This is a genomic window from Streptococcus sp. FSL R7-0248 (assembly GCF_037967965.1).
In the GTDB taxonomy this organism is placed as follows: domain Bacteria; phylum Bacillota; class Bacilli; order Lactobacillales; family Streptococcaceae; genus Streptococcus.
In genome coordinates this window covers 533874-649216 of the sequence record NZ_CP150201.1, presented here as the reverse complement: position 1 = coordinate 649216, position 115343 = coordinate 533874, and the positions used below count along the sequence as shown (strand labels likewise).

Annotated in this window: 106 protein-coding genes, 3 tRNA genes, 1 other RNA gene, 1 pseudogene and 1 riboswitch (2 of these 112 cut by a window edge); of the genes and pseudogenes, 24 read left to right on the top strand and 87 right to left on the bottom strand. The window is 41.1% G+C overall.

Annotated elements, in window-relative coordinates:
* Positions 1-1206 carry the 5' portion of a 23S rRNA (uracil(1939)-C(5))-methyltransferase RlmD gene (gene rlmD / locus NYE32_RS03230; protein ID WP_339157067.1) on the bottom strand. 150 nt of this gene lie to the left of the window's left edge, so 1206 of the gene's 1356 nt are visible here — the first part of the coding sequence; its start codon is at positions 1204-1206; its stop codon lies off the left edge, out of view.
* 213 nt (positions 1207-1419) lie between these two features.
* Here rlmD and NYE32_RS03225 point away from each other — a divergent pair, with 213 nt between their 5' ends.
* The 3 genes from NYE32_RS03225 to NYE32_RS03215 are packed head-to-tail and all read left to right on the top strand — an operon-like array spanning position 1420 to position 4034.
* Positions 1420-1968, top strand: coding sequence for a carboxymuconolactone decarboxylase family protein (locus tag NYE32_RS03225; RefSeq protein ID WP_002885920.1), 549 nt, complete (start codon positions 1420-1422; stop codon positions 1966-1968).
* 46 nt (positions 1969-2014) lie between these two features.
* Positions 2015-3079 (top strand): acyl-CoA dehydrogenase family protein, encoded by a 1065-nt coding sequence (locus NYE32_RS03220; RefSeq protein WP_004182902.1) that lies wholly within the window; start codon positions 2015-2017, stop codon positions 3077-3079.
* A 16-nt stretch (positions 3080-3095) separates the two neighbouring features.
* Positions 3096-4034: an ethanolamine utilization protein EutJ gene (locus NYE32_RS03215; protein WP_104020802.1), complete on the top strand. Its 939-nt coding sequence runs from the start codon at positions 3096-3098 to the stop codon at positions 4032-4034.
* Between the two features lie 14 nt (positions 4035-4048).
* Here the strand turns inward: NYE32_RS03215 and NYE32_RS03210 are convergent, their stop codons facing one another.
* From NYE32_RS03210 to NYE32_RS03155, 12 genes are all read right to left on the bottom strand, one after another.
* On the bottom strand, positions 4049-5470 hold the full coding sequence (locus NYE32_RS03210) for an LCP family protein (protein ID WP_022496019.1): 1422 nt from the start codon (positions 5468-5470) through the stop codon (positions 4049-4051).
* An 11-nt stretch (positions 5471-5481) separates the two neighbouring features.
* The gene (pheA, locus tag NYE32_RS03205; protein WP_339157066.1) at positions 5482-6306 is read right to left on the bottom strand and encodes a prephenate dehydratase; all 825 of its coding nucleotides are present in this window, start codon (positions 6304-6306) and stop codon (positions 5482-5484) included.
* Positions 6297-6788, bottom strand: coding sequence for a shikimate kinase (locus NYE32_RS03200; protein ID WP_107372818.1), 492 nt, complete (start codon positions 6786-6788; stop codon positions 6297-6299). The genes pheA and NYE32_RS03200 overlap by 10 nt, the downstream gene beginning before the upstream one ends.
* On the bottom strand, positions 6781-8064 hold the full coding sequence (aroA, locus tag NYE32_RS03195) for a 3-phosphoshikimate 1-carboxyvinyltransferase (protein WP_110980861.1): 1284 nt from the start codon (positions 8062-8064) through the stop codon (positions 6781-6783). Before aroA ends, NYE32_RS03200 begins: the two co-directional genes overlap by 8 nt.
* 80 nt (positions 8065-8144) lie before the next feature.
* Positions 8145-9095, bottom strand: coding sequence for an L-lactate dehydrogenase (locus NYE32_RS03190; RefSeq protein ID WP_110980862.1), 951 nt, complete (start codon positions 9093-9095; stop codon positions 8145-8147).
* An 88-nt stretch (positions 9096-9183) separates the two neighbouring features.
* Positions 9184-9522: a YlbF/YmcA family competence regulator gene (locus NYE32_RS03185; RefSeq protein ID WP_002890462.1), complete on the bottom strand. Its 339-nt coding sequence runs from the start codon at positions 9520-9522 to the stop codon at positions 9184-9186.
* Positions 9523-9531: 9 nt separating this feature from the next.
* On the bottom strand, positions 9532-10638 hold the full coding sequence (locus tag NYE32_RS03180; RefSeq protein WP_110980863.1) for a prephenate dehydrogenase: 1107 nt from the start codon (positions 10636-10638) through the stop codon (positions 9532-9534).
* A 29-nt stretch (positions 10639-10667) separates the two neighbouring features.
* On the bottom strand, positions 10668-11834 hold the full coding sequence (aroC, locus tag NYE32_RS03175; RefSeq protein ID WP_073689758.1) for a chorismate synthase: 1167 nt from the start codon (positions 11832-11834) through the stop codon (positions 10668-10670).
* Positions 11835-12902, bottom strand: a complete 1068-nt coding sequence (aroB, locus tag NYE32_RS03170; protein WP_073689757.1) for a 3-dehydroquinate synthase — start codon at positions 12900-12902, stop codon at positions 11835-11837. It lies immediately after the preceding gene.
* A gap of 12 nt (positions 12903-12914) precedes the next feature.
* Positions 12915-13772, bottom strand: coding sequence for a shikimate dehydrogenase (locus NYE32_RS03165; protein WP_110980864.1), 858 nt, complete (start codon positions 13770-13772; stop codon positions 12915-12917).
* Entirely contained in the window at positions 13762-14439 is a 678-nt protein-coding gene (gene aroD, locus NYE32_RS03160; RefSeq protein ID WP_073950841.1) for a type I 3-dehydroquinate dehydratase, read from the bottom strand. The genes NYE32_RS03165 and aroD overlap by 11 nt, the downstream gene beginning before the upstream one ends.
* Positions 14436-15599 (bottom strand): class I SAM-dependent rRNA methyltransferase, encoded by a 1164-nt coding sequence (locus NYE32_RS03155; RefSeq protein ID WP_110980865.1) that lies wholly within the window; start codon positions 15597-15599, stop codon positions 14436-14438. Before NYE32_RS03155 ends, aroD begins: the two co-directional genes overlap by 4 nt.
* Before the next feature lie 162 nt (positions 15600-15761).
* On the opposite strand from NYE32_RS03155, the gene NYE32_RS03150 reads away from it, so the two are divergent.
* On the top strand, positions 15762-16085 hold the full coding sequence (locus NYE32_RS03150; RefSeq protein ID WP_038675075.1) for a hypothetical protein: 324 nt from the start codon (positions 15762-15764) through the stop codon (positions 16083-16085).
* Positions 16086-16440: 355 nt separating this feature from the next.
* Here the strand turns inward: NYE32_RS03150 and NYE32_RS03145 are convergent, their stop codons facing one another.
* The 7 genes from NYE32_RS03145 to NYE32_RS03115 form a co-directional block, all read right to left on the bottom strand.
* The gene (locus NYE32_RS03145; protein WP_038675073.1) at positions 16441-16779 is read right to left on the bottom strand and encodes a hypothetical protein; all 339 of its coding nucleotides are present in this window, start codon (positions 16777-16779) and stop codon (positions 16441-16443) included.
* Between the two features lie 838 nt (positions 16780-17617).
* Positions 17618-18655: an RNA helicase gene (locus tag NYE32_RS03140; protein WP_038675069.1), complete on the bottom strand. Its 1038-nt coding sequence runs from the start codon at positions 18653-18655 to the stop codon at positions 17618-17620.
* Positions 18637-20232: a TOPRIM nucleotidyl transferase/hydrolase domain-containing protein gene (locus NYE32_RS03135; RefSeq protein ID WP_339157065.1), complete on the bottom strand. Its 1596-nt coding sequence runs from the start codon at positions 20230-20232 to the stop codon at positions 18637-18639. The genes NYE32_RS03140 and NYE32_RS03135 overlap by 19 nt, the downstream gene beginning before the upstream one ends.
* Before the next feature lie 20 nt (positions 20233-20252).
* A complete protein-coding gene (locus tag NYE32_RS03130) occupies positions 20253-22883 on the bottom strand; it encodes a DEAD/DEAH box helicase family protein (protein ID WP_038675065.1) in 2631 nt (876 codons plus the stop codon).
* A gap of 2 nt (positions 22884-22885) precedes the next feature.
* On the bottom strand, positions 22886-24811 hold the full coding sequence (locus NYE32_RS03125) for a site-specific DNA-methyltransferase (RefSeq protein WP_038675063.1): 1926 nt from the start codon (positions 24809-24811) through the stop codon (positions 22886-22888).
* A gap of 171 nt (positions 24812-24982) precedes the next feature.
* Positions 24983-25333, bottom strand: a complete 351-nt coding sequence (locus tag NYE32_RS03120) for a hypothetical protein (RefSeq protein WP_038675061.1) — start codon at positions 25331-25333, stop codon at positions 24983-24985.
* Positions 25334-25452: 119 nt separating this feature from the next.
* The gene (locus tag NYE32_RS03115; RefSeq protein WP_038675059.1) at positions 25453-26754 is read right to left on the bottom strand and encodes a hypothetical protein; all 1302 of its coding nucleotides are present in this window, start codon (positions 26752-26754) and stop codon (positions 25453-25455) included.
* Between the two features lie 481 nt (positions 26755-27235).
* Between NYE32_RS03115 and NYE32_RS03110 the strand changes: the two genes are divergently transcribed.
* The 9 genes from NYE32_RS03110 (at position 27236) to NYE32_RS03070 (ending at position 36302) form a co-directional block, all read left to right on the top strand.
* A complete protein-coding gene (locus tag NYE32_RS03110; RefSeq protein ID WP_038675057.1) occupies positions 27236-27496 on the top strand; it encodes a hypothetical protein in 261 nt (86 codons plus the stop codon).
* A 12-nt stretch (positions 27497-27508) separates the two neighbouring features.
* Positions 27509-27748, top strand: a complete 240-nt coding sequence (locus NYE32_RS03105) for a hypothetical protein (protein WP_038675055.1) — start codon at positions 27509-27511, stop codon at positions 27746-27748.
* A gap of 186 nt (positions 27749-27934) precedes the next feature.
* A complete protein-coding gene (locus tag NYE32_RS03100) occupies positions 27935-28597 on the top strand; it encodes an MT-A70 family methyltransferase (RefSeq protein ID WP_052124388.1) in 663 nt (220 codons plus the stop codon).
* Between the two features lie 155 nt (positions 28598-28752).
* Positions 28753-30912 carry a type IV secretion system DNA-binding domain-containing protein gene (locus tag NYE32_RS03095; RefSeq protein WP_038675054.1) on the top strand — a complete coding sequence of 720 codons (2160 nt, stop codon included), beginning with the start codon at positions 28753-28755 and terminating at the stop codon, positions 30910-30912.
* Positions 30912-31685: a replication-relaxation family protein gene (locus NYE32_RS03090; protein WP_060775836.1), complete on the top strand. Its 774-nt coding sequence runs from the start codon at positions 30912-30914 to the stop codon at positions 31683-31685. Before NYE32_RS03095 ends, NYE32_RS03090 begins: the two co-directional genes overlap by 1 nt.
* Positions 31678-31812, top strand: coding sequence for a hypothetical protein (locus tag NYE32_RS03085; RefSeq protein ID WP_257001906.1), 135 nt, complete (start codon positions 31678-31680; stop codon positions 31810-31812). The genes NYE32_RS03090 and NYE32_RS03085 overlap by 8 nt, the downstream gene beginning before the upstream one ends.
* Before the next feature lie 67 nt (positions 31813-31879).
* Positions 31880-33544 carry a recombinase family protein gene (locus tag NYE32_RS03080; RefSeq protein ID WP_339157064.1) on the top strand — a complete coding sequence of 555 codons (1665 nt, stop codon included), beginning with the start codon at positions 31880-31882 and terminating at the stop codon, positions 33542-33544.
* A gap of 220 nt (positions 33545-33764) precedes the next feature.
* Positions 33765-35945, top strand: coding sequence for an LTA synthase family protein (locus tag NYE32_RS03075; RefSeq protein ID WP_064523272.1), 2181 nt, complete (start codon positions 33765-33767; stop codon positions 35943-35945).
* Positions 35946-36116: 171 nt separating this feature from the next.
* Entirely contained in the window at positions 36117-36302 is a 186-nt protein-coding gene (locus tag NYE32_RS03070; RefSeq protein WP_002890454.1) for a hypothetical protein, read from the top strand.
* Positions 36303-36451: 149 nt separating this feature from the next.
* On the opposite strand, the gene eno is transcribed toward NYE32_RS03070, so the two are convergent.
* Positions 36452-37756 (bottom strand): surface-displayed alpha-enolase, encoded by a 1305-nt coding sequence (gene eno, locus NYE32_RS03065; protein ID WP_002886048.1) that lies wholly within the window; start codon positions 37754-37756, stop codon positions 36452-36454.
* A 205-nt stretch (positions 37757-37961) separates the two neighbouring features.
* Here eno and NYE32_RS03060 point away from each other — a divergent pair, with 205 nt between their 5' ends.
* On the top strand, positions 37962-38417 hold the full coding sequence (locus NYE32_RS03060; protein ID WP_048675120.1) for a YueI family protein: 456 nt from the start codon (positions 37962-37964) through the stop codon (positions 38415-38417).
* 30 nt (positions 38418-38447) lie between these two features.
* Here NYE32_RS03060 and NYE32_RS03055 read toward each other — a convergent pair whose 3' ends face one another.
* From NYE32_RS03055 to ccpA, 3 genes are read right to left on the bottom strand one after another with little or no spacing between them, the layout of a single operon-like run.
* Entirely contained in the window at positions 38448-39563 is a 1116-nt protein-coding gene (locus tag NYE32_RS03055; protein ID WP_110980866.1) for a glycerate kinase, read from the bottom strand.
* Positions 39564-39575: 12 nt separating this feature from the next.
* The gene (locus NYE32_RS03050; RefSeq protein WP_110980867.1) at positions 39576-40643 is read right to left on the bottom strand and encodes an MmcQ/YjbR family DNA-binding protein; all 1068 of its coding nucleotides are present in this window, start codon (positions 40641-40643) and stop codon (positions 39576-39578) included.
* Between the two features lie 59 nt (positions 40644-40702).
* Positions 40703-41704, bottom strand: a complete 1002-nt coding sequence (gene ccpA / locus NYE32_RS03045) for a catabolite control protein A (RefSeq protein WP_070576321.1) — start codon at positions 41702-41704, stop codon at positions 40703-40705.
* Between the two features lie 314 nt (positions 41705-42018).
* Between ccpA and NYE32_RS03040 the strand changes: the two genes are divergently transcribed.
* Positions 42019-43101: a Xaa-Pro peptidase family protein gene (locus NYE32_RS03040; RefSeq protein ID WP_110980868.1), complete on the top strand. Its 1083-nt coding sequence runs from the start codon at positions 42019-42021 to the stop codon at positions 43099-43101.
* A gap of 98 nt (positions 43102-43199) precedes the next feature.
* On the opposite strand, the gene NYE32_RS03035 is transcribed toward NYE32_RS03040, so the two are convergent.
* The 25 genes from NYE32_RS03035 to argF all read right to left on the bottom strand — a co-directional run bounded on the left by NYE32_RS03035 (position 43200) and on the right by argF (position 65925).
* Positions 43200-43568: a S1 RNA-binding domain-containing protein gene (locus NYE32_RS03035; protein WP_002886108.1), complete on the bottom strand. Its 369-nt coding sequence runs from the start codon at positions 43566-43568 to the stop codon at positions 43200-43202.
* A 1-nt stretch (position 43569) separates the two neighbouring features.
* The gene (locus NYE32_RS03030) at positions 43570-44976 is read right to left on the bottom strand and encodes a Cof-type HAD-IIB family hydrolase (protein WP_037599247.1); all 1407 of its coding nucleotides are present in this window, start codon (positions 44974-44976) and stop codon (positions 43570-43572) included.
* Positions 44977-45122: 146 nt separating this feature from the next.
* On the bottom strand, positions 45123-45587 hold the full coding sequence (gene smpB, locus NYE32_RS03025; protein ID WP_002885905.1) for an SsrA-binding protein SmpB: 465 nt from the start codon (positions 45585-45587) through the stop codon (positions 45123-45125).
* Between the two features lie 21 nt (positions 45588-45608).
* A complete protein-coding gene (gene rnr / locus NYE32_RS03020; RefSeq protein ID WP_110980869.1) occupies positions 45609-48062 on the bottom strand; it encodes a ribonuclease R in 2454 nt (817 codons plus the stop codon).
* 62 nt (positions 48063-48124) lie between these two features.
* Positions 48125-48361 carry a preprotein translocase subunit SecG gene (secG, locus tag NYE32_RS03015; RefSeq protein WP_002886135.1) on the bottom strand — a complete coding sequence of 79 codons (237 nt, stop codon included), beginning with the start codon at positions 48359-48361 and terminating at the stop codon, positions 48125-48127.
* Between the two features lie 45 nt (positions 48362-48406).
* Entirely contained in the window at positions 48407-48553 is a 147-nt protein-coding gene (gene rpmG, locus NYE32_RS03010; protein WP_002890443.1) for a 50S ribosomal protein L33, read from the bottom strand.
* Positions 48543-49766, bottom strand: a complete 1224-nt coding sequence (locus NYE32_RS03005) for a multidrug efflux MFS transporter (RefSeq protein ID WP_156685472.1) — start codon at positions 49764-49766, stop codon at positions 48543-48545. Before NYE32_RS03005 ends, rpmG begins: the two co-directional genes overlap by 11 nt.
* A 50-nt stretch (positions 49767-49816) precedes the next feature.
* Positions 49817-50410, bottom strand: coding sequence for a dephospho-CoA kinase (coaE, locus tag NYE32_RS03000; protein WP_064520750.1), 594 nt, complete (start codon positions 50408-50410; stop codon positions 49817-49819).
* Positions 50407-51228, bottom strand: coding sequence for a DNA-formamidopyrimidine glycosylase (gene mutM / locus NYE32_RS02995; protein ID WP_156685471.1), 822 nt, complete (start codon positions 51226-51228; stop codon positions 50407-50409). The genes coaE and mutM overlap by 4 nt, the downstream gene beginning before the upstream one ends.
* Positions 51229-51272: 44 nt before the next feature.
* Complete coding sequence (gene era / locus NYE32_RS02990) at positions 51273-52172, bottom strand: GTPase Era (protein ID WP_013990908.1); 900 nt, start codon at positions 52170-52172, stop codon at positions 51273-51275.
* Positions 52173-52194: 22 nt separating this feature from the next.
* The gene (locus NYE32_RS02985; protein WP_002890438.1) at positions 52195-52599 is read right to left on the bottom strand and encodes a diacylglycerol kinase family protein; all 405 of its coding nucleotides are present in this window, start codon (positions 52597-52599) and stop codon (positions 52195-52197) included.
* On the bottom strand, positions 52580-53077 hold the full coding sequence (ybeY, locus tag NYE32_RS02980; RefSeq protein ID WP_002890437.1) for an rRNA maturation RNase YbeY: 498 nt from the start codon (positions 53075-53077) through the stop codon (positions 52580-52582). The genes NYE32_RS02985 and ybeY overlap by 20 nt, the downstream gene beginning before the upstream one ends.
* A gap of 216 nt (positions 53078-53293) precedes the next feature.
* Complete coding sequence (locus NYE32_RS02975) at positions 53294-54133, bottom strand: PRD domain-containing protein (RefSeq protein ID WP_073950820.1); 840 nt, start codon at positions 54131-54133, stop codon at positions 53294-53296.
* Positions 54134-54234: 101 nt separating this feature from the next.
* Positions 54235-54831 carry a recombination mediator RecR gene (gene recR, locus NYE32_RS02970; protein WP_002889030.1) on the bottom strand — a complete coding sequence of 199 codons (597 nt, stop codon included), beginning with the start codon at positions 54829-54831 and terminating at the stop codon, positions 54235-54237.
* A 140-nt stretch (positions 54832-54971) separates the two neighbouring features.
* A complete protein-coding gene (pbp2b, locus tag NYE32_RS02965) occupies positions 54972-57086 on the bottom strand; it encodes a penicillin-binding protein PBP2B (protein WP_073950818.1) in 2115 nt (704 codons plus the stop codon).
* 121 nt (positions 57087-57207) lie between these two features.
* A complete protein-coding gene (locus tag NYE32_RS02960; RefSeq protein WP_080611475.1) occupies positions 57208-58044 on the bottom strand; it encodes an NAD(P)H-hydrate dehydratase in 837 nt (278 codons plus the stop codon).
* Between the two features lie 3 nt (positions 58045-58047).
* Positions 58048-58902 carry a bifunctional methylenetetrahydrofolate dehydrogenase/methenyltetrahydrofolate cyclohydrolase gene (locus tag NYE32_RS02955; protein WP_022496003.1) on the bottom strand — a complete coding sequence of 285 codons (855 nt, stop codon included), beginning with the start codon at positions 58900-58902 and terminating at the stop codon, positions 58048-58050.
* Positions 58903-59049: 147 nt separating this feature from the next.
* Complete coding sequence (locus NYE32_RS02950) at positions 59050-59826, bottom strand: alpha/beta hydrolase (RefSeq protein WP_156685470.1); 777 nt, start codon at positions 59824-59826, stop codon at positions 59050-59052.
* A 149-nt stretch (positions 59827-59975) separates the two neighbouring features.
* A complete protein-coding gene (locus tag NYE32_RS02945) occupies positions 59976-60116 on the bottom strand; it encodes a FeoB-associated Cys-rich membrane protein (protein ID WP_002890392.1) in 141 nt (46 codons plus the stop codon).
* Positions 60117-60133: 17 nt separating this feature from the next.
* A complete protein-coding gene (gene feoB / locus NYE32_RS02940) occupies positions 60134-62272 on the bottom strand; it encodes a ferrous iron transport protein B (protein WP_156685469.1) in 2139 nt (712 codons plus the stop codon).
* Positions 62269-62745, bottom strand: coding sequence for a ferrous iron transport protein A (locus NYE32_RS02935; RefSeq protein ID WP_073688455.1), 477 nt, complete (start codon positions 62743-62745; stop codon positions 62269-62271). The genes feoB and NYE32_RS02935 overlap by 4 nt, the downstream gene beginning before the upstream one ends.
* Positions 62746-62916: 171 nt before the next feature.
* Positions 62917-63651 (bottom strand): amino acid ABC transporter ATP-binding protein, encoded by a 735-nt coding sequence (locus tag NYE32_RS02930; protein ID WP_073688456.1) that lies wholly within the window; start codon positions 63649-63651, stop codon positions 62917-62919.
* On the bottom strand, positions 63651-64331 hold the full coding sequence (locus tag NYE32_RS02925) for an amino acid ABC transporter permease (protein WP_002890385.1): 681 nt from the start codon (positions 64329-64331) through the stop codon (positions 63651-63653). The genes NYE32_RS02930 and NYE32_RS02925 overlap by 1 nt, the downstream gene beginning before the upstream one ends.
* A 314-nt stretch (positions 64332-64645) precedes the next feature.
* A complete protein-coding gene (locus tag NYE32_RS02920; protein WP_002885970.1) occupies positions 64646-64876 on the bottom strand; it encodes a DUF1797 family protein in 231 nt (76 codons plus the stop codon).
* A gap of 68 nt (positions 64877-64944) precedes the next feature.
* A complete protein-coding gene (argF, locus tag NYE32_RS02915) occupies positions 64945-65925 on the bottom strand; it encodes an ornithine carbamoyltransferase (protein ID WP_110980878.1) in 981 nt (326 codons plus the stop codon).
* Positions 65926-66167: 242 nt separating this feature from the next.
* Here argF and NYE32_RS02910 point away from each other — a divergent pair, with 242 nt between their 5' ends.
* The 3 genes from NYE32_RS02910 to NYE32_RS02900 all read left to right on the top strand — a co-directional run bounded on the left by NYE32_RS02910 (position 66168) and on the right by NYE32_RS02900 (position 69351).
* Entirely contained in the window at positions 66168-68438 is a 2271-nt protein-coding gene (locus NYE32_RS02910) for an ATP-dependent Clp protease ATP-binding subunit (RefSeq protein ID WP_037620401.1), read from the top strand.
* Positions 68439-68580: 142 nt separating this feature from the next.
* Positions 68581-69039, top strand: a complete 459-nt coding sequence (locus NYE32_RS02905) for an NUDIX hydrolase (RefSeq protein ID WP_002885978.1) — start codon at positions 68581-68583, stop codon at positions 69037-69039.
* A 9-nt stretch (positions 69040-69048) separates the two neighbouring features.
* Entirely contained in the window at positions 69049-69351 is a 303-nt protein-coding gene (locus NYE32_RS02900) for a DUF1827 family protein (RefSeq protein WP_002885967.1), read from the top strand.
* Positions 69352-69396: 45 nt separating this feature from the next.
* Here NYE32_RS02900 and NYE32_RS02895 read toward each other — a convergent pair whose 3' ends face one another.
* The 14 genes from NYE32_RS02895 to parE form a co-directional block, all read right to left on the bottom strand.
* The gene (locus NYE32_RS02895) at positions 69397-70359 is read right to left on the bottom strand and encodes a Gfo/Idh/MocA family oxidoreductase (protein ID WP_021144497.1); all 963 of its coding nucleotides are present in this window, start codon (positions 70357-70359) and stop codon (positions 69397-69399) included.
* Positions 70360-70456: 97 nt separating this feature from the next.
* A complete protein-coding gene (locus NYE32_RS02890; protein ID WP_080611478.1) occupies positions 70457-71692 on the bottom strand; it encodes an aminoacyltransferase in 1236 nt (411 codons plus the stop codon).
* Entirely contained in the window at positions 71670-72353 is a 684-nt protein-coding gene (locus tag NYE32_RS02885) for a VTT domain-containing protein (RefSeq protein ID WP_073686444.1), read from the bottom strand. Before NYE32_RS02885 ends, NYE32_RS02890 begins: the two co-directional genes overlap by 23 nt.
* A gap of 82 nt (positions 72354-72435) precedes the next feature.
* Complete coding sequence (locus tag NYE32_RS02880; protein WP_048675996.1) at positions 72436-73056, bottom strand: DUF3862 domain-containing protein; 621 nt, start codon at positions 73054-73056, stop codon at positions 72436-72438.
* Between the two features lie 45 nt (positions 73057-73101).
* Positions 73102-73451: a transfer-messenger RNA gene (ssrA, locus tag NYE32_RS02875) on the bottom strand.
* 252 nt (positions 73452-73703) lie between these two features.
* A tRNA-Arg gene (locus tag NYE32_RS02870) sits at positions 73704-73775 on the bottom strand.
* 68 nt (positions 73776-73843) lie between these two features.
* Positions 73844-75046, bottom strand: coding sequence for a 30S ribosomal protein S1 (gene rpsA / locus NYE32_RS02865; RefSeq protein WP_003094841.1), 1203 nt, complete (start codon positions 75044-75046; stop codon positions 73844-73846).
* A 120-nt stretch (positions 75047-75166) separates the two neighbouring features.
* Positions 75167-75238 (bottom strand) — tRNA-Gln (locus tag NYE32_RS02860).
* Positions 75239-75306: 68 nt separating this feature from the next.
* Positions 75307-75387, bottom strand: a tRNA-Tyr gene (locus NYE32_RS02855).
* A gap of 60 nt (positions 75388-75447) precedes the next feature.
* Positions 75448-75678, bottom strand: coding sequence for a DUF2969 domain-containing protein (locus NYE32_RS02850; protein ID WP_060775851.1), 231 nt, complete (start codon positions 75676-75678; stop codon positions 75448-75450).
* A gap of 117 nt (positions 75679-75795) precedes the next feature.
* The gene (locus NYE32_RS02845; RefSeq protein WP_256263069.1) at positions 75796-76824 is read right to left on the bottom strand and encodes a branched-chain amino acid aminotransferase; all 1029 of its coding nucleotides are present in this window, start codon (positions 76822-76824) and stop codon (positions 75796-75798) included.
* A gap of 159 nt (positions 76825-76983) precedes the next feature.
* Positions 76984-79440 (bottom strand): DNA topoisomerase IV subunit A, encoded by a 2457-nt coding sequence (gene parC / locus NYE32_RS02840; RefSeq protein WP_110980883.1) that lies wholly within the window; start codon positions 79438-79440, stop codon positions 76984-76986.
* Between the two features lie 617 nt (positions 79441-80057).
* Positions 80058-80606: a hypothetical protein gene (locus NYE32_RS02835; protein ID WP_110980885.1), complete on the bottom strand. Its 549-nt coding sequence runs from the start codon at positions 80604-80606 to the stop codon at positions 80058-80060.
* 154 nt (positions 80607-80760) lie between these two features.
* On the bottom strand, positions 80761-82710 hold the full coding sequence (gene parE / locus NYE32_RS02830) for a DNA topoisomerase IV subunit B (RefSeq protein ID WP_110980886.1): 1950 nt from the start codon (positions 82708-82710) through the stop codon (positions 80761-80763).
* Positions 82711-82847: 137 nt separating this feature from the next.
* Here parE and plsY point away from each other — a divergent pair, with 137 nt between their 5' ends.
* Positions 82848-83489 carry a glycerol-3-phosphate 1-O-acyltransferase PlsY gene (gene plsY / locus NYE32_RS02825; RefSeq protein WP_060971328.1) on the top strand — a complete coding sequence of 214 codons (642 nt, stop codon included), beginning with the start codon at positions 82848-82850 and terminating at the stop codon, positions 83487-83489.
* Between the two features lie 116 nt (positions 83490-83605).
* Here plsY and NYE32_RS02820 read toward each other — a convergent pair whose 3' ends face one another.
* The 9 genes and pseudogenes from NYE32_RS02820 to NYE32_RS02780 form a co-directional block, all read right to left on the bottom strand.
* The gene (locus NYE32_RS02820) at positions 83606-83983 is read right to left on the bottom strand and encodes a helix-hairpin-helix domain-containing protein (RefSeq protein WP_037601495.1); all 378 of its coding nucleotides are present in this window, start codon (positions 83981-83983) and stop codon (positions 83606-83608) included.
* Positions 83984-84057: 74 nt separating this feature from the next.
* The gene (locus NYE32_RS02815; RefSeq protein ID WP_002886199.1) at positions 84058-84312 is read right to left on the bottom strand and encodes a DUF1912 family protein; all 255 of its coding nucleotides are present in this window, start codon (positions 84310-84312) and stop codon (positions 84058-84060) included.
* A gap of 112 nt (positions 84313-84424) precedes the next feature.
* Positions 84425-85375 (bottom strand): homocysteine S-methyltransferase, encoded by a 951-nt coding sequence (mmuM, locus tag NYE32_RS02810; protein ID WP_156685468.1) that lies wholly within the window; start codon positions 85373-85375, stop codon positions 84425-84427.
* A gap of 11 nt (positions 85376-85386) precedes the next feature.
* Positions 85387-86763, bottom strand: a pseudogene (locus NYE32_RS02805) (amino acid permease).
* 127 nt (positions 86764-86890) lie between these two features.
* A complete protein-coding gene (gene yihA / locus NYE32_RS02800; RefSeq protein ID WP_002885996.1) occupies positions 86891-87490 on the bottom strand; it encodes a ribosome biogenesis GTP-binding protein YihA/YsxC in 600 nt (199 codons plus the stop codon).
* 9 nt (positions 87491-87499) lie between these two features.
* Positions 87500-88726 (bottom strand): ATP-dependent Clp protease ATP-binding subunit ClpX, encoded by a 1227-nt coding sequence (clpX, locus tag NYE32_RS02795; RefSeq protein WP_002890340.1) that lies wholly within the window; start codon positions 88724-88726, stop codon positions 87500-87502.
* A 17-nt stretch (positions 88727-88743) separates the two neighbouring features.
* Positions 88744-88914 carry a hypothetical protein gene (locus tag NYE32_RS02790; RefSeq protein ID WP_002886174.1) on the bottom strand — a complete coding sequence of 57 codons (171 nt, stop codon included), beginning with the start codon at positions 88912-88914 and terminating at the stop codon, positions 88744-88746.
* Positions 88915-88918: 4 nt separating this feature from the next.
* Positions 88919-89422, bottom strand: a complete 504-nt coding sequence (locus NYE32_RS02785) for a dihydrofolate reductase (RefSeq protein WP_156685467.1) — start codon at positions 89420-89422, stop codon at positions 88919-88921.
* Between the two features lie 108 nt (positions 89423-89530).
* Positions 89531-90391, bottom strand: a complete 861-nt coding sequence (locus tag NYE32_RS02780) for a thymidylate synthase (RefSeq protein ID WP_060971323.1) — start codon at positions 90389-90391, stop codon at positions 89531-89533.
* A 472-nt stretch (positions 90392-90863) separates the two neighbouring features.
* On the opposite strand from NYE32_RS02780, the gene NYE32_RS02775 reads away from it, so the two are divergent.
* The 5 genes from NYE32_RS02775 to NYE32_RS02755 all read left to right on the top strand — a co-directional run bounded on the left by NYE32_RS02775 (position 90864) and on the right by NYE32_RS02755 (position 94839).
* Positions 90864-92030, top strand: a complete 1167-nt coding sequence (locus NYE32_RS02775; protein ID WP_156685466.1) for a hydroxymethylglutaryl-CoA synthase — start codon at positions 90864-90866, stop codon at positions 92028-92030.
* A gap of 1 nt (position 92031) precedes the next feature.
* Entirely contained in the window at positions 92032-93303 is a 1272-nt protein-coding gene (locus NYE32_RS02770; protein ID WP_155198093.1) for a hydroxymethylglutaryl-CoA reductase, degradative, read from the top strand.
* A 168-nt stretch (positions 93304-93471) separates the two neighbouring features.
* Complete coding sequence (locus NYE32_RS02765; RefSeq protein WP_156685465.1) at positions 93472-93921, top strand: DUF1836 domain-containing protein; 450 nt, start codon at positions 93472-93474, stop codon at positions 93919-93921.
* The gene (locus tag NYE32_RS02760) at positions 93914-94591 is read left to right on the top strand and encodes a hemolysin III family protein (protein ID WP_002886236.1); all 678 of its coding nucleotides are present in this window, start codon (positions 93914-93916) and stop codon (positions 94589-94591) included. Before NYE32_RS02765 ends, NYE32_RS02760 begins: the two co-directional genes overlap by 8 nt.
* A gap of 56 nt (positions 94592-94647) precedes the next feature.
* Entirely contained in the window at positions 94648-94839 is a 192-nt protein-coding gene (locus tag NYE32_RS02755; protein ID WP_002886147.1) for a PspC domain-containing protein, read from the top strand.
* 72 nt (positions 94840-94911) lie between these two features.
* Here the strand turns inward: NYE32_RS02755 and NYE32_RS02750 are convergent, their stop codons facing one another.
* The 15 genes from NYE32_RS02750 to mvaD form a co-directional block, all read right to left on the bottom strand.
* Positions 94912-95970 carry a DUF3114 domain-containing protein gene (locus NYE32_RS02750; protein WP_155198092.1) on the bottom strand — a complete coding sequence of 353 codons (1059 nt, stop codon included), beginning with the start codon at positions 95968-95970 and terminating at the stop codon, positions 94912-94914.
* A 29-nt stretch (positions 95971-95999) separates the two neighbouring features.
* On the bottom strand, positions 96000-96938 hold the full coding sequence (locus tag NYE32_RS02745; RefSeq protein ID WP_156685464.1) for an alpha/beta hydrolase: 939 nt from the start codon (positions 96936-96938) through the stop codon (positions 96000-96002).
* 48 nt (positions 96939-96986) lie between these two features.
* A complete protein-coding gene (thrS, locus tag NYE32_RS02740; protein ID WP_002890325.1) occupies positions 96987-98933 on the bottom strand; it encodes a threonine--tRNA ligase in 1947 nt (648 codons plus the stop codon).
* Positions 98934-98977: 44 nt separating this feature from the next.
* The gene (locus tag NYE32_RS02735) at positions 98978-99373 is read right to left on the bottom strand and encodes a hypothetical protein (RefSeq protein ID WP_156685463.1); all 396 of its coding nucleotides are present in this window, start codon (positions 99371-99373) and stop codon (positions 98978-98980) included.
* Between the two features lie 458 nt (positions 99374-99831).
* Positions 99832-101154, bottom strand: a complete 1323-nt coding sequence (locus tag NYE32_RS02730) for a glycosyltransferase family 4 protein (RefSeq protein ID WP_156685462.1) — start codon at positions 101152-101154, stop codon at positions 99832-99834.
* Positions 101155-102153, bottom strand: a complete 999-nt coding sequence (locus tag NYE32_RS02725; RefSeq protein ID WP_060972445.1) for a glycosyltransferase — start codon at positions 102151-102153, stop codon at positions 101155-101157.
* 130 nt (positions 102154-102283) lie between these two features.
* Positions 102284-105319 carry an FctA domain-containing protein gene (locus NYE32_RS02720; protein ID WP_156685461.1) on the bottom strand — a complete coding sequence of 1012 codons (3036 nt, stop codon included), beginning with the start codon at positions 105317-105319 and terminating at the stop codon, positions 102284-102286.
* A 392-nt stretch (positions 105320-105711) separates the two neighbouring features.
* Complete coding sequence (locus tag NYE32_RS02715; protein WP_155198087.1) at positions 105712-106404, bottom strand: 5'-methylthioadenosine/adenosylhomocysteine nucleosidase; 693 nt, start codon at positions 106402-106404, stop codon at positions 105712-105714.
* A 66-nt stretch (positions 106405-106470) separates the two neighbouring features.
* Complete coding sequence (macP, locus tag NYE32_RS02710) at positions 106471-106731, bottom strand: cell wall synthase accessory phosphoprotein MacP (RefSeq protein ID WP_070654957.1); 261 nt, start codon at positions 106729-106731, stop codon at positions 106471-106473.
* Positions 106732-106734: 3 nt separating this feature from the next.
* Positions 106735-107283 (bottom strand): NUDIX hydrolase, encoded by a 549-nt coding sequence (locus tag NYE32_RS02705; protein ID WP_014633436.1) that lies wholly within the window; start codon positions 107281-107283, stop codon positions 106735-106737.
* A gap of 79 nt (positions 107284-107362) precedes the next feature.
* A complete protein-coding gene (gene glmU, locus NYE32_RS02700) occupies positions 107363-108745 on the bottom strand; it encodes a bifunctional UDP-N-acetylglucosamine diphosphorylase/glucosamine-1-phosphate N-acetyltransferase GlmU (protein ID WP_084914859.1) in 1383 nt (460 codons plus the stop codon).
* Positions 108746-109030: 285 nt separating this feature from the next.
* Entirely contained in the window at positions 109031-111691 is a 2661-nt protein-coding gene (gene mgtA, locus NYE32_RS02695) for a magnesium-translocating P-type ATPase (RefSeq protein ID WP_155198086.1), read from the bottom strand.
* Between the two features lie 224 nt (positions 111692-111915).
* Positions 111916-112071: riboswitch (M-box (ykoK) riboswitch) on the bottom strand.
* A gap of 463 nt (positions 112072-112534) precedes the next feature.
* Entirely contained in the window at positions 112535-113539 is a 1005-nt protein-coding gene (gene fni, locus NYE32_RS02690) for a type 2 isopentenyl-diphosphate Delta-isomerase (RefSeq protein ID WP_155198085.1), read from the bottom strand.
* A gap of 48 nt (positions 113540-113587) precedes the next feature.
* Positions 113588-114583, bottom strand: coding sequence for a phosphomevalonate kinase (locus NYE32_RS02685; RefSeq protein WP_156685460.1), 996 nt, complete (start codon positions 114581-114583; stop codon positions 113588-113590).
* Positions 114576-115343, bottom strand: the 3' portion of a protein-coding gene (mvaD, locus tag NYE32_RS02680) for a diphosphomevalonate decarboxylase (RefSeq protein WP_156685459.1). It continues 177 nt past the right edge of the window; 768 of the gene's 945 nt are visible here — the last part of the coding sequence; its start codon lies off the right edge, out of view; the stop codon is at positions 114576-114578. Before mvaD ends, NYE32_RS02685 begins: the two co-directional genes overlap by 8 nt.

The window sequence follows — 115343 nt, the reverse complement described above, 5'->3', positions numbered from 1 at the left end:
CTTCTCAGGTTGCATGGCAACACTGGCTTTGATGAAGCTTTCAGTCAAGCCCTTACGTGGTGGATCCACAATGATGACGTCTGGTTTGATGCCATTCTTACTCCACTTAGTCATGGCATTTTCAGCTGAATCAGCCACATAGTGGGCATTAGTAATGCCGTTGCGTTCTGCATTTTTCTTAGCATCTTCGACGGCTGTTTCGATGACTTCAACGCCATAGACTTCCTTGACCTGTTTGGCGAACGACAAACCGATTGTCCCGATACCTGAATAGGCATCAATAACAATGCTGTCGCTGTTTAGGTCTGAGAAGTCAATGGCTGTTTGATAGAGTTTCTCAGCCATTTCGGTGTTAACCTGATAGAAAGACTGGGCAGAAATCTCATAGTCATTACCCAACATACTGTCTGTGATGGTGTCTTGACCATAAAGGGTGCGGAACTCCTTGCCAAAGATGGCGTTAGTGTTCTTATCGTTGATGTTTTGGATGATAGAAACAACATTTGGGAAGGCTTCCGTAATCTTAGCAATGACTTGGTCAATACGGAAAATTTTTGGTCTAGTCGTTACAAAGACCAGCATCATCTGACCTGAATAGTGGCCACGACGAACCACCAAATGACGAATTAACCCTGTCTGCTCCTTCTCATCATAAGGTTTGAGGTCATAGCGGCGAAGAAGATCACGGACAAAGACAATGAGTTTATCAATTTCCTTGTCTTGGATGAGGAAATCTTCAATTGGAATCAAGTCGTGAGAATTCTTGCGGTAGAAACCTGTTTCAAGCTGACCTTTAACACGGCGAACGGGCACTTGCGCCTTATTACGGTAGGCGTAAGGCGTCTCCATCCCCAATGTTTCAGCGACCTCTACGTCTGAGATACCTGCTGTCTTATAGAGGTTGTCCACAACTTGTTTACGCTTGAACTTGAGCTGCTCCTCGTAGGTCATATGGCCAAAATCAGCAATCCCTGAACGGAGGTAGGTCGCATCAATATCCTGATTACGATTTGGTGAAAGGGTCACATACTCCTCAACCTTACCAAAGCCGATATTTTTCTTGAGCTTAAGCACGCGCATCTTGATGACTTCACCTGGAAGGGCGTTATCCACGAAAAAGACAAAGCCGTCCACCTTGGCAACGCCTGCTCCTTCATGTGTCAAATCGACAATTTCAACTTCTACAATATCGTTTTTATTTAACATAATTCAACTTTCTTTACTCTTATAGGGCTTAAACATATCTTCTAAAGCCTTTTACTACCCTCCATTATAGCACATATAAATTAAATTTATGGCTGGCCATAAATAATATAGATTTTTCAGAAAAGTCATACAGTGCTATCATAGGTCCATGACAAAAAATTAAACGACTTAGCAACCTAGCTAGATGTCGTTTCTATATAAAGGAGAATAATCATGCCAGATATTACCATTCATACAATCGAAACTGCACCAGAAGAAGTCAAAGACGTCCTTCAAACAGTCAAAGATGCCAATGGGGGATACATTCCAAACTTGATTGGTCTCCTTGCTAATGCGCCAACTGCGCTTGAAACTTACCGTACTGTCGGTGAAATCAACCGTCGCAATTCATTGACACCAACTGAACGTGAGGTTGTTCAAATTACAGCTGCTGTTACTAATGGCTGTGCCTTCTGTGTGGCAGGTCATACAGCCTTTTCAATCAAGCAAATCCAAATGACACCTCAACTTTTGGAAGCCCTTCGTAACCGTACACCAATCGAAGATGATCCAAAACTTGATACCCTTGCTAAATTCACTATTGCCGTGATTAATACCAAAGGTGCTGTTGGTGACGAAGCCTACAATGACTTCTTGGAAGCTGGCTACACTGCACAAAATGCCCTTGACGTTATCTTGGGTGTCAGCCTTGCAAGCTTGTGTAACTACGCTAACAATCTCGCACAAACACCAATTAACCCTGAACTTCAAGAATTCGCTTAATGCAAAGATAAACTGATAAAGATAAACTAGAGGAGGACCTAAGCCTATGTCACATTTTTCAAAAGAATTCCTTACTTGGTTGGACACCAACGCTGACCATATTGACCAAGAGTCTGGACCAATTGCGGACCAACTTCTTGAAAAAATTGCTGAAAACGACGTCTTTAAAATCGGCGTACCTGCTGAGTTTGATGGCCTAGGTGGTGGTCCTACTCAAGTTGTTGATGTGCTTAATGAATTGGCACAACATTCTTTGACAGCTTCCTTTATTTCTTGGGGACACCGTACTTTCATCGAGTATATCCTAGCTAGCGACAATGCTTACCCTCGTGAAACATGGTTGAAAGAATTGTATACTGGTGAGCGTGCTGGTGGAACTGGCTTGTCTAATGCAGTCAAATTTTTGTCTGATATTGAAGAATTGAATGTTACTATCAGCCAAGAAGGTGATGACTACTATCTCGATGGTCGTTTGCCTTGGGTGACTAACCTTCGTTCTGATAAATTCGCTGCTCTCTTTGCTGCTGACTTTAAAGATGGTAGCCAACCTTGGATTATCACCATTCCATCTGAAGCTGAGGGCCTCAGCCGTTCTGAAGATTTGGAATTTGTTTCCCTTCAAGGTGCTAACACTGCCTCTCTTACTTTTGATCACGTTAAGTTAGATCCTAATTGGGTCCTTTCAAAAGAAGGTACAGACTATATTGCCAAAACACGTCCGAACTTCCTTGGCTTCCAGTTTGGTCTTGCCTTTGGTTTGGCACAACGTTCTCTTGATGAGGTTGAAGCTAGTCTAAACAGTAACCGTAGCGTTCTTCGTGAGGAATTTGAAGCAACACGTGGAAATCTTCTTGCTATTCAAGACCAACTCTTTGCGGGTCTTAATGATGCTAATTATTTTATTGAAAAACCACGTGAACTTTTCCAATTGCGTATCGATATTGTCGACGTCGTAGCCAACAGCCTGCTCCTCGAACTTCAGGCTAGTGGTGGTCGTGGCTATTTGAAAGAATCAGAGTCAAGCTTTATCCGTCGTTGGAATGAAGGCGTCTTCCTTCCAATTGTATCTCCGAGTGCGGTACAGCTTCGTCACATTCTTGCAGCTAGCTAGAAAGGCCGGTAGACCAATGAAGGTATTTTTTAAGAAAATTCCCTTGGCCCTATCTAGTCTAGTTCTTGCCCTCTTTAGTTTATCCAATCAAATAAACCACTATGCCCTGATTGCTCAGGGCATTTGGTTTCTGGCAAGTATAGGTTTTATGCTTATACTAGGACGCTTGATTCTTGGCTTCGAACAAGTAAGGGAAGATTTGCACAATCCAGTCATTGCTTCGGCCTTTGCTAGCTACTTTATGGCTGCCTTTCTCTTTGCCAGCCGCCTTCCACTAGCTCAAATAGGTTTAAGTGTGACTTGGTTTGGGCTCCTTGGACTTTATATTGCCTATATTATTTTTTTCAGTCTGCGTTTTATGCGCCCACTATCTTTGAACCAAGTCTTTCCAAGCTGGTTCGTGGTCTATGTTGGCCCTGCTATCAGTCTTGTGACAGTACCGGCTAGTGTTCCAACTAGCATCAAGGGACTTATTCTGGGAGTAACGGGATTAGCGACTCTGGTCCTCTTTCCACTTGTTTTATGGAGAATGAAACAGATAGCCATCCCTCATCTATATCAGCCTATACTTGCCATTTTAGCAGCACCTCTGGCCCTTCTCATCACCAGCTCAATCAAGAGTAATCAAAGACCCGCAACTATTATTTTACTTGCCCTACTTCTATTCTCACAAGCATTCTTTTTCTACGCTCTTAATCTCTTTGTAAAACTGGTTAGAAAAGGCTTTATGCCACTTTTTGCAGCTTTTAGCTTTCCCTTGGTCAATAGTGTCAATGCTTTTAAGGCAGCTACCACAAGTCTGGGTTTAGTCAATCCAGCTACCCAATTGATTTATAAGGTAGAGTTCGTCATTATTCTTCTTATCATGACCTATTTGCTCTATCATTTTCTAAAACTCTTATACAAGGCGCTTATACAAGCTCTTAATACCAAAAAAGAAGCAGGTTCAGTGTGAACCTGCTTCCTTTCTTATCTAAATCCTAGTTCTTTTAATTTTGCCTGATAAGTGTCAAAATCAATTTCAATCCCTTGACCGCCATACAAATCATAGCTGTCAATCCAATCACCATCTGAAGGAATGGTTTGCGAATTGATCCCTTTTTTGAAACTTCCAGCATTTGAAAGTCCCAAGTCCAACATGTCTGTCATACTCATATTGGTTGAGGTTAGAGAGTAGACCTTCCCCAAAGCCTCAGGCCCTTTGAAGAGGCTAAGTGGATTCTTAAGCTGCTTCATGACAGCCTGCATCACTTGTTGCTGGCGCTTGGTACGGCCATAATCTCCCTCGTCATCCTTACGGAAACGGGCATAATTCAGAAGGGTGCGGCCATCCATATCTTGCTTACCAACTTTAATGGTTTGATTTGGCACGTGACCGTTCTTGTCCATCTTCAAATCATCTGGAACTTGAACCGAAGATACTTTTTTACCATCGATGGTCGCAAACTTCGCATTGATTTCTACACCATTTGGGAAGAGGGTATCAACCCCTGTCGCAAAGGTTTCAAAGTCAACCATGGCATAGTACTTGATATCAATATCAAAGTTGCGTTTGAGCGTCTCACGCATGAGCTCTGCCCCTTGATGATTATTTTGCTCACCAATATTGAAAGCCGTATTGAGTTTCAAGTCCTGAGAATAGTCGGTTTCTGAAGCCCCCTTGATATTGACTAAGGTGTCTCGCATAAAGCTAACCATCTTAACCTTACCTTCTTTATTGCCCACATTGACTACCATAATGGAGTCTGTTCTGGCATCGGTAGATTCTTGGCTAACGCGCTGGTCAGAACCTAGAATAAGGATATTGACCCCATCCTTGGTATCCTTACCATTAAAGGTCTCAACTATGGCAGGCTGGTAGGATTTACCATTATTACCCGCGGCAGAAAGGTCTGTTCCCTTGTAAAATTGATAGGCCATGGCTATCACTAGGAACACAACTCCAAGACTCAAGCAACTAAGTACTAGCTTAACAACCTTCTTGAGCCTTCTCTTTTTCTTTGGTCGCTTCTTCTTGGCTACTTGCGACTTGGACCTTGGAGCCGACGTTGCTGAAGGGGACGCTTGTCTTTGAACCTTTTTACGTTTAGGTTGACTTTGAGCAACTTCCTCTCGATAGATGGGAAGCCCTTCCTCTGTCAGCTGATTGGCAGCCTCATAATCACGCTCTTGATAGTAGTCATAACGATTGTCATAAGGCTGACGCCATGCTGCTTGATAGTCCTCTCTTTGCGCTTGATATCTCCGCTCAGCTTCATAGGCATCTAACTTTCCTTGGAGATAATTGAATTCTGAAGCCTGCTGTCCATTCAGGTGAGCAAGATTTTTTAAAAGATAGCTGTAACGTAACCGTTCATGATGCGTAAACGGCCCATTGTTAGATTTGGTCATAAGATTTCCCTTTAAATTTCATAGACTTGGTAAGCACCCAAGATTTTATATCCAATTCCAACTGCAGTTAGCTCTTCAAGAGCGAACTGAGCCAACTTTTCCTTTGTATAATCACAATCAATAATGAAGAAATACTCGCCAAGTACCGTCTTCAACGGACGGCTTTCAATCTTGGTCAAGTCAATGCCTCGCCAGGCAAAGGTCGATAGGGCCTTGTAAAGTGCCCCTGGCATATTGTCAGGCAGGGTCAAGGCCAGCGTTAATTTGCAATCAATCTGATTGAGCGGAATCTCAGGAACGGTGTTCCCCAACACCCAAAAGCGGGTATAATTCTTTTCAATCTCCTGAATATCCTTAGCCAATATTTGAAGACCGTATTCCTTAGCAGCTGCATGTGGAGCGATTGCTGCATAAGGCTGATCTGGATTATCAGCGACAAAACGAGCCGCAAAGGCTGTACTTGCTGTTGTCTCAATCTTGGCATGTGGAAAATGCTGTTTAATATACTTTTTCCCTTGAGCAATGGCCTGTGGGTGTGAGAAGATTTTCTCAATTTTCTCATGATGTTTAGTCGCCATCAACTGCTGCTTGATGGGCTGAACAATCTCTGCCATAGCACGAATATCGGCCTGATGGAAGAGATAGTCTAAACTCTCATGAACAGAGCCCTCAATGGAATTTTCCACCGGAATGATTGCATAATCCACACGTCCCTCTTCATAAGACTTGATAACCTCGGTAATGGTACCTAATGAAACCAATTCTGCCTCAGGAAAAGCCTTTAAGGCTGCATTATGCGTAAACGACCCACTTGGGCCCAAATAACCTACATACATTTGATAAACCTTGCTACTTCTTCTGGCGTTCGGTTATCAACTGTGACAACCAAATCTGCTAAATCTTGATAGAGTGCCATTCGACCGTCATAAATAGCCTTAAAATCCTCTTTGGAATGATTGAGAAAGAGTGGGCGCTGATTCTTGGTATCCTTTTCAATGCGTTCATAGACCACATCGAAAGAAGCATGGAGCCAAACGTTATGCTTACGATTTTTCGTCAAGAGCTGACGATTGCGCTCCGTCACAACGACACCACCTCCAGTAGAGATGATGACGTCATCTCCCTCTTGAAGGAGTTCCTCCAAAGTCTCAGACTCAATCTGACGAAAGGCTGCTTCACCTTCTTTTGCAAAAAAATCAGCAATGGTCATGCCGATTTTCTCCTCGATGACCTGATCCATATCCACAAAACGACCATCCAGGTATGGGGCGACGGAACTCTTACCAACTCCCATAAAGCCCAATAAAACCTTAGCCATGGAGCAATCCTTCCAAGTCACTAAAGAAGCTTGGGTAACTTGTATTGATAGCTTCCGCACGTTGCAAGTCAACCTCACCATCTTGAACCAAAAGGGCAGCAATAGCTGTCATCATACCAATACGGTGGTCACCCAAGGTATTAACCTCTGCCCCATGAAGAGCCGTCTTACCAGTGATAATCATACCATCCTCAGTTGGTACAATATCAGCACCCATAGCATTCAAGGCATCCGCTACCACCTGAATACGGTCAGTCTCTTTGACCTTAAGTTCTTCAGCATCACGAATCACAGTCTTACCTTGGGCTTGTGTCGCCAAGAGTGTAATAATTGGAAGTTCATCAATCAAACGTGGAATGATATCTCCACCAATTTCAGTTCCTTTAAGTTCTGAAGTTTCAACCGTAATGGTCGCAGATTTAGCAACCTGGTCAATATCTGAAAGGGTAATCTTACCACCCATGTCTTTGATCACATCAATGATACCCGTACGCGTCTCGTTGATACCAACATTTTCCAAGACAATCTTAGAGTTAGGTACCACAAGCCCTGCTACCAACCAAAAGGCAGCTGAAGAAATGTCACCTGGAACCACAACTTCTTGAGCAGTGAAAGTTTGGCCACCAGAAATACGAATTTCCTTGCCATCTACCTGAAGCTGACCACCAAACTGCTGAATCATATCTTCCGTATGGTTACGTGTTTTTTCCTTCTCGATGATAACAGATTCGCCATCAGCTTGAAGAGCTGCAAAAATAAGGGCAGATTTAACCTGAGCAGAGGCCACAGGCAATAGGTAATGAATAGGTTTAAGAGACTTGCTACCATGCATTTTCAAAGGTGGCAAATCGCGGTCCGTCTGACCTGATACCTCTACACCCATCTGACGCAAGGGAATGGTCACACGGTCCATAGGGCGTTTTGAAAGGGAATCATCCCCAAACATCTCTACATCAAAATCTTGACCAGCGAGCACACCTGAAATCAAGCGAATGGATGTTCCAGAGTTACCCATGTCCAATTTGTTTTGAGGAGCCTTGAGACCATCAAAACCAACACCGTGAATGCGAACCACATCACCGTCATCCTCGATAGTCACACCCAGATCACGAAAGACCTGCATGGTTGAGAGGACATCCTCACCTCGTAAAATATCACGAACAGTTGTCACACCTTTAGCAAGACTTCCGAACATAATCGAACGGTGACTGATTGACTTGTCACCAGGGATACGCAAGCTGCCATGAAGACCTTGTGCCTTGGTTTCTAGTTTCATAGGTTACTCCTGAAAATTTTATAGTTGCTCTCATTATACCATAATTAAAAGCCTAACCATAGACTGAATTGTCAAAATATTCACTCTCTAGTATTAGTATACTTTTCTCTTAGAAAGGCAACTGCCTCTTGAACACGGTTCCGAATTAAGTTAGCAGACTCCTCCAAAAGACGATCTTCCTCAGCCGACAAAGACAAGTGAACAGGAGCAACCACCCCTTGACGTCCTAAAATAACTGGATAGCCAAGGTAGGTCTGATAGGCTGCTTGATAGCTAGATACCGCCACTTCTTCTTGAGCATCAGAAAGGATAATGTCCACTAAACGAAGAGCAGCACTGGCAATGCCGTATGAAGTATAGCCCTTACCATAAAAGACCTTGTGGCCACCCTTCATAGAAGCCATAAAAAGATTTTGACGCTCTTCTTCACTGGTCAATGCTGTAATATCTTGACCTTTGACCTTGACTTGACTCCAGGCTGTAAATTGGGAATTCCCATGTTCGCCAAGATTGTAGCCGGATACTGATTTTGGATTGACTGATAAATCATCTCCTACCGCTGCCTTCATTCTAGCTGTATCGAGTAGAGTCCCTGTCCCAATCACACGTTCTCTTGGCCAACCTGTGAACTCTTGATAGAGGGCTGATACGGCATCTACAGGGTTTGAGATAACCAAGAGTATGCCTTTAAAATCCAATTTTTTGAGTTCCTGAGAAACCTGATAAACAGCTTCTCGGGTAAATGGAAATTCAGCAAAACGGTCCTCACCGGCATTATGCTGTAACTGAATATTTCCAAGGGATGAAATAATCACATCAGCATCTTCAAGTGCTGCATAATCATTAACCACGATGTTGGCATAGCTAGGCAGATTGGCCATAGCATCTTTAAAATCCTGGGCATCCGCCTCAGCCTTTTTCTCATTGATATCTATAAAGACATAACTATCAGCTAAACCTTGAGCAATAGCTCCATGAGCTACCGCAGCTCCAACATTTCCCATACCAATAATTCCAATTTTACGAGCCATCATTTTCCTCCTTAATATTTGATCTTCATTCTTAGACAATCTCTTTTGAATGCAGAAAAGGGCCTGTCAACTGACACACCCTCTCAGATTAGCTATTCAATTCTTGCAAAGGTTTGAAGATGATACGTTCAATATCATTCAAATAAACAGACAAGCCTTGTTGTGCAGCCAAGTATTCTTTCAAAAGGGCATTAGCTTCCACTTTTTGCCCCAATTCTTGAACAGCTGCTTGTTCTTCTGCTGTTGGCATTGTACCAGCTTGCATTTTAGCATAGAAATCCTCTTGGAAATCAGTGAACTCTTTGAAAAGAGCACTAGCCTCAGCATCAGCTGCGATAGCTTCTTTTTTCTCTACCAAAGTTTTGTACTCAGGAAGGGCACGAATGCCACGTTCCAACTCATTTGCTAAATCATAAATATTTGTCATTTTATTCTCCTAGGCGATCACCACATGATAGTCTGTATTGGCTTCAATGACAGTCTTAGCATGTGTACGATCTTTTTCATTTTTAAAAGTAATTTGAAGGATACCATGAATATCCTCGCGATTTTCTTCATTGATACGAAGGTTAACCAAAGACGTTCCTCGCAACAATTCCATAATGCTAAGGATAACGTCCTCACGGTCAGGGACATCCACAAAAATATCGAAGGCACTTTCCACGCCACCCTTTTTGTGGATTTCCATCTCTTTACGCTTCTTACGACCACTGTCAAAGAACTCCCAAATGGCATTCTCATCCTCAGCCTTAATCAAGTCAGCCACATGGTCCAAACGTTTTTTGAAATCTTCAATACGATCCAAAACAGCAGGCCCATTAGTCATGAGAATGGAAGCCCACATACCCGGTTCACTCTCAGCAATACGGGTCATATCTCGGAACCCCCCAGCCGCAAAGTGATTAGTCATCTCGTGAGCCTGAGCATAATCAGCAGCCTGCTCCATAAGACCTGATGCCAACAGGTGTGGAAAATGACTGATTTGACTGGTTACACGGTCGTGTTCAGACGCATCAATCTCCACAAAACGTGACTTAAGCCCAGACAAGATGTCCTTAAGCTCTGGGATTGTTGTCTCTCTTGTCAGACTTGTCGGTGTGAAAATATAATAGGCATTCTCAAAAAGCGTCACGTCGGCTGCAATAGCCCCTGATTTATGGGAACCAGCCATAGGGTGGGAACCTACAAACTGAACATTTTTACCTGTTAGGTAACGTTCAGCTGCCTCAACGATATCCAACTTAGTAGACCCTGCGTCTGTGATGATGACATTATCTTTGAGATCCAAGTCAGCCAATTCCTGCAAGTAGGCCACAGTTTGCTTAATTGGCACTGCAAGGATAATCACATCAGCAAGTGGGGCAAACTCTTTGAAATCACTGGTTGCACGATCAACGATACCACGCTCAAGCGCAATATTTCGAGAATAGTCAGAGCGATTATATCCAAGAATCTCATAATCAGGGTGGTCTCTTTTAATCCCTAAAGCCAAGGAACCACCAATTAATCCCAATCCTGCGATATAAATTGTTTTCTTACTCATTACTACTCCCATCTATTGTCTGATGCTGCTTAAAAGTTTTTCACATAGTCACGGTGACGTGCTACCGCTTCTTTCAATTCTTCCATGTTATCGGAAGAGAATTTGTCCAAGATTTCATTAGCTACGACTGTAGCAACTACGGATTCCATAACAACACCCGCTGCCGGCAAGGCCGTTGGATCTGAACGCTCAACTGTTGCCTTGTAAGGTTCGTGTGTTTCGATATCTACTGACATCAAAGGCTTGTAAAGGGTTGGAATGGGTTTCATAACCCCACGCACCACAATCGGTTGTCCATTGGTCATACCACCTTCGAAACCACCAAGATTGTTAGTACGACGCGTATAGCCATCCTCTTCATTCCAGAGAATCTCATCCATCACTTGAGAGCCCTTGAGGTAGCCATCCTTGAAACCAAGGCCAAATTCTACACCCTTGAAGGCATTAATAGACACAACTGCTTGAGCAATCTTAGCATCAAGTTTTGTATCCCATTGCACATAAGAACCAAGACCAACAGGAACACCACCAACGACAGTTTCAACGACACCACCGATTGTGTCCCCTTCTTTTTTGATCTGATCAATGTAGTCTTTAATCTCTTGTTCACGTTCTTGGTTAACGACTGAAATCTCTGATTGTTGAGCCAATTCCTTGATTTGAGCTACCGTCAAATTCTCAGGCACGTCAATTTCCTTACCACCAAAGACAACAACATGGTTAGCAATTTCAATATCGAGCTCAGCCAAGATACGTTTAGCGACAGCACCTACTGCCACACGCATAGTTGTTTCACGCGCACTAGAACGCTCCAAGGAATTACGCAAATCATCAAAACGGTATTTCATACCACCAACCAAGTCAGCATGTCCTGGACGTGGGTGAGTGATTTTACGTTTGGTTTTCAAACGGTCTTCAATGTCTTCTACAGCCATGATGTCCAACCATTTTTGATGGTCCTTATTGATAACATGAAGGGTAATCGGAGCCCCTGTTGTTTTCCCATGACGCACACCAGAAGTGATTTCAACCTTATCAGACTCAATTTTCATACGGCCACCACGACCATAACCACCTTGGCGACGTTTCAAATCATCATTGATATCTTCAGCCGTCAAGGGAAGACCAGCTGGAACACCTTCGATAATTGCTGTTAAACGTGGGCCGTGAGACTCACCTGCTGTTAAATATCTCATTTATTTCTCCAAGTACTCTTTCATTTCGACTAAAGGAATCTGATTGATAGCTGCCTTACCAATCTCTGGAACGATAACTGTCTTAATGCTATTGCCACGAGCTTTTTTGTCATGTGTGAGGGCTGTATAGAGCTCTTCAACACGCCATGGCTCATAGTCTACTGGCAAGCCAAATTTGACACACATCTCAGCGATTTGACGTGTGATCCCCTTAGGCATCAGACCTTTTTCCTCAGCAACTCGTGAAATCTGAACCATTCCGATAGCTACCGCTTCACCGTGCATGACTTTACCGTAACCAGCTGTTTGTTCAACGGCATGCCCAATCGTATGACCAAAGTTTAGGTACATACGGACACCACCTTCAAACTCATCTTCAACCACAATTTTACGCTTAACGTTACATGAACGGTAAATAATGGTTTCTGAGTTTTCTAGGATACTGTGAACCGAACCATCAATGCTTTCAAGAAGCTGCCAAAGCTCAGGATCATCAATCAAACCGTATTTGACAACCTCACCCATACCTTCGATCAATTCACGTTTACCAAGTGTTTCAAGGACATTAGGGTCAATCAAAACCCCATCAGGCTGAGCAAAAGTTCCCACGATATTTTTAGCAAATGGTGTGTTCACACCCGTCTTACCACCAATAGATGAATCCACTTGGGCAGTTAGACTGGTTGGAACCTGAACGAAGTGAATGCCACGCATATAAGTTGAAGCAACAAAGCCTGCTAAGTCTCCAACAACGCCACCACCAAGAGCAACAATGCCATCACTACGAGTCATGCCATTCTTAATCAAAAACTCATAAGCCTTGTTAACAGTCTTAAGATTTTTACTCGCTTCACCTTCTAGGAAATCAAAAACGACAACCTCAAAACCTTCGTGCTCCAGGCTAAGCTTAACTTTTTCTGCATATAGAGCTCCCACATGATTGTCCGTAATAAGGGCAATCTTTTGTGGTTCCCAAAGTGACTTCACCCATTGACCGACAGTCTTAAGGGCTCCTTTTTCAATAATAATGTCATAAGGGTTATGTGTTAAATTTACCTCTAGTTTCATAGTCGTCCCCTCCTAGCTATTGTATATATTTTCTAATTCCTGCCAAATGGCGTCTGTTGGCATGTCCTTGCCTGTCCACAATTTAAAGGCACCTGCTGCTTGATGAAGCAACATGCCAAGTCCGTTCACAGCCTCTATTCCCTGTTTTCTAGCCAAGGCCAAGAAAGGTGTTTCAAAAGGCTGATAAATGATATCAGCAACCAAGAGTCCCTTAGGAAATTTTGTATCTGTAGGAATAGGCAAGGATGCACCATCCATACCTACACTCGTCGCATTCACCAATAAACTAGCCTGGCCTAGTTCCTCTTGAAAATACTTAAGATCATTTAAAGCATGAAACTCCAAGTGGCAAGTTGCCTGTTCAAGTAAGGCTTTAAAGCTCTCTTTTGCCTTATCCAATGACTGAGGGCGAACATAGACACTAACTTTTTTGGCACCATCAAGAACTGCCTGCGTCACAATAGCTTTAGCCGCACCACCAGCACCCAAAATCATCAGATGAGCATCTTTAGGGCTAAAGTTCTTTAGACTAGCAAAGAAGCCAAAACCGTCTGTATTATGACCAATCAAATGACCATCACAATTAACAACTGTATTGACAGCACCAATCAGTTGAGCTGCAGGGCTAATCTCATCCAAAAAAGGAATGACTGCTTCCTTATATGGCATGGACAAATTGATACCGAACATGTCGTAACGTCTAATATTTTCAACTGTCTCGGCTAGGTCTGACTCTGGAATCTCCCAGGCCACATAAACACCATTAACGTGTGTCTTCTCAAAGGCTGAATTATGAATGAATGGTGAAATAGAATGCTTGATAGGATTGGCAACAACAGCTGCTAGGCGTGTGTGTCCATCAATCTGCATCCAAAACCTCCCTGATTCTACGCATGTCTGCTAAACTAATTTGTCCTGGAGCACTTGCATTATCAAGACTGGCAAAGGTCCATGATGACCCTATCAAGTCGCCCGCAAAACGTGACAAACGACCTAGTTTACCCATTGACATGGTCACAAACTCCTGCTCAGGATTAAAGGCCTTAAAGCCACGTGTGAAGTTCATAAGGTCGAGAACATCCTGCTCATGCTTAGGCATAACTGCCACCTTAACCACTCGTGGTGTCAAGTTTGCCATCTCAGACAAAAGTTCCATAAGGTTTTCAGGTGTCTCCTCAAAGTTATGATAAGACAAAACCAAGTTTGAAAATTCGAGCATTTGATCAAAGACAGCCTTACGTGTGAAATACTCAAAATCAATATAATCTGGCGAATAAATCGCAGCTACATCCTTAATCAGTGCGACATATTCTGCATCCGTTAACTCAAGCCTACCACCCTCACGCGTTGTACGGATGGTAAAGACAATCTCAAAGCCTGCGAATTTCTCGAAAATAGCCGGAGCAACCGTTAAGATACTATCCTTATCTAAAAAATCTGCACGCCATTCAATAATGTCTGCCCCCTCAAAACGAGACAGTTCAAGCGCTTGTGCCTCCTCTAAACTAGTTGGCATAATCGGAACTACAATTTTCATTTATTTACCTTTATTGTGTATACTTTCAAATAATTTGATGTTGGATCATTAGGATTGACGGTAAAATCCGCTGGTAATTGTTGCAGGTTAACGAAGTCCGCTGAAACATCTCCCAAGCCCTTACGTAGTTGTTTCTTAAACTGTTGCACTGTCATATTAGCAGCATTGGTACTTGCGATGATTGTCCCATGCTCTGATAAAATATCAAGACTTTGTGCAATTAACTTGTGGTAATCCTTATTTGCTGAGAAAGTACGTTTCTTATTTCGAGCAAAGCTTGGCGGATCGATGACGATAAGGTCATAAGATAAGCCTTTTTTCTTGGCATATTTGAAATAATCGAAGACATCCATCACGACCAAGCGATGATTTTCCATACTGAAGCCATTAGCTTCAAAATGAGCCGTCGATAATTCACGTGAACGCTTAGCCAAATCAACCGATGTCGTTTCAACCGCTCCTCCCATAGCTGCAGCCACTGAAAAAGCTGCCGTATAGGAGAACATATTCAAAACTGATTTCCCCAAAGCTAAGCCATTAACTAAACCATCACGCACTTCATGCTGATCAAGGAAAATCCCCGTCATTAGCCCATCATTGAGGAAAACTTCATAAGTTACCCCATTTTCTAAAATGGTGAAGGTATCAGTCGCCTCTTGCCCAAAAAGATGGTCTGATTCGAAATCAAGACCCTTGAAGCGGATTTTCTCATAGCCTCCCAAGACCTCAGGAAAGACCATTTGGAAAGCCTCTACAATATCATTTTTCAAGGAATAAACAAAGGCATTGTACCATGAAAAGAGGGCATAATCCCCATATAAATCAATTGTGAGACCACCAAAATCATCACCATCTTGGTTGAAAAGACGAAAAGCTGTCGTCAACTCATTATCATAATAGGATTGACGTTTGGCCTTAGCCCTTTCAAAAAGTCCTTGAAAATAAGTCACTGTCAATTGTTGTTTTTTAGGGGACAGAAACCATCCTATCCCCTTATTTTGACTTGACAAATAGCCCGTTCCTAAAAAGTCTTTGGATCGGCTATACAGATAAACCAACTGATTATTTTCAGTTATATTTGGAAAATCTTCGGCTAAAAGAAGCTGTTTTCCTTGTTTGATTTTTTTCTCCGCAAAGGGACTTACCGTCAATATACTCATGTTACTATTATACCATACTCCAGCCAGCAGTCCAAAACAACAAATAACCTAATCACCACCATAACCCACCAAAAGCCCGTTAGGGCTTTTATTTTTGCCCTTGACTCTTTAGCCTAAACGAGTTACCATCAGAGCACAAAATTAAACGTAAAGGAGAATTAGATGGAAACATTCAAAAACAACTGTGAAATTCATGAGCCTGAGATGCAAGTCCCAAGCCAACCAAGCCTTGAAGAACAAATTCAAGAAATATACAACTCAGAAAATGAAAACCCTGAAATAGATAATATTCTCACACAAATTGCCCGACAGGTCGGTGGAATACCCACCTTGGAGCGGCAGTATTCGGACAGCCAAGATTTCCACGATGTGTCGGTTTGGAGACTGCGTGAGTTATTGAGGGTCAGCTATGAACTTGGAAAATCTCATGCTCAAAACAAAGCCATTACGCCAGCCTTTGAAAAGGCGCAGGAAGTTTACCGCTGAACCTACCTAGAACTCGAAATTGGCAACACTGTAGAGTTTGGCAGATTTTCGAATTTTGACTGTAATTACGAAGATATTTTCAAAGATAAAAACTTCAAAGTTCGGCACAAATTAAGTGGCGAGCAAACCCTCGAATATACTTGCCAGTTCAAAAATTTCGAAACCGCACAGAATCTTTACCACCACACCAACTTGACGATGCAGATGATTTCAACTTTAGGATTTTGCTAAACCATCTCAATGAACAAGAAGTTGAAATTGTAGGCAGAACTATCAACTAGCCAGCACATCAATTTATAGCCCAACCAAGAACACGCCAAAAAGCGTGTTTTTGCGTGCTGTGCAGTTGTTTCGATTATTTTTCCGCAGACCGCAATCCCATATTCCAAACATACAACATTTCACAGTTTAACAGATTGACCCAGAAATAAAAATCATCTGGCTTTTCCGCACGGCAGGAATTTTCGAAATACAGCTCTGCCTGTTTTGCATCCGCAAAGGAACATTCATAAAATATGTTGTCTTCTGGCGCGAGTGGCACCAAAATTTCGAAACGCTCTTGATTGAATAATTCCGCCATATCTTGAACATAATCCGCCATCCCTCGAAACGGCGTCACCGTTCGCTGTTCGAGTTCGGGGAGGTTTGGCCGGATTTCATTTTCGAAATTCTTGTTTTGGTTGAACTTTTCCATAACATTGTCTCCTTTAATTTATTTACAACAGTTATCTTATTCCAAAATCTCACTGGCAATTTTCAACTTTTGAACCATCAATTCGTCCGCCAACATTTCCATTGCGTCCTCGCTTTTGGCACTTGCTATGGCTTCGAAAAGGTTTAACATATTGGGTAGAGGTGTTTTGAATTCGAAAAACAGTTCCCGCGTATTCCAAATTTTAACTCGGTAGCTTTTGCGAAAACCAATTCTGCAGTTTTCTGTAAAAGTGTTTTCTTTTAGAAGGCGTGGCAATTCCATCAACTTGGCGACTTCACTCCATTCGATAATTTTGCCCTCTGAAAGATTTTCATTTTCGTATTGGTTGATAAAGCTGAGGCTTTCCCAGTATAAGTTCCTATGAATAGCTTCGGCGAGTTTTTCCAGTTGTTTTTGGATCTTGTAAATTTCCGTAAAATCCTTTCTCTTATTTTGACAGTCACATCATAATTCTGTTTGGGTAAAAAAGTCTAGTATTTTTGAAGAGATTTTTGAGTAAAATTTACATCAGTTTCAGGAATTTTAGAATAGATTTTGTTTAGCTCAACAAGCTCTACAATAGAAATCTGTTAGCTTGTCAAAGGGTGTCAAAAGTCGACGAATGTTCGGCATGAAGAAAAAGCAGAAACCTTAATGTGGTTCCTGCTTAAATTTATGAGAGTCCTCTCGGCCGACTTCGATTATTGAATCAGTCCAAAGCTGACGAAAAAAAAGGAGAATACGCAGTAAGTCACCTGATGGTTTGCTTGAAAGATGGCGTTGTGTCGGGCGTAGTCGCTCATTCTCAAATCACTCGGAGCGAATGGCGGTGCGAAAGTTATTTTTTGTAATCTGAGACACTAGCTTCAGGTATGAAATATAGGGTTCTTTTAGCTCGAGTACACGCAACATAGAATTTTGATTTAGTAGAAGGTGCTAGCTCTAAAAGGGGTTGCTTTTGAAAAGAGTCAAGTGTTTTTTTATTTAAAACAACGCACACATCTAAAAATTCTCCTCCTTTACTCTCTCCCCAATTCTGACTGAAGCATTTATAAGTGGAGGAATTTTGGTAAAATAACTTTAAAATGCCGTCATTCTCCATAATTTCTTTGATAGCAGCATTATCATCAAAACACTCCACAATGCTACCCACCTCTTCCGAACAAGAGTGGATAGATACCCTTAATCTTGACGAGATAAAGTCACAGACAACAATTGGACATCTATGGCTGTGAGATAAAGTATCTGTATCAATTTCGAATCCAGCCTTAGAAATCTCTCCTAGCCACCTGTCTATATCTGAATGAATTCCTTTTCCTGTGTTACCTCTTTTTGATGTACTGAATGTTTTTTGATAAAAATCCCCTAAAAGAAATACATCGGCTTTTAGATCCGACAAACTAAGCATCCATTTGAAGTCGTCAGACTCAAAATCTTGACATTCATCGATAAATACATAATCAAAAAATTTATCAATTCTATCCAGATAACTATTATCGAATGCAATATTCTTTCTGTTTATAGTCAACTCTCCCTTTAGTAGAGAGTTTGAGAGTTGATTGTGAATAATTCGTCCATCTTTGCTTACAGAACTATTATCATATTGGTCCGTTTTTTGGTAATCAAAAATGATCCCCTTTGGTCGTCTACCTAAGTAAGGAACTAGACAAAAATTATAGAGAAATTCGAATACTCCAAAAATATGAGTATTTTCTGGAATGTTCCCATACTTCTCACAAAGCCTATCTTTTAGAACTTCCTGATTATTTTCTGTATATGTTATAATCAGATTCCGTTTTTCAGGTTGTACTTTTTCAATTATCGTTCTTGTTTTTCCGCTTCCAGCAACTGCATGAATTAATCGTTTTTCACCCATTCTATAGCCTCTTTAATATAATCTGGAATATTGAATGATTCCTGTAATGAATCATTATCATTAAATTTTGTTAATAGTCTGAGCGCAAACTCTGCTTTTTCTCGAAGCATAAATTCTTGAATGTTATCAGTAAGGGCGATGCTTAAAGAATCTATTAAATCTGAATTTTTATTATATAGACACACCTCAAACGTATGATTGGTGTCGATGCTGTCAGAGAACACCTTAATGTTGTCATAACTATCATACTCCGAATACCTATCCAGCACTTTCGATTTATAGTCACCATCATTATCTGTAATTACTGCAACTTTTTTATCACTAAAACCTTTTGCGATTTCTAAATATCTCTTAAAGCTTAGGCCGTCGACAGAGATAATAGCTACACCGCAATTCGACGCATCCTCAGAGTGAATAATTTCGAAAAACTTTTCCATCAAAATATACTCAGCGTTTCCTTCTACTAAGATAACTTTTTTAGACAGAATAAAATTCAAAAGATTTTGGTTTGTTGATTTTTTGAAAAATTTAACTGTATCAGGGCTTAAATCAGTAACTTTCGAAGTCTGACCCTCGTTAACAAATATTAAATTGTCAACGCCAAGTCTTGAGGTTATCATATTTGAGTGTGTACCGATAAATACCTGAACATTCGTATCCTCGCTTAGTGTATTTACTAGTTTTTGTAAATTTAGGTAGCTCAAATGATTTTCAGGTTCTTCAATCAATAATATTTTAACCCTATCTTTTAAAGATTTATAAGAGTTTTCTACACCCAATAGCACCTTTTCGCCTTGACCGAGATTTTTAATATCCACTCCGTTTTTTGCAGCAGAAATAGTGTCTCTGAAAGTTCTCTCAGATTCTTCGAAGTGTAGCATAAATTCCGAATCCACTGACTCTATTAAATTATCATCTCGTAGAGCGTTTATAAATGAAAGTGAGGATTCTCTATATTTATTATTAACCTTAGCTCGATTCATTTCATTAATAGAGCTCAAATAGACCTCATCAATTCTTTTCCGAGTTTCTTGATTTGTATCTATCAAGCTTGTGTTAACGGTATTATACAAAAATTTGAACGGCTTAGAGTGAGAAAAGTACGATTCCCCAGCAAACGTCAAAAACTCAACTTTGTAAAATTCATACGGAAAGACGTTCCAAGCGTTGCCCGTTAGAATTTCCTGAATTTCTTGACGGTAATCAGAATTGGGAGTGATTTTCAGACAAATTCCATACGCCTTTATCTTTTTTGAATTATGAACGCCTTCAATTTTGTAATTTGCTGCTATTTCTGGATTATTCTCATCAAAATATAACTCAATAAAGGTCTCTGGAAGTTGTCTAAAATTCCCTTTTTCGGCTAAAAATTTCGAAACAGATGTTGAGTTCATTAGACTAGCAAGGCTAACTTTTTCAATTTGAGAATGACTACCGCTTAACACTAGTCCTATGGCTTGGAGAAGCGTTGATTTTCCTGCGCCATTTTCGCCGATAAAAATATTTTTACCGCCATTGCATAAAATTTCCGTAGAAGGAAATCGTTTGAAATTTTGTAGAACAATCCTTGAAATCATATAACTATCTCACCCATTATTTACAATCCTCTCAACTCTTCCTTCACTAACTCTTCACTCACAGTATGGTTATAAAACGGCAAGCCAATAATGCGATAGCGATCATCATCCACCAGCGTTCTAGCTTCATCTCGTTCAGATATTTGTAGAAGGAATTTCTGTTTCCAACCTTCCTTGCTATTTTCAAAAGTATTGTCGCTATCTAAGAACTGGCCACCCTTTGGTTCGATGAAAATCTGCCACGAGACATTCCCCGTTTTCTTATCGTTCGCAAACATCAGAAAATCAGGTTCGAAAGCACGTCCGTCTTCGAAGCTATAAATCTTAACGGCTTTTTCATTGCGAAGCAAATAAATATCCGTCCACTTTTCTTCTAGGTCTGCCATCAATTCTTTAATTACTCGAACCAGCATTTTTTCTTCATCAGTTCCAAAGTTGTCGTCATAAGCATACCAATCAAAAGCGTCCAAATCCTCGAAATACTGGGTTTCTGTGCGGTTTTTCTGAGATAATCCGAACTCTGCATCGCTTTGCTGATTAACTGTGAATTTCCGCTTGATATTGGCTTCAAACAAATCTTGAATCTTATAAGCCGTAAACTCATTTGAGCCATAAAATCGTTCTTCAAGTGCCACCAAGTCTTTTTCGATATAGTGTAAGAGTTTTTCAACGATAAAAAGTTTGTGTTCTTGGCTAAGTTTATCAACCGCCTTTTTGTCTCCCTCGATAGTCAAGTCAATGTTTTGTAACATCGTGATAAAACCATCAAGGCTTACCAAACCAGGAAATGCCTTTATGAGGTTTTCGAAGGTATAGGCTTTATTTCGATTGATGGCAGCTCGAACAATATGTGGTTCAATCTTCTTGCCAAACTTGTACGGCAAGCTAACGATATTTTCTGACACTAAAGCAAAATCATCTCCCTCAAAAGCACCAATATCACGGCTGGACTGCGTTGGCAGGCTTAACTTAAAACGAGTCGGAATGATGGAATCATCCAAGAGAGATAGCTGCTGCTTTTCAACCAGCTCTTTTCTACTTAAACGCTTATTCATCCAAACAAGCCCGTCCGTATAAGTGCGAGTTTTCTTAAAACTGTCTTTCAGTCGCAGTTCACGCTCTACCAAATTTTGGTCATCATAAATACCAGACTCACGCAGGACTTGCTTGAGTTCGGAAATGTAGCGTGGATTGTTAGCAGAGTGATAATGAAGTTGCTCAATAACACGCAATTCATGGAGTTCATTTTCATCGAATTTTCGAGTGAATTTCTCGTCCGGATATCCATCAAAGACGAATGGATAATAACGAGCACCACGTCCTATCAACTGCTTTTCGGCGTTAGTCGTTGAACCCGCCACAAAGCCATTCTTGGTTACTTTTCCATCACGAGTGTCATAGAGACGGACAATATCGAAGAGATTCAGTACGTCCCAGCCCTCGTTGAGCATATCTACAGCAAAAATCGCTCGAATCTCATTTTCAGGATTTTCAAGTGTATTCAATTCCACCAAGCTATTGCTAGTTTTATTTTTCCCATCAATCAAGAGCAGGCGTTCGAGACGAAAATCTTCTTGTAGCTCTGCTATCAAATCTTGGTCTGATAACCCTGATTGATCAAAAAAGTCAAAAGCTTGTTTCAAAATGCCATCTTGGGCTAACTCACGCTGAGCGACAATTTGTTGCACACTTAGATTTGTCAACAAATCCAAAAAACTATCCAGATTGCCCTTGCTCTCTGCAATTTTCTGTGATTTGAACATGACTAGAGGTTTCAAGTTGATACCGTTTTTGAGTGCTATTTTCTTGCGGAACTGGCTGATGAGAATGGCTTGAAGCATACGTGCCGACACGTCGCTATCCACCAGATGAAAGAGAACATCCTTGGAATATTTATCCAAACGAAACTCTTTCAGGTCGTACTTGTAAATCAAGTGCTTTTCGTACTTCTGGGCAATATCCTTGTTGTTTAAGTCAATGGTCGCTGTAAATTCTAAGAGGCTAGACTTTTTAGCAGTCTTTTGAATATTTTCGATGGTTGACGTCCAGCTGGTGTTATCTTTCTTCTCGCCAGCATTCAGCCCTGCATTGAGATGGTGAGCTTCGTCGGCTAAAAGCACCACCGAAATATCTTCGAACTGTTCGTAAGAAAGTCGATTTTCTCTTGGTGTATTCAAATCTTGATGGAGCTTTTGAATCGTTGTAAAGACAATGTTAATCGCATTCGGATTACTGTCTGAAAAATCCGTGACTTCTCGCACAGGCACAACTTGATTGTTGAGCTCGATTTTTTCCGCAAAGAGATATTTGCCAGCTCCTACCGTCAAAAAATTATCACGGGTTTTAGTCAAGATATTGTCATTATTGACAAAGAAGATGAAGTTACGCTCCCCTTGTTGGTATTTTTCAAGGATAAGGCTTGCCATAAGTAGCGTTTTACCCGAGCCCGTCGCCATATTAAAGAGGACATGCTCTGGGGTTAATCGATTTTTGGTATCTTCCTTGTAATATAAATACCGCCCCAAGGCTTCCTTCTGGTAGGCACGAAGAGGGTATTTGAGGTTTTTCTCAAGTTTGGTTGGAACATTTTCCTTGAAGTCAATAAAACCATTGGCACTTGCCATGTTATAGATTTCATATAGAAACTCCATACTTACTCCTCCCCATAAAAGGCACGATTCAAACGTTTATCTTGTTCAGAGATATTATATGTTTGATCATCTATATCGCTATAATTGACATAGAGATTATTGTGGTCGATAATCTCCGACAAAATTTGTTTCTGTTCCGCCAAAGATAGTTTTTCAAATTCGCTTGCTTTCAATTTTTTAGGGTCAATGCGGTAAGACAAGAAGGATGACGTTTTTGCTGTGTTGAATAATTCAAGCAATTCCTCGGTCGTGGTTGCTTTCAAAATCGACTCTTTAAAATCTTGAGCATCATTTTTCAACTCACAATAGACAAATGAACCACCACCTTGCCAGTTGACATCTTTGGAAATACCGCCCTGTTCTCCATTAATAACCTTTTTCAAGCGTTCCACAGAAACGGTCTCAATATAATCCATCTGCTCAATGCCAATATACTGGCGGTTCATCTTGTGGGCGACGGCTTGAGTAGTTGCCGAACCCATGAAGAAGTCGAGGATTAAGTCACCTTCGTTTGTATGAGACTTAATAATATTCATCAAAAGTGTTTCAGGTTTTGGAGTGCTAAAAACTTTATCCTCAAACAAAGCCTTCATCTCATCGGTAGCATCTTGATTTTGCCCCCAATCTAACAACAAGTCTGTTATCGACTTCTCTTTTCCTAACTCCTCCTCTGAAGCATATCTCCTAAATGTATTAGCTGATGTTATGTATAACAACCCATCTTCTGCAAATTTTGTAATATTTTCTTGAGAAGTTCTCCATTGAGCTCTCGCAGAAAATTCATTTTGAGTTATTCCATCTTTTACGACAACATCTTGCATAAAAGTAACTGACATGGTCTTATTTTTATAGATTCCAGCTTTTATTATAGTATTCTGTTCTTTTCCTTTATATGCAATTCCAGCCAAAATTACCCTTTCGCTTTCTGGATTACTTACATTATCAACACGCTTTGTAGTATCAGTAGACCCTGAAATTGACAATTTTTTAATTCGATTTTCATTTTTAGCAAAAACTAAAATAGTCTCCATAACTCCAGCAATTCTGCTCAAAAACGATGGTTGCTTTTTCTTTTTCCAGTGTAGAGTACCTATATAATTCTTTTCTCCGAAAATCTCATCTAACAGTATATGCAAATACGGTTGCATACCAGTCCCTACAACTCTACTTGAATTAGCACGACTCACATCAATGTGGACAAAAATCAAACCGTCTTCTGACAAGAGTTCTTTTGCTACTTCTAAACGATTTTTCATAAAAGTCAACCAAGTAGAGCGAGTAAAGCTATCATTATAATCAAATGTGTCTTCTGCGCCTGTATTGTAAGGTGGGTCAAGATAAATCAACTTCACTTTCCCTGCAAAGCGTTTTTTCAAACTATGTAAAGCAACGAGGTTATTCCCCTTGATGATAAGGTTATCCGTATCGCTCAGTTCTGTCACCTCATGCTCGCCATCAGAGTCAAATCGTTTGAAATTAGTCAGTACTTTATCATCCAAAAGGCGGTTGATTTCCGTTGGCGCAAGGGTTTCGTTAAAGAAAATCTCCTGACGTTTGGCGTCGTCCTTGGTCTGCCCGCCTTCTAATACACAGTCTTTATAAGGGAAATTGAGGACAACTTCGTTATTTTCTGACAAGTAGCGATTATCGCTAGTCGCAAGCCCAATCTTGGTCTTGTATGCCGTAAAGCTATCAGGCAAGAACTCCTTATTATTGAGGAACTGCAGAAAAGTATCCTTTTTGAAAACCAAGATGCCTTCTTCAAGTGTGCTGAAAAAGTGGTTTGAAATAGTAGGCTCACTCATCAAAAGATTGAGTAACATAGAATCATATTGTCTTGCCAGTTCTGCCAGTTTATTCTTGTTTAGCGCGCCCTCTACTAAAAATTCTTCCTTCTGCAATAGTAGTCGCTCTAGTTCTTGCTTCATAACCTTAGGTTTCCTCTCATTTTTTTCATCAAAGGAGCTATTAAGATTCCTTAGTTATGAATATAACTAAGGAAGAGAGCTCTCTTCGGATTTATGTTTTAACTATATTATAGCATATTGAAAGCGATTTTTTGAGACAAGAAAAAGCCCACTCAAGGTGGACTAAGTGTATTACCTTTTATTTTTAAGATAATCACCATAGAATAACCTCCATTGCTCTGATGTTATTCCTATTATAGTTGAAAATGCTTCAATAGGATGTTCGCCAGAACAAATATAAGCAGGATCTTCTTCGGCTTCTACTAGAAGTGATAGATTGCAGTACATTTCTTCTATTGATAAAAACAATTTTTTATTTTTATCATCCAAGTCGGCAATTTCATCTGTTGACAACCCTGTAACCCTATTTATAAATGAGTAGTCGAAGTCATAGCACAACATACGCCTTGCTATGCTTCGAGTCGCAAAAGGCTCAGTAGCAGTATCAAGCCAAACTACTTTCTTGAATCTGTCTAGAGTCATAAATTACATCTCCTCATATTCTATAGCCCACTCCTTGTCTAGTGGGCTAAAATTTGCATTTTACCCGACAAGTAAGCAGACTCTATAATATATAGAGAAACATTACTATTTTAGCATATTTATTCATATTTGTCAATATAGCTTGCGTGCGACATATATTTGGTTAAGACTTTTTTATAATTATCTGAGCCAGCAATATCCAAAACTGGAGTATAATCTATTAGCAAATGAACCATAAAACCACTTCTAATAAATCTATTTCCTCGCCCATCTAGAATTATCTTTTGTTTACACTCTCCACTCTCTCTATTGAACGAATTATATCTTTCCCAAAATTCCACTGCTAATTTTGTAAATACGAATTTCTCATAGTTAATAATTCCGTTAGGCATCTCAACTGTCATATACACCATATGAGCACCCATCTCCATTATTCTGTCTAGAAATTTATATGTTTTTCGAAAATCATCAAACCAACCAAAAGCATACATTATCTCTCCTTGTCTTTCATTTATAAAGAATCTTTCTAATGGCTCTACATTTTGTTCCATTATCGTATCGCCGTTCACTACAAAAGATTCATAAATAAATTTAAGATCGAAAATATTTTCATTAAAATTTAATAACCCTACCAGAGGAATTGACCAATTGGTGGCAAAATCAGCCTCTAATGAGCTAAAAGTTTCATTAAAAGTTAATTTATCAGGACTCACTAGATATAACCCTACAAAACCATTCAAATAAGGAAACAGGTTGTCTACAGTAAAGACTAATTGTCTATTTACATTTACAGGGTTTGAAAGTTCTCTGTGTATTCCTAGTTCAATAATCTGTTGATAGTCGGATAGTATTATGTAATCTTTTAGCATATTTAATGCTCTATGCTGAACCTCATACATTCCGTTTTTATCATAAACGGAGTCTGGCAATTTCTGAACTTCTTGAATATACTCTTTATTGTTTGGAATAAGTTTTATTAAATAAATCAATAACTCCGCTAAAAAATATTCACTCTCTTTATCTATAAGAGATTCATATCTTTCTACCCCAAGAGCCTTTCGGAAAGAGTTTACGCCCTTTATTTGCTCTTTAGCCTCATCGTAAAAACCTCTCAAATCAATATCATAATTACTGTTTGAAGTAATAACTTCTATAAAACCACCTGCCAGCCTGGCAATTTCTTCCTCTACATTGGAAATAGTAATAGCATTAGAATAGTTATCAGAAATATCCTTTTTACTGTTAAAAATTCTATTGGCCGTAGCTTCACTTCTTACTCTTTTTATATATGTGGAGTTATCTCCAAAAATAATTATTTCTTCAATTATGTCGTTTAGAAAATTAAGTTGATTACATGGATAACCACTCAACTCCTTAGCTTTAAATAACTTACAGAACCATCCAAAAGTAATAACTCTCATGTATTGTGACCTCCCTTTTAACGTTTATTGCGTAAATAATCAATAAATTCCAAACCTAAGTCTGATTGAAATCTATTGAAATCCTTAATCTATCTAATGAAATTTGGAGATTTTTTTGATACCTAGCGGGAAATCTATTCCTACTCTATACTTAAATTACCGAAGAACAAATCCGATAGAGTTCTTTGGGGATTTCAGATAGATATTAGTAATATAGCACACATCTAAGATAGGCAACGTAGCTAATACCATTATATCACCCCCAACTCGAGTACGGTGTGATGGGAAGGAGGAAATTTCAGAAAAACCAACTAAAAAGAAAGGAGAACAGTAAGATGCTCAAGGTATTGCTCTTCACGCCATATTTCCTAGTCTGTGCGTACGCATTCTATCAGCTTTATCGTATTCACAAAACAAATAAATCGTTGTAAACTTGGAATAGGAACATGCTTATGTTCCTGCGAATGAAAGGAAAGATATTATGACCCTAACACCTCAAACCAACAACACCCAGCCACTCCAAACTTTGGTAAGTCCATATCAGCTCAAGCTGGCGCAGGACTTGTCGAAGGATATGGCAGTAGTTCAAGCGAACCAACTCCTTACCGCAGATATTCTGAACAAAATCGGCGAGCTGGCAAAGCTAGAAGACCAAATATTGAGCCAAACGCCAGACGCCAAGCCGTTCTGCCACGCAGTTCTTCAATCGTTCGCCTACAAGGCTGTTCAGAGATTGAGATAAGGAGGGGCTACCATGACACAACCATTGTTCTATTTTCTTCTCGGCGTTGGAGCGAGTATCCTCGCTCTCTGCCTTTTGGGGATTTATCTGGAATTTACGGATAAAGACCAAAAGACTGAAGAAGTTGAAGCAGAACCTATTTATTCAGAAGAAGACATTGCTCTAGCAAACTTCCTCCAAGACAAGCAAGCCGTCAACGAAGCCTATTTGTCCGCCCAAACCCAACTTTTGAAACAGCTTCGAAAGTCCTAAAATCCCATCGAAAGGAAGGGGGTGTTGCCTTTTCTACAACAGCCAACAAATGAGGCAAAAATCACCCAATTGACCTCTGTTTCATCCATTCGCATCGCTCCAAAAATAGATGACGCTTATGGTTCGCCTTTTCGCCACTTTGCGTTATTCTGAGAGCGTCTTTCAAGACAGAAAGGAAAATGCTTTATGACAAACCAACAAGAAGAAAAGCTAAAAGATATTATTTCAAGTTATCGGGCGAAGCACCAGTTAAAGAAGTTCAAAACTGTGCTGGCAGATCCACCTTGGGAAGTCGCACAAAAAGGCAAATACGGTGCAGTCGCACACTACGACCTGATGAGTGTCGAAGACATCAAAAAGATGCCCATCCAGGACTTAGTCGAAGAAAACGCCCACCTCTGGATTTGGACATATCCAGCCGTTCTCGAACAAACTTATGAAGTTATCCGAGCTTGGGGTTTCGAGCCAAAATCTCTCTTTACTTGGGTTAAACCACGCCTTGGTTTGGGTAATTATCTTCGAAATTGCACCGAACAAGTCTTCTTTTGCACCAGAGGCAAAGCACCGATAAAGTTTAAAGGACAAATGAACTGGGGATTCTTTCCACTTCAAGACCATAGCCACAAACCCGAAGAACAATATGCCATCATCGAACGATGCTCAGATGGCGACTACTTGGAATTGTTTGCCCGCCGTCCAGTTCCGTCAGACAAAAACTGGAGCGTCTGGGGAAATGAAATCGAGAGCAATGTGGTGATTCCAGGTTATCCTGTGCCAGAGTATTCCCAAAATCCTCGAGATTTTACGCAAATTTCCGAACAAGAACCGTCAAATGATGAAACTAATTAAATACATTCTGATATTCTTTCTGCTAGCCTACCTTATCAATCTATCTGTTCATCTCTTACTTGAAGTTTGGGGATATTTAGTCCTTATCTTCGGCGCAATAGTTGGTGGTTGGCTGATGGTTAGGATTATCAGATATAAAAAAGATTGGAGATAACATGAAACGACCCAAACAATTTCACTGGCAAGAAGTGGAGTGGTTTCGTCCTTTCGACTTTGGTGTTGTGGAGAACTTTATGAATCAGCTTTCAGGCTTTACACGCCGTCAGCCGTTTATATGGGAAATTCATATCAAGCCGAATAGTATCAAATATTATTTGGGAACAGAAGTCGGAGACAACAAATACCTCAAAAAGATGATGAGCCAACATCACCAAGTTCAATTCGAAGATGCCAAACGCTTCAAGCACAAAAAGCCAAGTTCCGCCTTTAATCTTGGCGTGAAGCATTCCTGCTTTTCACTCAAACTAAGTGCGACCGAAAATATGACCCGCTCGACCTTGGCGCTTTGCAAAATTCTCAAGCCAGAAGAAAACTTAACAATTCAAATCATTGTCGGCAAGTCTCGCTCACCAAAGCCAATCCCAAAAGAGCTCACTATTAACCCAACTTGGTGGCAGTGTATTTCGGGCAATATCCCAAAGCTCTCTTCCGATTCTGAAAAATTGGTAAAAGAAAAACTGAGGCAAGCCCAGTTTCAAACCATTGTGCGTGTTGGAATTAGCGCAAAAGATAGTGTTCGAGAAAATCTCATTCGCAAAACATTGTTAAGCAGTCTTCGAATGTTAGATTCGAACGGCGCAAGTGTCGAACTGCATCATTCTTCTGCCTATGATTTTCATCGCCGCAAAGTCCCTTGGCACTTTCCGACCATACTTTCCGCAAGTGAGCTCGCCAGCCTCCTTCTACTTCCAGCTGGCGAGAACGAACTTGCAGGTGTGCCGTCATTAGCACCTAAAACTATTTTACCACCAATCGGAATGAAACGCCAGAACGGCTTTTGCTTGGCGGAGAGTTTGGGTGTAAAGAAAACGCCATTAAATATCCGCCCACTGGACTTGCTTAGCCATCTTCATCTACTCGGTGGAACTGGCGCTGGCAAGTCGACCGTGATGCTCAATCTGATTTTACAGGTCATCAAAAATGGATATTCGGCGGTGGTCATCGACCCAAAAGGCGACTTGATTCGAGATGTCTTGGAGAGGTTTCCAGAAGGATGCGACGAAGATTTGGTTCTGCTTGACCCAAGTATGAATGAGCGAGTTATTGGCATTAATCCATTTGAGCTGACCAAATTCGGTGTCAGCGAAGAATTGGTGGCAGATATGCTTCTGACTGTTTTCAAGGAGTTATTCCCAGACCATTTTGGGATTCGAACGCTTGATGTACTGAGCCACAGCTTTCTGACTTTGGCAAAATCCGAAGAAGCCAACCTCGTGATGCTAGTTCCGCTTTTGACCAACAAAGCCTTTCGACAGAAAATGGTCGGTAGAATTTCTGACCCGTTCTTGCAGAGTTTTTGGCAAAGTTTCGAAACAATGAGTCAAAGCGAGCGAAACTTGCTTATCTCGCCCGTCTTGAATAAAATGCGTCAAATTCTCCTTCGACCAGAACTTCGAGCGATTTTTGGACAAAGCCAGACCAGCTTTTCACTAATGGAGCTCTTCACAAATCGAAAAGTTCTGCTCATTCCCTTAAACCGTGGACTGATTGGAGCAGAAAATGCCAAGTTTATCACGGCGCTTGTGATTGGCTGTCTCTGGCAACTGACGCTTCGAAGGGCCAGTATTCCGCCCGAAAAACGCCACTTCATGTACTTTTTTTTAGATGAGCTGGCGGAATTTATCAAACTCCCGACCTCTATCGACGACGCTCTTTCGATGTCGAGAAGTCTTGGTGTAGGCTGGATTTTAGCCAACCAGTTTTTGAAGCAACTACCTCTTGATCTCAGACAAAGTATTAAAACCAACTGCAAAAATCGACTTGTATTTGGTTTGAGTATGAGTGAAGCCAAAGATATAGCCAGCGAAACGATTGAATTAAGGCCAGAAGATTTTCACTCCTTGCCGACTTTTCAGGTTTATACCAAATTGCCACTTATCGGCAAGGAATTTCGCTGGGTGTCAGGCTCGACGCTTCCACCACCTGCAAAGTTTAGAGATTTGACCGCTCTGTATGCCAAAAGCCTAGCGAAATATGGAGCCAACACTAGCGATATTGAGGAAGGATTCGTGCAACTTTTCAGTGAAAAGACCACCAATTCTACACCGCCACCAGACAAAGTCGGCAGGCAAAAACGCAAAAAGGAGGTAGAATAATGAAGTTCAGCGATGTTCAATTGTCCATTCTCAAATTGTTAAAAGACTGTCGCTATGTCTCCACTCGCCAGCTGGCAGACTTGTATTTTGCGGATAGTTTCTCGCCTCGAACTGCCACACGGCGAGCCAATCTTGCGACCAAAACCCTATTCGAAGCAGGATTTATCGCACATCTCAAGCGTCGAATTGGTGGCAGGCGAGCTGGGAGCGGTTCCTATGTTTGGTCTATTACCAAAACAGGTTTGAAACACTTGCGCTTGAACGATCCGCAAATTCAAGTGAGATTTCGCAACCGATATGAACCAACCGCCCACCATTTGGAACACACCTTGGGAATTACGCAAGTCTATGTCGAGCTCAAAAAGTTGGAGCGTCTTGGAAAAATCGAACTCGAAACATTCTCTTTCGAACCTGTCTCGCATCGAAGTTTTGCCAAATTCACGCAGAATGTGGCGCTCAAGCCCGACGCTTACGCTAAGCTGGTTGTCGGCAATGAAGAAGAATTCAGCTTCTTTTTGGAGTTAGATAAAGACACGGAAAGTTTGAATCGGATTGTTAACCAATGCAAGAAATACATTCAATATTTCAACACGGGAATCGAACAACGCGAAACTGGAATTTTTCCGCAAGTCGTGTGGGTAGTACCAGACCACAAGCGACAGACCGCCATTGAAAACCGTATTCAAGAGGAATTAAACAGTTATTGGACGCTTTTTGAAGTGATAACTTTAGAAGAATTTCCAGATTTTGTGATAGGAGACAGCGATGAATAAAAACGAGCAAGAACTCAAAGAACAACACAAGAAAATCGGGCGCGCCACCTTTATTATCCACCGAAAGTTCAGCGGAAATAAGACTCTGAGGCAGATTTTGGAGAGGTTGATTTTGAGGGAGGAATGACTGGACTTTTCGCGCCAAGAAAGCTATCATGTCAGTGGGTTATAGGTGTAATCGAAAGGAGACACTTATGAATAAAAGTACTTTGACAATTGAAGAATGGACAAGCCTAAATTTCGAAAACTTAACTAACATCACAGTCCTCTATTGCCGTTTGTCCGCCGAAGACGCCAAGGAAGGCGAAAGCAATTCGATTTCGAACCAAAAGCAGATTCTCACCCAAGTTTCCCAGCGTGAGGGTTTGACAAATCCTGTGTTCTTTGTCGACGACGGATTTTCGGGTTCAAACGCCCAGCGTCCAGCTTTCCAACAGGCGATGAACTTAGTTCAAGCTGGCAGAGTTTCGAATTTTGTAGTGAAAGATTTGAGCCGTCTTAGCCGAGATTACCTCTTGTCTGGACAGCTGACTGAGATTACTTTCCCTTCGAAAAATATCCGCTTTATTTCCTTGAATGAAAATCTGGATAGCTCCAAACGCAGCAGTCAGGACGCTTATCTTGCGCCACTAGTTTCACTTTTCAACAACTGGTATAGCTTGCAGTGTAGCGAGAAGATTAAACTATCCAAGCATACTAAGGCAAAAACGGGCGAGAAAATTGGCTGGGTTGCGCCATACGGTTATCTCAAAAATCCAGAAAATCCCAAGGAATGGCTGGTTGACGACTACGCCAGCCAAATTGTGAAGCGAGTTTTTAAGGAGTATCTTTCAGGAAAGCCAATCGCCTCGATTGCGAACGGACTTCGAAGAGATAAAATTCTAACGCCAGCTAATTATAAGAAAAAGTTGGGTGTTTCGAATTATCGAGTTTTAGAAAGCGACCCTTATCACTGGAAAAGCCAAATGATTTGCCAGATGCTCGAAAAGGAGGAATATACAGGCGCAACTATCAATCTCAAGACTGCCAAGGTTTCTTACAAACAGCGAAATTGTCGCCTGCGACCTCGAGAAGATTGGCTGATTTTCCCCGACATGCACGAGGCGATTATTTCGAAAGAAGATTTTGCCTTGGCTCGAAAAATGCTTGGACATAAGCGAGTTGTCAGGCGAAACAATTGGAAGGACAAGCCTGGACATGAAAATATTTTCGCAGGATTGGTTTTTTGCGAGAATGGACACAAATTGACATTTTGCCCACAACAAAAAGTCGATGTTAATCTCGACCATTACAAGTGTTCTTACTACGAGCGTGTGGGCAAGACCTGTTCGGGTTCGCACTATCTTCGCAAAGAAATTTTGGAGGAATTGATTCTCGACGACTTCAACCAGATAATTTCGACGCTTGAGTTAAGCGAAGAAAGTTTGCTCGAAAAACTGAAGGCTAAGTTCAATATTCAGGAAAGTAAGAAACAAAACAGCCTTCGAAAGACACTTCTCAAGGCTGAAAAGCGAGCTGAAGAATTGGACACCATTATCCAAAGGCTTTATGAAAAGCAACTTCTGGGAGATATTAGAGATGAACGATTTCGAAAGTTAGCGGATGGCTATGAAGATGAACAGGCACAATTGACCCAGCAAATCCAAGAAAGTCGAGAGGTGCTGGATAGCGAGATTGAGTCGGCTGGCAATATCGAAAAGTTCTTGCGAACCATTCGAAACTACACTAAACTCGAAAAACTCACACCGCAAATCTTGAACGAGCTAATCGATAAAATTGTCGTCCACCAGCCGACTGGTCGCGGAAAATCTCGACAAGTTCGGATTGAGCTGCACTACCGTTTTATCGGCGAAATATAAACGGAGCGAACCCAAAAAGTTCGCTCCACAATTTAACGGATTGGACTGCTGGGGAAGGTGTGGATATTATACCAAAAAAATGCTATTATTTCTGTTTCGTGACTAGATTTTATCAATTATATGTCAAGGAATATCACACTCAATGGCAGTAAATTTTTGAGAGTCATTATCTTATTTGGTATAATGATTAAGATAATATAGAATCAAAGGAAGTATTACTTTGAAAAAAATTACTGAAGCCTTTTGGAAAGGAGTTTCATCAAGACTTGGATTTATCCTCTTGTTACTCTTCTTTTACTGGCTAAAAACCATATTCGCTTATTACGTCAACATTAATCTTGAGTTGGAAAGCAGATATCAGGTTATGCTTTCGCTGATCAACCCTATTCCACTAGGATTAATGCTTCTGGGTTTAGGACTATACTTCAAGAAACGACGTTTCTTTTACAGCATTACCATTGCTATCTATGTCATCCTTAACCTCTTACTTATTGCTAATGTGATATACTTTGGAGAGTTTACAGACTTCATCACTGTAAATACCATCCTAGCAAGTTCTAGTTCGGCAGCAGGACTAGGAGACTCAGCCAAGAACCTTCTTGAGCCAAGCTATCTTTTCTACCTGATTGATGTTCCTTTCTTCATCTATGCTGGTTTCAGGAAAAAGCTTAAAATGGACAGCAAGCCATTTAACAAACGAGCTAGTTTTGCCGTTACTGCACTGTCGACACTCCTTCTCTCAGTTAACCTCTTTTTAGCGGAAGTTAACCGTGGCGAGTTGTTGACACGTGGTTTCTCAAATAACTATATTGTTCGTGCTATGGGGCTCCCCTTCTTCACAGCCTATTCTGGTAACTTAACTTATCAGGCCTCACAGGCTCGTTCATCTGCAACAGCTGAGGATATGAAAAAGGTTGAAGCTTACGTTAAAGAGCATTACGCAGCACCTGATCCTAAGTATTACGGAATTGCTAAAGGAAGAAACGTCATCGTTATTCACCTGGAAAGCTTCCAACAGTTCCTCATTGACTACAAGCTCAAAGTAGACGGTCAAGACTATGAGGTTACACCATTCATCAATTCCATTTATCACTCAAATGAAACTCTAGCCTTTTCAAACTTCTTCCACCAAGTTAAATCAGGTAAAACTTCTGATGCTGAAACCTTGATGGAAACGTCTCTCTTTGGACTAAGCACAGGCTCATACATGGTAAACTATGGCGGTACCAATACAGCCTATGCTGCACCATCTATCCTAGCTCAAACAGGCGATTATACATCAGCTGTTTTCCATGGAAACACTGGATCCTTCTGGAATCGTAATAATACCTATAAACAATGGGGGTATAATTACTTCTTTGACTCATCAGCCTTCACTGAAAAAACTGATGAAAACTCCTTCCAGTATGGTCTAAATGACAAGTACATGTTCCCAGATTCCATCAAATATCTGGAACAAATGCAACAACCTTTCTACGTTAAATACCTTACAGTATCTAACCACTACCCATATACTTCTCTCTCAGGCGATGAAAAGGAACAAGGTTTCCCACTTGCCGAAACAAAAGACGAGACAGTCAACGGATATTTTGCAACAGCTAACTATCTTGACTCAGCAATCAAAGACTTCTTTGATTACCTCAAGGAAACCGGTCTTTACGATAACTCGATTATTGTCATGTACGGTGACCACTATGGTATCTCTGATACACGAAGCAGCAATCTTGCTGAACTTCTCGGTAAGAACCCTGAAACTTGGTCAAACTATGATAAAGCCATGCTTCAACGTGTTCCTTACATGATTCATATTCCAGGCTATACTGGTGGTGGTATCTCTAACACCTTTGGTGGTGAGGTTGATGCCCTTCCAACTCTCCTTCACGTTCTTGGAGTTGACACTAGCTCTTATATCCAGATGGGACAAGACCTCCTATCTCCCGATAATAAGCAAACCGTCGCATTTAGAACCTCAGGTCAATATGTTACTCCTCAATACACCAGCTACTCTGGTCGACTTTATAACACTCAAACAGGGGAAGAAATTACCAACCCTGATGAGACAACTAAAAAAGATAACGAAGCCATTCGTAAGGCAGTAGCAACTCAGCTTTCGATGAGTGACGCTGTTCAAACAGGTGACCTTCTTCGTTTCTATACGCCAAACGGTTTGAAGCATGTTGATTCTAGCAAGATTTCCTACACTAAACAGATGGATCAACTAAAAGAAATCAATAAAAAGCTGAAAGATAAATCAACCAGCCTCTACAAACAAAAAGGCAATAAATCAACAGCTGATCTATTCAAGACCCCATCTTACAAGGAACTACATCCTGCAGAATCTGAATCGAGCTCAAGTTCAAGTGAATCAGAGTCAAGTAGTTCTTCAACGGAACAACAATAAGCCTTAAAAGCAGTCCTGTTTGGACTGCCTTTTTTAGATTAAACAATTATCAATCGTACTTAACTGGAAAATCATAATCCTCATAGCACTCGCCTCAAACATATTTCTTGCTAGTTTGCTATAAGCGTGATTAAATAGTTTTTGTAAAAAAACTTATAAAGGAGAACAGATATGAATCCAATGGACCTATTTAACCAAGTAAAAGAAATGATCGAAAAGAAAGATTTCGAAGCTGCTAAAAAGTTTGTCGATGACAATAAAGATGATTTGGGCGAATACTTTGACCAAGCTAAGTCACTTGTTTCAGGTAACGAAATGGTTAGTGGAGCTTTAGACAAGATTAAAGGTCTATTCTAAGACGAAGTCCCCTAAATCAATAGGATTGAGGGGGCTTTTTATGTTTAGAGTTTCTATTTAGAGACAATGCATAACACAATCTAAGATTCTTTAGAAACACAAAAAAGAGATTCCTAAGGAACCTCTTTTTATTCTATATGACTATAGAATTATTTTTTCAAGTTGTAGAATGATTTCAAACCACGGTATTCTGCAACTTCACCAAGTTGGTCTTCGATACGAAGCAATTGGTTGTATTTAGCGATACGGTCAGTACGTGACAATGAACCTGTCTTGATTTGACCAGCGTTAGTTGCAACTGCGATATCAGCGATTGTTGAATCTTCAGTTTCACCTGAACGGTGTGATACTACTGCTGTGTATCCAGCTTCTTTCGCCATTTCGATAGCGTCGAAAGTTTCAGTCAAAGTACCGATTTGGTTAACTTTGATAAGGATTGAGTTAGCAGCGTGTTCTGCAATACCTTTTTCAAGGTAAGCTGTGTTAGTTACGAAGAAGTCGTCACCAACCAATTGAACTTTACCACCAAGACGTTCAGTAAGAGCTTTCCAACCGTCCCAGTCGTTTTCGTCCATACCATCTTCGATAGTGATGATTGGGTATTTGTTAACCAATTCTTCAAGGTAGTCGATTTGTTCTGCAGCAGTACGAACAGCAGCGCCTTCACCTTCAAATTTAGTGTAGTCGTAAACTTTACGTTCTGCATCGTAGAATTCAGATGATGCACAGTCAAATCCGATAAATACGTCTTTACCTGGTACATATCCAGCAGCTTCGATAGCTTTGATGATAGTTTCAACACCATCTTCAGTTCCGTCGAAACGAGGTGCAAAACCACCTTCGTCACCTACGGCTGTTTCAAGTCCACGTTCTTTAAGGATTTTCTTAAGTGCGTGGAAGATTTCAGCACCCCAACGAAGAGCTTCTTTGAATGTTGGTGCACCAGCAGGTACAATCATGAATTCTTGGAAAGCGATTGGAGCGTCTGAGTGAGAACCACCGTTGATGATGTTCATCATTGGAGTTGGAAGAACTTTAGTGTTGAATCCGCCAAGGTAGCTGTAAAGTGGAACTTCAAGGTAGTCAGCAGCTGCGCGTGCTACAGCGATAGACACACCAAGAATAGCGTTGGCACCAAGTTTACCTTTGTTTGGAGTACCGTCAAGAGCGATCATTGCGCGGTCAATACCTTGTTGATCACGTACGTCGAATCCGATGATGTGTTCAGCAATAACGTTGTTTACGTTATCAACTGCTTTTTGAGTACCAAGACCACCGTAACGAGCTTTGTCACCATCACGAAGTTCTACTGCTTCGTGTTCACCAGTTGAAGCTCCTGAAGGAACCATACCGCGACCGAATGCACCAGATTCAGTGTAAACTTCTACTTCAAGTGTTGGGTTACCGCGTGAGTCAAGGACTTCGCGTGCGTAAACATCAGTAATAATTGACATTACAATACTCTCCTTATGAGTTAAAATTTTTTACACCTATATATTACCATAATATCAAGGCTTAAGCAAATTAAAACCAGAATTTTCTAGCGATTTTCTATTTTTTAATATTTTCAATTGTTTTTGAAAATCTCAGAAAGCAACTCAAATGAAAAGGAATTCAAAATATTGTATAATACAAGTAGAAAACTAAGAGGAGATTCCTATGACTTCACTTGAAAACAAAGTGCTCCAATGCGCTAGTGGTGAAAAACGCCTAAATCCCGATGAACTTCGTCAGTATTTTGGAACCTATGCGGAACGTGTAGTCCTAGCTGTTCTATTGGAAAATGCCGAAAAGAAAACTGTAATTGACAATTTTCCGCAAATATTAAAAGACTTATTAGCCGTTTACCCTAATCTTAGTCTCAAACTTTCGCCAAAATTAGCCGACCAGACACAATTTACCTATATCAAGACCGCTCAAGCACTAAATATTTCTGCAACTATCGTTGACGAGGCCAAGGCCCACTCACCATACGGTCTTATCGTACATAGTAATCAAGCAGAGAATCTTGATAAAGTGTTATTTTCAGAACTCTATCCTGATATCCTTGCTCCTAGTGAAACTGAACCTATCCTTGAAAAAAAGGGATTTTTTGCTAAACTATTCGGAAAATAAAAGCTGATGCAAAGTCAGCTTTTTCTTATATCACAATGTTTTACTGAGCTTGATGACATTCCCAATATTGAGTCCTGTGCGATAGAGATTCTCCTTAGCGGTAGCTAAAACTTGGTCTAACTCTAATACTTGTCCAATGATAGGGAAAGCAGCTGTGATACCTGCTACTGGAAAATCAGGCAAGTCATCCTTCAAACTACCACAGATAGCAATGACGGGAATAGCTGATGGTGTCCGCCTAGCCACCCCGACCGGTGCTTTACCAGACAAGGACTGGCTATCCATACGTCCTTCACCAACTATGACCAAATCAACTTCCTTCACACGTTGATCAAAATCAACGCAATCAAGTACAAAGTCAATCCCTGATTTAATTTCTGCACCTGCAAAAGCTACTAAACCCGCTGCCATGCCTCCTCCGGCTCCTGAACCAGCCAGTTTTAAAACCTCAGGAGCAAAGTTTTCGTAGAATTGTGTCATGTCTTGGTCAACCTTTTTAAATTGTGAAGGAGCTAGGCCTTTTTGTCCACCAAAAATATAGGTCGCTCCATCTTGACCACACAAGGGATTATCTACGTCAGTAATCAGATGAATAGTAACACCAGACAAATCAATCTTATTTTTAGAGGATACCTTTTTAATAAGACCAAGATTAGCACCTATTGGCTCAAGCTCCTGTCCCTGAGAGTCATAAAAACGATAACCCAATCCATATGCCATACCAATACCACCATCATTGGTAGCAGACCCACCTACGCCTATGATAAAATCTCGGATGCCAGATTGAACCAAATGAACAATTAGTTCACCCACGCCTTGTGTCGTTAGAGCTAGAGGATTTCGTTTATCCTTAGGAATCTGTTCCAAGCCACAAATCGCAGCCATTTCAAAAACGGCAGTCTGGCCATTGCTGGCAAAAGAAACACTTCCATCACTTGTATAGGCATGAGGAATCTCGATACTTTTCTTCTCAAGATTTAGATTTTCAGCAAGAGCATCTAAGGTGCCCTCGCCACCATCACCTATTGGCATGAGGTCAAAATCAGCGTCGGGTAAGGCATTTTCAAAGCCCGATTTGAGAGCTAAGGCGACCTCTTTTGCAGACAAACTTTCCTTAAAGGAATCAGGTGCAATCAAAATTCGCATGATGTCCTCCTTCTATTTTTCTTTTAGGTAAGGGGATAAGGCCTGAACTAACTCATCCGTCATATGTCTTGGACCTCGCACAGTTTTGATACCTAAACTCTTTAGCCTATCACTGTCAAATTCGGTGTCATTAAAGGTGTATAAGGGTTTAATCCGCATCAACTCCTTAATACTCGCCTCTTCACGATAACCTTGATTAGGGATATTCGCTTCTAAAACCTGACAGAGGTAACGTATGGTCTTGGTAGGTGCCGTAATATAGATAGCCACCAAATCTCCCTTTTGCATACTAGCTTTCTGTGTCCAAAGGATCTCCTCATTTGCGGAGAACTCCTCTCCAATATCGTAGTATTTCAAATTTACCGGGATAATCCAATAATGAGGCTCAAAAGCCTTTCTAAGATGTTTTGGGGCCACTAGGGAGCGACTGTCACTAAGAAACTCAATAATGGTTTGGTCCGACAATGTCTCGTCTAAAACAAGACTAATCCAGGTCTTCTTGGACATATGGTAGCTAGGAAAAACCCCATCCATTTCCAAGAGCTTATCCATTTGCTTTGGATTAACCTTCAGGTTAACCACATCATAAATTAAATCCGCCTTTTCTCCATCAAGCCCTAGTTTTTCTCCCTTAAGAGGAAAAAACAAGGCATACCATTTACCATCAACCCTAAAGGACAAATAGCTTGGTTCCTTTTCGAAAGGATGGTCTGCTTGGTCTGAAAATTCTTGAACTAAAAACTGAACTAGGCGATTAGCTTGTGGAGATGAGAACAATTGATTTTCATAACAAGAATCAGCTAGCTGTGAGAGAAGTTCTCCATAAGCTTCTCTGACTTGACCAACGTAAGTTCCAGTGGCCTGAGGACTCCTGAAGATATCATAAGGCTCATCAAGATCGATATCAACAACCTGTCCCGTCAACTTACCTTCTAAATCAATAAGCAATCGAGCTTCAAGTTCATCCGCCATCAGTGTTTTTCTGAACTCGTAACCTTGCTCAGTAGTTGTAAAACCAAAAGGCTCTAGGCTATCCTGTTTTAGGATCTTCTGTTTAAAATAAGCATCCTCAAAAGTCATTGGTTCTCCCTTTTTCTAAAAAAGAGAAGTTGAGACAAACTTATGTCCCAACTCCTTTTTTATTTTGTTGACTGACGTAAGGTAAGACCGTGATTAAGAATAACATCTTTTTCTTCGAGCTCTTCCTTATTCATGATTTTAGTCAACATACGCATGCTAACTGCCCCTAAATCATAGAGAGGATGATTAATACTAGAAAGGTTTGGACGTGTGTAGCTTGTAATTGGTGAGTCATTGCTTGTGATGATTTCGAAGTCTTCTGGAACTGATTTACCTGCAGCAAAGAGGCCATTCAAGAGACCTGCAGCCAATTCATCTTCTCCAACATAGGCAGCAGTGGCACCAGAGTTCAAAACACGTTGTGCTAAATCAAAGCCATCTCTATAGCTATATTTGGCTTCAAAGACAAGACCTTCATTGTAACGCAAATTATTCTTTTCAAGTCCAGCCTTATAACCAGCTAGACGGAGTTTGCCATTAATATCATCAATTAGTGGTCCTGATACAAAGGCAACCTTTTCATTATTCTTGGCAAGTTGCGTTACAGAATCCTCAACGGCAACTTTATAGTCGATATTAACGCTCGGTAATTGGTGCTCGAGGTCCACTGTTCCTGCTAGGACAATCGGAGTACGGGTACGAGAAAATTCTGCACGAATTTTTTCCGTCAAGTGGTAACCCATGAAGATGATACCATCTACTTGTTTGGCAAATAGAGAGTTAATCACGGTAACTTCGTGATCGTCATTTTCATCACTAGAAGCAAGGACAATATTGTACTTGTACATCGTTGCAATATCATCAATCCCCCTTGCTAAAGTAGCAAAATAGCTATTTGCAATATTTGGGATGACAACTCCTACAGTAGTGGTTTTCTTACTCGCCAAGCCACGCGCAACCGCATTTGGACGATAATCCAAACGATCAATGACCTCAAGCACTTTTTTTCGGGTGTTTTCTTTTACATTTTTATTTCCATTTACCACACGAGACACAGTCGCCATCGAAACGCCTGCCTCACGCGCAACGTCATAAATAGTGATTGTTTCATCAGTATTCATAAAAACACTTCCTTTCTCATTTTACGCTCACTCTTTCACGCTAATTGTATCAGATTCTGAAAACACTTTCAATTATTTTGACTGATTTTTTACAAAAAAATGAAAGGGATTCCTTCTTTGTGGTTATGAGGAAGAAAGCCATTTCAGAAAAAGGCCTCTCATTTCGTGTTTCCAAGACTATCCATCGCTTACAAAACTAGCCTAAAAAAGTCTCAATGAAAGTAAATGATTTAATGAAAAGCCAAAAAAACAGCTTGCATTTTCCTTATAAAAGTGACAGAATGAGTGTAAGAAATACAAAGGAGTTTTTTTCTATGTCTAAACTTGATCGCATTCGTCATTTTTTGAATGAAAATAAAGCAGGGCTAGCTATTGTTTCAGATCCTGTAACTGTCAATTATCTTACTGGTTTTGATTGTGACCCACATGAACGCCAAATGTTCCTCTTCGTCTACGAAAATCGTGAGCCTGCCCTCTTTGTACCTGCTCTTGAGGTTGCACGTGCCTCTGCTGTACTCGACTTCCCAGTCTTTGGTTATGTAGACTCTGAAAATCCATGGCAAAAAATCAAAGCTGGCCTAGCAAGCACAGACAGCCCTATTATTTATGCAGAGTTTGACAATCTCAATGTGACCAAGTTCCAAGGATTGCAATCGGTCTTTGAAGGTCGCTTTGAAAACCTGACACCATTCATTCAAAAAATGCGCGTTATCAAGTCAGCTGATGAAATTCAAAAAATGATTGTTGCCGGTGATTATGCTGATAAAGCTGTTAATATTGGTTTCGACAATATTTCTCTCGACGTTACTGAAACAGACATCATTGCTCAAATCGAATTTGGCATCAAACGCTTGGGCTATGAAATGAGCTTTGAAACTATGGTCTTGACTGGTAACAATGCAGCCAACCCACACGGCATTCCTGGAAGCAACAAAATTGAAAAAGATGCTCTTCTTCTCTTCGACTTGGGCTGTATGGTGAATGGCTATGCTTCAGATATGACGCGAACAGTCGCTGTTGGAAAACCCGATGATTTCAAAAAAGAAATCTACCACTTGACTTTAGAAGCTCAACAGGCTGCCCTAGATATGATTAAACCAGGTGTAACTGCCAGCGAAGTCGATGCTGCAGCACGTAATGTTATTGAAAAAGCTGGTTACGGCGAATACTTCAACCACCGCCTCGGACACGGTATCGGAATGGATGTGCATGAATTCCCTTCTATCATGGAAGGAAATGACATGGTCATTGAAGAAGGAATGTGCTTCTCAGTTGAACCAGGTATCTACATTCCTGAAAAAGTTGGTGTTCGTATCGAGGACTGTGGTTATGTTACAAAAGACGGCTTTGAAGTCTTCACACACACACCAAAAGAATTGCTCTATTTTGATGTTTAATTAATCCAGAAGGGTCTTCAATTAAGTTGAGGACCTTTTCGTTTGCACTCAAATTCAATAGCCATATAAAAAGCTGACTCATCGTGAGTCAGCTTTTGCTATTTCTCCTCATGCTCTTGTCTAAGATAGTCAAGTCCTTCTTCAATCCATCCTGGCATTGCTTCTGCCAAAGGTTTAAAGCCATAGTTCAAACGACTATCAGAAAAACGATGACGATGAGGGATTTTATTTTTTTCTTCCTCAAGGGTTCTCAAAGAAAGACTGGCCTTTTGTGTAAATTCATCAAAATCAACAACTTGAACTAAGACCTCCTGGTCTACCTTTAAGGTATTGTAGATATTGTCGATATAACCTGTCTTAATCTCTGAGATGTGAATCAAGCCTGTGGTACCATTTTCCAATGAAACAAAGGCACCGTAAGGCTTGATGCCTGTGATAACACCCCTAAGCTTGTCTCCAATCTTCATCTTAGTCTGCTACCTCAACTGTTTCAATTACAACATCCTCAAGTGGCTTATCTTGAGCCCCAACCTCAACATTGGCAATTTCATCAAGCACCTTGTAAGAGTCTTCATCCACCAATTGACCGAAGACTGTGTGACGACGGTCTAGATGAGGTGTTCCCCCATTTTCAGCATAAGCTTCTGCGATTGGTGCTGGCCATCCACCACGTTCGAGTTCCTTTTTAGCATAAGGAATTTCAGACGTTTGAACGATGAAGAATTGGCTACCATTTGTATCTGGTCCAGCATTAGCCATAGAAAGCGCACCACGGAGGTTATAGAGCTCTTCAGAAAATTCGTCCTGGAAGCTACCACCAAAGCTTGACTCACCACCCATACCAGTACCAGTTGGGTCACCACCTTGAATCATAAAGTCCTTGATAATTCTGTGGAAAATCACACCATCATAGTAGCCACTCTTGGCCAAATTGACAAAGTTAGTAACTGTTAATGGTGCATGATCAGGGAAGAGTTTGATGACCAAATTACCATGATTTGTTTTAATTGTTGCGACTGGACCTTCTACTGTATCCAAGTCAAGTTGTGGGAAATGAAGTTCTTTTTCTACCAATCCGAGTTCCTCCAAGGCATTGAAAATGCCATCTTCTTCTATTGTTCCTGTAACGTAATCTGCTTTTTCTTTCAATTCTGGTGTGGCATTACCCATCGCAATCTTAAGTCCAACATAGTCAAAGATTTCCATATCGTTTGGACCATCACCAAACATCATGGCATTGACTGGTTTAAGATTTTCATGCTCCAAGACATGCTCGACACCAGAGGCCTTTGAGATACCATTTGCTACGACGTCAGAGGAGTGTTCGTGCCAGGGTACCATACGGACATGGGATGCGAGTTCTTCTGGTAATTCAAGGTCACCATCATTTTCCGCAAAAGTCCACATATGGTAAACATCATTCGACAAGTGAAAGTCTGGCTCCACATCACAAAGACCATAGACTGGTTTCATAGCATTATCAATCAAATCTGAACGCTCTGAGACAACTGGCTTATCCTTACCAGCAAAGCCCCAAGCAATCCCAATCTCTTTGCACCAAGCAACAAAGGCTTCTGTAACCTCACGAGCGAGGGGTTGGTTATAAATTTCTTCCCCTTTTCGATTAATCACATAAGTTCCATTGATGGTTACAAAATAATCGGGCTCTAGGTCTCGAATGTCCTCAACGACACCATAGTAGCCACGTCCTGTGGCAATCCCCGTCAAGATTCCTTTTTCTTTAAGCCCTTTGAAAACAGCCTTAATAGATTCAGGAATGTAGCCTGTCTTTTTAACACGAAGGGTGTCGTCAATGTCAAAGAAAACAATCTTAGTCTTCTTGGCCTTGTATTTTGTTTTAGCATCTACTGGCATCGCTAATCTCCTTTACAGTATCACAGCTAGAGTCAGGTATAGCTAGTATCCTAACTAAAGACCGCATGGTACTCTCATTATATCATGTCTTAAAGCCAAAAACAAAAAATCATCTAAGACTATAGTAGTCTTAGATGATAGGCAGTTTAACGATTAACACTCTTGATAATACGTTTAATATCACGCTCTTGTTCACGACGCTTGATAGACTCACGTTTATCGTAATCGTGTTTCCCTTTGGCAATACCGAGCAATACCTTGGCAAAACCGTTTTTTAGGTAGACCTTAAGAGGAACTAGGGTCATTCCTGTACCCTTAAGATCATTTTGAAGTTTGGTGATCTGTTTTTTCTTAAGCAACAACTTTCTCGTACGGTCTGGATCTTGATTCCAAATATTTCCTTGCTCAAAAGGAGCAATATGGACATTGATTAACCAGGCCTCACCATTCTTGATTTGGGCATAGCCATCTTTTAGTTGGATGCGGGCCGCACGAACAGATTTAATCTCTGTTCCTGTCAGCACGATACCTGCTTCAATAGTATCAACGATACTATAGTCATGTCTAGCCTTTTTATTCTGAGCAACAACATTGCCTTCACCCTTTGGCATAGCAGTCCCTCCATTCTCATCCTATTTTCGTTTTTTAGCAACGTCCTTGTAAAAAGGTTTGTTCCCTTTTTTCTTACGACGACCACTCTCACGTCCCTTGTTATCATTATGAGGACGGTTTTGATTTTTACGTTTGTCTGGTTTCTTAGATGACTTACGTTTTTCGTCATAAGAGCCTTTACGACCATTACCATCTTGACGGTTACGGTTATCCCCACGTTTACCACGATGTTCGAAGTCTCCATTTTGACGGTCACGACGTGGACCTCTATTGCGGAAGGTTTTCGCCTTCTCTTCACGTTCCTGACGTGCCTTGTGGTCTACTTTTTCAGTGATGTCATACTCACTTGGAAGGTATTGGAAGTCAATGTCTCCTGTTTCCTTATCCGCACGTGTTAATTTAACACGGATAGGCTGACCAACTCGGAAAGTCTTACCAGTTTTTTCACCCTGAAGTGTCATGGTACGTTCATTGTAATTGTAAAATTCTGGAAGGGTGGTGATGTGAACCAAACCTTCGATGGTGTTTGGCAATTCCACAAACATACCGAATTTAACCACACTTCCAACAATACCGTCGAATTCTTGACCAACAAACTCTTCCATGTATTCCGCTTTTTTCATAGCTTCAACGACACGTTCGGCATCAATGGCACGACGTTCAAGAGTTGAAGATGATGTCGCTAACTCAGGAATAACCTCTTCAAAATGTTCACGTGTTTCTTGAGACATATTGTTAGTGTACTCACGAATCATTCGGTGAACCAAGAGGTCTGGGTAACGACGGATTGGACTAGTAAAGTGGGTATAATACTGAGCCGCAAGTCCATAGTGTCCGTGGTTGTGTTCTGAATAGCGGGCTTGTTGCATTGAACGAAGCAGCATCATGTTCATGACCTCTGCTCCAGGTTTTCCCTGAACTTTGGCCATAAACTCTTGCAAGTCTAGCTGATCCATCTTATTGGCAGTTCCTTTGATTTGAACACCAAAAATAGAGGCATAATCCATGAAGCGTTGCAATTTCTCAGCTTTTGGCTCTTCGTGGATACGGTAGATAAATGGCAACTTAGCCTTAGCGAAATGCTCTGCCACACATTCATTGGCAGCCAACATGAAGGATTCAATCATTCGCTCGGCTGTTCCACGTTCACGCACCACGATATCCACTGGCATCCCCTTCTCATTTACCAAGATACGAGCTTCAGATGTATCAAAGTTAAGGGCACCACGACGCTCACGCATGTCTTCTAAAATCTTATGCAGTTCTGCCATGGCTGATACAGACTCCATGATTGGCTTAAACTGCTCAATCTTTTCTGGATTTCCAGCCAACATCTCATTGACATCACTGTAGGTCATACGGAAGGTTGTATTAATCACAGATTGGCAAATCTTATGATTAACCACCTTACCTTTTGGAGTAATCTCCATAATGGCTGACTGAGTCAAGCGATCAACATTGGGATTTAGTGAACAAATACCATTTGAAAGACGCTCAGGCAACATTGGCACCACACGGTCTGTCACATAAACCGAAGTCCCACGTGCTACGGCCTCACGGTTAAGAGCTGAACCTTCAGTGACATAGTAGGACACATCGGCAATATGAACACCAAGCTCAAAATTACCATTTGGCAAACGTTTAATATGGACCGCATCATCCAAGTCCTTCGCATCAGCTCCATCAATAGTAAAGGTTACCTCTTGACGAAGGTCAACACGACCAAGGAGGTCTTCCTGACTAGGTGCATCTGGTACAGCTTCTGCTTCCGCCATGACATCCTCTGGGAACTCTGAAACAATATCCATTGATTCTAAGACTTCCAAGACATCAATACCAGCATCCCCTTGATGACCAATAATGTCACGAACACTTCCTACGAAATAATCATAGTGACGGTTAGGGTATTTTTCAATATCAACCTTGATAATTTCAGTACCGTCTAGGGCAACTGGTTCTTTCTTAATATAAATTGGCTGCTGAATTTTTTGATTTTTAGACTTAATGTAACCAGCATAAGGTTCTTTCTCGTCGCTAAGGATAAATTTCCCTACAACAGTCTTAAGCGAACGTTCTACAATTTCAACAACCCGTGCTTCTGCTGCCGTCCCACGCAAACGATCCGCTGGCTTCTTGATAACAACAGCAACAGTATCACCGTCAATAGCATGGCCAACATCATTACGACCAATGAACATATCATCTTCACTGTCATCGACATGCAAGAAACCAAAACCGTTCTTATTGGCACGGAAAACACCTTCAACAGTCACCTGATTTGGATTTTCTTTCTTAGGACGCAAGGAAACAGAGCCATCTCGATTAAAACGCAACTGCCCCTTACTTTCCATGGCTGATATGGCCTTGATGAGCTGAGGAAACTTTTCTCCCCCAGCATGATTAAGAGCCTGGGCAATGTCGTTTACACTGGATTTCCCATGCTCCTTCAAATAATTTATAATAGATTCTTTCATGATTTCCTTTTCTTTTATTTATTGACTATAACGCAAAAAATGAGCCAACCTCAGTCAGCTCATTACTTACTTGAGAGAATGGAAAGGACGATTGCATCTACAATCCATAGAAAAACCATGATTCCTGTAAAGCGTTGCATAAAGGCTTCAAAACCACGTGGTTTACTACGTTCAAATAGTGCTTCTGACCCACCACCATCAAAGACATTGCTACTTGGATTCTTTTGTGGCTGCATGAATACCGCAATCACAATAATAGCTGACATCACCAAGAGCAGCGTTAATAATAAGTCGTACATAGTTATTCCTCCGAAAAAGTCCTTTTTATTCTACCATAGAACCCTTTAAGATTCAACATGTAAGGTTACTTTTCTATCCTTGGGGCAGAATTTGGGTACCTGAATTTTCTCAGGATGATTTTGTTTATTTTTACTTGTGAGATAGTTGATGCTCCCACATTCACTACACTTTAAATTAATTTTAACTCTCACCTATATTCTTGACTCCTAGCAATTTTCTAAAGATGATTAAGGACCAGACAAAATTTCCAAAGACAATCATTGCGGTCACAAAGAAGACCCAGCGATAACCTAGTCCAGTCGCAACTGCTGAACCAACAAAAGGACCTAAAACTTGTCCAATGTATGAAAAGCTTTGATTAAAGCTAAATATTCTTGAGATTCCTTCCTTGGGTGTCATCTTGGTCAATAAAGAATTGACACTAGGCATAAGGGCACCCACACCGAAGCCATAGGCAAAACGTAAGATACCCAATTGCAAGGCTGAACCGGCAAAACCACAGAGGAAATACAAGAGGAAGCTATAAAATAGTCCTATTAAAAGCAAGCGATGATTCCCAATACGGTCTCCTAATTTTCCCAGAAAAGGGGTACTCAAGAGACTAGAGAAGCCCATAGCAGAAACAATTAAACCTGAGTAAAACAGGATATTGTCCCTCTGACCTAAATAACGAATATAAAGTGCCAACATAGGCGCAATCGATTGGGCAGAAATCTGGATAATCATACTGGTCACAAAAAGGCCAATTAAGATAGATTTGCTGGGAATTTTCGCAAAAACCTGAGAAAGGGTCATCATCTCTCCCTTTTCGATAGGTTGAAAATCCTCTCGCAAACCAAAGACAGTTAAGAGGCAACAGATAAATAGAATGAGGCCCACCAAAAAAAAGGTCCCTCTCATACCAAACGCCTCAGACAGGGTACCACCTAACAAAGGGCCAATCAGAACACCTGCCGTTAGGCCCGTAGATAAGGTCCCCAGGGCATAGCCAGAACGGTTCTGAGGAACCTGACTAGCAATTAAAGCTGTGGCATTTGGAACATACCCCGCAAACAAACCATTCAGCGTTCTTAAGAAAAGCAGCCAGAAAACATTTGGGACTAAGGCAAGACCTCCCATTGTAAAAGTCATCACCATGCTGGCTCTAATCATCATGGGCTTTCGGCCATAACGGTCAGCTAAGCGTCCCCAAACAGGAGAAACCAGAGCTGAGGCTAAAGCAGAGACGGCAACAGACAAACCAGTATACCATTCAACCATGTCTCCTTTAACACCTAGTTCCTCAATGTAGAGGGCCATGAAAGGCATAACAATGGAGAAACTAGCTCCAGTAAAAAAGGTTCCTATCCATGCAATTTTAAGGTTACGTTGCCAATCAGTACTTTTAAGCTCTTCTTGGCGCAAATAATCATCTTCTTTCTAAAATTCACTATCCATTATATCACAATGACTAGCTATGAGGAGCTAGGTAAATCATTTATTGCGCTCTTCACTTTCTCCTTCAAATCATCGAGACTAGCATTATTATCAAGAACCAAGCTGGCATAAGGCTTTTTCTCTTCTAAAGACATTTGGCTATCAATACGCATCTTAGCTTCCTCAAAACTTAAGTGATTACGTTTCATCAAGCGTTGGCGCTGGACCTCAGGTAACACTGCCACCAACCAAATCTGGTCAAACCAGTCCTGATACCCATTCTCAATAAGTAAGGGAATATCCATGAAAAAAACATCTTCTTTCTTAGCCAAACAATCCCTTTGAGTTGCTAGTTCCTCTCGAATAATTGTCCCTTGAATCTCAGCAGACCGATGTCTCATCTCCTCATTCGAAAAAATCAGTTGCCCTAGTTTAGGACGATTCAATTCTCCATTAGGAAGGAGAATCCCCTCTCCCAACCAATCAAGCAAGGCACGATACAAACGGCCTCCTTTGGCCTGCATATCGTGGACAAGCTGATCAGCATCAATGACCTTGTAACCTGCCTCTTTAATCATTTCAACAACCGTTGATTTTCCTGAAGCAATACCACCTGTTAACCCAATAATCATCGTTTCTGACAATGAGGACACAAATGTGTCCCTCTCCCTCCTAACTTGATTTTCTCAATTGTGCTTGCGCAGCGTGGACAAGGCTGTCCCGTTTTTCCGTAAACCTGCAAATAGTTCTGCATGGTTCCGTCCTCACCAAGGGCATTACGATAGGTCCTTATGGTTGAGCCGCCTTTTTCAATGCCAAGCTGTAAAATGGCAATCGTTTGATCATGGACCCGCTTCATGGCTGCCTTGCTGAGTTCCTTTGCTGGCGTTTCAGGATGAACCTTGGCCGCCCAAAGCACCTCATCAACATAGATATTTCCTAGACCAGCCACCAATTTTTGCTCCAAGAGGAGACTTTTAATGGGCTTTGCAGAACTCATCAAGGCTCTCTCAAATAGAGCGTATTTAAAGGCCTTCTTAGTAGGCTCAGGACCAAGCTTTTTCCTTGTAAAATAAGCCTCCTCTTGACTTTTAGCCAATAAATCAAAGGTCCCAAACTTGCGGATATCTTGATAGACGAGGGTGGAGCCATCATCTAACTTAAAAAATAAGTGAAAATGCTTGTTGCTAGGAACTTGATCTGTAAACAGCAGGTATTTTCCCTCCATACGCAAGTGGGAAATCATAATCAACTGTCCAAAGTCAAAAATCAAGTACTTGCCTCTTCGTCGCAGGGCTTGAATGGCTTGACCAGGTAAATCAGTCAAAAAACTATCGTAGGAGGTCTTAATCATTTTTGGAACCTTGACCTCAAGCGACAAAATAGTCCGACCTACTACTAACCTTTCTAAACCTCGTCTAACAGTTTCTACCTCAGGTAACTCAGGCATCTGCTCCTCCTTCTAGCAAGAAAGCCGAGCAAGTGCCCAGCTTTTTAATATTCTTTTTCATTGTAACCAAAATCGGCCAAATCAAGTTTTTTATCACGCCAATTTTTCTTAACCTTAACCCAGGTTTCAAGGAAGACCTTGTCCCCAAGCATGACTTCAATATCTTTACGAGCAAGGGTACCAATTTTCTTGAGCATGGAACCTTGTTTACCAATAACAATACCTTTTTGGCTGTCACGCTCAACCATGATTGTCGCACGAATATGAATCTTATCCGTGTCTTCATCACGCTTCATCTCATCAATGACAACCGCAACAGAGTGTGGAATTTCTTCACGTGTCAACTGAAGGACTTTTTCACGAATCATCTCTGATACCAAGAAACGCTCAGGGTGATCGGTGATTTGGTCCGCTGGGAAATATTGGAACCCTTCCTCAAGGTTATCACTCAAGACATCCACAAGGTGGGAAACATTGTTCCCTTGGAGGGCAGATATCGGAATAATCTCCTTGAAATCCATTTGTGTACGGAAATCGTCAATCTGCTCTAGGAGCTGATCTGGATGGACCTTGTCAATCTTATTGATTACCAAGATAACTGGAACTTTAGCTTGTTTGAGGCGTTCGATAATCATATTATCACCCTTACCACGAGGCTCATCCGCTGGTACCATAAAGAGGACTGTATCAACCTCACGAAGGGTTGAATAAGCAGATTCCACCATAAAATCCCCAAGAGCCGTCTTAGGCTTGTGAATCCCTGGGGTATCGATAAAGACAATCTGTTCCTTATCGGTTGTGTAAATTCCCATAATTTTATTGCGGGTTGTTTGAGCCTTATCACTCATGATAGCAATCTTTTGCCCCATAACATGGTTCAAAAAGGTTGATTTTCCTACATTAGGACGGCCGAGAATAGCCACAAATCCTGATTTAAATGTCATATAACTTCTTTCCTTTTTCGTTTTAATTGAAAATTAAGTGCCAAATTTTAGGTATGAAAACAATCATCCCCGTAATGACTGCATAACAAGAAACCACTAAAACAGCTCCAGCGGCCATATCCTTGGCATTTTTTGCTAGCATTGAAAAGTGATAATTACTAGCTAAATCGACAACATTTTCAATGGCAGAATTAACAATCTCTAGGGCAATTACGAGAAAAACTGCCATCAAAAGAAAGAGCCATTCTGTCGCAGACACACGGAAAATCAAGCCAGCCAATACCACCAAGATAGCTGAAACCAAGTGCTTGCGCATATTGCGTTCTTCTTTAAAAGCCGTTATTATTCCTGTCAGAGCAAACTCAAAACTAGCTGTAAATTCTCTATTTTTCCACTTTTTTTGTGGATTATTGTCGCGTAAGTCCATAAGCAGTCAAAATTTCTTCCTGTAATCCAAACATTTCCGCTTCTTCTTCTGGAGTGTAATGGTCATAGCCATTGATATGGAGAAAACCGTGAACAGCCAAGAAACCCATCTCACGTTCAAAACTATGTCCATAATCCTCAGCTTGTTCATGAGCCTTATCAACGGAAATAAAGAGTTCACCGATATAACTATCAAACTCTCCCATCATTTCAGCTAATTCAGGATTTTCAGCCAACTCTTCCTCATCAAAGCTAATATCTAATTCAGGCTTATACTCCAAACTAATGACATCCGTTGGACGGTCTGTATCACGATATTCCAAGTTTAGTTCGTGGCTGCGTTCGTTGGTTACAAATGTAACAGCCATTTCCTTGTCTTCCTTGCCAAGTTTTTGTGCTGCAAAATCTAGCAACTCCAAGGTTTGTTCTTTTAATTTCTCAGAGACTTGTCCAGTCTCGTCAATCATTTCAATATACATAAGATTCTTTAGGAACGGCTATGCTCACTTCAAGCACAGAACCGCTCGCTTCCTTTCACTAACTCATTAGCTTTTTATAGAAATACTCAAATACATAGAATCCTAACTTTGAGTATTTTTAGTTTAATATTAATCACCTCATTATACCATAAGGACACAGAAAAAGCAGACATAAGCCTAATTGTCTGCTTTTTGTATGGCCTCTCCGTGAATCGCTTACTTATCCAAACTATCCTTAAGACGTTGAATATGAATGGTTAAATAGACCTGTTCGTCCAAACTCAATTCAAAAGTATAACCTGTCTTAATATAGTTAGCAATCTTTTGGGTACAGATAAAGGATTCTGGATAATTTACCCTAACCTGCTCGTAAAGAAAAGCATCATTTTTACCACCACTAACCCCACTCACAATCCGTTGCGCTAGATAGCGAAGATGTGTAATAAATCGGTTATAAGAGAAACTATCCTCCTCCAAATCACAACCAAAATGAAGACGGACAATGTCACTAATTCCAACCACAATTTGAGTCATCTGTCGGTCTTTTTCATGGAGACCCGCATCCTTTTGTGCATTGACAAAATGTAAAGCGACAGAGGCAGCCTCATCATCTGCCAATTTAACTTCTAAATCCTTGGCAATCAAACGAAGAGCTTGTTTTCCAATCTCATACTCCCGAGGGTAAAATTTTCGAACCTCCCAAGCCAAGGGATTCTGCAGAGGAATACCTTCTCCACTTCTTTCAATGGCGTAATGTAGGTGGTCAGCTAGGGCGATGAAAAAAGAGGGGTCAAACTTGGTTTGTAAGACAGCTTCAGCAAAAGTAAGGATATTCAAAAAGACCTGCATTTCACCTTCAGGCAAATTGACATAAACACGAGACCATTCATCTACTGCCTCTGTATTTTCCAAAACAAAAGTCTTTTCAATCTTTTCCTTATCAACAAAGTCTCCGACCTTCTTTTGAAAGCCCAGTCCCTTGCCCATGACAATGTATTCCACATTATTATCCAAAGCCTGAACAACATTGTTGTTTAAAATCTTTTCAATCTGCATCATGATCCCTCGTCATTAAAGCGTTTACTTTATTTTACCAAATTTTTAATGAGAAACCTACTTACTGCAAACGAAAAGCGCTGGACTTACCAACACTTTTCCTAAAGTTCTGTTCGATTTTCGATAGCTCTTAGCAAGGTCACTTCATCAGCATACTCGATGTCAGAACCAACAGCCAAACCACGCGCTAAACGAGTCACCTTGATTCCCGCAGGTTTGAGGACACGTGAAATATACATAGATGTTGCCTCACCATCTGCTGTTGCATTAGTAGCAATGATAACTTCGTCAACCTCGCTATCCATAAGACGAGTAATCAAACTTTTTAAGTTAATATCATCTGGTCCAACACCATTCATAGGGGAAATAAGCCCTTGAAGCACATGGTAGAGACCACGGTATTCCTGAATCTTTTCCATAGCTGAAACATCTTTGGAGTCTTCAACAACCAAAATCTTAGTACGGTCTCTCGTTTCATCTGTACAAATATTACAGGGGTCATCATCTGTCAAACGACCACAGACCGAACAATAAGTCAATTCACGTTTGGCTGCCAAGAGGTTTTTTGCGAAATCATTGACATCTTCATCAGACATGCTAATGGTATAAAAAGCTAGGCGTGTCGCTGTTTTAGCCCCAATTCCAGGGAGTTTTGAAAAACTATCAATCAGCTTCGCAATTGGAGTAGGATAAAGCATGAAGGTCTCCTGTTCTTTATATGATTTTATTCATCTCTTATCTTTTGTCACTGTCATGGATATGTCTTTACCCAAGAACAAATACTCAAACACTATATCACAGAAAAATCCCTCGTGCAAGGCACAAGAGATTTTCATATTTAGTGAGTATTTTGATAAAGTTCCATGATAGCTTTGACCGCATTTTGATGAGCCTTACTCTTCCAGTCTAAAGCATGTGGATACATAATCCCAACTGCCAACTTAGTACCATCTTTGGCAGTCGCATAGGCCACGGCATTAAGGTTAACCGTTGTTACAGAGTTACCGGAAGCATCCGTTGCATAAGTTTCGGCTGTCCCTGTTTTACCACTAATTGGAATGATAGAACTTGCCATAGCTTTACCAGTCGCAAGGCTAGAACCGGAATTAACGACATCATTAAATCCTTGTTGGATAATCCCCATCTGCTCAGAATCAAGAGGTAAGGTATTTAATACACGTGTATCTACCGTTGAAGCTAGAGTTCCTAAGCTACCATTAGTACCAGCATCATAGATACCTCCCACAATATGAGGTGCTACACGTTTACCACCATTTGCAATTGAAGCAACATACTGAGCCAATTGAATAGTTGTATAAGAGTCGTACTGACCAAAAGCTTCTGTCAAGACGTTGGCTACATTGTAATTCTTAGAAATATAACCTTCTGATTCTCCAGGCAAATCAAGTCCTGTAGATACCCCCATACCAAAATCAGCGTAGGTATCACGAAGTGTCGTCATGGCCTTATCCATATTGTCAGTCGACAAGGCCATGCCTGGAACATATTGTTGGCCAAGTAGTTTGATTGCAATCTGCACCATATAGGTATTTGATGAATATTCTAGAGCCTGTGTCGCGGTAATAGGACGGCTACCTTGATCTGTAAACCAAGACGTAATCGAGGCTGAACCAGCAATGTTGATTGGTTGGTCAGTCAAGACCTGATTTCCATAGATGGCACCTGAACGCCAACCAGCAGTTAGGGTTGCTCCCTTAACAACAGATCCTGGAATAAAGACATCAGTGATTGTTCCTAAGGCATTTGCTTTAAAATCTTGTGCTCCTTGTTCATGTTTTTGCCCCGCCATGGCAAGTACAGCACCAGTGTCAGCATTCATAACAACGGCATACATTCCTTCAGAATAGGTAGCTTTGTTCTCTGAAATCTCTGAAGAAAGCTGTTGACCTAAGATATCTTCAACTCCCTTTTGGAAATCAAGGTCGATGGTCAACTGCAGATTGTTACCCTTACTTCCCTTTTGAGTGATTTTATCACTAGCAACTTCGCCTTCCTTGTCTACTGTAATCTCACGAACAGTATGTTTCCCTTGTAGTTTCTCCTCGTATTCTTTTTCTAGATAAGAAGTTCCTACACGGTCATTAAGGGCATAACCTTTTTTGAGGTATTCCTTGGCATCTTCTTGTGGCAAACCTGCTTCTGAACTTGAGACTTTCCCGATGAGAGGAGACAAGGCTGAATCAACCGTATGACGCTCCCAATCCTTAGCAACCGTAATACCATTAAGTTCCTTCTGTTTAGCTGCTACAATCGCAATTTGTTCAGGCGTCAAGTCTCCTGTTTTCAATGTGACTGTTGAGAAATTAGAAACAGCATTCATCTGTGAGTAAATGTAGACAATCTTAAGCTCATCCTCAGTGTAATCCACTGCTTCATCAGGAACGGCATCAACAGCATTGTTGTAAATAGTAGCTTCAGCTAATTTATTACCAAACTTATCTGTTTTCTTGTCCTTTGGAAGATCATTAACCACACGTTTGTAGGTGGCAGAATCCGCTAGATAGAAATCGCGTTTCTGGCGTGCTGTTACCTTCGTCTCCGTTAGTGTTACCATGGTCGCTAACTTTTCAGCGACCTTCTTCATAGTATCTGATGACACCAAATTGCTACGTGTAAAGGTAATAACGTCCTTACTCTGGTTGGTTGTAAGAGCAACCCCTTTAGCATCAAAAATTTGCCCACGCTCGCTTGCAATTCTAACCGTATACTTGGAGTTATCCTCTAATTTCTTAGTATAAAACGATTTGTTATAAACCTGCATATAGGTCAAACGTGCAAAAAGCAACAAAAAAAGGACAAAGACTACACCAAAAAGCAAGTAAACACGACGTGAAATGTTTACTGGCTTTCTAGGTTTATTCGCTCGTTTTTCTTTTTGTTTTTGGCGCCGTTTTTCCCATTTTTGACTGAGTTTTTTCGAAAATGATGTCACTTTTTTTCCTCTATGTTCTCATAAAAATTCTCTTTTATTTTATCACAAATAAGCTTTAGCAAACTTAAAAAAATGTCGAAATCTAAAAAAACTTGCCTCAATACAAGACACGTTTTTTAGATTATAATGACAACTTTTTCATCCAGCTAGGAATGGCTTTACTGATAAGAGTCGGCAAAACCACATAGGCATTTTTAGCCAGATCATCAGCGATAGCTGAGTGAAGCCAGGTAGCTACTGTAACAGCCTTATAGCGATCAATTGAAGCGAACTGGGCCAGAAAACCAGTAATCATACCAGCTAAGGTATCTCCCATTCCTCCTGTGGCTTGATAAGGCCCACCAACTTCTAAATGAGCTACTTTTTCACCCTGATAGACAGCCGTCTTATGACTCTTGGCAACCAGGATTGTCCCAGCTCGGAACTCTCCCAAGGCTTTTTGAGTGTTGGAAACTGTCTGCTCTGGAATCCTTAAACCAGATAAGCGTTCCCATTCTTTTTGATGTGGGGTGAGAGTAAGATGACAATCTGGTAGGTTCTTCTTATTTTTCTTAGCCAAAAGATTGAGAGCTGAACCATCAACAACCAAATTTTGATCTGCCCTAATATTTGCCAGAACCAAGCCCATAGCCTGACTAGCTGCACCATCTTCACCTAGGCCAGAACCGATTAATACCACATCAGCTGCCCTAAGATTCTCAAGAAATCTTTCAGTCTCTCTAAGGTCAAAAGCCATGGCTTCAGGGAGATGAGCATGAAGGGCTGTGATATTTTCACGATCCGTAGCCACTGTGACCAAGCCTGCCCCACTATTGACACAAGCTATGGCAGCCATAATGATGGCACCACCATAAGGATAAAGCCCACCAACTAAAAGCACTCGACCGTAAGAACCCTTGTGAGACTCTCTCAAGCGAGGTGTTATCACTTGCCTAGCTAAATCGTCATCAACTTTCATAAACTATCCTTTCGCACTACGAAGAGCAGCTTGATAGGTCTGTTCCATCAACATAGTAATAGTCATAGGGCCTACACCACCTGGAACAGGCGTGATCATGCCAACCTTATCTTTCACTTGATCAAAATCAACGTCACCACAAAGTTTGCCTTCTTCATCACGGTTGATTCCTACATCAATGACAACAGCACCCTCTTTGACATATTCTTCCGTTACAAATTTTGCACGTCCAATAGCTACAATCAAGACATCTGCCTTGCTACAAACCTTAGCCAAATGCGGTGTTCGTGAGTGGGTCAAGGTAACTGTAGCATTCTTTTCTAGAAGAAGCTGAGCCATAGGTTTACCAACAATATTACTACGTCCGATAATAACTGCTGTCTTACCTTCCAATTCAACATTGTACTCACGAAGGATTTCCATAATCCCAGCCGGTGTACAAGGCACCATTTGACGGCGACCATTCCAGAGATTACCAGTATTCATAGGATGAAAACCATCAACATCTTTTTTAGGATCAATAGCCAAAAGAATACGCATTTCATTAATATGATTAGGCAGTGGCAATTGAACCAAGATACCATGGAAAAGCGGATCCTGATTATAGCGCTCAATAACTTCAATCAACTCTTCCTCACTAATACTCTCAGAAAGATTGACCGTCTGACTATGGAAGCCAGCCTTTTTAGCAGCACGTTCCTTATTACGCACATAAACCTGACTGGCAGGGTTATCACCGACCATGATTACCACGAGTCCTGGCACAATCCATTCCTTTTCTTTTAGACGTGCTACCTTATCATGCAATTGATCCTGCATTTTAGCAGCTAGGGCCTTACCATCCATTATTATCGCCATGGGTGTTCTCCAATACATACTTTTTTTCAATTATACCATAGTGAGGACTCTTTGTGACTAAATTTTCTAAAATTTCAAAAAGACGTCTCAAATGAAAGCTAAAAAAGCTGGAATTGCCTTCCAACTTCTTTTGATTATGTTTCGTGACTAATCCACAAAACCATTTTGCTGACTCCAACCCTTAATAACCTTCAAGGTCTTCTGCTGGTATTTGCCACTTTCATACATGTGATCTGCACCTGTTAAGGAAACGAGAACAGAATCACGGTAGTTCTTAGCTGTTCTTCTAGCAATATTAGGATGAGTCATCTTATCCTTGGTTCCTGAAATGACGAGAACAGGACATAAAATGTTACTAAAGTCCACATAAGCTGCCTTTGTCTTATCAAACCAATGAAGAGCCATCTGAGTATAAACTTTTCCTGATTCAGGAACCAGACCAGCAAAAACTTCCTCTTTCAAAGCTTCCTCTTGTTCATTCATGCAATACTTGAAAAACTCCTTTTTATAAGGGGGCATGGCTTTTTTCCAAAAACCCCAGCGTAAAAAGTGTTTGCCAAAACAAGCTAACATGGTTGGATAAAAGGCATGAATATCTGCTGTCGGAGCAGGTCCCATGAGAATCATACCAGCAACTTCTGTCTTTTCAGCAACCATTTGAGCCACCAGACAGCCTAAAGAGTGCCCCAAAATGAGTGGTGGTTGGTCTAGACTTTCAATCAAAGCCACTAAATCATCTCGATAGTCCTGCAAGGTAACAGTCCCAACTTTAGCTAGGCACTCTTGATAAGGTAGGTCATGGTAACGAAAGCTAGGTGTATGCACCTTGTATCCCATTTGACGTAGACCTGTCGCAAATTCTCCCCAAACATTGCCATCGCACCAGGTCCCATGAATTAGGACAATCTCCCTGTTCAAAACCATTCCTTATACATCTCCCTTTTTTGTTAAAAAATTAGATTATTTATCTATCCTATAGTATCATACTTCCAACCTACATACCTTTATACATTTCTTACAATCGTAAGAAAATGGTCTCTTATTCATTTAAGAGACCATTTTTCTATATATTATTAGCGATTAGCCTTATGCATTTCTTCCTTAACCGGACAAGAACACTCACAATCGCCACAAGAACCTTTTCCTTTGATATAGTGACGGATGCCAAGACCTGCCAAAGCAAAAATAATGAAGGCAATGATAAACGTTGACATAACAATTCCTCCTAAACCTAAATATGGGCTTCTTGAAGATTATCCAAGCTAATGATTTGATCCTTAATCTGACGTGGTTTACGAACCACAAAATAAATCATGGTCACTAACAGCAAGAAAGCAACAAAAGTCCAAATTGTCATTGACTTGCCGTATACGACAACTTGGCCAAACTGATAAAGAATTAAACTCACACAATAAGCTAGGCCTGTTTGAAAACCGATAGCACCAATTGTCCATTTAAGATTGGCCATTTCACGCTTAATAGCTCCAATAGCCGCAAAACATGGAGCACAAAGTAAATTAAAGACTAAGAAGGAATATGCTGCTAGGGAAGAATAATCTCCTCGTAAAGCCGCAGCTAAACCAGCTTCACTGCTATTATGATAGAGAATACCAAAGGTGGCAACAACAGTCTCCTTGGCAGCTAAGCCTGTAAGAGCCGCAACTGTTGCCTTCCAATTTCCAAATCCAAGTGGATCAAAAATCCAAGACAAACTCCTACCGAGAGTCGCCAAAATACTGGCTTCCGTATCTACCGTATGTAGCGTAAAGTTGTAGTTAGACATAAACCAGATAAGAACTGTCAAACTGAAAATGATGGTTCCCGCACGTTTGACAAAACTCATAGCCTTACCAAAGGCATAGCGCAAAACTGACATGGCTTTAGGCCAATGGTAAGCAGGCAATTCCATTATAAACGGACTGGTTAGGCCACCCAAAAAACTCGTCTTTTTGAGGGCAATACCTGATAAGATAATGGCAGCCATCCCAATAAAATAAGTACTTGGTGCTACTAATGAGTTACTAGGGAAGAAAGCTCCAGCAATCAAGGCAATTACTTCCAACTTGGCCGAACAAGGCATGAAGGTTGCCGTCATAATGGTAATGCGACGGTCCCTTTCATTTTCAATAGTTCGACTAGACATAACCGCTGGAACCCCGCAACCTGTCGAAATCAACATGGGAATAAAGGATTTTCCAGAAAGCCCAAAACGTCGGAAAATACGGTCCATAACAAAGGCAATACGACTCATATATCCAATGTCCTCAAGCACACCCAAACAGATAAAGAGCACAAAAATTTGAGGAAGGAATCCTAGTACTGTCCCAATCCCAGCGACGATACCATCAACAATCAAAGACTTAAGCCAGTCCTGAACTTGAAGAAAGTCAAGACCAGAAGTTACCAAATCTGGAACATACTTACCAAAAAGCACATCGTTAGCCCAATCTGTCCACATGGTTCCAACAGTTTGGATAGATAAGAAATAAACCAAATACATAACTGCTGCGAAAATTGGTAAAGCCAAAATACGGTTGGTAACAACCCTATCAATCTTATCTGACAAGGTCAGGGCAAAATCTTCCGTATGACTTTGAGCCATCTGACAAACACGTTCAATAAAGGCATAACGCTCATTAATGACAATTGACTCCGCATCTTCTGTGAAAATTTCCTCAGTGATACGAATGATATCTTTGATTTCTTTTCGTTGGAATGGGGACAAGTCTAGCTCAGCCTCAACTAAAGCATCGTGTTCAAAGAGTTTAATGGCATAAAAACGCGCAGACCTTTGTGGCACCGAATTACCCAAGACTTCCAAAATTTGTGAGATGGCAGCTTCTAACTTATCGTCATAAATTGGAAAGGCAATGTCACCGACTGTAGAAGTCGTTGTATGAGCTGCCTTCCTCACTACCTGATCCACACCAGTTTGTTTGAGAGCACTAGTAGCTACTACTGGGACGCCTAGATGATAAGATAATTTATCAACATTAATCTGTTTTCCCTGAGCCTCCAAAACATCACTCATGTTAAGTGCTAAAGTGACTGGTATACCTGTCTCAATCAACTGCGTCGTCAGATAAAGGTTACGCTCCAAATTAGTCGCGTCAACCACATTTAGAATGCTGTCAGCTCTTTGGCTCAACAAATAGTCACGCGCTACCTTTTCTTCAGGGCTATAGGGCGACATTGAGTAAATCCCTGGTAAATCCTGGATTTCTAAATCCTTATTTTTTTTTACCAGACCACTTTTTCGTTCTACAGTTACACCCGGCCAGTTACCAACACGCTGATTGGTCCCTGTTATCAGGTTGAATAAACTGGTTTTACCACTATTAGGATTACCTATTAATGCAATTTCTGTCACTTTTCCTCTCCCTCGTCCAGCATGACCACACTAATCATTTGCGCTTCCGACTTGCGTAAGGTTAATTCATACCCTCTCAAGCTAATTTCTAGAGGATCTCCCAAAGGGGCTACCTTACGCAACAACACTCGAGTACGCTTTGTAATTCCCATATCCATAAGACGCCGTTTGGTCTCATTTGCTGAAAAAATATCAGTAACGATAGCCGAACGTCCAACTGGTAATTCAGAAAGAGGTATCTTTTCCTGATTTTCCTCCGCAGGTGCCAAATCAATCTTATCTAGAATCGAAGCATCAAAGGCTAAGCGACTCCCTTTAACAATAATAATAGCACTGTTCTTGGTCTTAGTTACCACCTCAATCATTTCACCGGCAGCCAACCCTAGGTTAGATAAGTGCAAAAGACTATCCTTAGGGAGGTTAATGCCAAGAATCCGGTAAGGCGTTTTTAAGGCCGCATCATATATGAGCATTTTTCTTGACCTACTTTATTATTTTTGATACGGCATCATTATAGCATATTTATCCATCTTTTCCGCAAAATTATCCTAAACAAGAATGATTCTAGAAAAGCAGTACACAAAAAGAAAAGGCCGGAAAAGTTCCAGCCTTCACAAACAATGTATACATACTTAATGAATATCTTACAAAACCTTACTCAAGAAATCCTTGGTACGTTCTTCCTTAGTATTGTCGAAAATCTCTTGTGGGGTGCCTTCTTCGACAATAACACCGCCATCCATAAAGATAACACGATCAGCCACCTCATACGCAAAGCCCATTTCGTGGGTAACGATTGCCATTGTCATCCCTGATTTAGCAAGGTCCTGCATAACGGCAAGAACTTCACCAACCATTTCTGGGTCAAGGGCTGATGTTGGTTCGTCAAACAAGAGAACATCTGGATCCATAGCCAAACCACGTGCGATTGCAATACGTTGTTGCTGACCACCAGATAGACTTGTTGGGTAGGCATCTGCCTTATCTTTCAAGCCAACCTTTTCTAAAAGTTCCATAGCTTTCGCGTCTGCATCAGCTTTTGAAACACCCTTGGTTTTAATCGGTGACAAGGTGATATTTCCCTTAACTGTCATGTTAGGGAAGAGGTTAAATTGTTGGAAAACCATTCCCATTTTTTCACGCATTTTGAAAATGTCGTTATTCTTATCTGTAATATCCACACCTTCAAAAGAAATAACGCCTTTTGTAGGTTTCTCAAGCAAGTTCATTGAGCGTAGGAAGGTTGATTTTCCTGATCCTGAAGGACCAATGATAACCACTACTTCACCCTTTTTAATATCTAGATCAATCCCTTTGAGAACTTCATTCTTACCAAAATACTTGTGAAGATTTTTAATCTCAATAATTGTTTCTGCCATTATTTACGTCCCTCCCCAAGTCGTTGTTCCATTTGTTTCAAGAGTGCCGTCATAGCTGTTGTCACAATCAAATAATAGAAGGCTGCGAACAAGAGCGGCGTCAAAGTCAAGTAGGTCGTTGTTGCAACAGTTTGTGCACCATTCCACAATTCCATAACCCCGATGGTTTGCAAGAGCGAACTATCCTTGATAATAGTGACAAACTCGTTACCTAAGGCAGGCAAGATATTTTTAATAGCTTGAGGCAAGACCACATAACGCATGGTATTCCATGGACGGATACCGAGTGAGTAGGCTGCTTCAATCTGGCCTTTAGGAATAGACTCGATACCTGCACGTACGCTCTCAGAAATATAAGCACCACTGTTCAAAGAAAGGACGATAATACCCGGAACAATACGTGACAAATCAAGGTTTAAAATCCCAAACTGCACAGTTGGAAGGTTCATGTGGATGAGGTTAAAAGCAATCATAATCTGCACAACCATAGGAGTCCCACGGAAAACCCAAACATAAAGGCTTACTAGCCACTCCAAAGGTTTGATTCCAGAACGCTTGGCCAAGGATACCAAAACCCCAAGAATGGTTCCGAAGAAGACCACGCAGACCGAAATCATAATTGTTACTAAGACACCATAGTTAAAGTAAGACCAAAACTGTGGTAGAAATGAAAAATTCATCTAGATACTCCTTACTAATATTCTTCAATATTATATCAGAAGACTGTATAAAAATAAAGTATTTTCTTATAAATGCGATATTTCAGTATAAAAACTAAGTTATAGACATCGCTATCAAATCTCTCAAGCAAGACACCTCAAGTCCTCCTAAGATGACATCTTCCCAAAAGGTTTGTCAATGATTTGAAATACTGCCTATTTTGGTAACCCATACAAGCATTAGCCTATGCTTTCATCCTGATAAAAATGCCTGAAACTCGATAGTTTCAGGCATTCTGAATTTTTGGAACCTTGTAAAGTCCCCAAATGATTTATTAGTAAAGCAAATCGTAGATTTCCATTGCAATCAAGTCGATGCTATCAAATGAATAAGATTCACGTGCTTCAACGTCACGCAATGTGAAAACTGGACCATTTTCAGGATCGTTGCTAAATGATACTTCGGCAACAACCACTCCTTCACGTTCAAAATTACGTTTCAAATTACCACCATCAGCCGCCATCATTTCAAGACGGTTAATGATTCTCACCAAATGTGATTCCATGTTATTTCTCCTATTAATTGTGTATTTCCTACTTATTTTATCACACTTATGGGAAAAATGGGGGAATTTTAAATATTTTTCAAGGAATTGTACATAATGGCCTTAATAGAATGCATACGATTCTCAGCTTCTTGGAAGATGATGTCACTGTATTTTTGGAAGACTTGATCTGTAATTTCTAACTCTGCCAAACCATATTTATCATAGATTTCTTTCCCAATTTGGGTATTGAGATCATGAAAGGCTGGGAGACAATGCATAACGATAACATCTGGATTTTCTGTCTTGGCTAGTAGGTCTGCATTAATTTGATAAGGCAAGAGTAAATCAATACGAGATTTAAAATCTACCTCTTCACCCATAGATACCCAGACATCCGTATAAAGCATATCCACTCCCTTGACCTCTGAAATATCATCTGTAATGGTTAAGTCGGCACCATTATTATGTTTCTGAGCTAAGGCTACAATCTCATCTTCGGGTTGCAGCACCTCTGGGGCAATAATCTTGACATTAACGCCTAAAATAGCCGAAGTGACCAAAAGTGAGTTGGCCATATTATTTCTACCATCTCCAATATAGGCGATGGTCAAGTCTTCCAAACTACCGAAGTGTTCCTTCAAAGTCATGAAATCCGCAATCATTTGAGTTGGATGCCAGGTATCCGTCAAACCATTCCAGACCGGAACTCCTGAGTACTTGGCCAAATCTTCAACATCTTCTTGTTTAAAACCACGGTACTCGATTCCATCAAACATAGAACCAAGCACCTTGGCTGTATCAACTACAGATTCCTTTTTACCTAACTGAATGTCTCCAGCACCAAGGTAGGTCACATTCATACCTAGGTCCTGACCAGCCACTGTAAAAGCTGAGCGAGTTCTTGTGGATGTTTTTTCAAAAATCAAGGCAATATTTAAGCCATCTAAATATTTATGCGGAATTCTCTCCTTCTTTAACTGTTTAAATTTTATAGATAAATCGATCAACTCCTCAAGTTCCTGCTTGGTAAAGTCGATTTCTTTCAAAAATGATTTAGCTTGTGTCATAGGTATCTCTCTTTCGTTCTGAATAATATAAAAACATTATATAATATTTATACATTTTAGACAAGCGTTTTTGAATTAAAATTCAACGTTAGCACTCTTGTTAAGAGAGTGCCAAACCTAGATGCTTTTTACTTGCAATCTACCTTCCGCATGCTATAATGGAGTCATAGATTTGACCTTTTTTGACCAAGATTGTTTTCAATAAAGGTCTTTCCCAATTCAGATAGAAAAGAGGTACTGATATGCTCTGTCAAAACTGTAACCTTAATGAAGCTAGTATTCATTTGTATACCAATGTAAACGGTAATCAGCAACAAGTTGACCTCTGTCAAAATTGTTATAAAATCATGAAATCTGACCCAGAGAACCCCCTCAATCAATTCAATCAAACAGGAGGTTCCAACTTCTTCGATGATTTCTTCAGCGACCTAAATAACTTCCGTTCTTCTAACGGCGATCTTCCCAATACACCTCCAACACAAGAAGGTGGTAACCGAGGAAACGGTGGCAATACACAAGGGCCAGGCCGTCCAGGAGGACCACGCCAACAAGCTCCTCAACAGCCACAAGGTCTTCTTGAAGAGTTCGGCATTAACATCACTGACATCGCTCGTCGTGGAGACATTGATCCTGTTATTGGTCGTGACGAGGAAATCATTCGTGTCATCGAAATTCTTAACCGCCGTACCAAGAACAACCCCGTCCTCATCGGTGAACCCGGTGTCGGTAAGACTGCTGTTGTTGAAGGCCTAGCTCAAAAAATCGTTGACGGTAGCGTGCCACAAAAACTCCAAGGCAAACAAGTCATCCGTCTTGATGTGGTCAGCCTGGTTCAAGGGACTGGTATTCGTGGCCAATTTGAAGAACGCATGCAAAAACTCATGGAAGAAATTCGTCAACGTCAGGATGTTATCCTATTTATTGATGAAATCCATGAAATCGTAGGAGCTGGTAATGCTGGTGATGGCAATATGGATGCTGGAAACATCCTAAAACCTGCTCTTGCTCGTGGAGAACTTCAACTGGTCGGAGCAACAACACTCAACGAATACCGCATCATCGAAAAAGATGCCGCCCTAGAGCGTCGTATGCAACCAGTTAAGGTTGACGAACCAACGGTTGAGGAAACTATCACTATTTTGCGTGGTATTCAACCTAAATATCAGGACTACCACCACGTCAAATATACAGACGAAGCTATTACTGCAGCTGCAGAATTGTCCAACCGCTACATTCAAGACCGTTTCTTGCCAGACAAGGCCATCGACCTTCTCGATGAAGCAGGTTCTAAGATGAACTTGACCCTCAACTTTGTTGATCCTAAAGATATCGACAAACGTTTGATTGAGGCTGAAAACCTCAAGGCTCAAGCTACTCGTGACGAAGACTTTGAAAAAGCTGCCTATTTCCGTGATCAAATTGCCAAATACAAGGAAATGCAAAAACAAACCATCAAAGACCAAGATATGCCTGTCATCACAGAAAAACATATCGAAGCCATTGTGGAACAAAAAACCAATATTCCTGTCGGTGATTTGAAAGAAAAAGAACAATCACAACTTCTTAGTCTTGCTGATGATCTTAAATCACATGTTATCGGACAAGATGCCGCAGTTGATAAGATTGCCAAAGCCATCCGTCGTAATCGTGTTGGATTGGGTGCACCAAATCGCCCAATTGGTAGCTTCCTCTTCGTAGGTCCTACAGGAGTCGGTAAAACTGAACTCTCTAAACAATTAGCTATTGAACTCTTTGGTTCAGCTGACAGTATGATTCGTTTCGACATGTCAGAATACATGGAAAAACACGCCGTTGCCAAATTAGTCGGTGCCCCTCCAGGATATGTCGGTTACGACGAAGCTGGTCAGTTAACTGAAAAAGTCCGCCGTAATCCTTATTCACTCATTCTTCTAGATGAGGTTGAAAAAGCTCACCCAGACGTTCTTCACATGTTCCTCCAAGTTCTTGACGACGGTCGCTTGACTGATGGTCAAGGGCGAACTGTAAGTTTCAAGGATACCATCATCATCATGACTTCAAATGCTGGTACAGGTAAAGTAGAAGCTAGCGTTGGCTTTGGAGCTGCCCGTGAAAATCGTACCAATTCTGTGCTTAACCAGCTTGGAGATTTCTTCAGCCCTGAATTCATGAACCGTTTTGACGGTATTATCGAATTCTCTGCCCTTAGCAAGGAAAATCTCCTCACTATCGTGGACCTCATGCTTGATAATGTCAACCAACGCTTGGCTAATAACGGTATCCACCTCAGTGTAACTGAGAAAGTTAAGGAAAAATTGGTTGACCTTGGTTACGATCCTAAGATGGGTGCTCGACCACTACGTCGTACCATCCAAGATCATATTGAAGACGCTATTACTGACTTCTACCTTGAAAATCCAAACGAAAAAGATCTCAAGGCAGTCATGACTTCAAAAGGCCACATCACCATTAAGTCTGCTAAAAAAGCCGAAAAAACTGCTCAGAAAGCTGAGACAGCAAAAGAAACTGATTAAATAAAGAAACCAAGTCGCAATGGCTTGGTTTCTTTATCTTTTCATTTCCTATTTTCAAATTTATCCCTAATTCTGCCTAAATCAATAGGAAAATGAGCAAAATTTTAGTATAATATAGGCAAATAAACGTAAGGAGCAACTCATGAATCCAACATTTGGTGACAAGGTTGAGGGAGCTCATTATCAAACACGTTACGGTGTTTATGCTGTGATTCCTAACCAAGAAAAGACAAAGATTATTTTAGTCCAGGCTCCTAACGGAGCTTGGTTTCTCCCAGGTGGAGAGATCGAAGCAGGCGAGGATCACTATAGCGCATTAGAACGCGAGTTAATTGAAGAACTTGGGTTTACAGCCACTTTAGGCCAGTACTATGGCCAGGCTGATGAATACTTCTATTCAAGCCACCGTGACACTTACTATTACAATCCAGCCTATATTTATGAAGTTGTAGATTTTTCAAAAATTGGCAAACCTCTCGAAGATTTCAATAACCTGGCCTGGTTTCCAATTGACGAAGCCATTGCTAAACTTAAACGTGGCAGTCATAAATGGGGAATCGAACAATGGAAAGAAACTAACACAACAACTGGCAAATCCTAGGAGGAAACTATGAAACTCATTAATACGACCCGTACACACCAAGAACTTGTTCAAAACCAACTTGACAACACGGATGCCTTTCTCGTAGAGACCTACTCTGCTGGGAATACTGATGTTGTCTTTACACAAGCACCTAAGCATTATGAACTCTTGATTTCAAATAAACACCGTGCTGTTAAAGACAATGAATTAGAAGTTATCCGTGAATTCTTCCTCAAACGAAAAATCGACAAGGATATCGTTTTGATGGACAAACTCAGAACAGTACACACTGACAAATTGATTGAGATCTCATTCCCAACAACTGTATAAGACAAAACAAGCAATGGCTAATACCACTGCTTGTTTTTTTGTATGTTACAAAGCTTTCGAAGCTTGATCCAGAACTTCCATAACCTGACGACTATGTTCCAACTGCTTGGCAACACTGTCAAAATCCTTGGTCGCCACCATCTTTTCAAAAGCCACAAATTCATCATGCATACGATGTTGTAGACTATTGAGATTGACGACTCTCTCTTTCTGACCATTGAGGGTGACGCCAATCTCAGGGAGAGTGTTGGTTGCACCAAAAATGGTAATAGCTCCCTTATCTCCTTGAATAGTTGAACGAATCTCGGCACTACAGTCTTTAGCTCCAATGGCAACAGCCTTAAAGTGACCATAGTCCAAAACTAGAATTCCTGACGTATCCACTCCTCGCTCCACATTAGGTAGATATTCCACACGATTAGGCTTACCAAAGAGACCAACCAGGAGATGGATATTATAGATATTAAGATCTCTAAGTGCTCCCCCACCCATTTCAGGGTTGAAGGCAGGAGCAATCTCTCCTCGCTTAAAGGCATCGTAACGTGAAGAATATTGAGAATAATTGATATTCACAATCTTAATATCTCCAATATCAGACAAGGCTTCCTTAATCGCTGTAAAATTAGCCAAATATTGATTGGTAATAGCCTCCATCAAGAGAAGCTCTTTTTCTTGCGCAAGCTTAGCCAGCTCTTCAAACTCTTCCAAATGTAAGGTGAAAGGTTTCTCACAAATAACATGCTTGCCGGCCAAAAGTGCTTTCTTAGCATAATCATAGTGGGTATGGTTGGGCGTTCCCACATAAATCGTATCAACTTCTGGATTGGACAAAATCTCCTCATAATCACTAGTCGCCTGAGCCAAACCATATTGCTTAGCTAAAGCTTTAGCTTTGTCAAGTGATCGTGGTGTCGACATGATAGCTTTAAGCTCAATTCCTTCAATAGTAGTTAACACAGGAAGAACCTCTGTCACAATCATTCCTGTACCCAATAGTGCAAGTTTCATCAACTTACCTCCTTAATTTCTAATCTCTCTTTACAATGGTCCAAGCCCATATAGAGACTTATAATGAAAGAGGACTCAAATCGAAGTCCTCTAAAATTTAAGAACGTCCAAGCAGTTTCTTAACTCCTTGAATCGCTTTGTATTTAAGCGGTTGTGGATAATAGCGGAAGGTTCCCATCTTGCGAACAATGTAACCATTAAAGTTTTGTTTAAATCGCAAAACTCCATCTGAACCATCAAAAATCCCCATAATCCCAAGGAAATTATAGAAAGTAATACCACGTTTGATAGCTTGTGTCATCACATACTCTTGCAAGAGCGCTGGCGCATAAAACTTATTAAACTCAGGATAAGATCCACTAAAGAGATAAACAGCTTCTTGAGGGGTATAGACGAAAAGACTTCCAGCCAGAACAATGTCTTCCTGACCATACTTATCGATAAAGGCAGTTGCCTCTCCCTTACGAACATCAAAAGTCTCAAACTGACTTGATAGTTCTCTCAATTGGTTTTGCTTTTTCTCAGACTTTGGATTAGCCTCTAAATCAGCCTGGAGTTTAACAATTCTAGCCCCCAATTTAGCTTGATCACTTTCCAAATGGTCATAGTAATCTTGAAAATTCAGGGTAGCAACCATAAAATCAGCATTGTCACCAAAAGCATCATAAAAGTCTTGATAATAATCCAACGATTTATCACTATACTCACGACGATCAGAGGTCGCTGAAGTGATTTCTTTAAAAATGGATAACTCATCACGTTTCAGTTTTTTTAATTTAATCCCGAACGTTTTGGCTTTTTTAACCAGAGGTTTTCCCTTTTTACTAAAAGATTTGATGAGATCTTTTTCTTCAATCCCTGATAAATCCTTCACATAGTGCCAGTCAGGTTCACCACCAGGATAGCCTGTCTGTAAACCATCAAAGCTATAGCCTAAATCAGTCAATTGACTAATCAATTGCTTCTGCTCATCACTAGTTGGTTCACCATTACTATCAAAAGTTTGATAAGTATCATAAGGTTTGATTAATAGTTCAAGAGAACCATTTTCCTTAGCATAATCCTTCAAACCTTGGTAAAAGTCGCTTAGATGAGCTGTATTTGAGTGAATCGGTCCACAATTCACCTCCATACGAAGCCCACCAGTCATAGGCATGCTGTAGACAATTGCTGAGACTTCTAGCTGGTCTCCTTCTTTCCAAGCGACATAGCTAATGCTAAATCCACGTTTTTCAAGAAGCTTAGCCATTTCCTCAGTTTGCATAAAAGAACGCTCAGACACTTGTTGAGCATGTGTGTTAAATTCTTCTTTAGTTACTTGAATGAAGCTCATTTTTTTCCTTCCTAAAATGGATAAAGTAAATGACGAGTGAGATAAAAAGCAAGATGGCAAGTACTGCCACTAATGGCATTCGGATTGGACGGATATTAAGCAACAAATCTCCACTAACTGCATAAACAATCGATACTGGCGTCACTCCAATAAGTATCGCCAAAATCCTCGTCCTTGTGGGTAAATTCATTTGAACACAAGCATAATTGACCAGAGCTGATGGTATAAATGGAATAGAGAAGGCCAGTGAAATCCCAATAAAGCGATGCTTAAAGTTCTCAATATAGTTTAGAAGTTTCTCCATGCGTTTGGACTTCTCTGGCTTTTCAAGTCTTCTCAGAATTTCAAAACTAGTCAAATTCCCAAAAGTATTACCAATAATATTCATCGGAATCGCAAGCAAAGGGCCATAGAGTAGCCCAACAAAAATACAAAAAATAGAACTTGAAACTCCAGGAATAGCCGATGACAGAATCATGAGACTAAGAAGGATCAGTGCATTTTGGAAATTAGCCTGCTTAAAAACTTCTCTTAAAAAGGCTTGATCATGCTTAGCGTTGGTCCATTCCTTGATTAAGGGGATGAAGTTATTTAAAAGAGGCCATAAGAATACCAGTATTAAACCGGCTATCCCTATAAAAAATAGTCTTTTTTTGGTCATTACATCTCCATAATTTTAATCGCTCCTTTTATTATAACAAAAAAAAGCCTTCATTGATTTAGAAAGGCATCTTTTACTGCGATTACTTATTAATCAAATTTGCTTGTGACTTGTTTTCCAAGGCACCATTTTTAAAGTTAAGGGTAAGGCTACCTGTTTCACCCTTCTTAGCAACAAGGTTCGAAGACCAAAGCGCTTGTGTCATTGTTGCATCTGAAGAGACTGCAATCGAATAAACATCAGGTGTACCAAGCGTTTTGACAGCATCGTCATAGCTAGTTCCATTTTTGAGATTTTCGTACATCTTCAGTGTGATTTTAGGATCACGGACGTAAGAAAAGTTTGAAATTGACTTAACCACAGTGCTATTGTTAAAGAGTTTCGCTGTAACAACAACATTGTCATACTGCCAATTATAAACATCAAGCTTAGCATCTCCTGCTTGCTCTTGACCAGTTGATGAGGGTTCACCAAACCAGCCCTTCAAGCTATCAAGATTTGAGCCTCCTGAGAATTCTTGAGAAGCATTTGCCATGGTGATTTTATCAAAGTTCTGGCGAACATTCCCATGCTTAACAGTTAAAATCTTTGAAGCCTCATTATCCAGAGATCCCTTCGACTCAGTTTTAGACGAAGATTTTCCACAAGCAGCTAGAGTAAAAAGTGAGAGACCTAAAACGGTCAAAGACAAAAGTTTTTTCATAATAAATTCCTATATACACAAATAAAAGGCTGACGCCTCAAGTATTTATGGAGCCGGTGGGAATCGAACCCACGTCCAAACACCTGCCAACATATTCGTCTACAACCATAGGTTATGTCTTTCATTTAACAGATAGACGACACATAACTCAAGCCTTCTATCTGCGAGCCTATAAATCTCTTTTCAACCAGCTAGGCAATGGTCAAACGTAGCTTATAAATCAATAAAACCTCTAAACAAACATAAGCAATCTGCTAGAAGTCACGCGAGCAGGTGTTTAGGCTGCTACAGCGTAAGAATTAGTATTTTTTGCAGTTATATTTAACTGAGCGTTTACGTCGCCACACGAGTCGCAGAATATGCCTCATAATGCCTGTCGAATCCGTAACGACCCCAATATGAGATACTGAGTATTATATCAAATTCTTTAATAAATTGCAAAAGATTAGCCAAACTGTCTCCCCCCAATAAATCCACTATAGAGACGCTAATACAGTAGTCAACTTTGATTTTAGGATAAGCTAGTAACCATCCATCTGTATGTTTGCCTTTTTCCTTTCAACACTAAAAGATTTTACATAATAATTTCACTAAAACTTAGCAAGAAAAAAACGTTGAGCGAACAAATCATTCAACGTTTTTCTTTTTGCACCCTAAGGGAATCGAACCCCTATCTCAAGAACCGGAATCTTACGTGATATCCATTACACTAAGGGTGCTAACAGTATACTATTATAGCATACTCTAAAATAGAAAAAAAGACATGTTTCCATGCCTCTTTTTTATCTTACAATTCGATATCTCCGAAAAGATCCGCCATTGAGAATCCAGATTGAGTTTCTGGAAGTTCGTAGTCACGTTTTTCTTGACGTTTTGGACGACGTGGACGTGATTGACGTTTTTCGTTGTTTTCGCCTTCAGCGTTAGCTGGACGTTCTTCAAGAGCTTTGATAGAAAGTGATACACGTTCTGCATCAGCGTTTACTTCAAGAACTTTAACAGTAACGTCTTGACCTACTGAAAGAACATCTTTTGGATTTTCAACACGTTTGTGTGAAATTTGAGAGATGTGAACAAGTCCATCGATACCTGGCAATACTTCAACGAAAGCACCGAAGTCAGTCAAGCGTTTAACTTTACCTTCGATAACATCACCAGCAGCAAGTTTTTGTTCAACGCCATCCCATGGTCCAGGTGTTGTTGCTTTAAGTGAAAGTGATACACGTCCTGCTTCTTCGTCGATAGCAAGAACTTTTACTTCAACTTCATCACCTACAGATACAACTGATTTAGGTGAAACGTTACGTTCGTGAGACAATTCAGTCACGTGAACAAGTCCGTCAACACCACCAAGGTCGATGAAAGCACCGAAGCTTGTCAAACGAGCAACTTTACCAGTTACGATTGAACCAACTTCAAGTTTAGAGAAGACTTCTTTACGAGCTTCTGCAGCTTCAGCTTCAACAACTTCACGACGTGAAAGGATGAAACGGTTTTCAGCTGGATCAACTTCTTTAATTTTAGCGTCAAATTCTTGACCTACAAATTGTTCAGTGTTACGAACAAAACGAGTATCGATCATTGAAGCTGGAATAAATCCACGAAGACCTTCAAATTCAACTGAAAGTCCGCCTTTAACAGCGCGTGTTCCTTTAACAGTAACAACTTCTTCTTCACGACCAACAAGTTTATCCCAAGCTTTGCGAGCTTCCAAGCGTTTTTTAGATACAAGGTAAGTTACAGTATCAGTATCTTTACCAACAACTTGACGAAGAACAAGCACTTCAAGTGTTTCACCAACTTTAACAAGGTCTGCAACGTTTGCGTCACGGTCGTTTGTCAATTCACGACGTGTCAAAACACCTTCGATACCAGTTCCTTCGATAACAACATTTGCTTGATCATTATCTACTGAGATAACTTCAGCTGTTACAACGTCACCTGTGTTAACTTCGCTAACACTGTTTAGCAATTCTTCAAATTCGTTCATTCTAAAAAGATCCTCCAACAAGAGCCAGCCAATTCTGACCCTTGATAACAATATATTTTTAAAGGTACCCGCAAAGACAATGGTTAACATAGACGGTGCCAATGCACCCGATACCTTTTACTGGGGTAGCTGGATTCGAACCAACGCATGAGGGAGTCAAAGTCCCTTGCCTTACCGCTTGGCTATACCCCAATAGCAAAATGCTATAAAAAAACATCTAAGTACTTGACATCGACTATCCCGATTCAGTTTCTTAGACATGGAGAGAGAGGGATTCGAACCCCCGAACCCGAAGGAGCGGATTTACAGTCCGCCGCGTTTAGCCTCTTCGCTATCTCTCCTTAAGAACAAGAAATAGTATATCACAGTTTCTTGACCAAAGCAAGCCTTTACTTTGGATTTTAATGATTAAGATTGTACGATTCAATAATGGCAGCTACTGCATCATCCATTTTTTTGTGGAAACCTGCAACATTTTCCTTATCAACAACGGCAAACTTACTATCAATTTCCACAATTTGTCCAATCACTTTCTTGCCAACAAGAAGTTCAAAACCTTCGATGGTTGCCTTGTTGACGACTACTTTGGCATCATTAATTTGGATTTCAATTTTTTTATCTTTTTTACTCATAGATTTATACCCGATACTTGGCTCGAGCCATCCTTTCTTAATGTATCTCCTTAATTCTACCGAAAAAGAAAAAAGCTTGCAAGAGCAAGCCTTAAAATAATCAATTACTATTAAGAATTAGTCAACTTTGACAATCCAGCCTTCTGGTGCTTCAACATCACCAAATTGGATACCTGTCAACTCATCATAAAGTTTACGTGTTACAGGACCTACTTCTGTTTCTGAGTAAAAGACATGGAAGTCATCACCATGTTGTACCCCACCAATTGGTGAGATAACAGCAGCTGTACCGCAGGCACCTGCTTCAACAAATTTATCCAATTCAGAAATCTTAACATCACCTTGGATAGCTTTCATACCGAAGCGATTTTCAGCCAAGTGAAGCAATGAGAACTTGGTGATAGATGGCAAGATAGATGGGCTGAGTGGTGTAATAAATTCGTTATCAGCTGTGATACCAAAGAAGTTTGCAGAACCCACTTCTTCAATCTTAGTGTGAGTTGCTGGATCAAGGTAGATAACATCAGAGAAGTTACGGTCATGTGCAATCTTACCTGGCAACATACTTGCTGCGTAGTTACCACCAACCTTAGCAGCACCTGTACCATGTGGCGCAGCACGGTCATAATCATCTTGAATAAGGAAGTTTGTTGGAGCCAAACCACCCTTGAAGTAGTTACCTACTGGCATAGCAAAAATAGTAAAGATATACTCATCTGCTGGATGCACACCAATAATATCACCAACCCCAATCAAAAGTGGACGGAGATAAAGTGTAGCACCTGTACCATATGGTGGAACGTATTCTTCATTGGCACGCACAACTTGTTTACATGCATCTACAAATTTGTCGACAGAAACTTGTGGCATCAAAAGACGATCAGCAGTACGTTGCAAACGTTTGGCATTTTCATCTGGACGGAACAATTGAATAGAGCCATCTTTAGTACGGTAAGCCTTGAGTCCTTCGAAAGCTTCTTGACCATAGTGAAGGGCTGGAGATGCTTCTGAAATATGCAAAGTTGCATCCTCAGTCAATTGCCCCTCGTCCCATTTACCGTCTTTGAAATATGAGATATAACGGAATGGAAGTTTACGGTAATTAAATCCTAGATTTTCCCAGTCTAAATCAACTGTCATGTGTATGTCCTCTTTTCTGTTACTATGTGCTTCCTAGTATAGTCCTTTTCATTGAAAATTTCAAGGTTGTGTTGCAAAATTCTGACAATTCTTTTTAAAACAGTTCTTTAGTCTCTTAAAGAAAAAAACTCTGCTCTCTAGTAAGAGAACAAAGCTTTCTTATCATTATTTTTCAATAATTTTAGCAGAAAAGACTTCTTTGTCTGCCAACCCTTCAATAAAACTTCCATTGCTAGTACGATCTGAAAGATTTAGAAGGGACAAATCAACCTCTGCAGTTTCACCTGTCGTGGCTGTCACAAGCAAGGTCTGAGGAGCCTCCTCTACTGGTGTTGCTAGAAGATCTATCTCACCACCAGAATTTTCTGTAAAGACTGGACCAGCCGTAAAGACGCGATGTGGTTTCGTCTTAAGCTCACGAAGAACTTGGAGACCTCGACCAGCTCGCTTAGCCTGCGGGATATCAGCTGTAGCCACACGTTTGAGACTGGCTCTTTGTGTTAAAAGGTAGAAACTTTGAGTATTTGCCACAAAAACAGCCTGAACGCTATCATCATCCTTAAGATTGATTGCCTTAACACCTGCTGCCTTGGCCCCAACTACTGGCACTTCGTCCGCGTTAAAGCAAAGGGCATAACCTCTTTGAGTGATAATCATGATATCATCCAATTGAATTGGAGTGACTGTGACAATAAAATCACTATCATCCTTGAGTTTAGCGTATTTAACCGACTTAGACTTGTAGGTACGCCATGGCGTAAATTCCTTGCGTTCGAAACGTTTAATCTGACCCAGCTTGGTAGCTGCTAGGTAAGTACCAGCTTCAAAATCATCCAGGATTTCGGCGTAAAGCACTTCTTCATCCTTAGATAAATTAGTGATGGTTTGTGATAAATGCTCTCCCAAATCCTTCCAACGAATATCTGGCAACTCATGGATTGGACGATAAATCACATTGGCCTGGTTAGTGAACATCAAGAGATGCTGTGTCGTCTTAGCCTGCTGAACCAGAATCAAATCATCATCATCACGTTTTCCGACTTCATCAATCGTTGAAGCATTGAAAGAACGTGGGCTAGTACGTTTGACATAGCCACCACGAGTGATGCTGACATAGGTTTCTTCCTCAACAATCAAACTTGCAGTATCAATTTCAATGGTCTTGGTTTCTGCTTGCAACTCTGAACGACGGTCATTACCAAATTTCTTCTTGATATCACGAAGTTCACGTTTCATGACATTAAACATGGTACGCTCGTCTCCAATGATGGCAGCCAAGGTCGCAATCTGCTCACGTAAATCGGCTTCCTCATTTTGGAGAGTAACGATATCCGTATTGGTCAAACGATAAAGTTGCAAGGTCACGATAGCTTCGGCCTGTTCTTCTGAAAAATCATAGCTGACTTTAAGATTTTCCTTGGCATCTGCCTTATTTTCAGAAGCTCGGATAAGGGCAATAACCTCATCCAAAATAGAGATGACACGGATCAACCCTTCAACAATATGAAGACGTTTTTCAGCTTTTTCCTTATCAAATTTTGAACGGGCAACGATAATATCGCGACGGTGGGCAATGTAGCTAGACAAAATCTTTTGCAAGCCCACTTGACGTGGGGTGAAATTGTCGATAGCTACCATGTTGAAATTGTAGTTGACCTGAAGATCCGTATATTTCAAAAGGTAGTTAAGAATAGTTTGGCTGTCAGCATCCTTCTTAAGTTCAATAGCAATACGCAACCCTGTACGGTCAGACTCATCACGAACTTCTGCAATACCTGGAACCTTGTTATTAACACGAACATCATCGATTTTTTTAACAAGAACTGCCTTATTGACATCGTAAGGAATTTCAGTAACGATGATTTGTTCCTTACCACCTTTGAGTTGTTCAATTTCAGTACGTGAACGCACAACGACGCGGCCCTTACCAGTTTCGTAGGCCTTACGAATCTCATCCTTGCCCTGAATGATAGCCCCTGTTGGGAAATCTGGACCAGGCAAGAATTCCATCAATTTATCCAGTTTAGCAGATGGGTGATCAATCATGTAGACAACGGCATCGATGACTTCTGACAGATTGTGCGGTGGAATGTCTGTGGCATAACCAGCAGAAATCCCTGTAGCACCATTAACCAAGAGGTTTGGAAAGGCTGCAGGTAAAACGGTTGGTTCCTTCTCTGTATCATCAAAGTTCCAAGCCCAAGGAACGGTGTTTTTATCAATATCTTGAAGAAGGTAGCCAGCAATCTCTGACAAACGTGCCTCTGTATAACGCATAGCCGCTGGTGGATCACCATCCATAGAACCGTTGTTACCGTGCATTTCAACTAAGATTTCACGATTCTTCCAGTCCTGAGACATACGCACCATAGCATCATAAATAGAACTATCGCCATGTGGGTGAAAATTACCCATAATGTTACCCACCGACTTGGCAGATTTACGATAGCCCTTGTCATGGGTATTGCCATCCTTATTCATGGAATAAAGAATACGACGTTGAACGGGTTTCAAACCGTCACGAATATCAGGAAGCGCACGCTCCTGAATAATGTACTTGGAGTAGCGTCCAAAACGCTCCCCCATGATGTCCTCAAGGGACATGTTTTGAATATTAGACATAAGATTTCTCTTTATTTTTAGTTTAAGTAATGATTTGAAATAATGTGAAAGACAAATAGTAACTTTCCCACCTCACTGCCACGCCTCACAATGTCCTGCCTTGATTTTTCAACTGTAGAAGAATGGTTTTCACCTTCCTAATTTCTATTTCACCAACCACAAATTGAACGATTGTACTTATCGCAATTAAAATGAAGAATACACAAGATAGTGTCAATGAAGTAGAAAGTTCACCAAAGAATAAGATAAAGTTTATGAGTGTTAAACAAGTCATTATAGAGGCGTTGATTACGAGAACAGTAGCTAATGGGATACGAAATAATCTATAATGATAGATACTTTTTAAAAGTGATGTGATACTACAAGCAACACTTAAGGGAGTAAAAACATACACATTATAGAAGACAAATAACAAACCCGAGTAGGTTCTATCTGAGAATGGATTATCTATCAAAGATAGAAGGAAGGTTACCACTACTAGTATAGGCAGAAGTAAAAAACGTGTTTTTATTGGTCGCTTTTTATAAACACTTAAATAAGCTATTGCCACTCCACAAACAGGGAGGACTACTTGAGGATAGTAAAGTATGAAACTTAATACCTTAGATAACATAGGTCTACCTCACATTGTCTTTTCCTGACTCAGCCATATAGTCTTTATTTTTTTCGTTTTCCTTTCTTCCTATTATAGTTTGAGCAATACCACTTGCCGCTAGGAGGATAAAAATAAAGTACATGGATGAATTTGGGAGAAATTCCAAAGCCCCTTGTAAAAAAAGCAGGTTGAGGAAAGCCAGTAATGTGGCGAAGAAACTATTAATCGCTAATAAGATTGAATAATTGGTTTGAAAGCGTGTTAAATGTAGAAGACTTTTTATAAAAGCTATTAGTGAGAATGGTACATAAAACACTGAAAAGACCATCAGATAGTAAAAAACAAATAATAAGCCTGAGAATGGACTACCAAAATAAGAATAGAGAGGATTATCCACCACGAAGATTATGAGGGAAACTATAGATAGGAGAAAAAGGATCAAAAAGCGTGTTTTTATAGGTCGTATGCCATAAAAAATTAAGTATATGGTAGAAACAATAACCATAAGAATAATAGCCGGAACAGCTACATCTGCATGGTAAGCTAGGTAATCGATAACATTAAAATCCATTTATCTACCTCCATTGATTTCTAGTCAATGACTCTGCAAATAGTTAATAAACTATGTAAAAAATAATTAACTTAATTTTTATAAACCCTAGTATCTATTGATAGTAAGCGCTCTCCCTAACTCTATCTTATTACATTCCCTTCTGGCCTGCAACTTAAAATGCGCCGCTTTCTTCCAAGGTAAATTTAACGTTATCTTCAATCCATTGACGGCGTGGTGCCGCCTTATCTCCCATAAGAACTGAGACACGACGTTCGGCACGCGCTAGGTCGTCAATAGTTACTCGGATAAGCGTTCTGGTCTCTGGATCCATAGTTGTCTCCCAAAGCTGGTCAGCATTCATCTCACCAAGCCCCTTGTAACGCTGGAGAATAGCTCCACGACCAAATTTTTGACGAAGTTCTTCAAGTTCCCCATCCGTCCAAGCATATTCGACAACTTCCTTCTTACCTTTCCCTTTGGACATCTTGTAAAGAGGAGGCAGAGCGATATAAACGTGTCCTGCTTCCACTAGTGGACGCATATAACGATAGAAGAAAGTAAGAAGCAAGGTCTGGATGTGAGCTCCATCGGTATCGGCATCGGTCATGATGATAATCTTGTCGTAGTTAATATCGTCAAGGTTAAAGTCAGCTCCAACTCCAGCACCGATAGTATAAATCATGGTATTGATTTCTTCGTTTTTGAGAATGTCTGCCATTTTGGCTTTCTCAGTGTTGAGGACCTTCCCTCGAAGAGGAAGAATGGCCTGGAATTTACGATCACGGCCTTGTTTGGCTGAACCGCCGGCAGAATCCCCTTCGACCAGATAAAGCTCATTTTTCTTAGCATTTTTAGACTGGGCTGGCGTCAATTTTCCTGACAAGAGCCCCTTGTCTTTTTTATTTTTCTTGCCATTTCGACTGGCATCACGAGCTTTTCTGGCAGCTTCACGGGCATCACGGGCCTTGATAGCCTTACGCACCAAGTTAGAAGCCAAATCTCCATTTTCCATAAGGAAGTAGGTCAAATGCTCTGAAACGATGCTATCCACAATGGGACGAGCTAAAGGAGATCCAAGTTTGTCCTTGGTTTGGCCCTCAAACTGAAGGTGTTCCTCAGGAACTAAGAGCGAGATAACTGCTGATAAGCCTTCTCGATAATCTGACCCCTCAAGGTTCTTATCCTTCTCTTTGAGAAGACCTGTTTTACGTGCATAGTCATTAAGAGCCTTGGTAATGGCAGATTTGAAGCCCGTTTCGTGGGTACCTCCGTCCTTAGTACGGACATTATTGACAAAGGAAAGGATATTGTCAGAGTAACCGTCATTATACTGAAGGGCTAATTCCAAGTGGAAATCCTGCTGGTCCCCATCAATATAGATGACTGGTGTCAGTGTTTCCTTGTCCTCATTCAAGTAAGATACAAAGTCTTGAACCCCATTTTCATAGTGGAATTCTTCACGAACTTCTTCTTCGCCACGCAAGTCTGTCAATGTCATAGTGACATTCTTAAGAAGGAAGGCTGATTCTTTGAGACGTTCTGAAATGGTGTTAAATTTGAAGTCAGTCGTTGAAAAGATACTAGCATCAGGCATAAAGGTAACTTTTGTACCTGTCTTAGATTTAGGTGCCTTGCCGATTTTTTCAAGTCCTGTTACAGGGTGACCCCCATTTTCAAAACGCTGACGATAAACACTACCGTCACGGGTAATTTCAACCTCAAGCCAGCTAGATAGCGCATTAACAACTGAAGACCCCACACCGTGAAGACCACCAGAAGTCTTATAACCACCCTGTCCAAATTTACCACCCGCGTGGAGAACAGTGAAAATAACTTCAACTGTTGGTTTACCCGTGGCATGCATACCTGTCGGCATCCCACGTCCAGAGTCAGAAACAGAAACGGAACCATCCTTATTTAGAGTGACAGCGATGACATCACCAAAACCAGAAAGAGCTTCATCGACCGCATTGTCGACAATCTCCCAAACTAGGTGGTGAAGTCCTGTTCCATCCGTTGAGCCAATATACATTCCTGGGCGCTTGCGAACCGCATCTAACCCTTCTAGTACCTGAATGGCATCATCATTATAATTATTTACATTTATTTCTTTTTTAGCCAAGAGTGACCTCCAAAATTTTCATCCTTATTATTTTATAAGTTTTCAGAAGAATTTGCAAAAGAAATCAAGAAAGTCCAAAAGATATCTTAAGGCTGACTGACTTTGTCAATTACTAGGCTGTATGCTATAATTATCTCATGAAAATCTTATTGTTAATCCTAATCGCCTACTTGTTAGGTTCCATTCAGACCGGCCTCTGGATTGGGAAACTATTCTTCCATACCAATCTTCGTGAGCACGGCTCTGGAAATACTGGAACAACCAATACCTTTCGTGTTCTAGGTAAGACTGCTGGTACCATCACCTTCTTGGTTGATATGTTCAAGGGGACCTTGGCTGTTCTGCTACCTATCTGGCTTGGTGTTACAGAGGTTTCACCTCTAATCATTGGTTTCTTTGCCATTATCGGACATGTTTTTCCAATCTTTGCTGGATTTAAAGGTGGGAAGGCCGTTGCGACAAGTGCAGGGGTGCTTCTTGGCTTTGCCCCACTCTACTGTGTATTCCTGCTCTTGGTCTTTGTCCTAACACTCTATCTAACCAGCATGATTTCATTTTCAAGTGTCACTGCAGCAATTGTTGGACTTATTACCTTAGCTGTGTTTCCAGCCATCCATTTCTTACTAGATGGCTATGACCTTATTTTTACTGGGGTTCTTACCATCATGGCTTTGCTTATCATCTTCCGCCACACTGAAAATATGGGGCGCATCCGCAGGCATCAAGAAAACTTGGTACCTTTTGGACTTAATTTAACCAAACAAAATCCAAAGAAATAAACAGTCCAGACCTACTAACCACTAGATTTACTAGTGGTTTTCTTGTTTTCCTAATCAAGCAATACTTTCTAAAACAATAAAAAATCCGAAGGCTACACCTCGGATCTTTTTTAGGCTTAAGCTTTGAAGCTAACACCATTTTCTTTCAATTTTTTAACTGTCGCAGGTCCGACACCCTTGAGGGCAAGAACTTCTTCTTCAGTCACAGTAGCAAAAGCCTCTACTGAAGTCAAACCTTCATTATAAAGAGTTTCTACAAGGTTTGAACGAAGGCCTTCAACTTCTGGAAGTTCTGCGAAGGCTTCAAGACTAAGGTCTTTGGCTGCTACTTCTTCCTTGGCAACTGTCTTAGTTTCAGCAACAGGTTGTGGTGCTACTGGTGGCACTGGTGGAACAGGCGCAACGGGTGGAACAGGGGCTTTAACATTATTGAAAAGTCCTTGTTTTTTCAAACGGTGTTTAAAAGCTTTCTTTTTATTTTTTACTTTAGCCATGTTTAGTTTTCTCCTATTTTGATAGACGATACCTTTCTATAAAGTAGTATCGCCATTTTCTTTTTCATACTTTATTAATAGTGACGTTCCCCGAACAAGCCATCTGGCATATCATGGAAACCTTTGCCAGCACGATAGTTGGCAAACTTACCAATTAGGAAATTGTAAGCATCCAATTTAGCTTCATAGCGGTAACTTGCATCACGTGCACGTTCATCTCCGTCTTCTTCCCAGATTTTCTTGCTAGCGGCCAAGGCGGTTTCGTTTACTTTAACTTGGGTAACAACCCAGGCTTCGAAGTCTTTTAGAAATTCTTGTTCGTAGGTCATATTTTCCTCTTCATTTTAAAAACCAGCTTAACGCTGGCTTCATTTTCTACTGATAATGTGTAGAGCTCATAGCCTTACAATCTCCTATTATAACAAATAATTAGAAATTTGACTAGGTTCTAAACTCTTTATATAAGGCTTTAATGTCATTTGGACGTGTGCGGCAGCAGCCACCTAAAATCTTAACTCCAAACTGAGCATGCCAATCTTTACTATGTTCAACTAAGGTTAGAGCATCTTTATCCTTAGGTTTCCAAGTCTGCGTACTGCCATCATAAACCTCACCTGAGTTGGGGTAAGTAATGAGGGCTTTTCCAGCATTTTTAAGAATAGCAAGAGCCTGATCATAAAGAAGAGGCGAACTACAGTTGATTCCTAAAGCCAAGATTTGATCTGACTGGGAAACAAGCTTGGCAATCTCGTCTAAAGAAGTCCCATCACTGATAGTGCCTGATTCTTGGACTGTAAAACTGAGATAAGCTTCTGATTCTGGAAATTCTTCAGCCAGGAGTTCAATCAAGGCTTGTGCTTCTAAACGATTTGGAATAGTTTCCAAAGCTAGCAAGTCCACACCTTGATCTAGGAGAATTTGAATCCTAGGCCGATGAAACTCCTTAAGCTCCTCGATAGTAATTTGACCATAATCACCACTATACTCAGAACCATTAGCCAAATAAGCTGCGTAAGGACCGACATCTCCAGAAATCAAAGGATATGGTCGTTTTGCTTTCTCAGTCTCATCTAATGCTGTCCAAACCTTATCACGTGCAGCCTTTGCCAACTGAACTGTCAAGACAATAATCTGCTCTGCTTCTTTCTCAGTAAGTCCTGCCTCCATCAAGCCTGGCAAGGTCGCCTGATAAGACGATGTGGTAATCAAGTCAGCCCCAGCGGCTACATAGGTTTCGTGAATTTCTTGAATAACTTCTGGCTTTTCAAAAAGGTATTTGGCTGACCAGAGTTTGCCTGAAATATCATAACCCAAGCTCTCCATCTCTGTTCCTAGAGCTCCATGGAGGATAAGGGGAGATTTATTTTCCAAATAATCTTTAAATGTTGCCATACAAGGCCTCCTTACCATTTTTTAAAGCGAAGGTAGTGATAAAGGTAACAGAAAATCATGAAAGGAATACCGAAGTAAAGTCCCGCACGTTGTGAACTATCCCAAGCAATCCCATACACAGAAATGGCCAAGAGAACAATTGTGATATAAGGGAGGATTGGATTAAACGGTGTCTTATAGTCTAACTCGTCCTCAGAATGCTCTAGCTTCCACTGTTTACGGAAGTTGATTTGTGCCAAAGGAATGGAGAGCCAGACAACAACAACTGCAAAACCAGCGATTGATACCAAAGCTAGATAAACCGTATCTGCAGCATAGATACTTGAAAAGAGTGATAAAACTGCTCCTGCCATGGAAATCAAAAGGGCTGTCATTGGAACTCCATGTTTATTGATTTTCACTAGCTTTTTATTGAGCATTCCCTCATTGGCCAAAGACCAAAGCATACGGCTTGAAGCGTAGAGTCCCGAATTCCCAGCAGAAAGAATAGCTGTCAGGATAACAAAGTTCATGATGTCTGCCGCAAATGGAATCCCCATCTTGTCAAAAACATCAACGAAAGGCGCTGAAGATACCCCTGCTTCTTTCATGGGAAGAAGCGAAGCCAATACCACAATGGTCAAGACAAAGAAAATCACCAAGCGTCCAATGGTCGTTTTAATAGCACGTGGAACAGCCTCTTTAGGATTATCTGTCTCACCAGCTGCGATACCGATTAACTCTGTTCCCGAAAAGGCGTAGTTAACCGCCAACATGACTGACACAATGGCAAGACCACCATTTGGAAAGAGACCATTAGCCGTCAAATGCTTGAACATAATAGCTTCACGATGACCATCAAAGCTTACCAAACCAAACATAGCCCCCAGACCTAGGATGATAAAAACCAAGATAGCAATAACCTTTATAGAAGAAAAGAAAGATTCCGCTTCCGCAAAAGACCTTACGCTCAGAGCATTAATTCCAAAAATCACCAAGGCAAAGAATGCCGCAAACATCCAAGCCGGAACTGATGGAAACCAACGTTGCATCAGCATGGCCGCACCCAGAAATTCTGTTCCCAAGGCTACCGTCTAACAAATCCAATAAAGCCAAGCTACCGTAAAGCCGGTTCCCGGACTGATAAATTTAGTGGCATAGGTGTGAAAGGATCCCGTTACTGGCATAGCAACAGCTAGCTCACCTAATGAAAGCATGACTAAGTAAACAACGATAGCCCCCACAAGATAAGATAGTATCGCACCAAGAGGGCCTGCTTGTGCAATCGTATAGCCTGAGCTAAGAAAGAGACCGGTACCAATGACACCACCTAGCGAGAGCATAAAGAGGTGGCGTGAGGTCATCTTCCGTTGAAACTGACCTTCATTTTCATAATTATGGTTTTCCATAGATTCCTCCAATAGATGTAATAAAACAAGCTTATCACAATATCATCCCCTTGGATAATAGGTGGAAACTATCAAAGAGATAGACAAAAACTATCGCAAAAAAAACTCGGATTTCTCCGAGCTCTTTTTATAATTCTGCTAAAATCGTATCCCATGCTTCATCATAACCGTCACGTGTGACAGATGAAAAGACGATGAAATGGTCATTTTTATCGAAATTGAGTTTTTTCTTAATAATTGATTCGTGCTTGTTCCATTTTCCGCGAGGAATCTTGTCAGCCTTAGTCGCTACAACGATGACCGGAATTTCATAATACTTGAGAAATTCATACATTTGGATATCGTCTTGAGTTGGTTCATGTCGGAGGTCAACCAAGCTAACAACGACACGAAGATTATCTCGAGTCACGAGGTACTCCTCAATCATTTTGCCCCATTTGGCACGTTCTTTTTTAGACACACGGGCATAACCGTAACCTGGCACATCCACAAAACGAAGCTTATCGTCAATATTATAGAAATTAAGCAACTGAGTTTTCCCTGGTTTCCCAGAAGTACGTGCTAGGTTTTTACGACCAAGAAGTGTATTGATAAAGCTTGATTTACCAACATTCGAGCGTCCTGCTAGGGCAACCTCAGGGAGGTCATCTTGGGGATAGTGGCTCTTATTCGCCGCACTGAGCAAAATCTCAGCATTGTGCGTATTTAGGACTTGTTCTTCAGCCATAGAACCTCCTTATGCTGTTTCTAAAACTGGAGCAGCTGTGCCGTCAACGGCTTCTTTTGTAATACGAACCTTAGTAACATCTTCCTGACTCGGAATCTCAAACATGACATCCATCATGACTTCCTCAATGATAGAGCGAAGGCCACGCGCACCGGTCTTACGTTCAATTGCCTTACTTGCAATAGCTTCAAGAGCATCCTGGTCAAACTCCAGTTCAACCCCATCATAAGACAAGAGGGTTTGGTACTGTTTAACCAAGGCATTTCTAGGCTCTGTCAAGATACGAACCAAGTCGTCAACCGTTAACTGTTCAAGGGCCGCAAGGACTGGCAAACGTCCGATAAACTCAGGGATAAGACCGAATTTTTGAATATCTTCAGCCACAATTTCTTGCATGTATGATGAGTCATCATCAATTGCCTTATTATTTTGACCAAAACCAATGATTTTCTCACCAAGACGTTGCTTAACGATATCTTCGATACCATCAAAAGCACCACCAACGATAAAGAGAATATTCTTAGTATCAATTTGAATCATCTCTTGGTTAGGGTGTTTACGACCACCTTGAGGGGGAACGCTAGCTACTGTTCCTTCGATAATCTTCAAGAGAGCTTGTTGAACCCCCTCACCAGAAACGTCACGAGTGATTGATACATTTTCACCCTTTTTAGCAATCTTATCAATCTCGTCAACATAAATGATACCACGTTCCGCACGTTCGATATTGAAGTCTGCCGCTTGGATCAGTTTGAGGAGGATATTTTCCACGTCCTCACCCACATAACCTGCCTCTGTCAATGATGTTGCATCCGCAATCGCAAATGGAACATTCAAGCTACGAGCCAAGGTCTGAGCCAAGAAAGTCTTCCCTGAACCAGTTGGTCCAATCATGAGAATATTTGATTTTTGCAAATCCACATCATTGTCTTCACGACTTTCTGTGAAATTGATACGTTTATAGTGATTGTAAACAGCTACCGCCAAGGCACGTTTGGCACGGTCCTGCCCCACGACATAGTTGTTCAAAATATCTAAAAGTTCTTTTGGCTTCGGAGTTTCAGCCAAGTCAGCCAAAACTTCTTCTGCCATTTCCTCACGAATGATTTCTTGTGACAAGGCCACACATTCGTTACAGATAAAGACGCCATTCCCAGCGATAATTTTCTTTACTTCTTCTTGGTTTTTGCCACAAAATGAACAATAAACCATTTCTTCATTACGATTTCCAGCCATTTATTCCTCACTCTTTTCTAAAATAGGGTGCCATAGAAGGCGTGAATAGTATTGACAAGGTTAGTAAAAGCATTTAAAAAGAGAAAAACTGCTAACCCATAACGTTTCTTGCGAAAGGCAGGAATGGCAGAGAGTACACAAAGCACCCCCAATAATGCAGTAAATAACCCAAAAACACTACGTTGCATGAACCTAGTCTCCTTCTTTTTCATAGCGACTTATGCTAAAGTCGTAGGCATTTTTATCATCCTTGACCACGCGGTCACGTGATACCTCTTTAAATGCCGTCATATCTAGTTGTGGAAAATACGTGTCTCCCTCTAAATCAGCCTCAATAGTTGTCTTGATGAGTGCATCATAATGTCCATCAAAAGCCTTGTAGACACCAGCACCACCAGCAATATAGAGATCCTTATCTTGCTGTTCGAACCAAGCCAGAGCTTCCTCAACACTCGTAACGGTCGTCACACCCTCACAGTCGAATTCCTTGTCTCTTGTCAAAATCAAGGTTTCACGTCCTGGTAGGCAACGACGGTTCATGCCATCAAAGGTCACACGTCCCATGAGAATTGCTGAGCCCATGGTCGTTTTCTTGAAATGTGCCAGCTCAGCAGGCAAGTGCCAAGGCATGGTGTTATTCTTCCCAATAACATGGTTATGAGCTTCCGCCCAAATAGCAATGAGTTGTTTAGACACAGTATTTCCTTTTCTTTTTAAGTTTACAATCCATTCTAACAAAAAAAGAGAAAAAGAGCTTGGAAAAAACTTTGCCAGCTCTTTATGGGCTTAAATCATAAGCATTTATTAAATTGCTAAGTCAAATTTGAGTTGAGGTTTAACAGGCTCATAGTCAACCAATTCAAAATCTTCTGGTTTGATATCAAAGAAATTCGTTCCATCAGGAACATTAAGGACCAAGCGTGGTTGGCAATCAGACGGCTGACGCTTGAGAAGTTCTTCGGCTTGCTCAAATTGATTGTCATAAATATGGAGGTTGTTGATAAAATAAAAGAATTTACCAACTTTCCAACCAAAGTGCTTAGCAATCATCATCTGAAGGGCCACATACTGCATGGCATTAATATGATGAGCCACCAACATATCGTTAGATCGTTGCGTCAAAGTAGCATCCAAATAAATGTCCTCACCCACACGACGAACGTCAAACATGGTTTGGAAGGCACAAGGCTGAAGTCCTGCTGTCTCCTCGAAGGCCTCGTAATCCCAAAGAGAGATGACATTACGGCGATTCCATGGATTAGCCTCCAACTGAGCCAACAAACGGTTAATAATATCGTGCTTCTTAACGACCGCCCCATAACGCTGACCAATCGAACGCTTGTCCCCATTATTGGCAGGTACGCCTTCAACTTCCCAGTCATTCCAATAATGCACATTATACTTGTCTTCAAGGACATCTAGGCTATTTGACTGGTCTTGGTAAATCCAAAGCACTTCTTTGATAGCAGATTTGATAGCGATAGGACGAAGAGTGGTAATTGGAAACTCTCCCTTGCTCAAGTCATATTCTGCAAAAGACCCGGTGATGTATTTGGAATTGGCTGTTGTGCCATCCTTATATTTAGGACGTGCTTGCTCCGACCAAACACCCTCTTCCATGATTTTAGTGATATTTTCTTTAAATATAGTGTCTGCTTTTGTCATGATTTTCCTCTTTATTCAATTGAAAACAAAGTATTTTTTGAGACTTTCCTTAAATGATTACGGACGTCTGCGAACTTCTTCGAAGTTCCAAGACTAATTTTTGAGCCTATGGTCTCAAAAATTCCGAGTGTCTGTAAACAAAACACTTTATTTACAGACACTTATCTCACAGCGGAAAGTCTCACTTAACGCTCGCAATGATTTCAATATATAACAACAATTTTACTTTTCTAACATAGCTAAAAAACTAGTAGAGTGCCATTTCAATTTTACCCTATTCTGCTTGAAATGAGAAACAAAAGGGTCATGTTCCCCAAAGGAAAGTCTTGTGAAATCCTCTAGTTCCTATCGAAACAGAAGATATAACTAACTATCAAAGTTTTTTCAAGGAGAAAGTGCTCTTTTATGGTAAAATCACTATAGATTAGTATTCTCTGGATACTCTACAATGAAGAAAAAAAGGAAACATCATATGTCTATTGGAATTGATAAGATTGGTTTTGCGACCAGTCAATATGTTCTAAACATGGCTGATCTCGCTCTTGCCCGTGGGGCGGAGCCTGAAAAATTCAGCAAGGGTCTGATGCTTGATGCAACCAGTATTACGCCGATTACAGAAGATATCGTGACGCTTGCCTCTGATGCGGCGGCTGATATTTTAAATGACGATGACAAAAAAGCTATCGATATGGTCATCGTGGCTACTGAGTCTTCCATTGACCAGTCAAAGGCTGCTGCTGTCTATGTTCACAGTCTTTTGGGGATTCAACCTTTTGCCCGTTCTTTTGAAATGAAGGAAGCTTGTTATGCTGCAACTGCTGGACTTAACTATGCTAAATTGCACGTGGCAGCCCACCCAGAGAGCAAAGTTCTAGTTATCGCTAGTGACATCGCTCGCTATGGTGTCGGATCTTCAGGTGAATCTACTCAGGGAGCTGGTGCTGTAGCTATGCTAGTCAGTCAGAATCCACGTATTTTAGAGCTTACTGATGACAATGTAGCACAAACTCGTGATGTCATGGACTTCTGGCGCCCAAACTACAGTTCAACGCCTTATGTTCAAGGCATCTATTCAACCAAGCAGTACCTTGACAGCTTGAAGACAACCTGGGCAGCTTACCAAGAGCGTCATCAGGCTGACTTTGCTGATTTTGCCGCTTTTTGTCTCCACCTTCCTTATCCTAAGTTAGCTCTTAAGGGACTTAATAAAATCATTCCAAAAGATTTGAATCCCGAGAATAAAGAACGTTTGACAAGTAACTTTGAAGCCTCTATTACCTATAGCCGCCAAATCGGAAATATCTATACAGGCTCACTTTATCTTGGCCTCCTTTCTCTACTTGAACAGTCACAAGACTTTAAAGCCGGAGACAAGATTGGCTTCTTCTCTTACGGTTCTGGAGCTGTTTCTGAAATTTTCTCAGGGCGTCTGGTTGAGGGCTACAAAGACCTGCTTCGTACGGACCGCCTAGATACCTTTGCCAAGCGTCAACAACTAAGCGTTGCTGATTATGAAAAACTTTTCTATGAAGAGGCGCAGTTGGATGACACTGGCTCTACTCATTTCGCTAATTACCAAACCGGAGCTTTCCGTTTAGCTGAAATCTCTGAACACCAACGTATCTACAAAGGAAATTAATATGACTAAACTCTCTTGGACTGGTTTTTCCAAGAAGACACCGCAAGAACGTAAAGAGCATTTGAAAAAAAATGCTCTTTTGTCTCAGGAAAATCAAGATCTTCTGGATAAGGACCAACAACTCACCCTTGAAACAGCCAATCAAATGGCTGAAAATGTTATTGGTCGATTTACACTTCCCTTTGCCATTTGCCCAGATGTATTGGTAGACGGTGTGACCTATCAAGTTCCCATGGTTACCGAGGAACCTTCAGTTGTGGCTGCTGCTTCCTACGCTAGCAAGCTCATTAAGCGTTCTGGTGGTTTCACAACTACAATCCATGACCGTCAAATGATTGGCCAAGTTGCCCTCTTTGACGTTCCTGATAAGGCTGCTGCCTCAAGCAAAATTCAAGCAGCCAGTCAGGACCTCATAGAGATTGCCAAAGAGGCTCATCCTTCTATTGTTAAGCGTGGGGGTGGCCCTCGCAGGCTCTGGACTGAGGCTAAGGGAGACTTCCTCATTGTCTATCTAGCCGTTGATACCCAAGAAGCCATGGGAGCCAATATGGTCAACACCATGATGGAAGCACTGGTGCCAGAACTGGAAAATCTCTCAGAAGGTCAAAGTCTCATGGCCATTCTCTCAAATCTTGCCACCGAGAGTCTAGTGACAGCAACTTGTCGTCTTAGCACACGCTTCCTCAGTCGTAACAAGGAAGACGCTCATGATTTTGCTAAGAAAATGGAGATGGCTAGCCAGTTGGCCCAGGTGGACCCTTACCGAGCAGCAACCCATAATAAGGGAATTTTCAATGGTGTCGATGCCCTAGTTATCGCGACTGGAAATGATTGGCGAGCAGTTGAGGCCGGTAGCCATGCCTATGCTAGCAAGGATGGTAGCTACCGTGGCCTGTCCACATGGACTTATGACCAGGAGGCTAAAGAATTGGTGGGAGAATTAACCCTCCCCATGCCAATTGCAACCCGTGGCGGTTCAATCGGACTTAACCCTAGTGTTTCTATCGCCCACGACTTACTTAACCATCCAGATGCCAAAACCCTAGCTAGTATCATCGTTTCTCTTGGTTTGGCACAAAATCTGGCTGCTCTCAAAGCTCTGACTTCAACAGGAATACAGGCAGGACATATGAAACTCCAAGCCAAATCCCTGGCTTTGTTAGCTGGGGCTAGTCCTGAAGAAATGCCTCAAGTTTTGGCTGAACTTCTCAAGGCCAAACATATGAACCAAGAAACTGCACAAGCAATTTTGGAGAAACTCAGAACCCCATAAGAAGTGATTCAAAAGCATAAAAAATCACTCTGCCTTATCACATAAAAAATAAAGATGTTGGAAATTTTATCTCAACATCTTTTTCATATCTCACAAGTTCTGACTTGACTTGAATTTCTATAATGTTATAATCTAGTTATGAAAACTAGATAAAGAGGTTTTTATAATTTGACAACACAACAATACCCTCTCTGGGAAGAATTACCAGAGATTGAACTCTATTTGGATCAGGTTTTGCTCTATGTCAACCAGGTCACCCAAAGTACTTTGGGGCCAAACGACAAGGGGCTAACCGCCTCTATGGTCAATAATTATGTCAAACATGGCCATGTCGCAAAACCCATCAAGAAAAAATATAATGCTGCTCAGGTAGCTAGACTTATTGTCATCACTAGTCTGAAGACTGTCTTTGAGATTTCTGAGATTGCTAAAACCTTGGAAATCCTACATTCAGATGCTGAAAGTCAAAAGTGTTACTACAATGACTTTGTGGCCTGTATGAATGGTCAGTTTCCCCAAGAGGCTCCGCAAGTCATACTCTCAGCCTGTCAGACACTTCAATGCTACCGAGCTACCCATCAACTTTTGAACGACCTTGAAGGAGGAAACAATGTCTAATACTGCTACTTTTAATACTTCTCCCAACCTCAAACTCAGTAAAAAACTTAGCTTTGGTGAGGAAGTGGCTAACAGCGTGACTCACGCCGTCGGTGCTGTGGCCATGTTGGTCTTACTGCCAATTACTGCTGTTCATGCCAACAACGGCTACGGCATGACTGCTGCGGTCGGGATGTCTGTTTTCGTTATCAGCCTTTTCCTCATGTTTTTGAGCTCAGCCATCTACCATGCTATGGATTACAACTCACCCCACAAGATGGTTCTAAGAATTATTGACCACAGCATGATTTATATCGCCATTGCTGGAAGCTACACCCCTGTTGCCCTCTCATTGGTTGGCGGTTGGCTAGGTTATAGTATCATCATCCTCCAATGGGGAACAACCATTTTTGGTATTCTCTATAAAATTTTTGCTAAAAAAATCAATGAAAAGTTCTCCCTCTTCCTCTATCTGATGATGGGATGGTTGGTTATCTTTATCATTCCAGCTATCGTCACTAAGACAGGACCAGCCTTTTGGGGGCTCATGCTTGCAGGAGGATTGTCATACACGGTTGGGGCAGCTTTTTATGCTAAGAAAAAACCATACTTCCACATGATTTGGCACCTCTTCATCATGCTGGCTTCGGCTCTGCAATATCTGGGTATCGTCTACTTCATGCTTCCTTAAGCTAATACTAGACCACAAGTTGTTATGGTATAATAAGGCATACGGAGGTAAATCATATGAAAAAAGAACTCAGACGAGATCCAAACAACAAAATCATTGCCGGTGTTTGTTCTGGTATCGCTAAATATCTTGATATCGACCCTGTCATTATTCGCCTCATTTGGGCTGCAGCGATTTTCTTATTCGGAACAGGCTTTCTTTTCTACATCATTTGCTGGATTATTATCCCAGAAGAAAGCAAGTGGTAAGTTATCATTGAATATACAAAAAGTGATACAGATCTAAATTCTTACCATTTAGATTTGTATCACTTTCTTTTTTTATTTTCTCAAGCGGAAAATCAAATAGCTGACATTAACAAGGAGTAAAACACTCCAAAGAATGAGAAAGGGAATATTTCCTCGGACAGCATTGTGCCAAATACCTAGGGCGTATAAGGCCATAAAGACTAGTGAGCCTAGAACTGCTGTTCCCTTATTGTTTTGTGGTTGTTTAGACATATGAACCTCCTTTGATTGCTTGGTCTGATCCGGTTTAAAGCCATAAACCAGAGCGAGAAAAAGTCTGGCTTGGCGTTTGACATCATTTGCCAAAGACCTATGAGACTGGGCATAGATACCTTTTGGATTGTAGAAAGATTTATCAAACTGTTCAGGCGCTTGCTGTCCCCAACGTTTTTTCAATTTGTTGGGTGAACGAAAGCCCCTAGTCATTCGATTACGAAAATCAGGGTCATGTGGTTGGACCGGCTCCACATCCAGTTGCCAGTGGCGTTTGAAATTACCATAGTTAAAACTGGCACCATTAACCACCCCACTCTCGGTCACCTGCTCCGCATCGACCTCATTTAGAAAATTTCCCTGACTATCCAGAATAAACTCAATCCGATTATAGAGAAGAATTTTTAGATTAACACTTGGAATCCCATCAGGATAAACCGCCTTGCCATCACAGATAGAAACCTTCTGGTGCAAACGTCCCTGATCAAACATGGTGAAAGGCTTCCATCTCAGATAGACAGCCAAAGCTTCTTTATCTGTCATCCCTGGCTTTTTATAATGCGTTCGCACATACTGGGCCTGTTGACTAGAAATCAGGTAACGTAGCTGATGGATTTGTCTCTCAATAGAGGAATTCTTAGACAAACTATCACCAGGAAAAGCCAGGTCTACCAATTTCACGACATCCTTCCAGAAGGAATCATGCGGTGCTAAGTCAGGATCGAAATAAGATAAAAGGTGTTGGGTTTCTTCAAGCTCCCCCGATAAGTCCTCTGGCATCCCTATATAAGCTAGCAATAGCTTTAGCACCTGCAATGGTTGGTAGTCCCTTTGCCAGTCCTTCCATAAGTGTCGAAAGGCTTTTGAACCAATGAGCATCACATCTCTCCTCAATAACATACGTAAATTTAATCAATCGTCTCTTTGATGAACTCCTCTATCTTTGCTGCTACCTCTTTGGTCTGATAGTGATAAAGATAATGCGGGGCATCATAAAAAGTCACTTCGATATTTTTCTGGTCCTTTGCAAAGCTAGACGCATAATGCCGCCAGTCCTCCTGGCTAAAACCAGTACCCTCACCATTCGAGACCATCAGTAAGGTTGGAATTTGTGAATCAATGCTAGAAGTAACCTTTTTCGCATTGTCCTTAACAGACAGGCTCTCATTTAACATAGCCTTTGACAAAATTTGACGATAGGCTATCCGTTGATAGAGGCGGCGGTCACTACTACTGAGATTGGCATTAGGCACATATAAGCGACTCGGTAAATACCTTAATAGGCCTAATTGACTTCCCCAACGAGACATACGTAAGATCTGAGGGTGCATTTTTAAATGAGCGTAACTTTCTGGTAGGGCCCAATCTAAACCAATGATAGCTTTCACTTCACTAGGGTATTTTTCCTGCCAAAGAAGTGTCTCTAAGGAGGCCATCGAATGAGAAAGGATAATGTAAGGACCTGACACATGGGCCTTGGCTAGGGCTTGACGTGTCTCTGAAAGAACCTCAGAAACATCTCGGGACTTGGATGTGTCCTCACTGTAACCATAGCCAGCCCTTTCAACAACGACTATCTTATACTGCTTCGAAAGCCCATCATACAAGTCTTTAAAATCTAGAATGGGAGAGGCTGTTCCAGCACCAGAAAGAAAAACTAGAGTTTGTGGCCCCTCCCCCTTTACAAAGACGCTCATGTCATGGCCATTAACAGACACCATTTGCCCCATAGGGTTGAGAGAGGCCTTTTCTCTTTGCAAGGCTAATCTATGATAGATAAAGCTAGCCAGCAACAAGACTAGAACTGCTCCCATCAGAAATAAAAGTCTTTTCATAAAAACATGCATGGTTTATCCTACTAAAAAGTCAGTTAGCTTAGCTAACCGACCCTTTTTCTATTCGGCATCTGGGCGTGATTTGCGAGCGATATCAGCAAGGATATTTTCTACAAATTCTGACACAGCTTCTGTATGTGTTTGTTTTTGTCCATAACGACGAACGTTAACAGTTCCGTCTTCCATTTCCTTATCACCAACAATCAATTGGTAAGGAATCTTTTGTGTTTGAGACGCACGAATCTTGTATTGCATTTTCTCGTTACGTTCATCCACTTCAACACGGATACCACGGTCACGAAGTTGTTTAGCAACTTCCCAAGCGTAATCTGTGTGGGCTTCATTTGAAACTGGGATAACAGTCACTTGTTGAGGTGCCAACCAAGTTGGGAAGGCTCCTTTATAGTTTTCAATAAGGATAGCTGTAAAGCGTTCCATTGTTGAGATAACCCCACGGTGAATCATAACTGGACGGTGTTCTTCCCCATCAGCTCCGATGTATTTAAGGTCAAAGCGTTCTGGAAGCAAGAAGTCCAATTGGATAGTAGAAAGTGTTTCTTCATTACCAAGGGCAGTCTTCACTTGGATATCAAGTTTTGGACCGTAGAAGGCAGCTTCACCTTCTGCTTCAAAGTAGTCGAGTTCCATGTCATCCATGGCTGATTTCAACATGCTTTGAGCATTTTCCCACATTTCATCATTGTCAAAGTATTTGTGAGTATCTTTAGGGTCGCGGTATGACAAACGGAAACGATAGTCAGTCAAGTTGAAATCTTCGTAAACGTCGATAATCAATTGAAGCGTACGTTGGAACTCATCTTTGATTTGTTCAGGTGTTACGAAAGTATGACCATCATTAAGTGACATTTCACGCACACGTTGAAGTCCTGTAAGAGCACCAGATTTTTCATAACGGTGCATCATACCAATTTCAGCGATACGGATAGGCAATTCGCGGTAAGAGTGCACATGGTGTTTGTAAACTTCGATGTGGTGAGGACAGTTCATTGGACGAAGGACAAAGGCTTCACCATCTCCCATATCCATTGTTGGGAACATATCTTCACGGTAGTGATCCCAGTGACCTGAAGTTTTATAAAGTTCAACTGAAGCAATTGGTGGAGTGTAGACGTGTTGGTAACCTGCTGCTACTTCCTTGTCCACGATGTAGCGTTCCAAGACACGACGGATTGTCGCACCGTTTGGCAACCAGAATGGAAGACCTTGACCAACCTCTTGAGAAATCATGAACAAATCAAGTTCTTTACCAAGTTTACGGTGGTCACGTTCTTTAGCTTCTTCAAGGCGTTTAAGGTAAGCCTTGAGATCTTTTTTATCGAACCAAGCTGTACCATAAATACGTTGCATCATAGCATTATCGCTGTTTCCACGCCAGTAGGCACCTGCAACATTCAAAAGGTGGAAAACTTGGATACGACCAGTTGATGGCACGTGTGGGCCACGGCAAAGGTCAACGTATTCACCTTGACGATAGATTGTCAAACCACCTTCGTCTTCTGAGTGTTCTTCAATCAATTCCAATTTATATGGGTCATTTTTGAAGATTTCACGCGCCTCGTCTTTAGTCACTTCTTCACGGATTGATGGGAAGTTTTCTTTAACGATTTTTTTCATTTCTTCTTCGATACGAGGAAGATCTTCGTTAGAAATTTGACCAGCTTCATTGTCAGTATCGTAGTAGAAACCATCTTCGATAGCTGGACCAACACCCAAGTGGATGTCTGGGAAGAGGCGACGAGCTGCTTGTGCAAACAAGTGAGCCGCTGAGTGACGCAAAATTGGAAGGGCATCTTCGTGATCAGGTGTCACGATTTCGATGCTTCCATCTTCAGTGATAGCACGAGTTGTGTCAATCAATTTGCCGTTAAATTTACCAGCAAGAGCTTTCTTAGCCAAAGAGTTGCTGATAGATTGTGCAATTTCAAAAGTTGTAACGCCAGATTCGAATTCACGAACAGCGCCATCTGGGAAAGTAATGTTAATCATAATTAAGATGTCAGAGCTCTAAAGGATGAGCCCCTTCTTCCTTTCTATTTAATGTTTTTGTTGTAATAGTTTGTTTCTAGGATGCTTTGCAATTCTGTCTTATGCCAACCTGCACCAATCATCATCTTGTTGACATTAAAGTCTAGCTCCCTATCATCAGTTAGAACGAAACGAAGTTTGTAACCAATGAAGAAACGTTTCTTAAACTGATAGGACCTAATCATCTCTTCAGGAAGTGTAGCGATAATCTTTCCTAATTTTCCTAAAGGAGTAATCGAGATAATGTAAACCTCTTTTTCTGTAAAAACAATAAGAAAATAGGCATTGGCTGTTCCACCAAGTCTTTGGGTAGCATAGATAACGTGCATAGTCTCAGCAAGACTAGGATCTACACCGTGATCAATCAAGTAGGCCTTGATAGCTTCATATTTGAACCCCATAAAATTCTCCCTCAACTAAATAGATAGTGTCACCTCGGTCTAAACAATCCTTTTAGTAATCAAAGAGAAAATATTTAGTCACAAAGTAAAGCTCTTCTATCTAAACTAGACATTCTAAAAATTGTAAAGCATACCAAACAATACAAAAAGCGACATCCTCAAAAGGACGTCGCAACGTGGTTCCACCTTAGTTCGTGTACGACAAAAAATGAGTTTGCCCTACACCTCTGATTGGCTCTAACGTGGCCACCGTTTTATGTTTGCATAAAAAGTTAATCGAGTAGTCCCAATCATGTCCTCTGCGTGATTCCCAGCGACACACGCTCTCTGAAAGATTTCCCATGACTGATATGTCTCTATGCGTTATTATAGCATGAAACTGTAATTTTTCAAGCTAATTATCTCTTTTATTAATCAATTCTAAGATTTTATCTGACTAGGAAAATCTGATAGCTTTCCTAATCCAAAAGTTTCGTGATATTTTTGATTTTCTTGACCTGTTTGGCTGATCCTTTGAGGATACGAACAGAACCATTAACAGGCAAGGTAATAGCCTTGGTTGGCAAGTAAGTCACCATACGCGTCAAGCGTTTCATGGTACTATCTTCACCATTCAAATCATTGTGGAAATCCTTAGAAATCGTGAGGTCCAAGTAGTACTCATAGACACGTTTTCCAAAGTTTTCTGCAGAAATTTCATAAAGCTTGTCGGCCCACTTAGTCTCGTCTTTTTCTGGCGTTGCAATGGCTGCTTCCAAAATGGCCCCAGCTAAATCATTATCATGATAATAAAGCGTTCCAAACATCTGGTCCGTAATCACATTATCCAAATAAGGATTTCCATGAGCAATAATCGGAGTACCGCTAGCCAAGGCTTCCAGATAGGTCAAACCCTGAGTCTCACTGGTTGATGCCGAGATGAAGAAATCAGCAGCCTTATAGTAAAGAGCTGTTTCGCCAGGTGCAATCATACCTGTGAAAACCACCTTATCCAGAATACCAAGTTTCTTGGCTTGAGACTTCAGGTCTGGTAGGTAAGGGCCATCGCCAGCAACAACTAACCGAACCTTATCGTCTTCCTCTAAAACCGAAGGTAGAGCCGCCAGAACTGCTTGGATATTTTTCTCATAAGAGACACGAGACAAGCTCAACAACATGGTTTCATCCGAAGCAATACCAAGCTTGGCTCTCAAGTCCGCCACATCTTCCTCAGTAAGCTCTGGACGCTGGAATTTTTCAAGTTCAATGCCTGTTGGAATGACCCGTTTTTCAGCAGCAATCTTGTACTTGAGTAAAAGGTCATAAACAATCTCGCTCGGACAGATAACCCCATCCAGATCGCTCATAAAACCACGAACAATGTACTTAACCATGCTCGGTCGAATAACCATACCTTTAGCAATATAACGGACATAGTCTTCATACTGAGTATGATAGGTATGCACAACAGGAATCCTGAGTTCACGTGCAATGGCAATTCCTAGCAGACCTAATGAAAACTCTGTCTGCGTGTGAATAATATCAAGCTTGTACTGTTTTGCAATTTCTAGAGCCTTAGAAAAGCCACGATAAGCCACTCGGCGATCCTTAAAAGCAAAGAAAGGCACACTCGGAATACGGACAATCTGCCAGTCTTCATAGCGGTCAACATCTCTATCAGTCGTGGTAAAGATAAAGACTGTATGCCCCATTTTTTCCAACTGCGTCTTCAGTGTGCGAATACTGGTCGCAACACCTGATACCTGTGGAAAATAGGTATCTGTAAACAATCCGATACGCATTTAAATCTCCAATACTTCTTTGTAGGCTTCAACAAGTTTTTGGGCGACATCATCAATCGAGCGACTTTCCGCAACCTTGTAACCTTCTTCACGTTTGTCCACTTTACCATCGATAATATCTTGCAAGGCTACTACAAATTCGTCCACGTTATGCCCAAATGAGGCAGAGTTGTCATCAACCCAGCCCTCATAAACAGGAATATCACGCAAAACCACATGTTGGTGACTGGCAAAGGCCTCTAGCACTACGATTCCTTCAGTTTCCTCGTAGGACGGAAAAAAGAAGGCGTTAGCACCACTCATAGCTCCCTGGAAGACGGCTCCCTTAAAGTAACCTGGGAAGCTGACATTATCAGGATGCTTACCATTGACAATGTCTCGAATCTTCTTAGGAATCAGCCATTTGCTGATACTACCTAACCAAATGAAACGAACATGAGGCATCTTTTCGGCCACCTTGACGAAGTCTTCAATTCCCTTGCGTTGGAAATAAAGACCCGCACAAATAACCACTGGCTGTCCTTCCTCGATACCAAAGTAGTCTCGGAAAACTTTTTCCTTACGTGGATCCTTACCGTATTTTTTTAGATCAATCCCATTTGAAACAGCAATGATTGGTGTGGTAACTCCGTAAGACTGAATCAATTTTTTGGAATACTCAGATGGTGTAATCACGTAATCGGCCTTTTGATACATGTGGGCCAAATATTTCCCAAAAAGTGGGGCCAAAAGGTTAGAACCGATGAATGAATTCTCAAAGTCTTCACGTGTCGAATGACCATGCATGATGACCTTCTTGCCACGGCGTTTTGCAGCATGCAACAACATCAAGCTACGTGGACCATAAGTATTAATATGAACGACATCGTAATCACCCAAGATGTCCGTTGTATAGGGAATCCCCGCCAAGTCCAAGGCATGCATCTGATGGTGGAGAGCCCGTCCGATTCCTGATTTTTCAAGAACCGATTTTCCTTCAAGATAAAGTAGAACTTTCATACTCTTCATTATAGCTTAATTTAGTAGAAATTTCATCCTGCAGTTGGCTTTATCTTGATTTCTCATTTAATGAGATAGGCATTCCAACACTAAAAAAGATCGAGTATTCTCGATCTTTTAGGTCATCATCTTAAACGTCTTTACGGCGACGATGGCTATATGCTACACCCATGACTGCTGCCATTTCTGCTGCCACACCGAGGGCAAGCAAGGCAGTATCGTTAGCTTGACCAGTCTCTGGAAGTTGAGGTCCTGATTTCTCAGAGGATTGAACTGGCTTAGCTGGTTTTGGCGTCACCGGTGGAGTAGGCGGTGTTGGTGGTGTTGGCGGAACCACTGGTGGTTTCGGTGGGACACTTGGTGGTGTCGGTGGTGTTGGCGGTGTTGGCGGTGTAGGAGGTTTTGGAGGAATGTAACTATTGTTAAATTCTGTATCCAAAGGAAGGAGAACTGCTGCTACAAGCAGATTTTCCTTTTCACCCACAGTCTTGGTAACAGTCACCTGGAATTTAGCTACCATGTTATCATAAACCACATCGGCTTCATTGCCCTTGACTTCTTCAACAGTGTAGTAGTAAACACCTGGTTTGTCATAGACAATGTTTTCAAAACTAATGTTTCCTTGTGCATTATTGGTCACTGTTTGGATAACATTACCCTTGTCGTCCTTAAGAACGAAGCTAAATTCACCATCTTTGAGGTTACGACCCGTAAGAACCTTGGTCAATTCGAATTTGGCCTTGGCTGGTTGCACTTCTTTAACATAGTTATTAAAGACAGTGTCTTTTGGATTAGCAACCGTTGATACCAAAGCATCGCCATCTCGGGTCACTGTAATCCAGACAGTCGCTTTCATACCATCATAGATGATATCTTCGTTAGTTCCCTTAACTTCTTCAACAGTATAAGTGTAAGTTCCTGCCTTATCAAAGTGAAGTTCACTAAATGCAACACGACCATCAGCTGTATTTCCAACAGTTTCGACAATATGGCCTGCACTATCTTTGAGGACAAATTGGAACTCATTAGCAGTCAAAGTTTGGTTAACACCTGCCTTAGTCAATTCCTTACTGAACTGAATAGCAGCTTTAGCTGGAGTCACAAACTTGTTGTTAAAGATAGTGTCTTTTGGATTAACTACGGTTGAAACAAGAGCATCACCATCACGTGTTACCGTGATAGAAACAGCAGCTTTCATCGTATCATAGACAATTGCATCATCCTTACCTGCAAGTTCTTCAACAGTGTAGTTGTAGGTACCTACCTTGTTAAAGGTCAACTCACTAAAGGCAACCTGACCGTCAGCTGTATTTCCAACAGTCTCAAGGACTTTTCCAAAACGGTCTTTAAGGACAAATTGGAATTGATCTGCTTTTAGACCTTGCTTAACACCTGCCTTGGTCAATTCCTTACCAAATGCAATTTTGGCCTTGGCTGGTGTTACTAATTTATTGTTAAAGATAACGTCTTCTGGATAGGCAACCTTAGCAACCAATTTAACTTGGTTATCTACAGTTTCACGAACAACCTGAATAGTGATATTGGCTTCGAGTTTGTCGTATACCACATCTTCGTCATTTCCTGGAACTTCAGTCACACGATAATGATAGACGCCTGGCTTGCTAAGTGAGAGATTTGAAAAGACAATTTTACCCTTGGCATCATTAGTGGTTTCCCCTAAGTCAACAGGATTGGCACTATCCGTCACATCAACCAGTTTGAAGGTGAATTCTTTGTCCTTGAGGTCTCTGCCTGCCAAGTCCTTCTCAAGTTCAAGATTGAAATGAGCGAGATTATCCCCGATGGCATCTCCACGACCTCCAACTAAGCGAATGGTTGACTTGTAAGAATCAGAAACAACATCCGCATGGAGTTTAATACGGTTGACAGGGTTGGTTGATTCTTCAACAGGTTTTGTCAAACGGGTTTGATACCAAACATAAACCATGCGGTCCAACTGATTGAGTTTAAGCTCAAAATGGGTGTCGTCATAAGAGAAACTCTTAATCAGGTCCATAGCTGATCCCTTGTCAATCCAAGGATTTGCTGAATCAATGTAGCGGAGTTGCAAAGAACCGTCCACAAATCGTTGATTGTCAGACCAAGTGTCAATCAATCTCAAGTTGTTAAGAACACGACGTGAGTAGTTAAGACGCATCTGCCAATTCAAAAGCGTCGGATCATTCTTGTCTTGACTACCCCACTTAGAAATAACCTCTTGACCTGGAGGAGGTGACTGCACTTTACCCACTGAAACATGAATGATACGTCCCTCAAAATCAAGAGTAAGATGTTCCCCTTCATCTACTTCTTCAGAATAAAGGGTATCCAACTCCAAACTCATGAGCTTATTGTTGGGATGTGTTTGGAAATAGTTATTAAAGGTCGTTGTGACACGATTCTTCTCAGGATCAATTTGAGCCAGACCTACAATTTGATTGTCTGGATTATAGACATTAATATCGTATCTAGTACGGAAACGCAACTGCTCAGGCAAATTAAAAATGACCTGATCCCCTTCATTGATGGTCATATCATCAGGGAAAGGAATATTGTGGTAGATTACCTTGCTAGTAGCGTACTTACTATTTCCGTTTGGAAATTCCATTTCCACATCAGGATTTTGAACAGTGATTTCAGTACCTGTCTTAGTCACCTTGACATCCGCTGGAATCGGACGACTTAGGTTGGTAACCTTAAGTCCGAAATTATCAGACGAAGCGGAACTCGTATTGTTTGCTGCAGCGAGGTCGCTAGCGCTAGCTTCTCGTGTTTCATTGACTGTAACAGGTTTCTCACTGAGCCCCTCACTAGTCTTATCTTGTGATGAACTTGTTTGCTCAGAGCTTGCAACCGTTTGCTCTTGAAGCGCAACTTCACTAGAAACAGCAGTTACTGAGATAGCACTGGTACTTTCTGCTTGAACGGTAGGTTCAGCTGTCACTTCTTGACTTGAGGCACTAGTGCTTGTCCTTTGGCCCCCACCATCAGACTCACTGGCTTCCTCAAGTACACTCGTCGCTGGTTGGCCTTTAGGCTCTTCAGCTTGATCTGCTTTGGCGGTACTTACACCAAAAACTGCAGACGAAAGTAAGACCGAAGCAACGCCCACCGTAAACTTACGGATTGAGAAACGCTGCCTCGAATCACCGAATCGGTTATTCATGATTCTATCCTCCCATTTTTACAAATCTTAACATTTTTGCAACCCTTTTCATTCTGAATTATACACTATTTTCAGAACTTTGCAAGATAATTATTTACCCCTTTGGAGGTTTTGTAAAGCTTTCTAAGATATCAATAGATAGTGAAATTTTCAAACCCTTATATTATAAGCTTTCTTTCGGAGTCTCTCTTTTAATATTGTTTTTCTTTCTCATTTTATTGACATAATTTTAATTCAATTTCCGTCTGAAAAATGCTAAAATTCAGATTTTTTCTTTAAAAAATGAGAAGGTTTTCTTATTTAAAAGCAGAAAAAAACTGCCATTCTTAAATGAATAGCAGTCGTCTTTAAATTAATTAAGAAAATGAGCATAAGCACTCATTTAATGTATTTTAGGCAAGTTCTTTGAGAAACTCAACCAAGATAGCAGCTGATTGTTTCCCCGCCTGAATAATGAATTCATCAAAGGTAATGTTAGCATCATGAGCAGCTGTATCACTCATGGCACGTACAACGATGAAAGGCTTTTTGACACTGTGTGCGGCTTGAGCAATAGCTGCTCCCTCCATCTCTACAGCCAAGACTTCTGGGAAATGACCCTTAATAGCATCAATCTTGTCTTGACCCGCAATGAAGCTATCACCCGTAGCGATAAGCCCAATCTTAGAATCAATGGAAGCCTGAGCCAAGACCTTTTCGAAAGTCTCTACGAAGGTAGAGTCACTTTCAAAATAAAGTGGTTGCATAGACATTTGCCCATAATCATGGCCAAAGGCTGTCAAATCAACATCGTGATAGGCCAATTTTGAAGCTACAACCACATCTCCAATTTTAAGTCCAGGTGCTACTGCTCCTGCAGAACCAGTGTTAATGAGGGCATCAACGCCAAAATGGTCTGCCAAGACAGCCACAGACATGGCTGACATAACCTTACCAACACCTGATTGCACCAAAACAACATCATGTTTTCCTAAGCGTCCTGTGTAGTAGGTATTGCCAAGAACAGTTTCTTCAACCTTATTTTCCAATTGCTCCACTAGAAGCACTAACTCCTGCTCCATGGCAGCGATAATTCCAATTTTCATATAGTTCCTTTTCAGCTTGTAATCTTTCCTGAATAAGTAGCTAGGGCTATCTGACTCATAGACTTTTTAGAAATAAAAGACAGCAATGAAGAGAATAATCAAGAGGACCACAACCCAAAAGAGGATGCGATTAAGCTTGTGTTGAAATTGATTGCGTTTAGCATTCTCAATTCGACGGCTCTTGTAGGCAGAAGGCTGGTAATCAGCCTCATAATCCTCATCGTAGAACTCTTGATCATAGTCCTCATAATAAGGATGTTCCTCTAAATCGATTTCCCCACGCTTGGCCTGCTCAATGATATCTTCGGTCAAAAGTGGTTTTCCCATAGCTTATTTTCCTCCGAAATGAAGTGCATAGTATTGGAGCGCGATGATGGTTTTGGCATCTTGAATAGCTCCTGAAGCTACAAGTTCCATACACTCCTCATAGGTCAATTCATAGAGTTCAAGGAACTCATCATCATCAAGTGGACGTGGATTTTCCACAGGTTTAAGGTTGGTCGCTACATAGAGTTTGATTCTCTCATTACAAAAGCCAATGGCTGTGTAAAATTCATAAATCAATTCCAGATCACCCTTATACTGAGTCTCCTCTTCGAGTTCACGCGCTGCTGCAGCCATTTCATCGCCAGCTTCACCGACTTCCAGTTTGCCTGCAGGAATCTCGTAAGAAACTGCCTCAATAGCCTTACGGTATTGTTTTACGATAATGATTTTTCCTTCTGGGGTAACCGCTAAAACGGCTACTGCTCCCTTGTGGAAGATGAGTTCACGACCAGCCGTCTTACCGTCTGGCAAGAGGACCTCGTCTACTGCAACTTCAAAAATATGTCCCTTAAATTTTGACTCACGTTTGAGTGTTTTTTCTTCAAACTCCATGAATTGACTCCTTTTACTTCTGACCTCATTCTAAGCTACCTCTACTCTACAAGAGAATCTAGCTCAGATAGCCTTAAGCCTACTTTTGTTGGCTTGGGTGGTGAGGTTTCTTAATGGCATAGCCTTCTTTATTGACCTGACGGCCACGTCCAATGGCTACGCTGTCAGCTGGCACATCATCTGTGATGGTTGAACCAGCCGCTGTGAGAGCGTTAGCCCCAATTTCAAGCGGTGCAATCAAGGTTGAATTGCTACCGATAAAGACATTGTTAGCAATTTGTGTCTTGAACTTGTGTTGTCCATCATAGTTTACGGTAATTGTTCCGGCACCAAAGTTAACGTCAGAACCAACTTCCGCATTACCAATGTAGGTCAAGTGACCAGCTTTGGTATTTTCACCGATAGTAGACCCCTTAACCTCAACGAAGTTACCGATATGAACATCTTTTTTGAGGGTTGAATCTGGACGAACATGGGCAAATGGACCAACGGTAACGCCCTCTTCAACCACTGAGTGCTCAATCATAGAGTTAGTGATAACCGTTTTGGCACCGATAGTTGAATCAACAATATAAGTACCATTAGTAAGCACTGACTCTGCACCAATCTTAGTTTGTCCTTTAAGTGTCACATTAGCTTCAATGACAACATCTGGCTCAATTTCCACATCCACGTCAATATAAGTAGCGTTTGGATTTTGGAAAGTAACACCGTTGACCATGTGAGCTTTGTTGATACGACGACGCATAACATCTTCTGCCGTAGCTAGGGCAACACGGTCATTAACCCCAAGACTTTCTTCGAAGTCACGAAGGGTGAAGGCACCTACTTTTTCACCATTCTCACGGAAAATAGAAATGACATCAGTCAAATAGTATTCCCCTTGAGCGTTGTTAGTGTTGATATTTTTAAGTGCTTCGAAGAGACGTTTGTTGTCAAAAACGTAAGTCCCTGTATTGATTTCTTTGACTTGTTGTTCGAATTCGTTGGCATCTTTTTGCTCTACAATCTTAGTCACTTCGCCATTTTCGTTACGGATGATACGACCATAACCAAATGGATTGTCCGCAGTTGCAGTCAAGATAGTGGCAACATTTTTGTGATTAACGTGGAAATCAATAAGATTTTTAAGGCTTTCACCAGTAATCAAAGGCGTATCACCAGCAATAACAAGCGTTTGACCTTCAAGTCCAGCCAACTCATCTTCAGCCATCATTACTGCGTGACCAGTCCCCAACTGCTCAGTTTGCATAGTGAAGGCAGATTGACCATCCAAAACCTCACGAACAAGTTCAGCCTTGTGACCAATAACAGTAACGTTTTTAGCTGGATCAATGGCTGAAACTGCACGGAAGACATGCTCAAGCATAGTGATGCCTGAAACCTTGTGCAATACTTTTGGAAGATCTGATTTCATGCGAGTTCCTTTACCCGCAGCAAGGATAATTGCGTAATTACTCATTTTCTTTTTCCTTCTTAAGATTTTTTGTGATGGTTTCCTTCGTAGCGGTCTTAGCCTTGAGCCCCAAATCTCAGAGCCTCCACCTCCCACTGGGATAGCCTACGAAAGAAAGGGGCCTTGAAAACATTGTCTCTCATTTCTTAGAAAACATGTCCTCACAACTGACGTTTTTTAGGGCCTCTGATTATCTATAATCGCCCTATTATACCATAAATGAAAAGGTTTTGGCAGAATGAAAGGTAATGAAAAAAGAGCTGACGCTCTTTTTTTCTAAGGATAGTAATCCTACAACCATTCTTTGTATTTCTTAATGTAGATATGCTTCACAAAGGTAACACTAAGCATATACAAAACGATAATAACAAACAAGAGAATGAAATAGAGACCATTTAGATGGCTGAGTTTTAAGAGACTAGCCAATGGACTGTAAGGAAGAGAGGTTACAAAGACAGCAGCAAATAGGGTTGTCACAACAACAGATAGTGCTGGGTGGCTTTGAATAAATGGTAGTTTTGGTGAACGTAACATGTGGATAACCATGGTTTGAGACCACATAGATTCGATAAACCAACCCGTTTGGAAGATAATGATAAAGGCTGCTGCTTCTGGTGAACCATGAACATAGCCGTGCCCTAAAATCATTGGCACAATGATGAAGTAGAGCAAGGTGTAAGTTAAAATATCAAATACAGACGAAATAGGTCCAAACCAAGCCATGAAACGCATGATTGATTTGGCTTCCCAGATATGAGGCTCTTTAAGAAATTCCTTGTCCACATTGTCAAATGGAAGAGCGATACAAGAGATATCATAGACAAGATTAAGGACAATCAAATGCACAGGTGCCATTGGTAGGAATGGTAAGAAGATACTGGCAAAGAGGAGAGAAAAAATATTACCGAAATTTGAAGAAACGGTCATCTTGATATACTTGGTCATATTGGCATAGACCTTACGTCCTTCAACCAGCCCTTTTTCCAAGACCATTAGATCCTTATCAAGCAAGATAACATCTGCAGTTTCTTTGGCAATATCAACAGCTGTATCCACAGAGATACCCACATCTGACACCTTCATAGATGGGGCATCGTTGATACCATCACCCATATAGCCTACCTTATGACCATTTTCCTTAAGACTTAGGATAATTCGAGCCTTTTGGTCTGGGGATAACTTAGCAAAGACTGTTGTCGTTTCCACAGCCTTAGCCAAATCTTGATCTGACATGGTATCAATGTCACTTCCAAGTAGGATGTGTGTCACATCTAGACCAACTTTTTCACAGACAGCCTGTGTCACCTTATCATTGTCTCCAGTCAAAATCTTTGTGGTCACACCATATTCTGTCAAAGCTTTGATAGCAGGTGCTGCTGATGGTTTTGGTGGGTCAAGGAAGGCAAGATATCCCGTCAAAATCATGTCACTTTCATCTTCGACACTAAAGACGTCATTTTCATTAAGCTGTGATTTGTAGCTAACACCGAGAACACGCAAACCTTGTTCATTTAACTGTGCGACTTCTGCGAGAACTTCCTCACGAACATCGTCTCTTAATGGGATTATGTCACCCTTGTATTCCACATAGTTAGAAACAGAGAGCATTTCTTCAAGGGCACCTTTTGTCACCATGCTGACAAAGCCATCATTGTCTTTAACAATGACACTCATGCGACGGCGTTCAAAATCAAAAGGGAGCTCATCAATCTTGTGGAAGGTTTGGTCAAGGTCACGAACGATCTCGTGTTTCTTAGCTTCTCTCTCAGTTCGACTAATAATGGCACGGTCCATAAGATTTTTTAAGCCAGTTTGGAAATAAGAATTAAGATAGGCTCTCCGAAGTACTGATAGGTCAAGGTCACCATGGATATCAAGAGGGTACTCAAGAACGATTTCATCCTGAGTCAGGGTTCCTGTCTTATCCGTACAAAGGATGTCGATAGCCCCTAGGTCTTGAATAGCATTAAGTTTTTTGATGACCACCTTTTCCTTGGCCATAATGATAGAACCCTTGGCAAGACTGGCTGTGATAATCATCGGCAACATTTCTGGGGTCAAACCGACTCCCACACTAAGGGCAAAGACGCCGGCTTCAAGCCAGTCCCCATCTGTTAAACCGTTAATCACAAAAACAACAGGAACCATAACCAACATGAGTCGAATCAAGAGCCAAGAAATGGAATTCATCTCACGTTCAAATGAAGTTGGTTCGTCATAAGTATTGATGGTCTGCTCAATTGCTCCCATCATGGTTTCATCACCAACAACTAAAACCAAGGCTGTTGCACGACCAGAGATAACATTAGTTCCCATGAAAGCAAGGCTCTCACTTTCAAGCAGGCTCTCTAGATTTTGACCATCTGCTTTAGCCAGACAAGCTTTTTCCACAGCATCGCTTTCACCTGTCAAGCCAGACTGTTGAACAAAGAAATCACGAGAATCTAGTAAGACCACATCAGCCGGAATCATATCTCCCGCACTTAGTTTGACCACATCTCCAACCACAATTTCATCAATTGGGATTTCTTGCTCACTGCCATCTCGAAGTACTGTTGCTGTATTAACAATCATGCGAGACAAATTACTGGCAGCCTTGTCGCTACGAAGTTCTTGAATAAAACGGATACCACCAGATATCAAAACTAGAGTGACAATGATGATAGAAGTCGTTGGGTCTTCTTCACCCGGTTTAGCAAGCCAGACATTGGTGATAAAGGAAACCAGAGCAATGACTAAGAGAATAACAGTAAAGGGATTGATGATAGATTCATAAATCTTTTTGATGATAGAATCCTCTTGTCCTTTGGTTATGACATTTTCCCCATAAAGGTCACGGTTTTCTTCTACTTGGTCTTCCTTCAAGCCATCCAAATGAGTCTTGTAGCGAGTAAGGGTTGTTTCAAGTGGCTCTTGAAGAGCAGCAATAAGTCTTTCTTTATTTGTTGACATTGGAATCTCCTTATTTAATCAGGAGCCAATCACTTATGGAGTCCCTAAGACACTAATCAGCGATTGACTGGTTAGGTGCGGTTCGGGGTGATCGTCGATTAGTCTCATAGGTTTCTCCTTTCATTTTTTTACATAGTGGGTGGACCTCAGACAAAAGAAAAGAGTCCTACCCATATACAGGTAAGACTCTATAAACTCGAGGTTGATTTTTTAATAGATTCTGTCAAAAAATGGACCGTTCAAGCTTTAGCTCCGCAAGGCGATGAAATGAGCTTAGTCTTGACCTTGACGATCAGGACTGTTGACCAACGAGTAGTGTCTCCACTGCTTTGCGGTAGTCATCCGTATCCTTGTGGTAGCCTCACCTACCGTATTTCACTGAAAATAATACTCCTAAGGCGGTAACTTGTCAAGGGGAAAAGTTACTTTTTGCTTGAGTGGGTAATAAAAAAAGAGCTTCCGCTCTTTTTTGTAAGATATTCTTTTGTAAAATGGATTTTTTTAGACTTTCCTTAAGTGAGTGCGGACGTCAGCGAACTTCTTCGAAGCTCCATGACTAATTTTTGAGCCCCTTCACTTTTTAATTTCTAGGCTCAGGCTAAAACAGTTCCCCAAACTGTTTTACTCTCAAAAATTCCGAGTTCTAGAAATACAAGTATTTCTAGAACTTTTCTCACAGCGGAAAGTCTCATTAAGTGCTCGCTTTGCTCGCTAGAAACAAATCAAATCAAGAATGTCATTATTTATCCTTGACCGGTGTTAAAATGATGTCTCCATAATATCATCGCCTAGAGAAATTGTTTTATCATCTTTAAAAATTAAAAAAGAGCACTTGGCTCTTTCCTACTTCTCTTGTTTGACGTAAGTCCCTTGTAGCTTACCGTGTAAGATGTAATCTACAGATTTGAGCTCATCAATAGTGCAACAATCAAGGGCACACATGATGAGACGAAGGTCATCCTTCCAGCCATTGACAATAGCCACAACCTTATCCACAGGGTAGCGTTCTACCAATTCAAGGACTGTTCGTGAGAGGCCAACGCCTTTTGCTCCTAAGACCAGACATTTAACCATATCGAGTGGATTGCGCACTCCTCCAGAGGCTAGAATTTCCACATTATCACGAAGGTCTTGGGCTTGCAAGAGGGTCTGAACGGTGCTTTGTCCCCAGTCATTGAGGTAATCTCGGTTGCCACCTCGACTATTTTCAATATAGGCGAAGCTAGTCCCACCACGACCTGAGATATCCACAGTCTTAATGCCTTGAGACATGGCATAACGAATGGTTTCCACATCCATACCAAAGCCGACCTCCTTGAGTACAAGAGGAACCTCTATTTTCTGTGCATAAGCCGCCACATTTTCCTTCCAAGTGTGGAAAATACGCTCTCCCTCAGGCATGAGAAGCTCCTGCATAAGGTTAACATGGAGCTGTAAAAAGACTGGATTCATCGCTTCCACCGTCTTAATCCCTAGGTCCACAGACTTATCCACACCGATATTAGTCGCTAGGTCTAAGTCTGGAAACTCTTGGCGATAGTCAAAGGATTCTGGTTCTTCTCCCTTTAGAGCAGCACTGTAGGAACCCGTCACCATGAGAATACCTGTGCGGCTGGCCACCTCAGCTAGTTTTCGATTGACAGCCCCACCCTTGGCAGAACCACCTGTCATGGCATTGATATAAAAAGGAAAGTCCCTATCTCGTCCAGCAAAATGTGTGGACAAGTCAATCTGATCTAAATCATAAGTCGGTAGAGACTTGTGGATAAGTTCCATATCGTCAAAACTATTGTAGGGCGACTGGTACTTAAGGGCATAACGGATGTGATCGTCTTTACGATTTGTCATAGGTTATTTCTTTACTTTCTTGCGTGATAATGTCTACTTAGCTGACCCCTAAACCTCATACAAAAGCTCTATACCTTCCTGCTGCCAACGCTCGACTAGAGCATCTCGGCTAGCTTGGTCAAAGGCAAAGGCGATACCACAGTCGCCACCTCCAGCTCCAGAAGACTTAGCGATAGCATCGAGTCCTTGCTCTGCTTCTTTGAGTTTTTTCAGCTTGGCCACATAAATATCTGGACTAAGTGATTCCAACTGGTCACTGACAGTTTGAAGGCTGCTCTTAAGTAAATTCTTATTTCCTGTTTCCAGTGCCTTGAGGGCATCTTGGACAGCAACTTCTGTTTCACTTAAATACTTGCTTGATATGCGAGATTTGGCCATTTTAACCATGTCTTTTGAGATAGCAGCTTGCTTGGTCCACCCCACCAAAAAGTGAGCTTTGAGAACTGGCACTACAGGACTGATACGATAGCCCCAGTCTTTTTCCAAAAGCTCTGTTAGAGTTATTTGGTCTATAAGCTCTGCTATTTTTTCACGGTCAAAGGAACGATAGGAAATCAAATCCTCGTATACGATACAAGCTAAATCTCCCATAGAACCATTATCTCCCTGCTTGAGGAGAGTGTAGCTAGCTAATTTAAAGAGAATGTCTTTGGATAAGTCTTTCTGAAGGGCTGCTGCCAAGGCCTTGAGGGTCAATACCACAACAGAACCCGAAGAACCGATACCAAATTTAACCCCATCTCGTTCCAACTTTCCAGTGATGGAAAGGTCCAGAGCGGGTAACTTCTCACCACAAAAGGCCTCAAAAGTATTCAAAGCCTCTTGAATGAGGGCGTAATTTGCGTCTGGCTCACGACCAACACTATAGTCAAACATGTCTGAGGACAACTGGGTAGTTTGTACTTCCTTGACCTCTGCTGACATGAAAATGGGAATAAATTGGATTAGGGCTGTCTGCCCAGGTGTTAAGACTGAGTATTCTCCAGCAATGTAGAGTTTCCCACCTGTTTTTACTGTGACCTGATTGACCGACTGCTTAGGCATCTGGCAACTCCTTGGTACGTGAAACAATGACCTGATAGTCCTTACGGAAGTGGTCTGCTAGGCGGTCTAGGTCTTCTTCCAGACAGAGCACCTTAACATTTGGTCCTGCATCCATAGTAAAGTAACACTGCTCACCAGAGGCACGGAGGGCCTTAACCTTGTCCATAGCCTGATAAGAGGCTTCCGTTAGATATGAAAATGGAGGGTTAGCCGTACTTGTGGTTTGGTGCATACGAAGGGCATTGGCTTCTGTAAGCTCACCGACCGCTTCGAAATCATTTGCTTTGAGATAGGTCAACATATCCTTGTAATCCTGCTCAGACTGTTTAACCCACTCAGGAAAGGAGGTCGATGTTTCGGTACACAATTTCATACCATCACGACTTGATACGGGTTTCTTTTGATCTGTCAAAACCAGCATAATCATAGCCAATTTGAGATCTGTTTCCACTTGGTAAACATCACCACTATCCTTGTCCCAAGCTGCCAATGGTCCAAAGAAGGACCGTGATGATGAGCCTGAAGCAAACTTGGCAATTTGAGCCAATTCAGACTGCGTTTTTCCGACTTGGAAGAGCTCGTTAGCTGCTTTAACTAGGGCAGAAAGTCCTGAGGAACTTGAGGATAGACCCGCTGCTGTTGGCATGTTGTTCCAAGTTTCAATCTTGACATGTTGGTTTGGATTAGTACGGAAGAGATCTAAAACCTTGCTGGCCTTGGTTGTTTCTTTTTCCCCTTGGAGCTCATCATCGATATACAT

What these genes read in the sequence shown, in the direction of transcription:
- NYE32_RS03225 (WP_002885920.1), top strand. Translation starts at nt 1,420, where the DNA reads ATGCCAGATATTACCATTCATACAATCGAAACTGCACCAGAAGAAGTC.
- NYE32_RS03220 (WP_004182902.1), top strand. Translation starts at nt 2,015, where the DNA reads ATGTCACATTTTTCAAAAGAATTCCTTACTTGGTTGGACACCAACGCT.
- NYE32_RS03215 (WP_104020802.1), top strand. Translation starts at nt 3,096, where the DNA reads ATGAAGGTATTTTTTAAGAAAATTCCCTTGGCCCTATCTAGTCTAGTT.
- NYE32_RS03210 (WP_022496019.1), bottom strand. Translation starts at nt 5,470, where the DNA reads ATGACCAAATCTAACAATGGGCCGTTTACGCATCATGAACGGTTACGT.
- pheA (WP_339157066.1), bottom strand. Translation starts at nt 6,306, where the DNA reads ATGTATGTAGGTTATTTGGGCCCAAGTGGGTCGTTTACGCATAATGCA.
- NYE32_RS03200 (WP_107372818.1), bottom strand. Translation starts at nt 6,788, where the DNA reads ATGGCTAAGGTTTTATTGGGCTTTATGGGAGTTGGTAAGAGTTCCGTC.
- aroA (WP_110980861.1), bottom strand. Translation starts at nt 8,064, where the DNA reads ATGAAACTAGAAACCAAGGCACAAGGTCTTCATGGCAGCTTGCGTATC.
- NYE32_RS03190 (WP_110980862.1), bottom strand. Translation starts at nt 9,095, where the DNA reads ATGGCTCGTAAAATTGGAATTATTGGTATGGGAAATGTTGGAGCTGCG.
- NYE32_RS03185 (WP_002890462.1), bottom strand. Translation starts at nt 9,522, where the DNA reads ATGACAAATATTTATGATTTAGCAAATGAGTTGGAACGTGGCATTCGT.
- NYE32_RS03180 (WP_110980863.1), bottom strand. Translation starts at nt 10,638, where the DNA reads ATGAGTAAGAAAACAATTTATATCGCAGGATTGGGATTAATTGGTGGT.
- aroC (WP_073689758.1), bottom strand. Translation starts at nt 11,834, where the DNA reads ATGAGATATTTAACAGCAGGTGAGTCTCACGGCCCACGTTTAACAGCA.
- aroB (WP_073689757.1), bottom strand. Translation starts at nt 12,902, where the DNA reads ATGAAACTAGAGGTAAATTTAACACATAACCCTTATGACATTATTATT.
- NYE32_RS03165 (WP_110980864.1), bottom strand. Translation starts at nt 13,772, where the DNA reads ATGCAGATTGATGGACACACACGCCTAGCAGCTGTTGTTGCCAATCCT.
- aroD (WP_073950841.1), bottom strand. Translation starts at nt 14,439, where the DNA reads ATGAAAATTGTAGTTCCGATTATGCCAACTAGTTTAGAGGAGGCACAA.
- NYE32_RS03155 (WP_110980865.1), bottom strand. Translation starts at nt 15,599, where the DNA reads ATGAGTATATTGACGGTAAGTCCCTTTGCGGAGAAAAAAATCAAACAA.
- NYE32_RS03150 (WP_038675075.1), top strand. Translation starts at nt 15,762, where the DNA reads ATGGAAACATTCAAAAACAACTGTGAAATTCATGAGCCTGAGATGCAA.
- NYE32_RS03145 (WP_038675073.1), bottom strand. Translation starts at nt 16,779, where the DNA reads ATGGAAAAGTTCAACCAAAACAAGAATTTCGAAAATGAAATCCGGCCA.
- NYE32_RS03140 (WP_038675069.1), bottom strand. Translation starts at nt 18,655, where the DNA reads ATGGGTGAAAAACGATTAATTCATGCAGTTGCTGGAAGCGGAAAAACA.
- NYE32_RS03135 (WP_339157065.1), bottom strand. Translation starts at nt 20,232, where the DNA reads ATGATTTCAAGGATTGTTCTACAAAATTTCAAACGATTTCCTTCTACG.
- NYE32_RS03130 (WP_038675065.1), bottom strand. Translation starts at nt 22,883, where the DNA reads ATGGAGTTTCTATATGAAATCTATAACATGGCAAGTGCCAATGGTTTT.
- NYE32_RS03125 (WP_038675063.1), bottom strand. Translation starts at nt 24,811, where the DNA reads ATGAAGCAAGAACTAGAGCGACTACTATTGCAGAAGGAAGAATTTTTA.
- NYE32_RS03120 (WP_038675061.1), bottom strand. Translation starts at nt 25,333, where the DNA reads ATGACTCTAGACAGATTCAAGAAAGTAGTTTGGCTTGATACTGCTACT.
- NYE32_RS03115 (WP_038675059.1), bottom strand. Translation starts at nt 26,754, where the DNA reads ATGAGAGTTATTACTTTTGGATGGTTCTGTAAGTTATTTAAAGCTAAG.
- NYE32_RS03110 (WP_038675057.1), top strand. Translation starts at nt 27,236, where the DNA reads ATGACCCTAACACCTCAAACCAACAACACCCAGCCACTCCAAACTTTG.
- NYE32_RS03105 (WP_038675055.1), top strand. Translation starts at nt 27,509, where the DNA reads ATGACACAACCATTGTTCTATTTTCTTCTCGGCGTTGGAGCGAGTATC.
- NYE32_RS03100 (WP_052124388.1), top strand. Translation starts at nt 27,935, where the DNA reads ATGACAAACCAACAAGAAGAAAAGCTAAAAGATATTATTTCAAGTTAT.
- NYE32_RS03095 (WP_038675054.1), top strand. Translation starts at nt 28,753, where the DNA reads ATGAAACGACCCAAACAATTTCACTGGCAAGAAGTGGAGTGGTTTCGT.
- NYE32_RS03090 (WP_060775836.1), top strand. Translation starts at nt 30,912, where the DNA reads ATGAAGTTCAGCGATGTTCAATTGTCCATTCTCAAATTGTTAAAAGAC.
- NYE32_RS03085 (WP_257001906.1), top strand. Translation starts at nt 31,678, where the DNA reads ATGAATAAAAACGAGCAAGAACTCAAAGAACAACACAAGAAAATCGGG.
- NYE32_RS03080 (WP_339157064.1), top strand. Translation starts at nt 31,880, where the DNA reads ATGAATAAAAGTACTTTGACAATTGAAGAATGGACAAGCCTAAATTTC.
- NYE32_RS03070 (WP_002890454.1), top strand. Translation starts at nt 36,117, where the DNA reads ATGAATCCAATGGACCTATTTAACCAAGTAAAAGAAATGATCGAAAAG.
- eno (WP_002886048.1), bottom strand. Translation starts at nt 37,756, where the DNA reads ATGTCAATTATTACTGATGTTTACGCACGCGAAGTCCTTGACTCACGC.
- NYE32_RS03060 (WP_048675120.1), top strand. Translation starts at nt 37,962, where the DNA reads ATGACTTCACTTGAAAACAAAGTGCTCCAATGCGCTAGTGGTGAAAAA.
- NYE32_RS03055 (WP_110980866.1), bottom strand. Translation starts at nt 39,563, where the DNA reads ATGCGAATTTTGATTGCACCTGATTCCTTTAAGGAAAGTTTGTCTGCA.
- NYE32_RS03050 (WP_110980867.1), bottom strand. Translation starts at nt 40,643, where the DNA reads ATGACTTTTGAGGATGCTTATTTTAAACAGAAGATCCTAAAACAGGAT.
- ccpA (WP_070576321.1), bottom strand. Translation starts at nt 41,704, where the DNA reads ATGAATACTGATGAAACAATCACTATTTATGACGTTGCGCGTGAGGCA.
- NYE32_RS03040 (WP_110980868.1), top strand. Translation starts at nt 42,019, where the DNA reads ATGTCTAAACTTGATCGCATTCGTCATTTTTTGAATGAAAATAAAGCA.
- NYE32_RS03035 (WP_002886108.1), bottom strand. Translation starts at nt 43,568, where the DNA reads ATGAAGATTGGAGACAAGCTTAGGGGTGTTATCACAGGCATCAAGCCT.
- NYE32_RS03030 (WP_037599247.1), bottom strand. Translation starts at nt 44,976, where the DNA reads ATGCCAGTAGATGCTAAAACAAAATACAAGGCCAAGAAGACTAAGATT.
- smpB (WP_002885905.1), bottom strand. Translation starts at nt 45,587, where the DNA reads ATGCCAAAGGGTGAAGGCAATGTTGTTGCTCAGAATAAAAAGGCTAGA.
- rnr (WP_110980869.1), bottom strand. Translation starts at nt 48,062, where the DNA reads ATGAAAGAATCTATTATAAATTATTTGAAGGAGCATGGGAAATCCAGT.
- secG (WP_002886135.1), bottom strand. Translation starts at nt 48,361, where the DNA reads ATGTACGACTTATTATTAACGCTGCTCTTGGTGATGTCAGCTATTATT.
- coaE (WP_064520750.1), bottom strand. Translation starts at nt 50,410, where the DNA reads ATGATTATTGGGTTAACAGGTGGTATTGCTTCAGGAAAATCAACGGTT.
- mutM (WP_156685471.1), bottom strand. Translation starts at nt 51,228, where the DNA reads ATGCCTGAGTTACCTGAGGTAGAAACTGTTAGACGAGGTTTAGAAAGG.
- era (WP_013990908.1), bottom strand. Translation starts at nt 52,172, where the DNA reads ATGACATTTAAATCAGGATTTGTGGCTATTCTCGGCCGTCCTAATGTA.
- NYE32_RS02985 (WP_002890438.1), bottom strand. Translation starts at nt 52,599, where the DNA reads ATGGACTTACGCGACAATAATCCACAAAAAAAGTGGAAAAATAGAGAA.
- ybeY (WP_002890437.1), bottom strand. Translation starts at nt 53,077, where the DNA reads ATGTATATTGAAATGATTGACGAGACTGGACAAGTCTCTGAGAAATTA.
- NYE32_RS02975 (WP_073950820.1), bottom strand. Translation starts at nt 54,133, where the DNA reads ATGCAGATTGAAAAGATTTTAAACAACAATGTTGTTCAGGCTTTGGAT.
- recR (WP_002889030.1), bottom strand. Translation starts at nt 54,831, where the DNA reads ATGCTTTATCCTACTCCAATTGCGAAGCTGATTGATAGTTTTTCAAAA.
- NYE32_RS02960 (WP_080611475.1), bottom strand. Translation starts at nt 58,044, where the DNA reads ATGAAAGTTGATGACGATTTAGCTAGGCAAGTGATAACACCTCGCTTG.
- NYE32_RS02955 (WP_022496003.1), bottom strand. Translation starts at nt 58,902, where the DNA reads ATGGCGATAATAATGGATGGTAAGGCCCTAGCTGCTAAAATGCAGGAT.
- NYE32_RS02950 (WP_156685470.1), bottom strand. Translation starts at nt 59,826, where the DNA reads ATGGTTTTGAACAGGGAGATTGTCCTAATTCATGGGACCTGGTGCGAT.
- NYE32_RS02945 (WP_002890392.1), bottom strand. Translation starts at nt 60,116, where the DNA reads ATGTCAACGTTTATCATTGCCTTCATTATTTTTGCTTTGGCAGGTCTT.
- NYE32_RS02935 (WP_073688455.1), bottom strand. Translation starts at nt 62,745, where the DNA reads ATGCTCATATATGATGCGGCCTTAAAAACGCCTTACCGGATTCTTGGC.
- NYE32_RS02930 (WP_073688456.1), bottom strand. Translation starts at nt 63,651, where the DNA reads ATGGCAGAAACAATTATTGAGATTAAAAATCTTCACAAGTATTTTGGT.
- NYE32_RS02925 (WP_002890385.1), bottom strand. Translation starts at nt 64,331, where the DNA reads ATGAATTTTTCATTTCTACCACAGTTTTGGTCTTACTTTAACTATGGT.
- NYE32_RS02920 (WP_002885970.1), bottom strand. Translation starts at nt 64,876, where the DNA reads ATGGAATCACATTTGGTGAGAATCATTAACCGTCTTGAAATGATGGCG.
- argF (WP_110980878.1), bottom strand. Translation starts at nt 65,925, where the DNA reads ATGACACAAGCTAAATCATTTTTGAAAGAAATCGACTTTACCAAGCAG.
- NYE32_RS02910 (WP_037620401.1), top strand. Translation starts at nt 66,168, where the DNA reads ATGCTCTGTCAAAACTGTAACCTTAATGAAGCTAGTATTCATTTGTAT.
- NYE32_RS02905 (WP_002885978.1), top strand. Translation starts at nt 68,581, where the DNA reads ATGAATCCAACATTTGGTGACAAGGTTGAGGGAGCTCATTATCAAACA.
- NYE32_RS02900 (WP_002885967.1), top strand. Translation starts at nt 69,049, where the DNA reads ATGAAACTCATTAATACGACCCGTACACACCAAGAACTTGTTCAAAAC.
- NYE32_RS02895 (WP_021144497.1), bottom strand. Translation starts at nt 70,359, where the DNA reads ATGAAACTTGCACTATTGGGTACAGGAATGATTGTGACAGAGGTTCTT.
- NYE32_RS02890 (WP_080611478.1), bottom strand. Translation starts at nt 71,692, where the DNA reads ATGAGCTTCATTCAAGTAACTAAAGAAGAATTTAACACACATGCTCAA.
- NYE32_RS02885 (WP_073686444.1), bottom strand. Translation starts at nt 72,353, where the DNA reads ATGACCAAAAAAAGACTATTTTTTATAGGGATAGCCGGTTTAATACTG.
- NYE32_RS02880 (WP_048675996.1), bottom strand. Translation starts at nt 73,056, where the DNA reads ATGAAAAAACTTTTGTCTTTGACCGTTTTAGGTCTCTCACTTTTTACT.
- rpsA (WP_003094841.1), bottom strand. Translation starts at nt 75,046, where the DNA reads ATGAACGAATTTGAAGAATTGCTAAACAGTGTTAGCGAAGTTAACACA.
- NYE32_RS02850 (WP_060775851.1), bottom strand. Translation starts at nt 75,678, where the DNA reads ATGAGTAAAAAAGATAAAAAAATTGAAATCCAAATTAATGATGCCAAA.
- parC (WP_110980883.1), bottom strand. Translation starts at nt 79,440, where the DNA reads ATGTCTAATATTCAAAACATGTCCCTTGAGGACATCATGGGGGAGCGT.
- NYE32_RS02835 (WP_110980885.1), bottom strand. Translation starts at nt 80,606, where the DNA reads ATGGATTTTAATGTTATCGATTACCTAGCTTACCATGCAGATGTAGCT.
- plsY (WP_060971328.1), top strand. Translation starts at nt 82,848, where the DNA reads ATGAAAATCTTATTGTTAATCCTAATCGCCTACTTGTTAGGTTCCATT.
- NYE32_RS02820 (WP_037601495.1), bottom strand. Translation starts at nt 83,983, where the DNA reads ATGGCTAAAGTAAAAAATAAAAAGAAAGCTTTTAAACACCGTTTGAAA.
- NYE32_RS02815 (WP_002886199.1), bottom strand. Translation starts at nt 84,312, where the DNA reads ATGACCTACGAACAAGAATTTCTAAAAGACTTCGAAGCCTGGGTTGTT.
- mmuM (WP_156685468.1), bottom strand. Translation starts at nt 85,375, where the DNA reads ATGGCAACATTTAAAGATTATTTGGAAAATAAATCTCCCCTTATCCTC.
- yihA (WP_002885996.1), bottom strand. Translation starts at nt 87,490, where the DNA reads ATGGCTGAAGAACAAGTCCTAAATACGCACAATGCTGAGATTTTGCTC.
- clpX (WP_002890340.1), bottom strand. Translation starts at nt 88,726, where the DNA reads ATGGCTGGAAATCGTAATGAAGAAATGGTTTATTGTTCATTTTGTGGC.
- NYE32_RS02790 (WP_002886174.1), bottom strand. Translation starts at nt 88,914, where the DNA reads ATGCAACGTAGTGTTTTTGGGTTATTTACTGCATTATTGGGGGTGCTT.
- NYE32_RS02780 (WP_060971323.1), bottom strand. Translation starts at nt 90,391, where the DNA reads ATGACAAAAGCAGACACTATATTTAAAGAAAATATCACTAAAATCATG.
- NYE32_RS02775 (WP_156685466.1), top strand. Translation starts at nt 90,864, where the DNA reads ATGTCTATTGGAATTGATAAGATTGGTTTTGCGACCAGTCAATATGTT.
- NYE32_RS02770 (WP_155198093.1), top strand. Translation starts at nt 92,032, where the DNA reads ATGACTAAACTCTCTTGGACTGGTTTTTCCAAGAAGACACCGCAAGAA.
- NYE32_RS02760 (WP_002886236.1), top strand. Translation starts at nt 93,914, where the DNA reads ATGTCTAATACTGCTACTTTTAATACTTCTCCCAACCTCAAACTCAGT.
- NYE32_RS02755 (WP_002886147.1), top strand. Translation starts at nt 94,648, where the DNA reads ATGAAAAAAGAACTCAGACGAGATCCAAACAACAAAATCATTGCCGGT.
- NYE32_RS02750 (WP_155198092.1), bottom strand. Translation starts at nt 95,970, where the DNA reads ATGCTCATTGGTTCAAAAGCCTTTCGACACTTATGGAAGGACTGGCAA.
- NYE32_RS02745 (WP_156685464.1), bottom strand. Translation starts at nt 96,938, where the DNA reads ATGCATGTTTTTATGAAAAGACTTTTATTTCTGATGGGAGCAGTTCTA.
- thrS (WP_002890325.1), bottom strand. Translation starts at nt 98,933, where the DNA reads ATGATTAACATTACTTTCCCAGATGGCGCTGTTCGTGAATTCGAATCT.
- NYE32_RS02735 (WP_156685463.1), bottom strand. Translation starts at nt 99,373, where the DNA reads ATGGGGTTCAAATATGAAGCTATCAAGGCCTACTTGATTGATCACGGT.
- NYE32_RS02730 (WP_156685462.1), bottom strand. Translation starts at nt 101,154, where the DNA reads ATGCGTATCGGATTGTTTACAGATACCTATTTTCCACAGGTATCAGGT.
- NYE32_RS02725 (WP_060972445.1), bottom strand. Translation starts at nt 102,153, where the DNA reads ATGAAAGTTCTACTTTATCTTGAAGGAAAATCGGTTCTTGAAAAATCA.
- NYE32_RS02720 (WP_156685461.1), bottom strand. Translation starts at nt 105,319, where the DNA reads ATGAATAACCGATTCGGTGATTCGAGGCAGCGTTTCTCAATCCGTAAG.
- NYE32_RS02715 (WP_155198087.1), bottom strand. Translation starts at nt 106,404, where the DNA reads ATGAAAATTGGAATTATCGCTGCCATGGAGCAGGAGTTAGTGCTTCTA.
- macP (WP_070654957.1), bottom strand. Translation starts at nt 106,731, where the DNA reads ATGGGAAAACCACTTTTGACCGAAGATATCATTGAGCAGGCCAAGCGT.
- NYE32_RS02705 (WP_014633436.1), bottom strand. Translation starts at nt 107,283, where the DNA reads ATGGAGTTTGAAGAAAAAACACTCAAACGTGAGTCAAAATTTAAGGGA.
- glmU (WP_084914859.1), bottom strand. Translation starts at nt 108,745, where the DNA reads ATGAGTAATTACGCAATTATCCTTGCTGCGGGTAAAGGAACTCGCATG.
- mgtA (WP_155198086.1), bottom strand. Translation starts at nt 111,691, where the DNA reads ATGTCAACAAATAAAGAAAGACTTATTGCTGCTCTTCAAGAGCCACTT.
- fni (WP_155198085.1), bottom strand. Translation starts at nt 113,539, where the DNA reads ATGACAAATCGTAAAGACGATCACATCCGTTATGCCCTTAAGTACCAG.
- NYE32_RS02685 (WP_156685460.1), bottom strand. Translation starts at nt 114,583, where the DNA reads ATGCCTAAGCAGTCGGTCAATCAGGTCACAGTAAAAACAGGTGGGAAA.